This window comes from Natrinema salifodinae (assembly GCF_900110455.1).
Taxonomy (GTDB): domain Archaea; phylum Halobacteriota; class Halobacteria; order Halobacteriales; family Natrialbaceae; genus Natrinema; species Natrinema salifodinae.
In genome coordinates this window covers 1-107,617 of the sequence record NZ_FOIS01000003.1, presented here as the reverse complement: position 1 = coordinate 107,617, position 107,617 = coordinate 1, and the positions used below count along the sequence as shown (strand labels likewise).

General features: G+C 65.3%; 118 protein-coding genes, 2 tRNA genes and 1 pseudogene. 42 read left to right on the top strand and 79 right to left on the bottom strand.

Features of this window, described 5'->3' with window-relative positions; genetic code table 11:
* Positions 1–9: 9 nt before the first annotated feature.
* On the bottom strand, positions 10–477 hold the full coding sequence (locus BMY29_RS10590) for a DUF5799 family protein (protein WP_049989527.1): 468 nt from the start codon (positions 475–477) through the stop codon (positions 10–12).
* Between the two features lie 157 nt (positions 478–634).
* Here BMY29_RS10590 and BMY29_RS10585 point away from each other — a divergent pair, with 157 nt between their 5' ends.
* Positions 635–1,111 carry a universal stress protein gene (locus BMY29_RS10585; RefSeq protein ID WP_049989528.1) on the top strand — a complete coding sequence of 159 codons (477 nt, stop codon included), beginning with the start codon at positions 635–637 and terminating at the stop codon, positions 1,109–1,111.
* A 99-nt stretch (positions 1,112–1,210) separates the two neighbouring features.
* Here the strand turns inward: BMY29_RS10585 and BMY29_RS10580 are convergent, their stop codons facing one another.
* The gene (locus tag BMY29_RS10580) at positions 1,211–2,167 is read right to left on the bottom strand and encodes a biotin--[acetyl-CoA-carboxylase] ligase (protein ID WP_049989529.1); all 957 of its coding nucleotides are present in this window, start codon (positions 2,165–2,167) and stop codon (positions 1,211–1,213) included.
* Positions 2,168–2,321: 154 nt separating this feature from the next.
* Between BMY29_RS10580 and BMY29_RS21050 the strand changes: the two genes are divergently transcribed.
* Positions 2,322–2,492 (top strand): hypothetical protein, encoded by a 171-nt coding sequence (locus tag BMY29_RS21050; protein ID WP_173424885.1) that lies wholly within the window; start codon positions 2,322–2,324, stop codon positions 2,490–2,492.
* Positions 2,493–2,621: 129 nt separating this feature from the next.
* Here the strand turns inward: BMY29_RS21050 and BMY29_RS10575 are convergent, their stop codons facing one another.
* Together BMY29_RS10575 and BMY29_RS10570 are read right to left on the bottom strand one after the other, a co-directional pair.
* Complete coding sequence (locus BMY29_RS10575; RefSeq protein WP_049989530.1) at positions 2,622–3,602, bottom strand: tyrosine--tRNA ligase; 981 nt, start codon at positions 3,600–3,602, stop codon at positions 2,622–2,624.
* 67 nt (positions 3,603–3,669) lie between these two features.
* Entirely contained in the window at positions 3,670–3,867 is a 198-nt protein-coding gene (locus BMY29_RS10570) for a hypothetical protein (protein ID WP_049989531.1), read from the bottom strand.
* Between the two features lie 164 nt (positions 3,868–4,031).
* On the opposite strand from BMY29_RS10570, the gene BMY29_RS10565 reads away from it, so the two are divergent.
* Positions 4,032–4,703: a hypothetical protein gene (locus BMY29_RS10565; protein ID WP_049989532.1), complete on the top strand. Its 672-nt coding sequence runs from the start codon at positions 4,032–4,034 to the stop codon at positions 4,701–4,703.
* 33 nt (positions 4,704–4,736) lie between these two features.
* Here BMY29_RS10565 and BMY29_RS10560 read toward each other — a convergent pair whose 3' ends face one another.
* The gene (locus BMY29_RS10560; RefSeq protein WP_049989533.1) at positions 4,737–5,516 is read right to left on the bottom strand and encodes a 4-phosphopantoate--beta-alanine ligase; all 780 of its coding nucleotides are present in this window, start codon (positions 5,514–5,516) and stop codon (positions 4,737–4,739) included.
* 221 nt (positions 5,517–5,737) lie between these two features.
* On the opposite strand from BMY29_RS10560, the gene BMY29_RS10555 reads away from it, so the two are divergent.
* Entirely contained in the window at positions 5,738–6,430 is a 693-nt protein-coding gene (locus BMY29_RS10555) for a class I SAM-dependent methyltransferase (RefSeq protein ID WP_049989534.1), read from the top strand.
* 8 nt (positions 6,431–6,438) lie between these two features.
* On the opposite strand, the gene BMY29_RS10550 is transcribed toward BMY29_RS10555, so the two are convergent.
* The 3 genes from BMY29_RS10550 to BMY29_RS10540 form a co-directional block, all read right to left on the bottom strand.
* A complete protein-coding gene (locus BMY29_RS10550) occupies positions 6,439–7,086 on the bottom strand; it encodes a helix-turn-helix domain-containing protein (protein WP_049989535.1) in 648 nt (215 codons plus the stop codon).
* Positions 7,087–7,196: 110 nt separating this feature from the next.
* Positions 7,197–10,112: a DUF1508 domain-containing protein gene (locus BMY29_RS10545; RefSeq protein ID WP_049989536.1), complete on the bottom strand. Its 2,916-nt coding sequence runs from the start codon at positions 10,110–10,112 to the stop codon at positions 7,197–7,199.
* Positions 10,113–10,439: 327 nt separating this feature from the next.
* Positions 10,440–11,273 carry a pantoate kinase gene (locus BMY29_RS10540; RefSeq protein ID WP_049989537.1) on the bottom strand — a complete coding sequence of 278 codons (834 nt, stop codon included), beginning with the start codon at positions 11,271–11,273 and terminating at the stop codon, positions 10,440–10,442.
* Between the two features lie 217 nt (positions 11,274–11,490).
* On the opposite strand from BMY29_RS10540, the gene BMY29_RS10535 reads away from it, so the two are divergent.
* A complete protein-coding gene (locus tag BMY29_RS10535; RefSeq protein ID WP_049989538.1) occupies positions 11,491–12,372 on the top strand; it encodes an alpha/beta hydrolase family protein in 882 nt (293 codons plus the stop codon).
* 361 nt (positions 12,373–12,733) lie between these two features.
* Here BMY29_RS10535 and aspS read toward each other — a convergent pair whose 3' ends face one another.
* Positions 12,734–14,038 (bottom strand): aspartate--tRNA(Asn) ligase, encoded by a 1,305-nt coding sequence (gene aspS / locus BMY29_RS10530; protein ID WP_049989539.1) that lies wholly within the window; start codon positions 14,036–14,038, stop codon positions 12,734–12,736.
* Between the two features lie 80 nt (positions 14,039–14,118).
* A complete protein-coding gene (locus tag BMY29_RS10525; protein ID WP_049989540.1) occupies positions 14,119–15,465 on the bottom strand; it encodes a cytochrome P450 in 1,347 nt (448 codons plus the stop codon).
* 179 nt (positions 15,466–15,644) lie between these two features.
* On the opposite strand from BMY29_RS10525, the gene BMY29_RS10520 reads away from it, so the two are divergent.
* Complete coding sequence (locus tag BMY29_RS10520) at positions 15,645–16,313, top strand: helix-turn-helix domain-containing protein (protein WP_049989541.1); 669 nt, start codon at positions 15,645–15,647, stop codon at positions 16,311–16,313.
* 143 nt (positions 16,314–16,456) lie between these two features.
* Positions 16,457–17,302 carry an SIR2 family NAD-dependent protein deacylase gene (locus BMY29_RS10515; protein ID WP_049989542.1) on the top strand — a complete coding sequence of 282 codons (846 nt, stop codon included), beginning with the start codon at positions 16,457–16,459 and terminating at the stop codon, positions 17,300–17,302.
* A gap of 270 nt (positions 17,303–17,572) precedes the next feature.
* Here BMY29_RS10515 and BMY29_RS10510 read toward each other — a convergent pair whose 3' ends face one another.
* The 5 genes from BMY29_RS10510 to BMY29_RS10495 form a co-directional block, all read right to left on the bottom strand.
* Entirely contained in the window at positions 17,573–18,274 is a 702-nt protein-coding gene (locus tag BMY29_RS10510) for a phosphoglycerol geranylgeranyltransferase (RefSeq protein ID WP_049989543.1), read from the bottom strand.
* A 302-nt stretch (positions 18,275–18,576) separates the two neighbouring features.
* The gene (locus tag BMY29_RS21045) at positions 18,577–18,750 is read right to left on the bottom strand and encodes a hypothetical protein (protein ID WP_173424886.1); all 174 of its coding nucleotides are present in this window, start codon (positions 18,748–18,750) and stop codon (positions 18,577–18,579) included.
* A gap of 135 nt (positions 18,751–18,885) precedes the next feature.
* Positions 18,886–20,079 (bottom strand): threonine synthase, encoded by a 1,194-nt coding sequence (locus tag BMY29_RS10505; protein ID WP_049989544.1) that lies wholly within the window; start codon positions 20,077–20,079, stop codon positions 18,886–18,888.
* A gap of 215 nt (positions 20,080–20,294) precedes the next feature.
* Positions 20,295–20,471, bottom strand: a complete 177-nt coding sequence (locus tag BMY29_RS10500; RefSeq protein WP_074854703.1) for a 50S ribosomal protein L37e — start codon at positions 20,469–20,471, stop codon at positions 20,295–20,297.
* Entirely contained in the window at positions 20,468–20,692 is a 225-nt protein-coding gene (locus tag BMY29_RS10495; protein ID WP_049989545.1) for an LSM domain-containing protein, read from the bottom strand. The genes BMY29_RS10500 and BMY29_RS10495 overlap by 4 nt, the downstream gene beginning before the upstream one ends.
* A 238-nt stretch (positions 20,693–20,930) precedes the next feature.
* Here BMY29_RS10495 and BMY29_RS10490 point away from each other — a divergent pair, with 238 nt between their 5' ends.
* Positions 20,931–21,245, top strand: a complete 315-nt coding sequence (locus BMY29_RS10490) for a hypothetical protein (RefSeq protein ID WP_049989546.1) — start codon at positions 20,931–20,933, stop codon at positions 21,243–21,245.
* Between the two features lie 102 nt (positions 21,246–21,347).
* Positions 21,348–22,304, top strand: coding sequence for a zinc-dependent metalloprotease (locus BMY29_RS10485; RefSeq protein ID WP_049989547.1), 957 nt, complete (start codon positions 21,348–21,350; stop codon positions 22,302–22,304).
* Between the two features lie 28 nt (positions 22,305–22,332).
* Here BMY29_RS10485 and BMY29_RS10480 read toward each other — a convergent pair whose 3' ends face one another.
* The 3 genes from BMY29_RS10480 to BMY29_RS10470 all read right to left on the bottom strand — a co-directional run bounded on the left by BMY29_RS10480 (position 22,333) and on the right by BMY29_RS10470 (position 23,627).
* Positions 22,333–22,557, bottom strand: a complete 225-nt coding sequence (locus BMY29_RS10480) for a hypothetical protein (RefSeq protein ID WP_049989548.1) — start codon at positions 22,555–22,557, stop codon at positions 22,333–22,335.
* Positions 22,554–22,970 carry a nuclear transport factor 2 family protein gene (locus tag BMY29_RS10475; protein ID WP_049989549.1) on the bottom strand — a complete coding sequence of 139 codons (417 nt, stop codon included), beginning with the start codon at positions 22,968–22,970 and terminating at the stop codon, positions 22,554–22,556. Before BMY29_RS10475 ends, BMY29_RS10480 begins: the two co-directional genes overlap by 4 nt.
* Before the next feature lie 105 nt (positions 22,971–23,075).
* The gene (locus tag BMY29_RS10470) at positions 23,076–23,627 is read right to left on the bottom strand and encodes a hypothetical protein (protein WP_049989550.1); all 552 of its coding nucleotides are present in this window, start codon (positions 23,625–23,627) and stop codon (positions 23,076–23,078) included.
* Between the two features lie 146 nt (positions 23,628–23,773).
* Here BMY29_RS10470 and BMY29_RS10465 point away from each other — a divergent pair, with 146 nt between their 5' ends.
* Positions 23,774–24,025, top strand: coding sequence for a hypothetical protein (locus BMY29_RS10465; protein WP_049989551.1), 252 nt, complete (start codon positions 23,774–23,776; stop codon positions 24,023–24,025).
* 19 nt (positions 24,026–24,044) lie between these two features.
* Here the strand turns inward: BMY29_RS10465 and BMY29_RS10460 are convergent, their stop codons facing one another.
* A complete protein-coding gene (locus tag BMY29_RS10460) occupies positions 24,045–24,611 on the bottom strand; it encodes an SPW repeat domain-containing protein (RefSeq protein ID WP_049989552.1) in 567 nt (188 codons plus the stop codon).
* Positions 24,612–24,807: 196 nt separating this feature from the next.
* Here BMY29_RS10460 and BMY29_RS10455 point away from each other — a divergent pair, with 196 nt between their 5' ends.
* Positions 24,808–27,552, top strand: coding sequence for an AAA domain-containing protein (locus BMY29_RS10455; RefSeq protein ID WP_049989553.1), 2,745 nt, complete (start codon positions 24,808–24,810; stop codon positions 27,550–27,552).
* Between the two features lie 97 nt (positions 27,553–27,649).
* Here BMY29_RS10455 and BMY29_RS10450 read toward each other — a convergent pair whose 3' ends face one another.
* Together BMY29_RS10450 and BMY29_RS10445 are read right to left on the bottom strand one after the other, a co-directional pair.
* Entirely contained in the window at positions 27,650–27,940 is a 291-nt protein-coding gene (locus tag BMY29_RS10450; protein WP_049989554.1) for a HalOD1 output domain-containing protein, read from the bottom strand.
* Between the two features lie 98 nt (positions 27,941–28,038).
* A complete protein-coding gene (locus BMY29_RS10445) occupies positions 28,039–28,701 on the bottom strand; it encodes a helix-turn-helix domain-containing protein (RefSeq protein ID WP_049989555.1) in 663 nt (220 codons plus the stop codon).
* A 173-nt stretch (positions 28,702–28,874) separates the two neighbouring features.
* Here BMY29_RS10445 and BMY29_RS21735 point away from each other — a divergent pair.
* Positions 28,875–30,110: pseudogene (locus BMY29_RS21735) on the top strand (lactate racemase domain-containing protein).
* Position 30,111: 1 nt separating this feature from the next.
* On the opposite strand, the gene BMY29_RS10435 reads toward BMY29_RS21735, so the two are convergent.
* Complete coding sequence (locus BMY29_RS10435; RefSeq protein ID WP_049989556.1) at positions 30,112–32,106, bottom strand: ATP-binding protein; 1,995 nt, start codon at positions 32,104–32,106, stop codon at positions 30,112–30,114.
* A 134-nt stretch (positions 32,107–32,240) separates the two neighbouring features.
* Positions 32,241–32,438, bottom strand: coding sequence for a hypothetical protein (locus tag BMY29_RS10430; RefSeq protein WP_049989557.1), 198 nt, complete (start codon positions 32,436–32,438; stop codon positions 32,241–32,243).
* A gap of 134 nt (positions 32,439–32,572) precedes the next feature.
* Here BMY29_RS10430 and BMY29_RS10425 point away from each other — a divergent pair, with 134 nt between their 5' ends.
* On the top strand, positions 32,573–33,778 hold the full coding sequence (locus tag BMY29_RS10425) for an ion channel (protein ID WP_049989558.1): 1,206 nt from the start codon (positions 32,573–32,575) through the stop codon (positions 33,776–33,778).
* On the opposite strand, the gene BMY29_RS10420 is transcribed toward BMY29_RS10425, so the two are convergent.
* The 3 genes from BMY29_RS10420 to BMY29_RS10410 all read right to left on the bottom strand — a co-directional run bounded on the left by BMY29_RS10420 (position 33,742) and on the right by BMY29_RS10410 (position 36,721).
* Complete coding sequence (locus tag BMY29_RS10420) at positions 33,742–34,749, bottom strand: AIR synthase family protein (protein WP_049989559.1); 1,008 nt, start codon at positions 34,747–34,749, stop codon at positions 33,742–33,744. The two genes, BMY29_RS10425 and BMY29_RS10420, sit on opposite strands and share 37 nt — an antisense overlap.
* A gap of 90 nt (positions 34,750–34,839) precedes the next feature.
* Positions 34,840–35,841 (bottom strand): TIGR04024 family LLM class F420-dependent oxidoreductase, encoded by a 1,002-nt coding sequence (locus BMY29_RS10415; RefSeq protein ID WP_049989635.1) that lies wholly within the window; start codon positions 35,839–35,841, stop codon positions 34,840–34,842.
* A 103-nt stretch (positions 35,842–35,944) separates the two neighbouring features.
* The gene (locus BMY29_RS10410; RefSeq protein WP_049989560.1) at positions 35,945–36,721 is read right to left on the bottom strand and encodes an SDR family NAD(P)-dependent oxidoreductase; all 777 of its coding nucleotides are present in this window, start codon (positions 36,719–36,721) and stop codon (positions 35,945–35,947) included.
* Positions 36,722–36,902: 181 nt separating this feature from the next.
* On the opposite strand from BMY29_RS10410, the gene BMY29_RS10405 reads away from it, so the two are divergent.
* From BMY29_RS10405 to BMY29_RS10385, 5 genes are all read left to right on the top strand, one after another.
* Positions 36,903–38,108, top strand: a complete 1,206-nt coding sequence (locus tag BMY29_RS10405) for a lactate 2-monooxygenase (RefSeq protein WP_049989561.1) — start codon at positions 36,903–36,905, stop codon at positions 38,106–38,108.
* Positions 38,105–38,878, top strand: a complete 774-nt coding sequence (locus BMY29_RS10400; protein WP_049989562.1) for an HAD family hydrolase — start codon at positions 38,105–38,107, stop codon at positions 38,876–38,878. The genes BMY29_RS10405 and BMY29_RS10400 overlap by 4 nt, the downstream gene beginning before the upstream one ends.
* A 224-nt stretch (positions 38,879–39,102) precedes the next feature.
* Entirely contained in the window at positions 39,103–40,212 is a 1,110-nt protein-coding gene (locus BMY29_RS10395) for a phosphotransferase family protein (RefSeq protein ID WP_049989563.1), read from the top strand.
* A gap of 255 nt (positions 40,213–40,467) precedes the next feature.
* Complete coding sequence (locus tag BMY29_RS10390; RefSeq protein WP_049989564.1) at positions 40,468–42,423, top strand: 3-hydroxyacyl-CoA dehydrogenase/enoyl-CoA hydratase family protein; 1,956 nt, start codon at positions 40,468–40,470, stop codon at positions 42,421–42,423.
* A gap of 43 nt (positions 42,424–42,466) precedes the next feature.
* Positions 42,467–42,964: a PaaI family thioesterase gene (locus tag BMY29_RS10385; protein WP_049989636.1), complete on the top strand. Its 498-nt coding sequence runs from the start codon at positions 42,467–42,469 to the stop codon at positions 42,962–42,964.
* 66 nt (positions 42,965–43,030) lie between these two features.
* Here the strand turns inward: BMY29_RS10385 and BMY29_RS10380 are convergent, their stop codons facing one another.
* The 3 genes from BMY29_RS10380 to BMY29_RS10370 form a co-directional block, all read right to left on the bottom strand.
* Positions 43,031–43,555 carry an Lrp/AsnC family transcriptional regulator gene (locus BMY29_RS10380; RefSeq protein WP_049989637.1) on the bottom strand — a complete coding sequence of 175 codons (525 nt, stop codon included), beginning with the start codon at positions 43,553–43,555 and terminating at the stop codon, positions 43,031–43,033.
* Between the two features lie 34 nt (positions 43,556–43,589).
* The gene (locus BMY29_RS10375; protein WP_049989565.1) at positions 43,590–44,492 is read right to left on the bottom strand and encodes an alpha/beta fold hydrolase; all 903 of its coding nucleotides are present in this window, start codon (positions 44,490–44,492) and stop codon (positions 43,590–43,592) included.
* Between the two features lie 222 nt (positions 44,493–44,714).
* Positions 44,715–47,495 carry an ATP-dependent helicase gene (locus BMY29_RS10370; protein WP_049989566.1) on the bottom strand — a complete coding sequence of 927 codons (2,781 nt, stop codon included), beginning with the start codon at positions 47,493–47,495 and terminating at the stop codon, positions 44,715–44,717.
* Between the two features lie 186 nt (positions 47,496–47,681).
* On the opposite strand from BMY29_RS10370, the gene BMY29_RS10365 reads away from it, so the two are divergent.
* A complete protein-coding gene (locus tag BMY29_RS10365) occupies positions 47,682–48,968 on the top strand; it encodes a zinc metalloprotease (RefSeq protein WP_049989567.1) in 1,287 nt (428 codons plus the stop codon).
* A gap of 191 nt (positions 48,969–49,159) precedes the next feature.
* Here the strand turns inward: BMY29_RS10365 and BMY29_RS10360 are convergent.
* The 4 genes from BMY29_RS10360 to BMY29_RS10345 form a co-directional block, all read right to left on the bottom strand.
* Positions 49,160–49,230: transfer RNA gene (locus tag BMY29_RS10360), tRNA-Pro, on the bottom strand.
* 110 nt (positions 49,231–49,340) lie between these two features.
* Complete coding sequence (locus tag BMY29_RS10355; RefSeq protein ID WP_049989568.1) at positions 49,341–50,273, bottom strand: RNA-guided pseudouridylation complex pseudouridine synthase subunit Cbf5; 933 nt, start codon at positions 50,271–50,273, stop codon at positions 49,341–49,343.
* Complete coding sequence (cmk, locus tag BMY29_RS10350; RefSeq protein WP_049989569.1) at positions 50,273–50,848, bottom strand: (d)CMP kinase; 576 nt, start codon at positions 50,846–50,848, stop codon at positions 50,273–50,275. The genes BMY29_RS10355 and cmk overlap by 1 nt, the downstream gene beginning before the upstream one ends.
* A gap of 149 nt (positions 50,849–50,997) precedes the next feature.
* The gene (locus tag BMY29_RS10345; protein ID WP_049989570.1) at positions 50,998–51,951 is read right to left on the bottom strand and encodes a DUF106 domain-containing protein; all 954 of its coding nucleotides are present in this window, start codon (positions 51,949–51,951) and stop codon (positions 50,998–51,000) included.
* A gap of 260 nt (positions 51,952–52,211) precedes the next feature.
* Between BMY29_RS10345 and BMY29_RS10340 the strand changes: the two genes are divergently transcribed.
* A complete protein-coding gene (locus BMY29_RS10340; protein WP_049989571.1) occupies positions 52,212–53,744 on the top strand; it encodes a DUF7289 family protein in 1,533 nt (510 codons plus the stop codon).
* A 7-nt stretch (positions 53,745–53,751) separates the two neighbouring features.
* Here the strand turns inward: BMY29_RS10340 and BMY29_RS10335 are convergent, their stop codons facing one another.
* Entirely contained in the window at positions 53,752–54,387 is a 636-nt protein-coding gene (locus tag BMY29_RS10335) for an adenylate kinase (protein ID WP_049989572.1), read from the bottom strand.
* 59 nt (positions 54,388–54,446) lie between these two features.
* Between BMY29_RS10335 and BMY29_RS10330 the strand changes: the two genes are divergently transcribed.
* The 3 genes from BMY29_RS10330 (at position 54,447) to BMY29_RS10320 (ending at position 58,775) form a co-directional block, all read left to right on the top strand.
* Entirely contained in the window at positions 54,447–54,899 is a 453-nt protein-coding gene (locus BMY29_RS10330) for a DUF7975 family protein (RefSeq protein WP_049989573.1), read from the top strand.
* A 352-nt stretch (positions 54,900–55,251) separates the two neighbouring features.
* A complete protein-coding gene (coxB, locus tag BMY29_RS10325) occupies positions 55,252–56,289 on the top strand; it encodes a cytochrome c oxidase subunit II (RefSeq protein WP_049989574.1) in 1,038 nt (345 codons plus the stop codon).
* Positions 56,289–58,775, top strand: a complete 2,487-nt coding sequence (locus tag BMY29_RS10320) for a cbb3-type cytochrome c oxidase subunit I (protein WP_049989575.1) — start codon at positions 56,289–56,291, stop codon at positions 58,773–58,775. The genes coxB and BMY29_RS10320 overlap by 1 nt, the downstream gene beginning before the upstream one ends.
* 229 nt (positions 58,776–59,004) lie before the next feature.
* Here the strand turns inward: BMY29_RS10320 and BMY29_RS10315 are convergent, their stop codons facing one another.
* Together BMY29_RS10315 and BMY29_RS10310 are read right to left on the bottom strand one after the other, a co-directional pair.
* Positions 59,005–59,292 (bottom strand): DUF7410 domain-containing protein, encoded by a 288-nt coding sequence (locus BMY29_RS10315; RefSeq protein WP_049989576.1) that lies wholly within the window; start codon positions 59,290–59,292, stop codon positions 59,005–59,007.
* Positions 59,293–59,381: 89 nt separating this feature from the next.
* Positions 59,382–60,785, bottom strand: a complete 1,404-nt coding sequence (locus tag BMY29_RS10310) for a hypothetical protein (protein WP_049989577.1) — start codon at positions 60,783–60,785, stop codon at positions 59,382–59,384.
* Positions 60,786–60,921: 136 nt separating this feature from the next.
* Here BMY29_RS10310 and BMY29_RS10305 point away from each other — a divergent pair, with 136 nt between their 5' ends.
* A complete protein-coding gene (locus BMY29_RS10305; RefSeq protein ID WP_049989578.1) occupies positions 60,922–61,188 on the top strand; it encodes a cytochrome C oxidase subunit IV family protein in 267 nt (88 codons plus the stop codon).
* A gap of 194 nt (positions 61,189–61,382) precedes the next feature.
* Here the strand turns inward: BMY29_RS10305 and BMY29_RS10300 are convergent, their stop codons facing one another.
* Positions 61,383–62,192 carry a hypothetical protein gene (locus BMY29_RS10300; RefSeq protein WP_049989579.1) on the bottom strand — a complete coding sequence of 270 codons (810 nt, stop codon included), beginning with the start codon at positions 62,190–62,192 and terminating at the stop codon, positions 61,383–61,385.
* Positions 62,193–62,297: 105 nt separating this feature from the next.
* Positions 62,298–62,858, bottom strand: coding sequence for a uracil-DNA glycosylase (locus BMY29_RS10295; protein WP_049989580.1), 561 nt, complete (start codon positions 62,856–62,858; stop codon positions 62,298–62,300).
* 234 nt (positions 62,859–63,092) lie between these two features.
* On the opposite strand from BMY29_RS10295, the gene BMY29_RS21040 reads away from it, so the two are divergent.
* Complete coding sequence (locus BMY29_RS21040; protein ID WP_173424887.1) at positions 63,093–63,254, top strand: hypothetical protein; 162 nt, start codon at positions 63,093–63,095, stop codon at positions 63,252–63,254.
* A 117-nt stretch (positions 63,255–63,371) separates the two neighbouring features.
* Here BMY29_RS21040 and BMY29_RS10290 read toward each other — a convergent pair whose 3' ends face one another.
* Positions 63,372–64,115: a sugar phosphate isomerase/epimerase family protein gene (locus BMY29_RS10290; protein ID WP_049989581.1), complete on the bottom strand. Its 744-nt coding sequence runs from the start codon at positions 64,113–64,115 to the stop codon at positions 63,372–63,374.
* Between the two features lie 372 nt (positions 64,116–64,487).
* On the opposite strand from BMY29_RS10290, the gene BMY29_RS10285 reads away from it, so the two are divergent.
* The 3 genes from BMY29_RS10285 (at position 64,488) to BMY29_RS10275 (ending at position 67,998) form a co-directional block, all read left to right on the top strand.
* A complete protein-coding gene (locus tag BMY29_RS10285; RefSeq protein WP_049989582.1) occupies positions 64,488–65,780 on the top strand; it encodes a cation:proton antiporter domain-containing protein in 1,293 nt (430 codons plus the stop codon).
* A 527-nt stretch (positions 65,781–66,307) separates the two neighbouring features.
* Entirely contained in the window at positions 66,308–67,156 is an 849-nt protein-coding gene (locus BMY29_RS10280) for an ABC transporter substrate-binding protein (RefSeq protein ID WP_160290092.1), read from the top strand.
* Positions 67,153–67,998, top strand: coding sequence for an ABC transporter permease (locus BMY29_RS10275; RefSeq protein WP_049989584.1), 846 nt, complete (start codon positions 67,153–67,155; stop codon positions 67,996–67,998). Before BMY29_RS10280 ends, BMY29_RS10275 begins: the two co-directional genes overlap by 4 nt.
* A gap of 15 nt (positions 67,999–68,013) precedes the next feature.
* On the opposite strand, the gene BMY29_RS10270 is transcribed toward BMY29_RS10275, so the two are convergent.
* From BMY29_RS10270 to BMY29_RS10250, 5 genes are all read right to left on the bottom strand, one after another.
* Positions 68,014–68,772 (bottom strand): ABC transporter ATP-binding protein, encoded by a 759-nt coding sequence (locus tag BMY29_RS10270; protein ID WP_049989585.1) that lies wholly within the window; start codon positions 68,770–68,772, stop codon positions 68,014–68,016.
* Between the two features lie 55 nt (positions 68,773–68,827).
* Entirely contained in the window at positions 68,828–69,202 is a 375-nt protein-coding gene (locus BMY29_RS10265; RefSeq protein WP_081985434.1) for a winged helix-turn-helix transcriptional regulator, read from the bottom strand.
* A 62-nt stretch (positions 69,203–69,264) separates the two neighbouring features.
* Positions 69,265–69,498, bottom strand: coding sequence for a TrmO family methyltransferase domain-containing protein (locus BMY29_RS21730; RefSeq protein WP_206539050.1), 234 nt, complete (start codon positions 69,496–69,498; stop codon positions 69,265–69,267).
* A 180-nt stretch (positions 69,499–69,678) separates the two neighbouring features.
* Positions 69,679–70,191 carry a hypothetical protein gene (locus tag BMY29_RS10255; RefSeq protein WP_049989587.1) on the bottom strand — a complete coding sequence of 171 codons (513 nt, stop codon included), beginning with the start codon at positions 70,189–70,191 and terminating at the stop codon, positions 69,679–69,681.
* Between the two features lie 122 nt (positions 70,192–70,313).
* Complete coding sequence (locus BMY29_RS10250; protein ID WP_049989588.1) at positions 70,314–70,601, bottom strand: DUF8054 domain-containing protein; 288 nt, start codon at positions 70,599–70,601, stop codon at positions 70,314–70,316.
* Between the two features lie 126 nt (positions 70,602–70,727).
* On the opposite strand from BMY29_RS10250, the gene BMY29_RS10245 reads away from it, so the two are divergent.
* The gene (locus BMY29_RS10245; protein ID WP_049989589.1) at positions 70,728–71,198 is read left to right on the top strand and encodes a hypothetical protein; all 471 of its coding nucleotides are present in this window, start codon (positions 70,728–70,730) and stop codon (positions 71,196–71,198) included.
* A 113-nt stretch (positions 71,199–71,311) separates the two neighbouring features.
* Here the strand turns inward: BMY29_RS10245 and hypF are convergent, their stop codons facing one another.
* The 3 genes from hypF to BMY29_RS10230 all read right to left on the bottom strand — a co-directional run bounded on the left by hypF (position 71,312) and on the right by BMY29_RS10230 (position 75,316).
* Positions 71,312–73,753 carry a carbamoyltransferase HypF gene (gene hypF, locus BMY29_RS10240; protein WP_049989638.1) on the bottom strand — a complete coding sequence of 814 codons (2,442 nt, stop codon included), beginning with the start codon at positions 73,751–73,753 and terminating at the stop codon, positions 71,312–71,314.
* A gap of 126 nt (positions 73,754–73,879) precedes the next feature.
* On the bottom strand, positions 73,880–74,176 hold the full coding sequence (locus tag BMY29_RS10235) for a GYD domain-containing protein (protein WP_049989590.1): 297 nt from the start codon (positions 74,174–74,176) through the stop codon (positions 73,880–73,882).
* 219 nt (positions 74,177–74,395) lie between these two features.
* Entirely contained in the window at positions 74,396–75,316 is a 921-nt protein-coding gene (locus BMY29_RS10230) for a winged helix-turn-helix domain-containing protein (protein WP_160290093.1), read from the bottom strand.
* A gap of 233 nt (positions 75,317–75,549) precedes the next feature.
* On the opposite strand from BMY29_RS10230, the gene BMY29_RS10225 reads away from it, so the two are divergent.
* From BMY29_RS10225 to hypE, 3 genes are read left to right on the top strand one after another with little or no spacing between them, the layout of a single operon-like run.
* Entirely contained in the window at positions 75,550–75,954 is a 405-nt protein-coding gene (locus BMY29_RS10225) for a HypC/HybG/HupF family hydrogenase formation chaperone (protein WP_074854701.1), read from the top strand.
* Positions 75,947–77,107: a hydrogenase formation protein HypD gene (gene hypD, locus BMY29_RS10220; protein WP_049989592.1), complete on the top strand. Its 1,161-nt coding sequence runs from the start codon at positions 75,947–75,949 to the stop codon at positions 77,105–77,107. Before BMY29_RS10225 ends, hypD begins: the two co-directional genes overlap by 8 nt.
* A 19-nt stretch (positions 77,108–77,126) precedes the next feature.
* Positions 77,127–78,191 (top strand): hydrogenase expression/formation protein HypE, encoded by a 1,065-nt coding sequence (gene hypE / locus BMY29_RS10215; protein WP_049989593.1) that lies wholly within the window; start codon positions 77,127–77,129, stop codon positions 78,189–78,191.
* Positions 78,192–78,322: 131 nt separating this feature from the next.
* Here the strand turns inward: hypE and BMY29_RS10210 are convergent, their stop codons facing one another.
* The 3 genes from BMY29_RS10210 to BMY29_RS10200 all read right to left on the bottom strand — a co-directional run bounded on the left by BMY29_RS10210 (position 78,323) and on the right by BMY29_RS10200 (position 80,887).
* Positions 78,323–79,306 (bottom strand): S1C family serine protease, encoded by a 984-nt coding sequence (locus BMY29_RS10210; RefSeq protein WP_049989594.1) that lies wholly within the window; start codon positions 79,304–79,306, stop codon positions 78,323–78,325.
* A gap of 217 nt (positions 79,307–79,523) precedes the next feature.
* Positions 79,524–80,114: a hypothetical protein gene (locus BMY29_RS10205; RefSeq protein WP_049989595.1), complete on the bottom strand. Its 591-nt coding sequence runs from the start codon at positions 80,112–80,114 to the stop codon at positions 79,524–79,526.
* A 2-nt stretch (positions 80,115–80,116) separates the two neighbouring features.
* Positions 80,117–80,887: an ATP-binding protein gene (locus tag BMY29_RS10200; protein WP_074854775.1), complete on the bottom strand. Its 771-nt coding sequence runs from the start codon at positions 80,885–80,887 to the stop codon at positions 80,117–80,119.
* A gap of 289 nt (positions 80,888–81,176) precedes the next feature.
* On the opposite strand from BMY29_RS10200, the gene BMY29_RS10190 reads away from it, so the two are divergent.
* The gene (locus tag BMY29_RS10190; RefSeq protein ID WP_160290094.1) at positions 81,177–82,286 is read left to right on the top strand and encodes an ICP22 family protein; all 1,110 of its coding nucleotides are present in this window, start codon (positions 81,177–81,179) and stop codon (positions 82,284–82,286) included.
* A gap of 119 nt (positions 82,287–82,405) precedes the next feature.
* On the opposite strand, the gene BMY29_RS10185 is transcribed toward BMY29_RS10190, so the two are convergent.
* Together BMY29_RS10185 and BMY29_RS10180 are read right to left on the bottom strand one after the other, a co-directional pair.
* The gene (locus BMY29_RS10185; RefSeq protein ID WP_049989599.1) at positions 82,406–83,761 is read right to left on the bottom strand and encodes a metallophosphoesterase; all 1,356 of its coding nucleotides are present in this window, start codon (positions 83,759–83,761) and stop codon (positions 82,406–82,408) included.
* A 114-nt stretch (positions 83,762–83,875) separates the two neighbouring features.
* Entirely contained in the window at positions 83,876–84,370 is a 495-nt protein-coding gene (locus BMY29_RS10180) for a hypothetical protein (protein ID WP_049989600.1), read from the bottom strand.
* An 84-nt stretch (positions 84,371–84,454) separates the two neighbouring features.
* Between BMY29_RS10180 and BMY29_RS10175 the strand changes: the two genes are divergently transcribed.
* From BMY29_RS10175 to BMY29_RS10155, 5 genes are all read left to right on the top strand, one after another.
* Complete coding sequence (locus BMY29_RS10175) at positions 84,455–84,964, top strand: hydrogenase maturation protease (protein ID WP_074854773.1); 510 nt, start codon at positions 84,455–84,457, stop codon at positions 84,962–84,964.
* A 129-nt stretch (positions 84,965–85,093) separates the two neighbouring features.
* Positions 85,094–86,311, top strand: coding sequence for an NADH-quinone oxidoreductase subunit B family protein (locus tag BMY29_RS10170; protein WP_074854699.1), 1,218 nt, complete (start codon positions 85,094–85,096; stop codon positions 86,309–86,311).
* A 2-nt stretch (positions 86,312–86,313) separates the two neighbouring features.
* Positions 86,314–86,604, top strand: coding sequence for a hypothetical protein (locus BMY29_RS10165; RefSeq protein WP_049989602.1), 291 nt, complete (start codon positions 86,314–86,316; stop codon positions 86,602–86,604).
* Between the two features lie 6 nt (positions 86,605–86,610).
* The gene (locus BMY29_RS10160; RefSeq protein WP_081985438.1) at positions 86,611–88,584 is read left to right on the top strand and encodes a nickel-dependent hydrogenase large subunit; all 1,974 of its coding nucleotides are present in this window, start codon (positions 86,611–86,613) and stop codon (positions 88,582–88,584) included.
* 50 nt (positions 88,585–88,634) lie between these two features.
* Positions 88,635–89,321, top strand: a complete 687-nt coding sequence (locus tag BMY29_RS10155; protein ID WP_049989603.1) for a hypothetical protein — start codon at positions 88,635–88,637, stop codon at positions 89,319–89,321.
* A 6-nt stretch (positions 89,322–89,327) separates the two neighbouring features.
* Here BMY29_RS10155 and BMY29_RS21035 read toward each other — a convergent pair whose 3' ends face one another.
* Positions 89,328–89,705, bottom strand: a complete 378-nt coding sequence (locus BMY29_RS21035; protein ID WP_049989604.1) for a DUF7124 domain-containing protein — start codon at positions 89,703–89,705, stop codon at positions 89,328–89,330.
* A 103-nt stretch (positions 89,706–89,808) separates the two neighbouring features.
* Between BMY29_RS21035 and BMY29_RS21030 the strand changes: the two genes are divergently transcribed.
* Positions 89,809–90,225, top strand: coding sequence for a DUF4383 domain-containing protein (locus BMY29_RS21030; RefSeq protein WP_049989605.1), 417 nt, complete (start codon positions 89,809–89,811; stop codon positions 90,223–90,225).
* Positions 90,226–90,231: 6 nt separating this feature from the next.
* Here BMY29_RS21030 and BMY29_RS10140 read toward each other — a convergent pair whose 3' ends face one another.
* Positions 90,232–91,242: a DUF302 domain-containing protein gene (locus BMY29_RS10140; protein ID WP_049989606.1), complete on the bottom strand. Its 1,011-nt coding sequence runs from the start codon at positions 91,240–91,242 to the stop codon at positions 90,232–90,234.
* Positions 91,243–91,787: 545 nt separating this feature from the next.
* Between BMY29_RS10140 and BMY29_RS10130 the strand changes: the two genes are divergently transcribed.
* Positions 91,788–91,979, top strand: a complete 192-nt coding sequence (locus BMY29_RS10130) for a hypothetical protein (RefSeq protein ID WP_049989607.1) — start codon at positions 91,788–91,790, stop codon at positions 91,977–91,979.
* 197 nt (positions 91,980–92,176) lie between these two features.
* Positions 92,177–92,548 carry a hypothetical protein gene (locus BMY29_RS10125; protein WP_049989608.1) on the top strand — a complete coding sequence of 124 codons (372 nt, stop codon included), beginning with the start codon at positions 92,177–92,179 and terminating at the stop codon, positions 92,546–92,548.
* Between the two features lie 122 nt (positions 92,549–92,670).
* Here BMY29_RS10125 and secY read toward each other — a convergent pair whose 3' ends face one another.
* The 25 genes from secY to BMY29_RS10000 are packed head-to-tail and all read right to left on the bottom strand — an operon-like array spanning position 92,671 to position 107,218.
* Complete coding sequence (secY, locus tag BMY29_RS10120) at positions 92,671–94,134, bottom strand: preprotein translocase subunit SecY (RefSeq protein WP_049989609.1); 1,464 nt, start codon at positions 94,132–94,134, stop codon at positions 92,671–92,673.
* A gap of 3 nt (positions 94,135–94,137) precedes the next feature.
* Positions 94,138–94,632 (bottom strand): uL15m family ribosomal protein, encoded by a 495-nt coding sequence (locus tag BMY29_RS10115; RefSeq protein WP_049989610.1) that lies wholly within the window; start codon positions 94,630–94,632, stop codon positions 94,138–94,140.
* A 2-nt stretch (positions 94,633–94,634) separates the two neighbouring features.
* Entirely contained in the window at positions 94,635–95,102 is a 468-nt protein-coding gene (locus tag BMY29_RS10110; protein ID WP_049989611.1) for a 50S ribosomal protein L30, read from the bottom strand.
* Positions 95,099–95,755: a 30S ribosomal protein S5 gene (locus BMY29_RS10105; protein WP_049989612.1), complete on the bottom strand. Its 657-nt coding sequence runs from the start codon at positions 95,753–95,755 to the stop codon at positions 95,099–95,101. Before BMY29_RS10105 ends, BMY29_RS10110 begins: the two co-directional genes overlap by 4 nt.
* Positions 95,752–96,300 carry a 50S ribosomal protein L18 gene (locus tag BMY29_RS10100; RefSeq protein WP_049989613.1) on the bottom strand — a complete coding sequence of 183 codons (549 nt, stop codon included), beginning with the start codon at positions 96,298–96,300 and terminating at the stop codon, positions 95,752–95,754. Before BMY29_RS10100 ends, BMY29_RS10105 begins: the two co-directional genes overlap by 4 nt.
* Positions 96,300–96,749, bottom strand: coding sequence for a 50S ribosomal protein L19e (locus tag BMY29_RS10095; protein ID WP_049989614.1), 450 nt, complete (start codon positions 96,747–96,749; stop codon positions 96,300–96,302). The genes BMY29_RS10100 and BMY29_RS10095 overlap by 1 nt, the downstream gene beginning before the upstream one ends.
* The gene (locus BMY29_RS10090; RefSeq protein WP_049989615.1) at positions 96,742–97,461 is read right to left on the bottom strand and encodes a 50S ribosomal protein L32e; all 720 of its coding nucleotides are present in this window, start codon (positions 97,459–97,461) and stop codon (positions 96,742–96,744) included. The genes BMY29_RS10095 and BMY29_RS10090 overlap by 8 nt, the downstream gene beginning before the upstream one ends.
* A gap of 3 nt (positions 97,462–97,464) precedes the next feature.
* On the bottom strand, positions 97,465–97,998 hold the full coding sequence (locus BMY29_RS10085; protein WP_049989616.1) for a 50S ribosomal protein L6: 534 nt from the start codon (positions 97,996–97,998) through the stop codon (positions 97,465–97,467).
* A gap of 2 nt (positions 97,999–98,000) precedes the next feature.
* Positions 98,001–98,393 carry a 30S ribosomal protein S8 gene (locus tag BMY29_RS10080; protein ID WP_049989617.1) on the bottom strand — a complete coding sequence of 131 codons (393 nt, stop codon included), beginning with the start codon at positions 98,391–98,393 and terminating at the stop codon, positions 98,001–98,003.
* A gap of 1 nt (position 98,394) precedes the next feature.
* Entirely contained in the window at positions 98,395–98,595 is a 201-nt protein-coding gene (locus tag BMY29_RS10075) for a 30S ribosomal protein S14 (protein ID WP_049989618.1), read from the bottom strand.
* Positions 98,588–99,127 (bottom strand): 50S ribosomal protein L5, encoded by a 540-nt coding sequence (locus tag BMY29_RS10070; protein ID WP_049989619.1) that lies wholly within the window; start codon positions 99,125–99,127, stop codon positions 98,588–98,590. The genes BMY29_RS10075 and BMY29_RS10070 overlap by 8 nt, the downstream gene beginning before the upstream one ends.
* Entirely contained in the window at positions 99,124–99,825 is a 702-nt protein-coding gene (locus BMY29_RS10065; RefSeq protein ID WP_049989620.1) for a 30S ribosomal protein S4e, read from the bottom strand. Before BMY29_RS10065 ends, BMY29_RS10070 begins: the two co-directional genes overlap by 4 nt.
* Positions 99,822–100,178 (bottom strand): 50S ribosomal protein L24, encoded by a 357-nt coding sequence (gene rplX / locus BMY29_RS10060; protein WP_049989621.1) that lies wholly within the window; start codon positions 100,176–100,178, stop codon positions 99,822–99,824. Before rplX ends, BMY29_RS10065 begins: the two co-directional genes overlap by 4 nt.
* Before the next feature lie 2 nt (positions 100,179–100,180).
* Positions 100,181–100,579, bottom strand: coding sequence for a 50S ribosomal protein L14 (locus BMY29_RS10055; RefSeq protein WP_049989622.1), 399 nt, complete (start codon positions 100,577–100,579; stop codon positions 100,181–100,183).
* Entirely contained in the window at positions 100,579–101,022 is a 444-nt protein-coding gene (locus BMY29_RS10050) for a 30S ribosomal protein S17 (protein ID WP_049989623.1), read from the bottom strand. Before BMY29_RS10050 ends, BMY29_RS10055 begins: the two co-directional genes overlap by 1 nt.
* Positions 101,013–101,477 (bottom strand): ribonuclease P protein component 1, encoded by a 465-nt coding sequence (locus BMY29_RS10045; protein ID WP_049989624.1) that lies wholly within the window; start codon positions 101,475–101,477, stop codon positions 101,013–101,015. Before BMY29_RS10045 ends, BMY29_RS10050 begins: the two co-directional genes overlap by 10 nt.
* Positions 101,478–101,499: 22 nt before the next feature.
* A complete protein-coding gene (rpmC, locus tag BMY29_RS10040; protein ID WP_049989625.1) occupies positions 101,500–101,721 on the bottom strand; it encodes a 50S ribosomal protein L29 in 222 nt (73 codons plus the stop codon).
* Positions 101,721–102,674, bottom strand: a complete 954-nt coding sequence (locus BMY29_RS10035; protein ID WP_049989626.1) for a 30S ribosomal protein S3 — start codon at positions 102,672–102,674, stop codon at positions 101,721–101,723. Before BMY29_RS10035 ends, rpmC begins: the two co-directional genes overlap by 1 nt.
* Positions 102,674–103,156 (bottom strand): 50S ribosomal protein L22, encoded by a 483-nt coding sequence (locus BMY29_RS10030; protein WP_049989627.1) that lies wholly within the window; start codon positions 103,154–103,156, stop codon positions 102,674–102,676. Before BMY29_RS10030 ends, BMY29_RS10035 begins: the two co-directional genes overlap by 1 nt.
* A gap of 7 nt (positions 103,157–103,163) precedes the next feature.
* Complete coding sequence (locus tag BMY29_RS10025; protein WP_049989628.1) at positions 103,164–103,586, bottom strand: 30S ribosomal protein S19; 423 nt, start codon at positions 103,584–103,586, stop codon at positions 103,164–103,166.
* Positions 103,583–104,305: a 50S ribosomal protein L2 gene (locus tag BMY29_RS10020; RefSeq protein ID WP_049989629.1), complete on the bottom strand. Its 723-nt coding sequence runs from the start codon at positions 104,303–104,305 to the stop codon at positions 103,583–103,585. The genes BMY29_RS10025 and BMY29_RS10020 overlap by 4 nt, the downstream gene beginning before the upstream one ends.
* Positions 104,306–104,308: 3 nt before the next feature.
* The gene (locus BMY29_RS10015; protein WP_049989630.1) at positions 104,309–104,560 is read right to left on the bottom strand and encodes a 50S ribosomal protein L23; all 252 of its coding nucleotides are present in this window, start codon (positions 104,558–104,560) and stop codon (positions 104,309–104,311) included.
* On the bottom strand, positions 104,557–105,309 hold the full coding sequence (rpl4p, locus tag BMY29_RS10010) for a 50S ribosomal protein L4 (protein ID WP_049989631.1): 753 nt from the start codon (positions 105,307–105,309) through the stop codon (positions 104,557–104,559). The genes BMY29_RS10015 and rpl4p overlap by 4 nt, the downstream gene beginning before the upstream one ends.
* Before the next feature lie 3 nt (positions 105,310–105,312).
* Positions 105,313–106,335: a 50S ribosomal protein L3 gene (locus BMY29_RS10005; RefSeq protein ID WP_049989632.1), complete on the bottom strand. Its 1,023-nt coding sequence runs from the start codon at positions 106,333–106,335 to the stop codon at positions 105,313–105,315.
* A gap of 4 nt (positions 106,336–106,339) precedes the next feature.
* Positions 106,340–107,218: a putative RNA uridine N3 methyltransferase gene (locus tag BMY29_RS10000; RefSeq protein ID WP_049989633.1), complete on the bottom strand. Its 879-nt coding sequence runs from the start codon at positions 107,216–107,218 to the stop codon at positions 106,340–106,342.
* Positions 107,219–107,522: 304 nt separating this feature from the next.
* On the opposite strand from BMY29_RS10000, the gene BMY29_RS09995 reads away from it, so the two are divergent.
* A tRNA-Gly gene (locus BMY29_RS09995) sits at positions 107,523–107,593 on the top strand.
* Positions 107,594–107,617 lie beyond the last annotated feature (24 nt).

The window sequence follows — 107,617 nt, the reverse complement described above, 5'->3', positions numbered from 1 at the left end:
CGCGCCGTCTCAGTCGCCGCCGGCGGCGCGCCGAACCGATTCCCACCGGCCCTTCGACTCGAGGTGTGACTGCAACTCGTCGGCGTACTCCTGAGTGAGCCGTTCGGCGGCCTCGCGTTGCTCCTTCTCGGACGAACCGCCGTTGCCGCCGCCGATCCCGAGCGCCCCCATGATGGAATCGACGAGTCCGCCGGACGATCCCGACCCCGATCCAGTGTCGGCCGCCTGGCCAGCCATCGCGCCCATTCCGGCCTGGACGTTCTCGAGTTCGGGGATGATCCCGTCGAGCTTCTCCGTGTTGGCGACGATCCGCGCCCGGTCGGGATCGTCGGGGTGTTCGATCTCGAACTCCGTGGCAGTCATGATCAGACTCCACTGCTGACTGGAGAACTGCGACTCCTCGATCCGCGCGGCAAACTCCTGATCGACGGTCATCCGCTCACCGACGATCCGATCCGTCCACGCCTGGTCGCTCATGGCACCCGATTCGCACGGCGGCTGTATCAGCGTTTCCCTCGGTGACCGGAGACGACGGCGCGAGCGGCTGCGCTCGCGGCAGCCGTCAGTTCGATTGACGGTCGTCCGCGTCATGATAACGTTCATGTAGTTGCCAGTTGTGTGTTACCATATACCAATGTACGACTGCATTCTCACGCCCACCGATGGCTCTCGGGAGGTCGAACGTGCGCTCGAGTACGCCTTCCAACTGGCGCGACAACACGACGCGACGATCCGCGCGCTCTACGTCGTCAACGCGGCCGGCTACGGCGGGCTGCCCATGGAAACCGCCCTCGACGGGATCAGCGACGCGCTACACGGCGAAGGCCAGAAGGCCGTCGCCCGAGTCGCGGAACTCGCGCCGGCGGACGTCACCGTCGAGACCGAGATCCGCGAGGGGTCGCCGAGCCAGGCCATTGTCGAGGAGGCCGATCCGGCGGAGTGCGATCTGGTGGTGATGGGGACCCACGGCCGGGGCGGGATTGATCGGTTGCTGCTCGGCAGCGTGACGGAACGGGTCGTCCGGCGAGCGTCGGTCCCCGTACTGACGGTTCAGGTCGATCCGGAACGGGTCGAAGACCAGTCCGAACGGTCGCCCGTCGCCATCGAGTGACCGACTCGCTTCCGTCGGGGGCCGTCGAACCACGATGCAGTCGTCACCGCTCCGCACGCTTCTTTTCCTTCCACGTCCGGTATCGACAGCCCGGCCCGATCAGACCGGCCGCAGGTGCTCGCAGTCGCCCGCGGAGACCGTGACTGTCTCGTTCTCGTCGCCGTCGTCGGACTCGACCTCGACCACGAGCGCGCCCGACGCCGCGACGTCGACCGCCTCGCCGACGACCTCGCCCGCGGGCCGGTCGACCCGCACGCGCTGGCCGAGCGTCAGCGCCAGGTCTCGCCAGGCGGGAACGACCGCTTCGAGGTCCCCGCGGTAGCGGTCGAACTCCTCTAAGAGCCGCTGGACGAACCGCCGACGGTCGACGTCGCCGGCTTCCTCGCGGACGGATGTCGCGCCCTCGGGGAGCCGGTCGGCGTCGATGTTCGCGTTGACGCCGATGCCGACGACGAGCCACTCGACGCGGTCCGTCTCGCCCTCCATCTCCGTGAGGATGCCCGCGAGTTTCCGGTAGTCGCCGTCGTCGCCGACCGGGACGACGACGTCGTTCGGCCACTTGATCCGGGCGTCGATGCCGGCCTCCCGCGCCGCCGTCGCCGTGGCGATCGACGCCGCCAGCGTGTACAGCGGCGCCTGCGCGGGCGCGATGGCGGGTCGCGTGACGACGCTCAGCCAGACCCCGCCTGCGGGCGCGGCCCACTCGCGTTCGAGGCGTCCGCGGCCGCCGGTCTGTTCGTCCGCGAGGACGGCGATATCCGCCGCGCCCTCGGTGGCCAGTTCGCGTGCCCGATCGTTGGTGCTCCCCACCGAAGCGCGGTACTCGATCGAGAACGGCGCGTCGAGTTCGAACTCGACGGCCGGCGCGTTGTACGCGTCGACGCCGGTCAGTTCGTAGCCGGTCGGCCCGCTCTCGATCTCGAAGTCGGCCTCGCGCAGTCCGTCGATGTGCTTCCAGACGGCCGCCCGCGAGATATCGAGGCGTTCGGCCAGGTCCGGCCCCGACACCGGCCCGTCGGCGATCGCCTCGAGGATCGCACGTCGCGTCTCGTTCATAGCCGCGAGAGGGGGCCGCGCGCACTTCAATCGGCGGGATCGGTGGTCGCGACCGTCGTCCGTCACTCTGACGTATCGGTCCGCTTGCCGATCCCTAGGCTTTTCTCGACCGTTACTGGACGTCTACGTAGCGTGCGGAGCGCTACCAAAAGCCGTGAAAATCGGCGACCGCTGTACGGTCTGCGGCGCGCGCATCGGGGACCGGCAGGTGAACTACTGCGAGACGTGCGGTCGGGGAGTGCACGAACGCTGCGAGGAGTACGAGACGACGTTCGAGTGTCGACACTGCGGGGACGAGACGTGGATCGGCGCGGTCGAGTTCTGACGGCCGGTCGATTCTTTTCGTGTGGACGCTGCCCGCTCGGTCCGTACGGAGTGGCGGTCCGTCGAACGGAGAACCGACGGTTCCGAACCGGAACTGGAATTGAAACCGAAACCGGAAGAACTGCCGAGTTTAGGATCGCAGTTCGCGGAGCTTCTCGCGACCCGGTGCGATCAGGTCGTCGAGGTAGGTCGCGAGCGTGCTCTTGGCGTCTGCGGGGTGAAGCTCGCCGGACTCGAGATCAGCGGCGAGGGCATCGTACTCCTCGTAGGTGAGGTCGCCGCCGTACTTCTCGGGCCGCTCGACGACGATCTCGTCGAACCGCGGGAAGACGTGGTACTCGAACAGTTCGAGGACGGGATTCTCGAGGTCGTCCTCGGGGTTCCGAGTCGGCGGACAGAACGCCGAGTTGACCTTCTCTTCGAGGTCCTCCGTCGAGTCTTCCATCGAGATGGTGACGCCCTCGCTCGAGGACATCTTCCCCTCGCCGCTGGTCAGGTCAGCGACGATGGGCGTATGGAGCGCGGGTCGGACCTCGTAGTCGACTTCGGGCAGCTTCTCGCGGGCGAGCATGTGGACCTTCCGCTGGTCTAACCCGCCGACCGCCAGGTCGAGGTCGAGGTACTCGATGTCTAAGGTCTGCATCAGCGGGTAGACCAGGTGGCTCACCTTGGCCGTCTGGTCGCCCTGCAGTTCGGCCATCGCGCGCTGGGCGCGGTTCATCGTCGTCTCGAGCTCCAGGTGGTGGAGGTCGAGCATATAGTCCTCGTCGAGCTGGAACTCCGAGCCGTAGACGAACTCGGCGTTGTCCTCGTCGAGGCCGTAGGCGAGGAACTGGGCCTTCATCTGCTCGGCGGTCTCGCGGATCTCCTCGAAGGTCCCCTTCCCGTTGAGGTAGGCGTGGACGTCTGCCAGCAGGACGACGACCTCCATGCCCGCCTCCTGGAGGTCAATGAGTTTGTTCGCCGTCAGCAGGTGCCCGAGATGGAGCACGCCGGAGGGCTCGTAGCCAACGTAGGCGCGCTTGCCGTCGGGAGCGGCGGCGAGGTCGCGCACCTCCTCGTCGGTCACGACCTCCTCGGCGTTCCGGGTGATCAGGTCGTAGGTGTCCATTGCTGTCTGATTCGAATCAGCGGACGGATTTATGCTTTCTTGAACGACGGTAGTATACCGGACGGTCTCACAGCGGCTTCAGGACGGTCTCGACTCGATCGCGGGCCGTGCCGGCCAGGTACCCCGTCGCCGCGCCGACGCCGGCCCCGACGGCACCGCCGGCCGGTCCGGCGACGCCGCCGACCCGACCGCCGAGTTTCGCGCCCGTCGCCGCGCCGCGGGCCGCCTGGTCCGATCGCAGACAGGGAGGTTCGAGCGATGGCATCGGTCGACGGTTCGACCCGCTGGCGATTAACGGTTGGGATCCGAACAGTTCCCGGAGCGAGGAACACGCGGTGGCCGGCTGCGAGTAGCGACGCCGGCGACCGGCAGCCGCTGACGAATGCCTGCCGAAGGCTCATTCCGCATGTCGTCCTATCCCCGCCGATCATGGGGTACGGAGCGGATTTCATCAACGCGCTGCGGCGGAGCCTCCTCCCGCAGTTGCACTTCCTCCTGCGGGGGACCTTCGGCGGCTACGCGGTCAGCCACACGACCGCCGACGAGTACGTGCTCACGGCCCGCTGCTCGGAGGCGACGATCGAGGCCGTTCTGGCGGCACTCGGCTTCTCGCGCAACCCGATTGCCGCGCTCAAAGTGCGGATGGACGGCAACACGTCCGAGGGGTCGTGGGTGTGGCGGCCGTCGCTCCTCGCCGACGAACAGTTGCACATCGTGGTCCACGACCTCCGGAACGAGACGGGCGTCGACGTCTACGCTCACTGGGAGTACTCGTGGATCCGCCACCCCTACAAACACTACGTCGCCCGCGGCTACGACGCCGAGAGAGGGGTCGCGCTGGCCCGCCGATGGCTGGTCGACGGCGACGGAGACGGATCGGAACTCGCCGCCGGTCCGGGCATCGAGTACGAGATCGATCACTCGCTCGCCCGCCGCGCGAGCGAACACCTCTGGCTGTCGTACTACCGCGTCGAGGAGCATGTCGCGGCGATTCGATCGAAACTCCCGTTCGTAGACGGCGACGGCGTCAGCAAACCGAAAATCATCGAGCGCGAGGACGGGCGCGATTCCGTCTCGCCGACGATCACGGGGAAGCTCTGAGAAGCGGCCGGATCGAACTGGTGACGAAGTGGATTACAGGTCGCCCGATCGAATCCGTTCCTCGGCCTCCTCGAGGGCCGCCTGGCGATCGAAGTCCGCGACGATCTCGCGGAGTGTGTCCTCGTCGGCGTCCGCCAGATCCCGCGCGTGGGCGGTGATGTTCGGCACTGCACGGATGATGTTGTCGACGATCGGGACGTCGGCGACCTGGGGCGAGCGCGACAGCGGGTTGAGGTCGATCACGATCTCGGTTTTGCCCATCTCGTCTAGGGCCTCGGCGCGGTCGCCGTCCTCGAGGGGGACGAGCACGACGTCGGCGTCGTAGATCCCGTCGGCGTCGACCTTCGCGCGCTGGTGGTCCAGATTCGGTATGCGGGCGTCGGCCTCGAGTCCTTTGACATCCGTGGCGTCGTGCTCGCGGAGGTGGTCGGCGATGGCCTCGATGCGCTCGGGCGTCCGATTGAAGAGGTTGACTTCGAGGTCGGCACCCGTGACGTCGGCGAGGGCGGCCATCTCGCCGGGGACCAGGGCCGCGACGTTGCCGTTGATCGAGAGCACGGGGTGGTCGGCGAGCAGGAGGTGGGCCGCGGCGGCCCGCTCGGCAGCGTCGGCGCTCGGGATGGTCTCCTCGCCCAGCAGGTAGTCGAACGCGCTGCCCCGCCCCTCGGCGTGCATCCCCTGCAGGTGCGTGATCCCCTTCTCGACGCCCTCCTCGATCCGGTGGCGAGTGAGCAGATCCTGATAGCGGGGGTGATCCTCCGGGATCTCCTCCTCGCTCTCGACGTCGGCGGAGACGGTGTCGTAGTCGGTCACGATCGATCACTGGACTGGATCGCTAAAAAACGGCCCGATAGCTCGTCGTACGGGACCGTCGGTCGACGGCGAGCGACCTGACGCGCGTCGACCGAAATCGGTTCCGTCTCGCGTCCTCGTCGGTCCGATCGATCCGGTCTCACGGGACGCGACGCGGGAGCACGTAAACGCCCGATAGGTTTCGCGGAAACGTACACGCTCGCGCCGCGCCAAGTGGGAGTATGGAGACGGGTCGAAATCCGGACCGCCCCGACGGGAGCCGCGACTCGGACGACCGCTACCGGGCGCACCTCGAGCGGAGCCGCGCGGTCTGGGACCGATGGAGCGACTACTACGGGCTCAGCGAGCGAGACTTCGAACCCGCGCGCGAAGCGGCGATCGACCACCTGCGCCTCGAGCCAGGCGATCGCGTGCTCGAGATCGGCCCCGGTCCCGGAGTCAACTTCGAGCGGGTTCGCAACGAGATCGGCGCGGGTGGGGAACTCGTCGCCGTCGACTACAGCCCGGGAATGGTCGCGAACGCGCGGGACCGGATCGAACCCCGCGGCTGGGAGAACATCGAGGTGCGCCTGGCCGACGCGACGACGGCCGATTTCGACGAGCCGTTCGACGCGGCGCTCGCGACGCTCTCGCTCTCGTGCATGCCCGACATTCGCCGGGCGACCGAGACCGTCTACCGATCGCTCGCACCGGGGGGTCGGTTCGTCGTCCTCGCCCTCCGGACGATTCCGAGCGGCCCCGCTCGAATTCTGAACCCCCTCCTGTGGCGGTTCTTCCGCTGGTACGCGAACTGGAACCCCGACGGCGACGTCGCGGGGTCGCTCGCCGCCGTCTTCGACGAGTGCGAGATCGTCGACACCTATCTCGCCGGGTCCGCGTACACGGCGGTCTGTACGAAACGGGACGCGGCTTGATCGGCTGCCTACGGGCCGTCCTCGAGGGTCCGTCGGACCGCGTTCGCCTCGCCGCGACGGACGAGTTCCGACGCCGTCGAGACGGCACACCCGAGTTCGTCGGCGACCGCCTCGATCCCGGCCTCGCGCGGGATTTCGTAGAATCCGACGTCCCGCGCGGCCCGGAGGGCCGCTCTCTGGCGATCGGAGAGCGGTGACTCCGAGACCGTCACGTCCTGACTAACCCACTGCACGTCGAGTCGAATGCCGTCGGGCACCTCGTCCATCACGTCGGTGAGGGCGGACGGGTGCCCGACGACGGTCAGTCGAATCGTTCGATCGGACCGGACCTCGATCGGCGGCACGACCACGACCGTCTCCCGTGCGAGCGCGTCCAGCAGCGACGCGCCCTCTGAACCGAGGTCGCGCCGGAGGTACAGGAAGAATCCGTCGTCGGCCGGCGTGATGTCGTACTCGCGGACGGTCTCCAGTCCTGCCAGCAGCGATTCGTAGGCCGCCGGCTCGCCGTCGACGAACGACGTGATCGTCTCCACGCCGTCGACCGCCTGGCCGCCGACGATAACCTCGCGGTCGATGTCGGGCGAGTTGCAGATCCCCTCGTGGAGCGGCGGAATCGCTCCCGGCGCGTATTCCAGTCGGACGCCCATCGATTTCATACGTCGAACGTGTCCCTCGCGGGTCAAAAAGATCGAACACGGCCGGGTCAGTCGGGCGAAATCGATGAAAACGAACGGCGGTCAGCGAGCGGGTCGCGGCGTCGGTGCGGTCACTCCGTGAAGGTGATCCAGCCGTCGGGCGCGTGGGCCTTCACGTCGTTCATCGCCTCGCGGGCGGCGGTCCGGGTCTCGTAGGTCTGGGTGCTCTCGGCCATCGTCGCGCCGTACTCGTCGATCAGCTGCCAGACCCAGCCTTCCTCGGCGGTGTGGAGTTCGAACGAGACGCTGTCGATCTCGAGGATGCTCGCCGACTCGATCAGTTCGCGGACGTCCTCGAGGGCCGCACGCGCGTCGTCGGCCGTCTCGTGGGTCTCGGAACCGGTCGCGACGGTCCGACCGTCCTCGTCGATGAGCCGCCACTGCCAGCGGTCGTCCTCGTCGGCGACCAGTTCGAAGGAGGCGACGTCGAAGTCGACCCGGCCGGCCATCGGCGCAAGCTGACGGACCTGCTCGATCTCGTCGAACAGTCCGGCCTTGGTCCCGGTGGCATCGACGCCGGCCGCGAACACCTCGCGCTCGTGGTCGACGAGGTCCCACGACCAGTCGTCCTCATCGGTACTGTGCAGGCGGATCGCGGCGTCCTCGATCGCGAAGATCGGCGCGTCGGTCGCGTAGGCCTGCAGCTCGTCGACCGCGGCCATCACCGCCTCGCGGCGGTCGTAGGTGCGGTTCGAATCGGCGATCTCCTCGCGGTCGCGGTCGAGCAACCGGAACCGCCACTCGTCGGTTCCGTACAGCTGCACGGAGACGTCCCCGATCGCGTAACGTTGCGCCGCCGCGGCGACATCGCGCACGTCGTCGAGACCGTCGACCAGTTCGTCGCGAGTCGGGGACGCCTGGCCGTCGACGGCCACGGTCTCGCCCGACGGCATGACGAACCGCCAGTGCCAGTCCTCGGTCGCGTACGTCTGGAAGATCGCCTGGTCCATCGTCCGCACGTCCGAATCGAGGTGCTCGAGCAGGCGGTTCATCGCCTGGCGAGCGGCCCCGCGGGTCGGGTGGGTCGCGGGGTCTTCGGCGACGAGCTGGCCGGCTTCGTCGATGAGCCGCCAGCCCCACTCGTCGTCCTCGTTGACGAAGAGTTCGAACGCCGCGGTCTCGATCTCGAGCAGTTCGGCGTCGGGAGCCTGCTCTTTCAGCGTCATCATCGCCTCGGCGGCCTCGTTCCGGGAGGTGTGTTCCTCGCCGGAGTCGGCCAAGACGTTGCCGTCCTCGTCGATGAGCCGCCAGCGCCACTCGCCGGAGTCGGCCTCGTAGACCTGGAACGCCGCGTTCTCGAACTCGATGAGATCGGCCTCGCTGGCCTGTTGGCGGACGCGCTCGATCGCGGCCGTGGCTGACTCGGCGTCGGCGTGGGGTTCCGTGCTCGCGGCGACGACCTCGCGGTCGTCGGTGACCAGGCGCCAGTGCCACGGGCTCTGCTCCTCGTCGCCGGCCGAGTCGACGGCCGTCCCGCCGTCAGCCGCCGGTTCGGGCGCATCGATCGTCGCAGGGAGGTCGCGGTCGTCGTCCGGCGTGGACGCGGAACTGCCCGCGCTCGCGCTCTCGGCCGGATAGACCTCGTATTCGGCGTCTTCGATCTCGACGACGTCGGCCTCGACGGCGTTCTCGCCGAACTGCTCGGTCCACCGCTCCGAACGCTCGCGGTCGTCGGTCCCTTCGGGCCCGCGCGCGACGACGTGTTCGGCCTCGTCGACGAGCCGGTAGCGCCACTCCTCGCCGGACTCGTAGAGTTCGTACGTGGGTTCGCCGGCCACGGTGACCGACGCCGACTCCAGTGCCGGCAGCAACGCTTCGGCGGCCGCTTCGGCGTCGCGCCGCGCGTCGAAGGTGTCGGTACTGGTCGAGATGACCCGGTCGTCGGCGTCGACGAATCGCCAGGTCCAGCCGTCGGCCCGCTCGCACAGTTCCATGCCGATGTGCTCGATGTCGAGCACCCGCGCCTGGTCGAACCGCTCGGCGAAGGTTCGGGCCGCTTCTTCGGCGCGTTCCTGAGTCGAGTGTCCTTGCTCGCTCGACGCCAACGGCATGCGGTCGTCGTCGACTAGCTGCCAGTACCACTGATCGCGCCGTTCTTCGTAGGTGAACGCCGCACCTTCGATCTCGATCACGTCGGCGTCCGGGCCCCGGTCCTTCAGGAAGCTCACGGACTCCTCGGCGCCGTCGCGCTCTTCGAACTCGCCGGCGCAAGCGCCGACGATGCTGCCGTCGTCGCGGGCCAGCGTCCACTGCCACGTGCCGTCGCGGTCCTCGTAGAGTCGGAACGCCGAGGTCGTCAACTCCATCAGGCCCGCGGAGCTGATTTGGGACTTGACGCGCTCGATACCCTCCGTCGCATCCGGTCGGGTGACGGCGCTCTCGTTGCTCTGTGCCAGTGCTTCGAGGTGGAGGACGTGCCACTTCCAGTCGCCGTTCTCGTCGCGGAAGACGGCGAACTGTGCGCTCTCCATTGCGTCGCCCGTGAGAATCGCCGGATCTTCTGACGTCCCTTCCTCCTCGACGAACATCCCCTTTCGACCGGTGAGGATCGGGACGAGCGCCGTCACGCCCGCGATGATTCCGATTCCGAACGTGTAGACCGAGATAACCTCGACGCTGTAGTCAACGCCGAGTTCGCGCCAGTTGTACGGATACGCCCACCCGAAGAAGCCGACGCCCCCCAGCGAGATTAGCAAGCCGACGAAACTGGCCTGAATCCCCCGTTTTCGGACCGGCAACATCAAGACGATGCCGAACAGACAGAGCGCGAGCCCCGTCGCCGCCGTAATTCCCGAGATCCGGATCAGGGCGTAGGAGTTGCCCTCGCCCGCATATCCGACGACGAAGGTCGCCACGCCCGCCGCGCCGATGATGTAGCCGACGATAAACAGCCAGTAACCGTAGACGTCTTTGCTCGAGTCGGGTTCCCCGACGTAGTGTTCGTACAACTGAAACAGATTTCGGTGAATGTCAGTCAGTGAAGCCATTGCCAAACCTGACCGGATAACTTGAACGCATCATAATAAAGTTCTGGCTACCAGTATAGGATTTGTTATATAGGGATTCTATGGTTTCGCGTCGGTGTTGGCCGGTCGAGACCGGCAACTCACCGGGAATAACCCCGGTTCCCTATCGACGGAAATACTCTCATAGAGCCTCTTAGACGGCCCATTCACTTTCGAACGATAAACGGCGATTTCCGTCGCTCGGGATTGGATCCGGGGGACCGGCCCCGAGTATAACCCGATCCGGTGCCAGTCGGCGCTTCGCGGCCGTGATTCCTCTTGGGGCTGATAGAAGAACGGGGTACTTAATCACTTGAGGACGGCGCCCGCCGGATGCGTCGCACAGACCGACGGCTCGTAACCCGCGTCGGACAGCCCCGTCCCGAGCGCGAAGACGGTCTCGCCGAGCATCGCCATCGACGCCTGGCCGTCGGCCGCGGAGACGTCGGCAATCGTTTCGGTGACCCGGTCGGTCAACAGGCCGGCGTCGCGCGCGAACAGCCGCGAGGCGTACATGAAAGAGAGCAGCGTCGGCTCTTCGACGACCCGCGAGAGCGCCTCTCGGCCGGCGGCGGTCAACTGGTCGGTGTCGCCCGAGAGCACGTCGGCCGTCGAGAGTTCGCCGAAAGAGACGTACTCGACGCGCGCCCGCGACGGGATCGCGTCGAGTTCGTTTTCCTGCGGGCTCCCCGGCTCGAGGCGGATCGGGACGCCGCCGTGAGCTTGCGCGACCACGTCGCCGAGTCCCGTTCCGGCTTGCACTTCCGCGCCGTGGGCGATCGTCACGAGTTCGTTCACCGAGAGTTTGCACTCGAACACGCGGTTCGCCGCGAGCGCGGTGCCGAGCGCCAGCGCGCCCGAGACGCCGAAGCCGGCCCCCAGGGGGAGATCGGAGTCGGCCTCGACGCGGGCGGTCGCGTCGAGCGTCTCGAGGACGGTCGTCACCGGATCGACGTCGATCTCCGTCCCGTCGAGCGCGACGGTCGAATCCTCGCCGTCGGCCGGTTCGACCGTTACCTCGACCCCGTCGGTGAGCGTCAGCCCCGCCCCGCGGGAGCCGGCTTTCGTCGGATCGTCGGCTGGATGTGCGCTGAAAAAGCCCGTGATGTGTCCGGGTACGAACGCCGTCGCCTCCTCACGCATTACGGCCCCGCTTTCGGCTGGACGGATATAACGTTGAAGATTCCGTGTGCCACCGTGTCGAGGTGATCGGCAGTACTGCCCACCGCCGCAGCTCCCGTTCGTATCGGTTCGTGTGAACGTGTTCTAGATTAATTCCGTTTTGAAGGTCGGTACTTGAATAAGCTCGATATAGAGAAAGAAAGTCCAATGCGTGATCTATCCAATCGCAGCACGGGTCATGACAGGAACCGACACGCCCCACGACGAACCGCGTTCGAACGAGTCGACGACCGACCGCCGTACCCTCTTGACGGCCGCCGGCACGACGCTCGCGGCCGGGACCGGCCTGGCCGCTACGGCCGGCTCGGCGTCCGCACAGCTGCTCGGCCCCGAGGTCATCGAGATCGATGAGGGAGTGTTCGGCTGGAGCGCCGACGGGAGCCTGCCGGTGACGGACGAACTGCTCGTGTTCATTCACGGCTGGTTCGGCGACTCGTCCGTCTCGAGTCAGGCCTCAGACGTCGAGAGTTCCCTCGAGTCCGGCGGCTACTCCCCGGACGAGACCGTCGCGCTCGAGTGGCCCGCAACGAACTTCAATTACCTCGACGCGGAGTCGGACACCGAGGACGTCGGCGAAGTCGCCGCCGGCCTCGTCGAGGACTTCTACGACGACGGCGGCGGAAACGTTCGCCTGGTCGGTCACTCCCTGGGCGGGCGGTGCGTCCTGTGGACCGCGACGAAACTGAGTTCGGGCTATCAGATCGAGACCGTCGCGCCGTTGGGCGCGGCTGCCGACGGGTCGGCGGTCTGTGGCGATCCGTGGAATCCGGGGCTCGACAACGCCTGCGAGGTCCGCAACTATCACTCGGAGAACGACTCGACGGTCGGGTCCGCCTACGGCAGCTTGGGCGACACTGCGCTCGGCAACGAGGGCGCGGGCTGTGATCCGGCCGCGAATTACACGGACGTCGACGTGACGGACAGCGTCTCCAGTCACCTGGACTTCCTGGGTGACGCCGCCGTTGGCAGCGACCTCGCCGACGCCATCAACGACGGATCCTGCGACGGAGACGGCGGCGACGACGGCGACGACGATGACGGCGGCTGGTGGAACTGGTAGCGGCGACCGAGAGCGACGGGTCGGCCGCAGGTCACAGATCTAGCAGCAGGTGCCGATACTCGTTGCCGTGAACGGCGAGAAGAATTCGCGAGCGAGGCCGCGTCGCTCCGCTCGCGGCCGCCAGGCGCCGACGGCGACAACCGCTGACGATCACGCGGAAACACACTTCGCCCACGCTCGCAGTTTCCGCTTGTTCTCACCGTCTTCGCCTATGGGCTCAGACGTTGACGATCCCGTAAGACTCCTTTCGGTCGTCTTACTGGCTCCCAGGTTTGTCGCCTACGGCGACAAACGCTGGCGATCTCGCAAGACGTTGCTCGCTAGCGCTCGCAACGACTTGCTAGCTCTCAGAGACTTCGCCCTATGGGCTCAGTCTCTGACGATCTCGCGGGAAGAGAACTGCCTCGCGGATGTTCTCGAGTCCCAGGATGGTCATGATCAGGCGCTCGCCGCCGAGACCGAAGCCGGCGTGGGGCGGCATGCCGTACTTGAACATCTTCGTGTAGTACTCGAACTGGTCGGGATCGAGGCCCTGCTGTTCGAAGCCCTCGATGAGCTTCTCGTGGCGGTGTTCGCGCTGGCCGCCCGAGACCAATTCCATGCGCGGGTGCATCAGGTCGAAGCCGGTCGACAGTTCGGGGTCGTCGTCGTGGTCCTTGATGTAGAACGGCTTGATCTCGCTGGGCCAGTCGGTGATGAAGTAGTGGCCGCCGACGTCCTGACCGAGGGCTTCCTCGGCCGGCGTCGAGAGGTCGTCGCCCCAGACGAGTTGCTCGTCGAGTTCGCCCGTGGCGTTGATGCGCTCGATGGCCTCCTCGTAGCTGATGCGGGGGAAGTCGCCCTCGGGAACCTCGAACTCCTCGGCGAGGTCGAGTGCCTCGAGTTCGTCGCCGAAGTTCTCCTGGACCGCTTCGTAGCTGGCCTTGACGATGCCCTCGGCGACGTCCATGGCGTCCTGGTGGTCGCAGAACGCGCCCTCGAAGTCGATCGAGGTCGCCTCGTTGAGGTGGCGGGGCGTGTTGTGCTCCTCGGCGCGGAAGATCGGGCCGATCTCGAAGACGCGCTCGACGTTCGAGCCGGCGATCAGCTGCTTGAACAGCTGGGGCGACTGGTTCATGAAGGCCTCCTCGCCGAAGTAGGTGATCGGGAAGAGTTCGGTGCCGCCCTCGGTCCCGGTGGCGACGATCTTCGGCGTGTTGATCTCGGTACAGTCGAACTCGCGGAACCGGTCGCGGACCGCGCGCAGGATCTCGGATCGGATCTCGAAGACCGTCTGGACGTCCTCCTTCCGGAGGTCGAGGGTGCGGTTATCCAGACGCGTCGAGAGGTCGGCGTCGACCTTCCCCGAGGGGTCCAGCGGCAGTTCGGGGTCGGCGGGCGCGACGACCTCCACGGACTCGGGCGTGACCTCGACGCCCGTCGGCGCGCGCGGCTCCTCCTCGACTGCGCCGGAGACTTTGACGACGCTCTCGCGGGAGACGTCGAGTCCGGTCTCGACTAAGTCGTCGTCCATCTCGTCTTTCTCGAACTTGATCTGGATCTTCCCGGCGGTGTCTCGGAGAATCAGGAAGGCGATCCCGCCGAGGTCGCGGATCTCGTGGACCCATCCGGCGACGGTCACGTCGTCGCCAGGCTCGGCGTCGGCAGTGTAGGTTCTGTCCTGCATACCCCTCGATTCACGTAGGCGCAACTTAAGCGCAATCGTTCGCGCCCGCGTCGACGCGACCGGAATCGCATCGGTCCGCGTTACCGCTCGCGGACGGTCATCGGAATCTCGTGTTTCGGACGGGCCGTGATCGTCGCCATCAGATCGAGGTCCGTCCCGGGGACGAGTTCGAGGTGGTACTCCTGATAGATCGTCGCGAGGATGAGCCTGGCCTCGAGCATCGCGAACCGGTCGCCGATACAGCGCCGCGGCCCCGCGGCGAACGGGAAGTACGCCAGTTTCGGGAGCTCCGACTCCAGCTCGTCGGTCCACCGGTCCGGCCGGAACGCGAGCGGGTCGTCGTACCATCGGGGGTCCCGGTGGACGACCCACTGGTGCATCCGGACCGTCGAGCCGGGTTCGATCTCGTGGCCGTCGATGACGTCTGGCTTGACGGGCTCGCGGACGATGCCCGGGACCGGCGGGTACAGCCGCATCGACTCCTTGACGACCTGCTCGGTGTAGGTGAGTTCCGAGAGGTCGTCCATCGTCGGCGTCCGCCCGTCGAGAACGTCGTCGAGTTCCGCGACGAGTTGCCGTTCGACCTGCGGGTTCTTCGCGAGGAGATATGCAGTGAGCGTCAGCGACAGGGCCGTCGTCTCGTGCCCGGCGAGCAACAGCGTCACGACCTCGTCCCGGATCTGCTCCGTCGACATCGCGTTGCCGTCCTCGTCGGTCACCTCGAGCAGTTTGGAGATGACGTCGTGGTCCGTGGGCTCGGCCCGGCGTTCCTCGATGAGTCGGTAGACGACCTCGTCTAGGTCCTCGCGAGCGCGCCGGATCCGACGCCTGGCGGGCGTCGGCACGTTCGGGGGTAAGACGTAGTGCGTCAAGCTCTCCGACGCCTCCATGAACCGCTCGAGGGCCGAGCCGACGGTATCGACCTCGTCGTCGACGTCGGCGCCGAACAGCGCCCGGGCGACGATCTTCAGCGTCACTTCCATCATGTCCTCGTGGACGAGCCGCGTCTGCCCGTCGTCCCACGACTGGAGGGCGTCCTCGGTGAACTCGGTCATCATCGTCGCGTACTCACGGATCCGATCGGGGTGGAACGCGGGTTGGATCAGGTGTCGGTTGCGCCGCCAGACCGCGCCCTCGCTGTTCAGGATGCCGTTGCCCGTAATCGGACCGAGGACGTTCTGGAACCGATCGCCCTTGACGTAGTTCTCGTTGTTCTGGACGAGCACGTGCTCGATGTACTCGGGGTGATTGAGCTGATAGACCCGGCCGCCGGGGTCCTTCCAGGAGGCGATGTCGCCGTACTCGCGGGCCGTACGGGTCATGAAGCCGTACGGATCGCGCAGGAAGGCGACCTGATTGCCCAGCAACGGCAGTCCGTCCGGACCTGGCGGATAGGTGTCGGTGATCGAAGGCGTGTCGCTGCTCATTTGTACTCGACTGAACGTCCTCCAGCCGCCTCCGTGTATAGCCGATCATCCTAGGCGTATTTAAGTATCCGGCCGATAGCGGCCGGTATGCATCCGGCCGATCGCTCGAACGAAGGGGTTCCGTACCGCGAGCACCAGGCGGCCGATTTCGAACGCAACCGCGTTGCGGGTGGCCGGCCGTGAGATACGCGACGATCGTCCTGTCGTGGTCCGACGGCCGCATCAACAGCCTCGACGAGCGCTTCGCCCGCAGCGACGCGGTCTCGATCGCGTCGATCCGATACCTGAATCCGATCCGCGAGGACCGGTACGTCGAGCTGGTCGAACTCCGCGGCGACCTCGACCGCGCCCGCGAACTGCTCGCCGACTGCGTCGAGGCGATCGAGTACGACGTCGCCGGCGAGGACGGGCACGGCGTTGCCTACGTGCAGTGTCGAATCGTTGATCCCATCGACGACCTGCTGTCGATCCTCCGCGAGCACGAGATCGTCCTCGATTGGCCGATGACCTACGTCGACACCGAGCAGGCCCGCGGGCTCGAGATGACCGCGTTCGGAACCAGCCGCTCGATCCAGCGCGCGGCCGCGGCGCTTCCCGACGGGATCGACCTCGAGCTTCGACAGCTGGGCGAGTACGAACCCGGCGCGGAACAGTTCTCGCCTGGCCTGACCGATCGCCAGCGGGACCTGTTCGAGTTCGCGCTCAGCGAGGGGTACTACGAGGTGCCCCGCGAGACGACCCACCGGGAACTCGCCGCGCGCCTGGACCTGGCGACGGCAACCGTGAGCGAGCACCTCCAGCGGATCGAATCGAAACTGGCCGCCGCCTACGCGTCCGCGACGCGATAGCGGCATGCAGGCGTCAGCGGCGACGACTGCCCGCGTCGCCCTCGATGCCTCCCGGCGATCGAATCGGTCGTGGCCGCGCCATCCCCGTCCGACCGCCGGTTCCCATCCGTCCCGCTTTTACCGCTCGTCCGCGAGGTCCCGATATGGACGACCTCGAGCGACTCGCCGACGAGGTGCGGACCGCAGAGACGGTCGTCGCGTTCACCGGGGCGGGCATCTCGGCACCCTCCGGCGTGCCGACCTTCCGCGACGACGACGGCGTCTGGGAGAAATTCGACGAAGGGCAGTTTACCTACGGCCGGTTCCGCAGCGATCCCGAGGGCTTCTGGGACGACCGCGTCGACCTCCAGCGGGAGATGTTCGGCGACGATTACGAGCCCAACGCGGCCCACCGCGCCCTCGCGGAGATGGGACTGGACGGCGATCTCGAGGCGATTCTCACGCAGAATACGGACGGCTTGCACGGCCGAGCGGCCGAAGCGGTTCGCGACGAGTCGAGGCGCACCGAAGAGGTCCACGACGGTGCCGAATCCGCCGTCGAGGACGGTGACGGGGACGGAAGAACGAACGGGACCGACACCGCTCTCCTCGAACTCCACGGCAACGCCCAGCGGGTCCGGTGTACCGACTGCGGGAAGCGCCGGACCGCCGATCCGATCTTCGAGCGCGCGGCCGACGGCGCGCTCCCGCCGACCTGCGAGTGCGGCGGCGTCTTCAAGCCCGACGTCGTCCTTTTCGGCGAGCAGCTGCCTCGGGCCGTCCTCCAGCGCGCCCGCTCGCTCGCCCGCGAGAGCGACGCGTTCCTCGCGATCGGCTCCTCGCTGGTCGTCGAACCCGCCGCCTCGCTCCCGCGGGTCGCCGCGTCGACGGACGCGACCGTGGGGATCATCAACCTCGAGGAAACGCCGTGCGACGACGTCGCCGACATCGTCTACCGCGAGGACGTAACCGAGGCGCTCCCGCGGTTGCAGGACCTCGTCGCCGAGTAGACCCCTCCTCGACTCCGAGACGGGGCCGGCTCCGCATCGACGATCGGGCTTCGATCAACCGCGCCTGGCCGCGCCGCACCTCGAGCGCGATGCCCTCGGCTGCGCGGAACTCGTGATACCGGCAGAAGGCGTCGGATTCGGAAATCGAAGTTTGATCACCAGTTACAGCGGCAGTCAGCGGTTCCGATCGGAACGGCACCGGCCGTCGGCCGCCAGTCGTCGGCCGGACTGCCGTGGCGAGGGTACGGTACTGCGGCGTGCGGGTTCGGATTACGCGTCGTTTGCCGCGTCGACGGTCTCGCGGACCGCTTCGATGCCTTCGTCGTGGGCGAGGTCGCCGACGACGATGACGTCGGCGTACTGGGCCATCGAATACGCGGAATCGTAGTCGTGGATCCCGCCACCGTAGAACAGCGTCGACTCGTCCGTGGCGTCGGCCGCGGCTTCGACGACGTCCTCGTCGCCGAGCGTGCCGGAGTACTCGACGTAGATGATCTCCTGGCCGAACATGTGCTCGGCGACGGTCGCGTAGGCGCCGACGTCGTCGGCGTCGAGGTCGCAGTTGGCCTCGGTCAGTTCCGCCACGTCGGCCTCCGGATTCATGACGATGTAGGCCTCGGTCGTCGTCCGGTCCCAGTCGAGTTCGCCCTCGATCCGGACCCACTCCTTGTGAGCCTCGGTGATCCAGAACGGCGAGCCGGCGTTGAACACCGTCGGGATGAGGTAGCCGTCGAGCGCGTCGTCCTCGAGAACGACCTCGGGGTTCGAGGGTTCCTGATAGAGGGGGACGTCGTGTTCGGCGCAGGCCTGAATGACGGCGCTCATGTTCTCCTCGGTGATACCCATGGTACCGCCGATTTCGATTGCGTCGGTGCCGGTCGCACAGAGATCGCCGTAGGTCACGCCCTCCGGTAAGTCCTTGTCCGGATCGATCTTCAGAATATGATTCCAGTCGTCCCAAGGGGTAGTCATACCGCGTCGTTTCCCGACAACCAGCAAAAACGCTACGGAACGGCCCCGTCTCCGTCTCGGGAGCGGCCGTCGATCCCGGCGCTCCGATCCGCGAGGGCTCGCGGACGCTGAGACCGGAAGCGCCGGATCGCACGGCCGGGGTCGGTCTCGGTCCCGTCTCGCCCCCTCACCCCCGAACGGGGAACGCGGCCAGGCGCGGCCGAGTCGACCCAAGGTCGGGTCGGCGTCGCGCCGCCGACGGATGCGCGACTTGCCGCCCGCAGCGGCGCGGGTCGGCGACGCCGGCGCGCCCGCAGGGGAGCTCAGAGCTGTTCGGCGCTCACGGCTCGCATCGAGCTATCGTCCTCGAGCTCCCAGATCCGCAGGACGAGGTGGGCCTTGCAGTAGTACTCGGCGGTCTCGAGCCCGGTCTGACCGTTCTCGAGGACGAGCTGGCACGTGGCCCCGTTCGAACACTCTGGTGAATGTTCACACATTGGTACTCGTTCGTTCTACTCGTCTCGCAGTCAAGACCTTGTCGGTGAAACGGTTCAGCCGTCACGAGCACCCACCCCGCCCGCTAGCGTTTTAGGCCGGCTATATCCGGCGGTATTACCCGGTACTGTCGGCGATTAGATGCCTTGGCCCATCAGGTGGCTGCGCACCACGTCCGCTTCCTTGTTCCCCGATCCCGTGTTGAGAACGACGATCGTCTCGTCGCCGTCGAACTCGCCGCGCTCGGCGAGCGCCCACGCACCGCTGGCCGCCGCGGCCGCGCTCGGGACCATCTCGAGGCCCTCGTGCTGGGCGACCTGCACCGCCGCGTCGAGAATGTCCGGGTCGTCGGTCGCGACCGCGCCGCCGTCGGTCTCGCGGATCGCGTCGAGGATCCACGGGCTCGCGCCGGGGTCGGGGATCTCGAGCCCGCCGCAGATTGTGTCGGGGTGTTCGACGGGCTCGTGTTCGTCTCGACCCTCCTCGTAGGCCTCGACGATGGGGGCACAGCCCGACGCCTGGGCCGCATACAGCCCGGGTAGCTCGTCGGTCAGCCCGAGGTCGCGGAACTCGGTCGCGGCCTTGTACAGTCCGACGAGACCGACCCCGCCGCCGGTGGGATAACAGATCGCGTCGGGGACCTCCCAGTCGAGCTGCTCGACGATCTCGTAGAACATCGTCTTCTTGCCCTCGTGGCGGTAGGGCGTGACGAACGTCTGGACGGGGTACCAGTCGTCGTGCTCCTCGATGCCCTCCTCGTAGGCCGCGCCGGCGTCGTCGATGCGGCCGCCGACGACGTTCATGTCCCCGCCGTGGACGTTGACCATCGCCTTGTTCGTGAAGCCGGACCGCGAGGGCAAGTAGACGTGCGAGTCCAGCCCCGCCCGGCCCGCGTACGCAGCGGCCGCCTGGCCGGCGTTGCCCGCGGAGGCGAGCGCGATATCGTCCGCGCCGTGCTGAGTCGCGGCCGTCACGGCGACCGCCTGGCCGCGGTCCTTGAACGTCCCCGTCGGGTTCCGCCCTTCGTCTTTGATCAGGACGCGCTCGACGCCGAGTTCGTCGGCCAGGTTCGGGCAGTCGACCAGCGGCGTCGCGCCCTCGGCCATCGTCACGGCCGACTCGCGGGCGAACGGCAGCAGTTCCTCGTAGCGCCACATCGAGTCGAACGGCCGCGACTCGAGCATCCCGCGGTCGAGGTCGATCGCGTCGTAGTCGTAGCTCGGATCGAGGATCCCGCCGCAGTCCGGACACCGGTGGGTCTCCGCGGCGGCGTCGAACTCGGCCCCGCAGTCGACACACTCGAGGCCGACGAAGGCGTCTGTCGTCTCCATACGCGAGTGTTCGCGGCCCGGAACTAAGGGCTATCCATCACGGGACAATCGCACACGACGGTGGGACGCGATCGCGAGCACGGCGTCTCGAAGCCATCACGAACGGCGGACAGCGAGACGGCGCTCGCACGACGGCGCCACTGCTCCGCGGTCCGAACCGGGCGAGAGAACGGTGAAACGGCAGAACCGAGAGAACAGCGATCGGCTGTCAGGAATCAGTTGTCGCCGGTCTTCGACTGCCACTCGTAATCGCGCCGCTTGGCGGACTTGCCGAAGCCACACGACGAGCACTCCTTCTTGTTCACGTGGTAGGATTTCTCACCGCAGCGACGACACTTGACGTGCGTCGTCTTGTTCTTCTTTCCTTGGCTTGGGGTTCCTGCGCCAGTCATGGAGTGATCGAAACGACGTTGTCGCCGCGTATAATGGTTGTGTCTTCGGCCGGCGCCTCTTCGTCGACTCCTCCGTCCGGAATCGTCACGTCCTCGAGCACCAGGTTCATGTGCTGATCGTAGCCGGCGAGATCGCCGACGTACTCGTCGCCACTCTTGAGTCGTACCGTGACGCGTTCGCCGAGCGACGCCTCGAGGACGTCCAGCGGTCGTCCACTCATACGCAACACCGCAGGTGATGGACACTTAATCGTACCGGTCCGGAGTCCGGAGTAGCCGATTCCTTCGTCCGTAGCGTCGGTATACGTAGTACGAACACCTTGGCGGAACGAGATATCCAGGGGCATCCGACTGTTAGCCCCGGTCGATTACCCCAGCACGCGGTTCTCAGTCCGCGCGGAAGCGGCTGCAACGAGTGCTAACCAAACGGCTAAGTGTACACTCGTTGACCGCCCGCTCATGGGCGACAAGAAATTCACCCTCGTAGAGTTGCACATCGACGGCGAGCCGCAGTTCGGCCTCGGCTCGATCGGAAAGGCGCTGCCGATCGGCAGCACCGAAGCGACAGCCGAGACGGAAACCGAATCGGAGACCGATCAAGACGAGGGCGCGGCCGCGGACGACGAGTCCGGCGGCAAGGGGAAAAGCGCCGTCGGCGCGCTGGTCGCGCTCGTCGTCCTCGTCGGCATCGCCGCGGCCGCCAAGAAGTTCCGCGGCGGCGAGGACGAAGGGGAGTTCGAGGCCGAGGAAGAGCCCGACGTCATCGTCAACTGATCCGCGACTGAGCGCCGATCGCCGGCGGTCGGTCGGACGATCGGTCTCGGGCTGGGCGAACCGAGCCGAACGCTTTTGCGCTTCCTTACCGTACGGACAGTCGTGAATCTCTATCGCAGCGCCCGGGCCGTTGCCGGGGCGTCCGGTGACGATGCGATCGACTGGCGATCGGCCGCCGACGCCGCCAAGGCGGCGACCGATCCCGGCTCGCTCGCGCTCGAGCCAGGCGAACGCGAGGCCTACGCCCGCGACGTCCGGGAGGCGCGGGCGGCGGTGCGGACCGTCTCCGGGGCCGACTTCGACGTCCCCGAGACCGTCGAGATCCAGAACCGCCACCACTGGATCGACGCCAACGTCGAGACCTTCGAGCGCGTGATGCGCTCGCTCGAGACCCACACCGGCGCCTTCCCCGGCGTCGCCCGGACGATCAACACGGGGACGATGACCGTCCTGCTCTCGTTCCTCGGGCGGAACGTCCTCGGACAGTACGACCCGCTCCTGCTAGCCGACGCGCCCGCGGACGACCACGCGCTGTACTTCGTCCGGCCGAACATCCTCAACGCCGCCGCGAAGCTCGACGTCGACGCCAACCGGTTCCGCCGCTGGATCGCCTTCCACGAGGTGACCCACGCCGCCGAGTTCGGCGCCGCCCCGTGGCTCTCCGACCACCTCGAGACCCGGATGGAAGAAGGGATCGCGGCGCTCTCGGAGGGCTCGTTCGACCGCGAGGCGTTTCGCGACCTCGACGCCGCGATGACCGTCGTCGAGGGCTACGCCGAACTCCTGATGGACCACGCCTTCGACGACGAGTACGAGGACCTCCGGCGCAAGCTCGACGAGCGCCGCCAGGGGCGGGGACCGCTCCAGCGACTGTTCCGTCGCCTGCTCGGCCTCGGCCTCAAGGAGCGTCAGTACGAGCGCGGCAAGAACTTCTTCGAGCACGTCGTCGCCGTCCGCGACCTCGAGACGGCGAGTCTCGTCTGGGAGGAGCCGAAGAACCTCCCCACCCACGACGAACTCGACGCGCCCGGCGCCTGGCTGCGCCGCGTCGATCGCTGACCGGTTCGTTCGGCGCAGCTAGCTCCCGTCAGTCCGTCGTCATTCGGATCAGGTACCACAGCAACGCGCCGCCGGCGATGATGCCCCCGAGGATCGCGCCGCCGATCACCGCCGGCGAAGCGTCGCTCTGAAGCGCGATCGAGCCGCCCGAGAGACCGACGAGCAGGACGAAGACGATCTTGAGCTGATCGGCCGCGTCCGTCACCTCGCTCGGTCGCGAGGGGCCGCGGCTCGGACCGCGACCGCGGCTCATAGCTCGCGGGACGCGCTGACGTGCATCGACGCGAACCGCCAGGCGGGGCCGTCGTCGGTCGTCGTTGCCGTCGACCGCGCGACCAGCGTGCCGCTCCAGCGACTGTCGAACCGGTGTCTGTCGCCGCTCTCCACGTCCGTCCAGGCCATCGTGACTTCGTCGGCGAACGTCGCGAATCCGTTCTCCGCCCGTTCGTCGACGACGAGTTGCTGGCTCTCGACGGTCCAGTCGGCGGTCGTCTCGGTCTGTTCCTCGAGGGCTGCGGTCACCTTATTTCCCCCGAACAGGGAGTCGCTGATGCCGAACTTGACGGTCGACTCGTTGTCGAGGAAGTACGGTGGAAGGGGATCGCCGTCGCGGAGCGCGTCGTAGTAGTCGCGGACGACGGCCTCTGCGCTCGCGCTCGTGGACATGGCTCTACTGGTCCCTCGAAGCGCGTTCTCAAAGAATCTCCGGCCGCAAGCGCAGGGGGACGAAAGGGCCGCGAGCCGTAGCCCCGGCCCCGGTCCCGCTCCCGTTCACATGAACCCGCGGTCGACCTCGTCGGTCTCGATCAGGTCGTCGAGTTCGGCGCTGAGCAGTTCGTCGGCCTCCTCGAACCGGTCCGAGAGGTCCTCGAGTTCGTCGGGCCGGTCGTACTGATCGTACGCCATCGGACCGAACGCGGGGCTCTCCAGGGCACCCATCACGTCGTCGAAGAGGTCCTGGGGCCTGGTCGGCGCGTCCGCATGCGTCTCGAGGACAGTCTCGAGGCGCTTCGAGACCGTCTCGGCGTGGTCCTCGTCCTCCGGCGGGGACTGGACCGCGAAGCGGCCGCCCGCGTCCTCCTCGGGGAGGAACGAACCGATCTCGTCGTCGAGGTTCCGGGCGACCCGCGTGCCGACGCCGCGGACCTCGAAGGGGTTCTTCGCGTACGTCTTGAGGAAGAAGACGCCGGCCCGGGGATGCGCGAGGTACATGTCTTCGCCGACGCCGCCGGCGCGGTCGCCGGCGACTGCGCGCCAGTCTTCCGGATCGACGTCCCGCTCCGTGACGTCCTCCAAGATGTCCTGCCACTCGCGTATCCGCATGTGCGGTCGTTGGGTCCCCGGGAGAATGAACGTATCGATTGCACCGAAAGACACCGCAAACCGACCGTTACGCGGTCCAACGCTCGATTCGAACCAAAAGGAATACGACGGGCGCCACGACAGAGAACGTAACCGACGCTTTCCCAATGTCCGTACGCCGACCACTCCCGCTCGTCGAACTGTTTCGCGCCACCCCGGCGAAGAGTTCGCTGCTGACGCTGGCACCGCTCGCGCTGGCGTTCGGGCAGCTCTGTAACAGCTACGTCAACGGCGTCTCTCCCGCCGTTTCGATCGGCTTCGCCGTCGTCATGGTCGGCTTTGCCGTCGTCGCGATGGGCCATCACGCCGCAGAGTACCGAATCCGCCGGCTCGAGGCCGAACACGGGCTCGACGTCTGATCGGAGCGCTACCGTTTTTCTATACCCGCGCGTCCGGCTCGGTCGTGACCGACCGCGCCTCGCGAGCTTCGTAGGCGTTGTACCCCGCCAGGCCGGCGACTAACAGTCCGGTAGCGAGCGTGCTCCAGAACAGGCCGCCCGTCATCTCGAGTAACGCGGCCGAGACGATCAGCCAAATGCCGAGGATGGCGACCAGCGAGGCGATTCCGGTGCTGAGCGGGACGTCGTTGGTCAGCCGATAGTAGTTGTAACCGGCGGCGGCGAGGACGACCAGGCCGACCAAGACGTTGTTCCACAGCGGTGCCGCCGCGGTGTCGAAGACGAGCACCGAGGCGGCGACCCAGCCGCCGAGGACAGCGACGAGCAGGCTGATGACCGACGTCTTGCGTCGCCGCTCCTCGTTGGCGACCTGCGTCGACTCGTCGCGCGGATCGCGGCCGGCGTCGGGACGATCTCCGACGCCAGTGCCGGAGTCGATGTCAGTGGACGCCTCTTCCGACCGGTTGGTCGGGCCGGTATCCGGTGCTGACCCGGCGTCGGGCTCGGACTTGCCGGCCCGCCGGTCGTCGCCGTTCGGGTCACTCATGGCAGCGAATCTTCGGCTCGTGATCCCAAAAGCGGCCCGTCCGTTCCGAGCCCGATACGGGCCGATTGAAACTGGGAACGGTGGTAAAGAATTATTACCGACGGAGCGAATTGGCCGTCGAATCGCGGCCCCAACGCGACCGGCCGAGATGCGGCGACCGATAGCGTTTTTGATCGCTCGGCCGTTGACGATAGCTGTGCACGTACGCGGAACCGTCGCGGGCGAGGTCGACGTGCGGTCGGTGTCGACGAGCTACGGCGAGAGCGACCTCGCCGAAGTGCCGCTCCGACTCGCGGAAGAAGGAGACGAGCCGACCGACGCCGGGGATCGACCGCCGACGCTCGGCGACGGCGGGACGGCGACCGTAGCGGACGGTCGCGAGACGACGACGGTGACGCTCTGGAACAAGTGGACCGAGTCGGCCGAGCTGCTCGAACCCGGGATGGAGCTGCTGGTGACGAACGCGAAAGAGGAGGAGTACCAGGGCGAGACCCAGTACGCGACGACGGGCGATTCCTACGTCGTCGTCGAACCCTCGTTTCTGGTCAGCGTAACCTCGATTCGGAACTGGGTCGAGTGTCCCCGGCTGTACTACCTGAACAAGCTCTCCGGGGTGCCGCTGAACTACCCCGTCGTGAAGGGGACGCTTGTCCACGAGGTCTTCGGCGACCTGCTCCGGGGACGCGACCTCGAAGAGTCCATCGAGGCCCGCGTAGAGGAACGGGGGCTCGAGTTGGGGCTGTTAGGTGAGACGCCCGAAGCCGTCGCCGACGACGTCCGGGAGAACGCGACGGCGATCGAGGGCTGGCTCGACCAGGGCCGCCTCACCGAGGCGGACAGCTGGCGCTCGGAGCAACTGCTCATCAGCGAGACCTTCGGCATTCGCGGACGGGCCGACGCCATCCGCCGCGGGGCGCCGGTCGAGCTCAAGACTGGGAAGAACCTCAAGAAGGAACCCCGATTCAAGGACAAGGTCCAGGCCGCCTGCTACGCCCTTCTGTTGGAGGAACACGGCGGCGACGTCGACACCGGAACGCTGCTCTACACGAAGAACTCGGTGCTCGACCGCAACGAGGAGACCGGCGACCTCACCCCAGCGAAGGACTTCACGATGGGTGACGGACTCCTGAAATTCGTCGTCCGCCTGCGCAACGAGCTCGCCGCGACGGAGGTCAAAGGCGACGTCCCGACGGGATACGAGGGGTCGGCGAAATGCGAGTACTGCTTCGAGCAGGACGCCTGCATGGTCGTCTCCGGCCGACTCGATCAGGAGTCGAAGGCCGGTCAGATCGGCCAGGCGCTGCCCGACGAGGAACTCGAGTACTTCGAGCGCTTCTACCGTGCCATCGAGGAGGAGCGCCGCGAGGTCCACCGCGAGTACGCCAAGCTCTGGGAGCAAAGCGCCGAGGAGCGGGCCGACGACGACCGCGCGCTGATCGACCTCGAGTTCGTCGAGAAACGGCCGCTCGACGAGGGCCGCTGGGAACTGCGGGCGCGCCGCACGGGGGGCGCGACCTCGAAGCTTCGCGAGGGCGACCTGGTACTGGCCAGCGACGGCCACCCGGTCCGCGGCGACGCGGAGTTGGCGCGGATCGAACGGCTCGACGACGAGGTCGTGCTCACGGCCGACGAGCCGGTCGAGGTGACCCGACTAGACGTCTACCCCTCGGAGTTGACCACCGACCGGCTGCTGGTCGCGCTCCACGACGCGCTCCTGAAGGGCGACGAACGGCGCAAAGACGTCCTGTTCGGCCGCGCGCCGCCCGAGTTCGAGGACGTCGACGAGACGTTCATCGACAACAACGACCGCCAGAACCAGGCCGTGACGAAAGCGGTCGGCGCGAACGACTGCGCGCTGATCCACGGGCCGCCTGGCACCGGGAAGACCTACACCATCGCCCGGGCCGTCCGCGCGATGGTCGAGCGCGGCGAGCGCGTCCTCCTCTCCGCGTTCACGAACCGCGCCGTGGACAACGCCCTGGAGGCCGTCCTCGAGCAGCTCGACGGCGCGATCGACGACGAGCGGGTCGTCCGCGTCGGCTCCGAGAGCGGCGTCCGCGCGGACATGCAGCCGTACCGGCTCGAGCGCGCGGGCGACCCCGACGAGCGCGTCGCCGAACTGCAGAACGCGCAGGTCGTGGCCGCGACCACCGCGACCTGCGGCTCGCGGGTGATGAAAGAGCAGGCCTTCGACGTCGCCCTGGTCGACGAGGCCGCCCAGCTGACCGAGCCCGGGACCCACGCGGCGATCAACCTGGCCGATCGGTTCGTTCTCGTCGGCGATCACGAGCAGCTCCCGCCGGTCGTGCGGGCGGAGAACGACCTCACCGAGTCGCTGTTCGAGCGGCTCGTCGAGCGCCACCCCGAGGCCGGCGTCATGCTGGACCGCCAGTACCGGATGAACCAGCGGATCCAGTTCTTCTCCTCGACCGAGTTCTACGACGGCCAACTGCGACCTGCGGCGCCCGAAGTCGCGGCCCGGACGCTCGACGACCTCGAGGGCGTCTCGCGGGATGCCTTGCCCGATTCCGTGCGAAATCCCGTCTCGTTCGTCGACGTCGAGGGCGACCGGAGCCGGTACACTGACAGCCGGGAGGCCGCCCGAATCACGGAGCTGGTCGAGGCCTACGAGGCTGCCGGCCTCGATCGCTCGGAGATCGGCGTCATCGCCCCCTTCCGGGCGCAGGTCTCCGAGATCTCGAAACACGTGCCCGACGACGTTGCCGTCGACACCGTCGACCGCTTCCAGGGCTCGAGCCAGGAGGTGATCATCGTCTCGTTCACCGCGACCGGCTCGCTCGAAGGGCCGATCTTCGAGGACTACCGCCGGATCAACGTGGCGCTGACCCGTCCGAAGCGCGCGTTGGTGCTGGTCGGCGACTCGCGGGCGCTGCGGACCGATCCCGTCTACGAGCGGATGCTCGAGTGGGCGCGACGTTGAACGAGGCCCGAGCGCAGTGACGAGCCGCCACCGTTCTCGCGTCCCGCTCTGTCTCGCTTTGTCCCGCCCGTCTCGGTCGCCGTCGGCGAACTCCCCGTCAGTCCGGTTCGAAAACCGTGATCGTGTCCGAATTGTCGACTCGCACGCGGTAACCGCACACCGAAAAGTCGACCCCGAGACGGCCGAGTCCGTCGTGAGCGGTCAGTCGATCGAGTGCTTCCGCTTCCACGTAGTCGTGTAACGTACACTCGAGGTCGATCGGATCGACGTCCTCGATCGCAGCGATCGCTCGGACGATGGCGATACTCGTCGGCGTCGACTCGTCCGGGGAATATTCGACCACGACCGTTCCGTCGCCGTTGAAGTGAGCCTGGTGATCCGTAGGCATCGTTCTCGAACGTGTGTTCGTGCGTCCCACATTTTACCCTGTCACGCGGACAGCCAGGGGTTTTAAGAGGCGAATCGCCGGAGGGGGCTGGCCGCTTATCAATCCCGATTTTCGAGACTGGACCGGCCGTCTTCGACGTTCAACTCCGTCGACAGAATCGTCCCGGACGCGCGGCGGAGACGCTCCGACACCGATTGATTCGAGATACCGAACTCGTCGGCCAGTTCCTGCGTCGAGACTTGGCGGGGAATTTCGAAGTAGCCGCGCTCGATCGCCGTAACGATCGTCTCGTACTGTTCGGACGTGAGGCCGTGTCGCTTCGAGTTCGCTTCCGGTCCCTTTTGGAGTCGTCTGACGTCGACGTCGATATCCCGATCGAGGAGCCGGCGATACGTTCGGGTGGCGTGCTCGTGATCCGGAAATCGCATTCGAACCGACCACGTTCCGCTGGCGGCTGACGCGGCGAGTATCGTCCCGTCTTCCGCGAAGAGGACGGCACCGATCTCGCAGACCTCGTCCGCGAACTCGATTCGGTACAACCGTTCGTCGGGAGCGGTATCGATCTGCGAGTACGCATCGACGGACGGATCGTCGTCGAGAGCTGCTTCGATCTCCGACCGATTGCCTCCGCCGAGCCACAGGCCGGGGCAGTCGCTCACGGCCGCCTGTTCCATTCGACAGTGAAACGACGGAACGCGGTCAAATACCCTCCTCAGCGCGGTGTCGGCCGCGGGCAGTTCCAGTTCGACGACCGTCGTCATTACTTTCCGATATAACCATTAAATTCGGGTAAAAGCGATGCTTGCAGTCATCTCCCGCTGGTAAGCACGGTCGACGGCCCAAAGCGCTCGCCACCATCGCTCGCACCCCGTTCCGGCAGCGCCTACCGAGCTAATCGGTGACATTTTTCACAGTCCGCGGTCGAATCGGTCGCATGGAACTCCCGTTGGGAACGGGTACCGTCGACGTGCGGCTCCCCGACTGCGACGTGACGGTCGCCGAGCCGCCAGGCGGCGAGCCCGTCGACGTCCGGTCGGCCGCCGAACGCGCACTTGCGGATCCGCTCGGACCGCCGGTCGCGGACCGCGTCGAGCCGGACGACGAGGTCGTGATCGTCGTCACGGATATCACGCGCAAAGCACCGGACGACGTGCTGCTGGATGTCCTGCTCGATCGACTCGCGGACTGCGGTGTCGACCGCGATCGGGTGACGGTCCTCATCGGTCTCGGCCTCCACCGGCCCATGACCGAGGCCGAGATCGAGTCGATGCTCGGTCCGCACGCCGGCCTGGCGGTCAACCACGATCCGGAGTCGGTCGTCGAGATCGGAACGGTGGAAGCGGACGACGTTCCCGTCGAGATTGGCGAGCCGATCGCGAGCGCCGACGTCGTTCTCTCGACGGGCGTGGTCGAACCCCACCAGTACGCGGGCTTCAGCGGCGGCGCGAAGACCGTCGTCATCGGCGCCGGCAGCGAATCGCTCATTCGATACACCCACGGCCCTGCGATGCTCGCCCGCGAGTGAGTCCGCTTAGGACGGCTCAAGGGCAACCCGTTCCGCGAGACGATCGACCAGGCGGGCGATCTCGCGGGGCTCGACTTCTCGCTCAACCTGACCCACGGTCCTGCGGGCGTGCTCGGCGTCCGAGCCGGCGACGGCCGCCGCGTCGTCCGCGAACTCGCGGAAATCGCCCGCGACGCGCTCTCGGTCCCGATCGACGGCGACTTCGACGCCGTCGTCTGCGGCGTCGGCGCGCCTAAAGACGCGAATCTGTACCAGGCGACCCGCGGGGCGACCTACGTCGCGCTCGGGGATCGGAACCCGCTGCGGGAGGGCGGTCGGCTCGTCGTGCCGGCCGAACTGCCGGAGGGGGCGGGCGAGGGCGCCGGCGAGCGGCGGTTCCATCGCCGCCTGCGCCAGGCGTCGGACGCCGACTCGCTGTACAAGTCGATGCGAAACGGGTACGAACCGGGTGCCCAGCGCGCGTTCGTCGTGACCCGCGTCCGCCGCGCGCACGAGATCTACGTGACGAACACCGAGGCACCCGGAGTCGTCGAAGAGTGTCTACTGGACGCCGAACCCGACGTTGTGGACGCGATCGAACCCGGCAGCGAGGTGCTCCTCGTCCCGGACGCGCTGAATACGCTCCTGGTCGACGGGCAGCGGTGAGTCACCGTTCGCGGCTCTTCGAGTCGTGGTTCCCGATCGCGGGTAGCGTGAACGAGAACGTCGATCCCTCGCCCGGTTCGGCGTCGACACGGATCTCGCCGCCGTGGCGCTCGACGATCCGCTGGCAGAGCGCGAGCCCGATGCCGGTCCCCGAACACTCCTCGCGGCCGTGGAGGCGCTGAAACACCTCGAACACGCGATCCTTGTCCTCGGGGTCGATCCCGATTCCCTCGTCGCGAACCGAAATCGTCCACTGCTCTCCGGCCGCGCCGCCCTCGCCGACCTCACTGCGCGCACTGCGGTCGCCGCGATCCGCGCCCCGTTGGGCCGTGATGTGAACGCGGGGCGGTTCGTCGCCGCTGTACGCGATCGCGTTCGAGAGGAGGTTCTGGAACACCTGGCGAAGCTGGCTGGGGTCGCCCTCGACCCGGGGGAGGTCGTCGACGGTGATTTCGGCGTCGCTTTCCTCGATCTGGAGTCGCAGATCCTCGAGCACGTCGTCGACGACCTCGTCGAGGTCGACCGGCTCGAAGGGGTCGCCTTGCGTTTCGACGCGGGAGTACGCGAGCAGCCCGTCGATCATGGCTTTCATCCGCTCGGCGCCGTCGACGGCGTACTCGATGAACTCCTTGCCGTCGTCGTCGAGCGCGTCGGCGTACCGGCTTTCGATCAGTTGCAGGTAACTCGAGACCATCCGCAGCGGTTCCTGCAGATCGTGAGAGGCCGCGTAGGCGAACTGTTCGAGCCGCTTGTTCGACTCTTCCAGTTGCCGTTCGCGCTCCTGGCGCTCGGTGATGTCGCGGGCGACCCCGATCATGTACGCGCGATCCAGTTCGACGTGGGCGATGTTGACTTCCGCCGGGTACGTAGTTCCGTCCTTTCGCTCGTGTTCGCCGATGACCGTCACCGCGTCCTCGGCTTTCACGTCTTCGACGTGGGACCGCCACTCCTCGATATCGTCGAACCGCCGTTCCATGTCGAGGACCGTTAGCTCGAGCAGTTCGTCCTGAGCGTAGCCGAGGCGACGGCAAGCCGTCTCGTTCGCGTCGAGGATCTGTCCCGTCTCCGGTTCGATGACTAACACGACGTCGTTGGAGTAATCGAGGAGGGTTCGGAACAGTTCGCGTTCCTGATCGCGCTCCTTGCGCTCGGTGACGTCCCGGAAGTACACCGACAGTCCCGTCTCCGAGGGATAGGCTCGGACGTCGAACCATCTGTCGAGGGGCTCGGGGTAGTACTCCTCGAACGAGACGGTCTCCTGTTCGTACATCGCGCGTTCGTACTTGGCTTTGAACTGCTTCCGGACCGCCGCGGGAAACTCGTTCCACACCGTCTTCCCGACGATGTCTTGCCCCTCGGGGTTGATCAACTCGTGTGCGCGGTCGTTGAGATAGGTGAACTGCCACTCCTCGTCGAGCGCGAAGAACGCGTCCGAGATACGACCGTAAATCTCCTCGAGTTCGCGCTGCGCCCGCTCGTTCTCGAGCGCCGTCGCGAGGATGTTTGCGACGCTCTGGACGAAGTTCACGTCGTGATCCGTGAACTCGCGTTCCTCCGTCGCGTACGTTCCCAGGACGCCCCACGGGTTCTCGACCGACCCGATAACGACGCTGATGCCGCTTTTGACGTCGTGGTCGGCGAGTAACGTCGGTTCGGAAAGCCGTTCCTCGTTCGGGAGATCATCGACGATGAGCGGCCGCTCGGTAAAGAGCGTGTATCCTGCCTGCGTGCCCTCGGTTGCGGGTATCGTCGCCGACCCGACCAGGCCGTCGCGCCAGCCGCGCCCCTCCCTGAGCAGGAGTTCCTCTCCGTCGGGAAGCAGTTCGAGTACCTCCGCGTACTCGTTGTCGAGCGTCTCCGTGACGGCGACCGAAGCCTCGTGCAGTAACCGATCGAGATCGTCGATTTCGAGCGCCTGCTGTCCGAGTTTAGCCACGACTTCCTGCTGACGAACGCGTCGGTGAAGCGCCGCGGTGGTCTCGGACGTCGAATCCATTCTACAACGTATTCCCGAAAGCGTCGGGGAAACCCTTCTATCTATTGGCTTAATTCTCACACTATTCCGCTCCCGTCGTGAGTCCGACACCGACGGCATCGTCGGCTCGTCTCGAGTCGGGGCCGACGCGGCTCCTATACCGACGAGTAGCTCACCTTCCCCTCGTCTTTGCTCATTCGGACCCAGTACACCCGGGTGTAGGGAAGGTGAATGTAACTCTCGTCCTCGAGCTTGATCCGGAGGCCCTGAACCTTACCCGAATCCGTGATATTGTCGGCGTCGACCGCTTCCTCGGCGACTCCGTCGGGCGCCTCGTACGCGATTTTCGCCATGTGTCCACGACGCATGCGGCGTCAATAAGCCCCGGGCAAGCGAATTCGCGCAGCCCCTCTGGGGTCCGTCTGCGGGAGCCGAGAGTTCCGGCGTGAGGGTGGGGATTTACCGACGACGGCGGTGAGGGGCCGGTATGCTCGACTCGCTTCACCCGCGTCGACCGGGCGGTCGGGTCGCGGTCTGGATCGTCGCCGCGATTGCGCTCGCGTCGATCGCAACCGGCGTCGGTGCCATCCTCACGCAGCCGGTCCTCGACCCCGGTGGCCTGCTCGGGGACCTCCAGGCGGCGGCGGAGTTCAGCGGGACGGTCGTCGGCTTCGCCCTGCTCGTCACCGCGTGGGGAATGCGCCGAGGCTACCGCCTGGCTTACGTCACCGCCGTGGGCCTGGTCACCCTCGCCGCGGCCCACGGCATCGTTCAGTTCCGGACGCTGTCGGTTCCGCTCGTCGTCCTCTCGCTCGGCGGCCTCCTCGTTCTCGTGGCCACGAGCGAGCGGTTCACTCGGTCGAGTTCTCTCGACGCGACCCAGATCGGCGCGCTCCTGGCTATCGTCGGCGTGTTCTGCTACGGGACGGCGGGGGCCTACGCGCTCAGGAGCGGCTTCGACGGCGTCGAGTCCGTCGTCGACGCGGTCTACTTCACCGTCGTGACCGCGAGCACGGTCGGCTACGGCGACGTCCACGCGACCACCGAGACGGCGCGACTGTTCGCCGTCTCGCTGGTCGTCCTCGGTCCGGCAACCATCGCCGCGACCCTCGGCAGCCTGGTCGGCCCCGCGCTCGAGACGCACCTCGAACGGACCGGGGAACGGACGACCGCGCATCTGGGACGCGACGCCGAGGCGGTCGAGTCGGAATTCGAACGCGGGATTCGGATCGTCGCGCTCGGTTTCGACGAGACGATTGCTCACGTCGTCGCGGCGCTCTCGAAGCGGGCGTCGGTCGTCGTCGTCGTGATGGGCGAGGACGATCCCGTGCGACTCCCCGACGGCGTCACCGCCGTCGTCGGCGAGCCCACCGCCGAACAAACCCTCGAGCGGGCCGGCATCGAGACCTGCGACGCGGTTCTCGTCGGAACCGAGGGATTCGACGCCGCCGCAGCGATCACCGCGGCGCGGTCGCTCACCGACGCCCGAATCGTCACCGTCGCGGGGAGCGACTCGACGGTCGCCGGCGGTGGGTCAGAGTCCGAATCCGACGAATCGCTCGAGCAAGAGGGGGCGGACGTCGTCGTCGTCGATCCGGAGGCCGTCTTGGTCGACGCGACGGTCGGCGCGCTGGTGGGTGACCGCGACCCCGCGAATCAGTCGTCCGCGTCGGCCGCTTCCCACAGCGGATAGAGGTCGTCCTCGATCGGTTCGGTGATCGACTCCCCGCCGAGGACGAGTTCGGGTTCGTCCCCGTCCCCGTCGAGGGACTGAACGGTGCCGATTTCGGCGGCCTCGATGTTCGCGTCCTCGAGCGCCGCGAGGCAGTCGTCCGCTGCGTCTTCAGGGACCGTCGCGAGCAGCCCACCCGAGCCGAAGATCCGGAGCGGATCGACGTCGGCCGCCTCGCACAGCGCCGCGGTTTCCTCGCGGATCGGCACGGCGTCGCGGCCGACCTCCACTCGGACGTCCGAGGCGCGGGCGATTTCGAGGAGTCCGGCCGCGACGCCGCCCTCCGTGGGATCGTGCATCGCGGTCGCGTACTCGCGGGCTGCGCGGGCGTCCGGCACCACGCTGATCTCGTCGAGAAATCCCTCGGCGCGCTCACGGATCTCGGCGTCGACGTCGAGGTCGTCGCCGAAGTCGGCCGCCAGGATGGCCGTCCCCTCGACGCCCGCGGCCTTGGTGAGCAGGACTCGGTCGCCTGGTTCCGCGCCGCCGGTCGGGACGAACCGCTCGGTCGCGCCCATCGCGGTCAGGGAGACCAGCGGCCGCTCGAGTTGGTCGACGTACTCCGAGTGGCCGCCGACGATCGACGCGTCGACCTCGCGGGCGGCCGCATCCAGATCCGTCGAGATCTGATCGAGGATCCCCTCGTCGCTCCCGCTCGGAAGCAAGACGACGGCCGTCAGCCAGCGCGGGTCGGCCCCGGAGACGGCGACGTCGTTGCAGGCGACGGCCACGCCGAGGGTCCCGACCCGCGAGGCGGCCAGCGAGATCGGATCGGAGCTGACGACGAGCGTCCCCTCGCCGTCGGGCCAGGCGATCGCGGCGGCGTCCTCGCCGTCCGCGGGTCCCTGGAGCACCGTCTCGTCGTTCGCGGCGGCCCCCGTCCGATCGAACACGTGCGCGAGCAGATCGTCCGGACTCACCTTGCCGGGCATACCCCGAACTGGGACGATGCGACGCTTGTAGCTATCGAAGGCCCGCGAACTCGGTTCGGAAACGGCCCCGATTTCCGGATCCGGTCGCGGTCAGGCGTCGGGCGCCACCGCGTCCATCGTCGCCCGGATCTCGTCCTCGTCGGCGCCCCGCGGGAAGCTCACCGCGACGGCGTCGATCCCGTCGACCGCCTCGTAGCGCTCGACGCGCTCGCGGGCGGTTTCGGGGTCGCCCGCAGCACAGAGGTCGTCGAGGATGTCGTCGTCCAGCAACTCGAGGGCGCGCTCGCGGTCGCCCGCTTGCCAGGCGTCGTGGATCTCGGCGGCCTCGTCGTAGCCCTGGCGGACCAAGGCGTCGCGGTAGAAGGTGCCCATCCCGCCGACGTAGAAGGCGACGTGCTGGCGGGCGAGTTCGCGGGCCCGCTCGCGGTCGTCCAAGGCACAGCAGGTGACGCCGGCGGTGACCTGCACATCGTCGGGGTCGCGGTCGCCCAACTCGGCGCCGCGTTCGATGTCTGCGATGCGGTCTTCCATCCCCTCGGGGGTGAGCATGATGCCGTGCCAGCCGTCGGCGAACCGGCCCGCGAGTTCGACCGCTTTGGGCCCCATGCCCGTGACCTCGATCGGCGGGGTCGACTCGGGCGGCTCGCAGCGCAGGCGAAAGCCCGAGAGATCGAAGTAGTCGCCGTCGTACTCGACGGGCTCACCCGCGAGCACCCGCCGGACGATCTCGACGGTCTCGCGGGTCCGCTTGAGCGGGTTGCCGTACTCCATCCCGTGCCAGTTCTCGATCACGACGGGACCGCTCGGGCCGAGTCCGAGCCGGAACCGGCCTTCGGAGACCTCCTGGAGCGTTGCCGCCGTCTGGCCCAGCAGCGCCGGCGACCGCGAGTAGGCGTTGAGGATGCTCGACCCGATATCGATCGAGTCGGTGCGCTCGGCCATCGCCGTCAGCACGGTGACGGCGTCCCGACCCCACGTCTCGGGGAGCCAGGCGCAGTCGTAGCCGCCGGCCTCCGCCCGCCGCGTGTAGTCGACGATCGAGTCGACGGTCGGCTGAGCGGCTACCGGGAGGTGGACATCTCTGTCAGTCATCATCACTCATAGTTGGCGGGCGTCCTTTTGGGTGTATGGGAACCGGCGGCGACGGACCAGGCGTTGTTTTCGACCGTCGTCGGCGTTCGCGACGGCCGACCGCTCACACGTCGCGCTCTTCGCTGATCTGCGGGACGCCCTGGACCGTGATCGTCTCGCCGACCACGTACGAGGAGGCGGGGCTGGCGAGGAACTGCGTCACGTCCGCGATTTCCTCGACGGTGCCGATCCGGCGGGCGACCTCCTCGCGGTCGATTGTGTCCGCGGAAACGCCCATCTGGCTCTCGACGCCTGGCGTCGCGACGAAGCCGGGGGCGATGCAGTTGACGCGGACGCCGTCGTCGGCCCACTCGTAGGAGAGCGTCGTCGTGAAGTTGATGACGGCGGCCTTGGCCGCGCCGTAGGGGCTCATCAGCGGCGAGCCGCGCTGGCCGGCGACGCTGGCCAGGTTGATCACCGCCCCCCCGCCGTCCTTCAAGTGCGCCGCGGCGGCGTGGGTGCAGTGGTAGGTGCCGTTGACGTTGATGTCCATGATCGTCGTCCAGCCGTTCGGCGAGACGTCGTCGAAGTCGGCCATGAAGGAGGCCCCGGCGTTGTTGACCAGCACGTCGATCCCGCCGAACTCCTCGACGGTGGCCTCGACGAGCGCCTCGACGGCGTCCCGGTCGGTGACGTCGCACTCGACCGCGAGCGCCCGACCGGGCCGCTCGCTCTCGTTGATACCCTCGGCGACCGGATCGACGTTCCCCTGCTCGCGCGAGCAAACGACGACGTCGACGCCGTCCGCGGCGAACCGCTCGGCGATCGATTTCCCGATCCCGCTCGACGAGCCCGTCACGATGGCGACGTCGCCGTCGACGCTGAACTGCTCGGTATTCACGCGCGATCACCCGTGACTGCGACTCCGATCCGGAGTTGTTTCATTACCATTGTTAGATCCATTCGGTCATTCGTAGCAATTGTTAATAAAGGTGGGCATAGATACCACACCGTTAAGTTAGTGGCAATTGGTAACACAGATATCACGCGATGGCGACAGCGCAGTCGCCGCAGGGATACCCATGACAGCAGACACGCCCGACTACGGACCGGATCGCCAGACCGAGGTCTATCTCAGCGGGATGCTCGAGGACGAACCCCCCGAGTTCCCGGTGTCCTACGAGGACCTCGAAGAACGCGGCCGCGAGGAGCTCAGCGAGGAGGCGTTCGCCTACGTCGCGGGCGGCGCGGGCGCGGAGACGACGGTCGACGCGAACGACCGCGCGTTCGAGACGTGGCAGATCATTCCGCGCATCATGCGGGACGTCTCGGAGCGCGATCTGTCGGTCGAACTCTTCGGCCGGGAATACCCGGCACCCGTCCTGCTCGCGCCCGTCGGCGTCCAGTCGATCCTCCACGAGGAGGCCGAACTGGCCGTCGCCCGCGCGGCCGGGGACCTCGGCGTGCCGATGATCTGTAGCTCCGTCTCCTCGTACACCCTCGAGGACGTCGCCGACGAACTCGGCGACCGTCCGGGCTGGTTCCAGCTCTACTGGAGTTCCGACCGCGACGTCGCGGCCAGCTTCCTCGAGCGCGCCGAAGCGGCGGGCTACGAGGCCGTCGTCGTCACGCTCGACACCCCCAAGATGGGGTGGCGCGAGCGCGACATCGAACTCGGCTACCTCCCCTTCCTCGAGGGCGACGGCCTGGCGAACTACTTCGAGGACCCGGCGTTTCGCGATCGGCTCGACGTCGACGACCCGCGGGACGATCCGGAGGCGGCGATCGCCTCCTGGCAGGCCTGCTTCGGCGACGCCTCGCTGACGTGGGACGACCTCGAGTGGCTCGAGGCCCAGACCGACCTGCCGATCGTCGTCAAGGGCGTGCTCCACCCCGACGACGCCCGCGAAGCGGTCGCCCGCGGCGTCGACGGCCTGGTCGTCTCGAACCACGGCGGCCGGCAGGTCGACGGCGCGATCCCGGCGCTGGACGCGCTACCGGACGTGGTCGACGCGGTCGCGGACACGACGGACGGCGATCGGGACGTGCCCGTCCTCTTCGACAGTGGGATTCGGCGCGGGAGCGACGTCGTCCGGGCGCTCGCGCTCGGCGCCGACGCGGTCCTGTTGGGTCGGCCGTACGCCTACGGGCTCGGCATCGGCGGCGAGGACGGCGTGCGGGCCGTCCTCGAGAACCTGCTGGCCGATCTGGATCTGACGGTCGGACTGTCGGGGTGTGCGAGCGTCGACGAGATCGACCGGTCGGCGGTTCGGAGGGCTGACCGGTGAACGGAGCGGGGACGGGAGACGGCGGCGGGACGGCGACCGACGACGCGGACGATCCCACCGCCCCCGAATGGAAGGCCGTCTTCTGGGACATCGGCGGCGTTATCCTCGCGCTCGACTCCGTGCAGGCTGCTCACGCGGAGTTCGTCGCGGGCCTGCTCGAGCGCCGCGGCGTCGAAACGGACCTCGAGGAGGGGATCGACACGTGGCGGACGACCGTCGGGGACTACTTCCGCGAGCGCGAGGACACCGAATTCCGGTCCGCGCGCGAGGGCTACCACCGCGGCGTCGCGGCAATCGTGGGCGAGGAAGTCCCGCGCGAGGAGTGGGAACCGCGGTTCGAGGCGATCGTCCGCGATTCGATCGAACCGGTGCCCGGCGCCGTCGAGACGATCGAGCGCCTGGCCGACCAGGACGTCCACGTCGGCGTCGTCAGCGACGTCGACGACGCGGAGGGAAAGCGGATGCTCGAGCGGTTCGGCGTCCGCGAGCGGTTCGATTCGATCACGACCTCCGAGGCGGTCGGCCGCACCAAGCCCGATCCGGCGATGTTCGAGACGGCCCTCGAGAAAGCCGGCGTCGCCCCCGAGCGGGCGCTGATGATCGGCGATCGGTACGACCACGACGTAAACGGCGCCGCCGAGGTCGGAATGCACGGCGTCGCGTTCGGAGCCGACGACGGCCCGGCCGTCTCCTATCGAATCGAGTCGCCCGAGGAGGTGCTCGATATCGTCGACGGAGCGCGCGGCGCTCCGAATCGGTCTCGCGGGTAACGCTCGACGATGCCGTCGATTCGTCCCGGCTGTGGCTCGGATCGCGATAGGGACGGTGCGATCTGCGCCAACACTCACAAACATTGTAAGATAAGAAAGACAGCGTAACTATTTTCGTTAGGCAGCATGGTTATGGTACCGTATACCATGTCGAGCGCGAACCACGATCCGACGGCGACGACCGCACTGCTCGTCCGAACGGACGATACCACGTCTCGCGTCCCATGAGCGAGGACTACTACGAGCGCCTCGTCGACGAGGACGCGCTGGCGGCGTACCTTGCAGACAATCTCGGCACGGTCGACGAGTACGAGATCGAGCGCCACCAGGCGGGCCACTCGAACGAGACCCTGTTCGTCACCTGGGGCGATCGGGAGCTGGTCGTCCGGCGGCCGCCGCCGGGCGAGACCGCCGACACGGCCCACGACGTCATCCGCGAGTACCGGGTGACGAACGCGGTGGCCGACACCGGCGTCCCCGTGCCGGAGCCGCTGCTCGCCTGCGAGGACCACGACGTCATCGGAAGCGACTTCTACGTGATGGAACGCCTCGCGGGCGACGTCCTGCGCGACGAGGAACCCGACCGGTTCGCCGAGCCCGAACACCGACGACGGATCGGCGAGGAACTCGTCGACACGCTCGCGAAGATCCACGATCTCGACTACGAGGCGATCGGACTCGGCGAGTTCGGCCGGCCCGACGGGTACACCCAGCGCCAGGTCGACCGCTGGGGGAAACAGCTCTCGTGGGCGTTCGAGGTCACCGAAGACGAACGCGCGGTGCCGGACCTTCACGCGGTCGGCGACTGGCTCCGGGACAACGTCCCCGAGGCGCACCCGCACACGCTCGTCCACGGCGACTACAAGCTCGATAACGTCATGTACGGGCCGGCAGGGGGACGCGACGCGTCTCCGGACAAGCAAGCGGGTGACGCCCGCGGGCAGCCGCCGGAGCTGGTCGGCGTCTTCGACTGGGAGATGTCCACGCTCGGCGATCCGCGCGCCGATCTGGGCTGGATGCTGTCGTACTGGCGCGATCCGAAAGATCCCGAGCCGTCGATTCCGGAACTGACGACCCGGTTCATGGAACGCGGGGGGTATCCCTCCCGGCGCGATCTGGTCGACCGCTGGGAGGAGCGAACCGGCTACGCGTTCGAGCACGAGCGGTTCTACCGGGCGCTGGCGGTCTACAAGCTGGCGGCCCTCGGCGAGATGTTCTTCCGGCGCTACCTCGAGGGCAACAGCGACGATCCGATGTACCCGAAGATGGAAGACCGCGTGCCGGCCCTGGCCGCGCGAGCGAAGCGGATCATCGAGGGCGACGAGCCCCTGTAACCCTGTAACTGCGCGCTCGAGGGCGGATCCGCTCTCGGCCTCGATCCCCAACCGAGTTCGAGTGCGGTCATCTCCGGTACCAGGTAGAGCGAGGCGTGACGGGCCGATACCGACCGGCTGGCAAACGGTCGGGACCATTACAGCAGTTCCGCAGAACGCCTTTCAGCGTACGGTTTGTCGGGTCGACGATCCAACCCTTAACAATGGTAAGCCGGTGTCGGTGGAATTAAGAGACTCCCGGTCGACGACATCACCATGTCACTCGAAAGCATTGACCGTGTCGCTGTTCTCGGTGCGGGGAACATGGGCCACGGGATCACCGAGGTCACCGCCATGGCCGGCTACGACGTCACGATGCGGGACATCAAAACGGAGTTCGTCGAGGACGGCTACGAGTCGATCGAGTGGAGCCTCGAGAAGCTCGAGGAGAAGGAGCTACTCGACGAGCCTGCCGACGAGATTCTTTCGCGGATCGAGACCACGACCGACCTCGAAGCGGCCGTCGCCGACGCCGACCTGGTGATCGAGGCCGCGCCCGAGGAGTTGGAGCTCAAACACGACATCTTCTCGGACCTCGAGGAGTACACGAGCGAGGACACGCTGCTGGCGACCAACACCTCGAGTCTGCCGATTACGGACATCGCGGAGGTCGTTGACACGCCCGAGCGCGTGCTCGGCCTGCACTTCTTCAACCCGCCGGTGAAGATGGACCTCGTCGAGGTCATCTACGGCGCGGAGACGGGCGACGAGGCCGCCGAGGCCGGCTACGAGTGGGTCGAGTCGATCGGCAAGACGCCGATCTACGTCCGCAAGGACGTCCGCGGCTTCGTCGTCAACACCATCGTCGGCCCGTTCATCGGCGAACCCGCCTGGATGATTTCCGAGGGCGAGGCGACGATCCGCCAGGCGGACGCGGCGATGGCCCACCAGCGGGGGTACCCGATGGGACCGTTCGAACTCGGCGATCTCACCGGGATCGACGTCGGCTATCACGTCCGTAAGGAGGCCGGCGACGAGATTCCGCCGATTATGGAAGAGAAGGTCGAGAACGAGGACCTCGGCCAGAAGACTGGGAAGGGATACTACGACTACGAAAACGGCGACGGCGCCGACTACGAGCCCGGCGACGGCGAAGGGTTCGACACGCTCCGCGTCGAGGCCCGGATGGTCAACCGCGCGGCGTACCTCGTCGGCGAGGACGTCGCCACCCCCGACGCGGTCGACACCGGCGTCCAGTTGGGCCTGGGCTTCCCCGAGGGCATCTGCCGTCGCGGCGACAAGATCGGTCTCGACACCGTCCTCGAGAAGCTCGAAGCCCTCTCCGAGGAGACCGGCGCCGACCGGTTCGAACCCCACCCGTACCTCGAAGAACTCGTCGCAGAGGGGAAGACCGGCGAGGACGCCGGCGAGGGCTTCTACGAGTACGACGGCGACGGCGGGCTAGGAACCTACCATAACATCAACGTCGAGCTCGAGGACGGCGTCCTGCAGGTCGAACTCGATCGCCCGTCCCGGATGAACGCCCTCTCGGAGGACCTGCTGGCCGAGATCGACGACCTGTTTTCGTCCGTCGATACCGACGAGGTCCGATGCGCGACCATCGAGGGAGCCGGCGACCGTGCGTTCAGCGCCGGCGCGGACATTTCCGGCTTCGGCGACACGGACCCGGCCGACATGATGGACGTCACCCCCGCCTTCGAGACGGTCAACGACTTCCCGCGGCCCGTCGTCGCCGAGATCGACGGCTACTGCCTCGGCGGCGGCCTCGAACTCGCCTTAGCCTGCGACCTGCGGATCGCAACCGAGCGCTCCTCCTTCGGCGCGCCCGAGATCGGCCTCGGCTTGATCCCCGGCGGCGGCGGCACCCAGCGGCTCATGCGCATCCTCGGCGAGACCCGCGCGAAGGAACTGGTCTTCCGGGGCAACCACATCGACGCCGAGCGCGCCGCAGACTGGGGGCTGATCAACCGCGCCGTCGACCGCGACGAGTTCGACGAGACCGTCGACGAGTTCGTCGACGACCTGCGCAACGGGCCGCCGATCGGCCTCGAGGTCGCCAAGAAGGTCATGAACGAGGGGCAAGACGCCAGCCTCGACGCCGCCCTCGCCATGGAGAGCCAGGGCTTTGGCCTCCTGATCAGCACCGACGACGTACTGGAGGGCACCGCTGCCTTCGCCGAGGATCGCGAGCCCGAGTTCGAGGGGAAGTGAGATGACCGGCGGACCGGACGACCCCGACCTGTCGGCCGCGAACATGAACGCGGACGCGAGCGCGAGCGCGGCCTCGGCCTCCGCCTGGCCCGAGTGGGAGTCGTTCGTCGAGCGCCACGGCTACCTCTCGTGGCTCGACCTCGAGGTCGAATTCCTCGGCGACGGTCGGGCGGTCCTCGCGATCGAGCGCGACGAGGCGTTCGAGAATCCGATCGGCAACGACGGGTATAATCCGGTCCACGGCGGCATCGTGGCGTCGCTGATCGATACCGCGAGCGCGTTCGCGCTCCGGACGACGTTCCAGAACCCCGGCCAGGCGTTCCTGACGACGACCGACCTCAACGTCTCGTACCTGCGGCCGGCGACGGGCGATCTGCGGGCCGAAGCGGAGGTCCTTCGGGCCGGCGGTTCGACCGGCGTCACCGACGTCACCGTCGAGGGCGCCGACGGCGAGGCCGCGGTCGGTCGGACAACGTATCGGCTGTTCCGAGACGGAACTGGAGACGAAAGCGAAACCGACGGCGGAGACGGGAAGTCGTAACCCGTCGCTCGTCGTACTCGTCGAATAGAACGGTAGCGCGCGGGCTCGCAGTGGCCGATCGGCGCGTTACCGATCGTTTCGTTCCGTCCCGAGGTCCTCGTAAATCCGCGGATCGGTCCGGAATTTGAGGACGTTGTGGACCGCCGAGTTGCGGATGTTCGCGATGACGTCGCCGTGTTCGGAGTAACAGTCGTGGATCCAGCGGGAGACCTCCTGCCGGTCGCGGAACATCATCACGGTCTTCCACTGGTACTCCCCGTCGGAGAGGAAGTAAAACAGGGTGTGCTTGTCGTCTCTGATGTACTCCATCGCGTCGCGCCAGTTATCGGCGAAGTGTTCGGGGTTGAACTTGAACTCGAACAGCGCGAAGATGTAGTACTCCTCGTTGGGGATGATCGCCTCGCGGAAGACCCCCTCGTCGCGCATCCGCCGGATCGACTCGCTGACGGTGACGTGGGAGACGTCGATCCCGTACTCCTCCGCTAACACCTGCGTCAGCTCTCGCGAGGACAGCTGCGGGTCGTTCGCGAGTTCGCTGAGGATGGCGATGTCGCGGTCCTTGAAGTCCCAGTTCGGTGGTTCGTCGTTCATATCGTCGTCGCTCATACCGTCGTCCCTCTAGCACTCATTGATTATCGTCTACGTCCGCCCCGGCTAAAAACTCGCGAAGCCGCTTCGCGTAGGCGTCCGACCGGTCCTCGGGCACCCAGTGGTAGGCGTCCGAAAGCGGCGCGAGTTCGGCCGCGGGGATATCGTCAGCCAGGCGTTCGGCGTACTCGTACGGCTGCATGACGTCGTCCGTCCCCCAGAGGAGCAGCGTTTCGGCGCTGATCGAGCCGTAGTCGATCTCGGTCGTGTGGTTCGTGTTCGTGGCGACGGCGTCACGGACCAGCGAGAGTTGTCCCTCGTCGCTCAGCCACGGGGCTTTCATCCCCGCGACGAACTCGGGGTCGGCCTCGCCGTAGGCCCCCTTGACGAACGCCGCTTCAAGTCGGTCTTCGAGGTCGTCGCGATCGAGGTCGGCGGTCGAGGGCAACCCCAGATCCGAGACGAACTCGACGGGCCAGGAGTCGTAACAGATCGCGTTCGACAGCACCAACTGGTCGACGACGTCGGGGTTGTGCGCCGCAAAGCGCAGGGCAACGCCGCCGCCGATGTCATGGGCGACGAGCGCGACCCGATCGATCCCGAGCTCGTCGAGTAGCTCCTCGAGCACGATCTCCTGGGCGCGGATCGACCGGTCGAAGCCGTCGCGCATCGCCGAGTTACCGTAGCCGACCAGGTCCGGTGCGATCGTCCGTCGATCCTCGGCGACTGTCGGGACGATGTCTCGCCAGAGGAACGACCAGGTCGGGATACCGTGGAGGAAGACGACCGGCGGGTCGTCCGACTCGTCGCCCCCATCGCTCTCGTCGACCCCGTCACGCTCGTCGGGACCGGCCTCGCGGTAGGCGACCGCGAGGTCGTGCCCGTCGACCGTGACCGTCGTCGTCGACTGCCGGTCGCTCCAGGTCTCGTGATCGACCATCTAGATCCCCTCCGCCGAAGTCGGAACCGCGCCGACGCCAGCCGGTCGCCGGCGCGCGGCTTCGCCTGGTCGGTCGTCGTACTCTTGCGAACTGAAGTAGCGCACTCGCATCGGTAACATACCGTCCGTTCAGTTTCCAACACAAAGTCAGTTTGGGAGAACGCTACCGATGTTAACCATCGGTTCCGACGGATCGGGAGAGATCGCGTCGGCGTCCGGTCGCTATTCGTCGTCTGACCCTGCTGCAAGGCCCGCCAACGACTCGTCGCCGATCTCTTCTAAAACGTGCTCGTGGAACGACTGGAGTGCAGCGCTCTCGTCTTCGGCCAACACCACGTCGCTGGCCGACAGGGTCGCCAGGCCGAACGCCCGCGGCGTCGGCGAATCGAGAAGCTGTCGGGAGACTTCCACGTCGCCCGATTCGATCGCGCCGACGACGTCCTCGATCTCGTCGACGTTCAGCTTGTCCTCTAAGATCTCGCGGTAGGTCTCCTCGATCACCGCGAACTCTTCTAGGTCCTCGGCGAAGCCGAGCAACATCTCGCTGGAGACCTGCTGCTCGCTGGCGGACTTCTCGTAGCCCTTGTAGCGCTTGAGGATCATCAGCGACCTGGTCGCGTTGATCCGGAAGTACCGCTGGAGCAGGTCGGTCCCCGAGAGGGCCGCCCGGAGGTCCGCGCGGACCTGGTCCGGCTCGAGGTCGTCGACGATCCCCTCGATGTCGACCTTCCGGTTCAGGGGCATCGAGAGGACGAAGCCGTTGTCAGCGACCGCGATCCGGACGTTCGCCGTTGCCGCTTGCGCGCAGCGATAGGCGAGCAGCCGGGAGAGCCCGTCGTTGAACTTCCGGCCGTAGTTCGAGTGAACGTAGTAGTGGCGCTCGTACTCCTCGCGGTCCCGGACGACCTCGATCGCCAGGCGATCGGGCGCGCTCACGCTCTCCGTCCCGGCGTAGCGACACTGGTGATCGAACAGCCGGGCGATGGCGCGGACGCTGTCGTCGTCCAGCGGGAACTGCCGCAGCCAGGCGCGGACCCGCGGCGGGCCGCCGTCCTCGTAGCGCTCGACGAGTTCGCCCTGAAAGTCGAGGATCTCCCGTCCCAGATCGTACGACAGCGGGAGCCGCTCGGAGTACCACGAGGGGACGGTCGGCCTGGCGCTCGTGCGGTCGACGTAGACCTTCGAGCCGCGCCGGTAGCGGTACTCGAAGCGGTCGCCGCCGAGGACGAAGACGTCACCCTTCTCTAAGGTATCGAGGTACGACTCGTCCAATTGGCCGACCCACTCGTCGCTCGCGCGCGTGGAAACGTCACAGGTGAACGAATCGGGGATCGTCCCGATGTTGGTCATGTAGATGACCCGCGCGAGCCGGCCGCGCTTGCCGACCAACGGCTTACCAACCGGATACTCCTCGTGGTGGTGCTGGCCGCTGGGCGGATCGTTCTCGTCGCACCAGACCTTCGCGTAGACGTTCTTATCCTCGAGGCCGGCGTACTCGGCGGTGAGATACCGCATGAGCGACTCGTACTCCGCTTCGGAGTAGTCGCGGTAGGGATAGGCCCGCCGGAGGATCGCTTTCACTTCGGACTCGGGTCTGATCTCGGCGATCGCCATCCCGTAGACGTGCTGGGCGGCGACGTCCTGGGCGTTCTCGGGGATCGACACCGAGTCGACGAACCCCTCCGCGGCGGTCTTGAGCATCACGGCGCACTCGATCAGTTCGTCGCGGTCGAGCGCGATCACTCGGCCCGTGACGGTCTGGCCGACGCGGTGGCCCGCCCGCCCGACCCGCTGGAGCAGGGCCGCGACGGACTTCGGCGAGCCGACCTGAACGACCAGGTCGACGTGGGGCATGTCGATCCCGAGTTCGAGGCTCGTCGAGGAGGTGACGACGTCGAGGTCGCCGTCCTTCAGTCGGCCCTCGATGTCCTGACGGACGTCCTTCGAGAGGCTCCCGTGATGACAGCCCGAGTTGGCCTCGTCGTAGGCGTCGAAGCGTTCCCGGAGGTTGTGGAGGACCCGCTCGGCGCCCGACCGCGTGTTGGTAAAGACCAGCGTGTTCGTGTGCTCCTGGATGTGCTCGTGAAGCATCCGGTAGAACCGGTCCTGAACGACGTCGCGGGACGTGTTGATCAGGTCGTCGGTGGGACATTCGAGTTCGAGATCGAACTCCCGGGCGAAGCGGGCATCGACGATCTCGTACTCTCGAGGCGAACCGCCAGGCACCTCGCACCCGACGAGAAACTCCGCGACGCGGGACAACGGATCGATCGTCGCCGAGCAGCCGATTCTCGTGAGTTCGCCGTCGGCCATCGCCTCGAGCCGCTCGAGGCTGACCGAGAGGTGGGTTCCGCGCTTGCCCGCCGCCAGCGAGTGAATCTCGTCGACGATGACGTACTCGACGGTCCGGAGCTTCTCGCGGAACTTCGGCGAATTCAACAGAATCGCGAGCGTCTCGGGGGTCGTATTGAGGATGTGAGGCGTCTCCTCGAGCATCGCCTGGCGCTCGCTGGAGGCGGTGTCGCCGTGGCGGATGGCGTGGCGGATCTCGCCCATCGTCTCGTCGCCGTCGCGCCGGCCGACGATCTCTTCGATGCCGTCGAGAGGAACCTCGAGGTTGCGGTGGATGTCGTTGGCGAGGGATTTGAGCGGCGAGACGTAGAGGCAGTAGACGGAGTTCTCGAGCCCGTCTTCGGACTCGCGGTCGCGCTTGTAGAGTTCGTCGATGATCGACGTGAAGCTCGCGAGCGTCTTTCCCGACCCCGTCGGGGCGCAGATCAGCGTGTTCGTCCCCTCGTGGATCTTCGGAATCGCGCCTCGTTGCGGCGGCGTAAAGAAGCCGCCGTTCTCGGGAACGAACTCGCCGAACTCCTCGAGCCACCACTCCTGAACCGCGGGCTCGAGGAGTTCGAACGCGTCGCCGTCCTCGATCGTCGCGGCGGTCGGATCGAACGGCAGGGACCCGTCCGCGATCGGCAACTCGAGGGACTCGTTCCCGTCCATTATCGTTGGCTGGGGGACCGGCGTGTAAGAGGGTTTGGACAGCGGGGTGAAAGTGAACGCCCCCCTCGAGCGGGCCGCGGCCTAACGGAGCGCGATTCGATACCCTCGCAGTACCGGAACTACCACATCGGGGAACAGTCACGAGAGCCACAACGTAGTTATCCCTGCGTTCGCGACGTTCGGGAAATGCGATCCATTTCCCTCGTCGCGATCGTGCTCGTCGTCGGCCTCCTCGCGGCGGGCATCGTCGGTGTGGAACCGATCGCCGATCCGGACGGCGACGGGGTGGCGACAGTGACCGAAGTGCGCGACGGAACTGCCGTTTTCGACGCCGACACCGACGGCGACGGGCTCGACGACGGCAACGAAGCTCGGTTCGGAACCGATCCGACCGCGGCCGACAGCGACGGCGACGGCCTGGCGGACGGCCGGGAAGTGCTCGATCTCGGGACGGACCCGCTCGACTCTGATACGGACGGGGACGGCGTAGCGGACGGGGTCGAGGTCGACGAGTACGGGACCGATCCGACCGACTCCGATACGGACGGCGATGGGCTCTCCGATCGCGCTGAAGTCCGCAGGCACGACACCGACCCGACCGCGGCCGATTCCGACCGCGACGGGCTCGCAGACGGCAACGAACTCGACGAGTACGGCACCGATCCCGCGATCGCGGATACCGACGAGGACGGGCTTGACGACGGGGTCGAACTCCGCGAGCACGAGACCGATCCGACCGACTCGGATACGGACGACGACGGCCTGGCGGACGGCGCGGAGGTCCACGAGCACGGCACCGATCCGGCGGTCGCGGACACCGACGGCGACGGCCTCTCGGACGGGACGGAGGTCCACCGACGAAACCTCTTTCCCGACGCCGATCCGCTCAGGACGAACATCTACGTCGAAGTCGACACCATGGAACGGACCGACTTCGACCGCGACGAGGTCGACGAAATCGTCTCGGCGTTCGCAGACGCGCCCCTCGAAAACCCGGACGGTTCGACCGGCGCGGCCCTTCACTTCGAATTCGATGAGTCGATTCCGTGGGACTCCTCGACCGACGCCGGCGAACTGGCCCGCTACCGATCGCAGTACTTCGATCGCGCCGGCCAAGGCTATCACTACCTGGTCATCGTCGAGGACGTCGCCGGCGACTCGGGGACGACGAACGTCATCGGTAAGGCCGGACTCGGGACGATGATGGTCGAGGATCAGGCCCGTCCCGACGCGACGGGGACAACCGTGATGCACGAACTGGGGCACTCGCTCGGCCTGTCGAATACCGATTTCGAGGGCGTCGACTCCCGCGAGTACCGCTTCTGGCAGTATCCGAGCGTCATGAACTACAACGCGCCGGCGGACTACTACGGGTACTCGTCAGGCACCCGCTCGGCGGACTTCGACGACTGGGCCTATCTCGACGAGCACCTGTTCACCCCGTCGACGTCGCAGGTCACCGTCGACGGGTGACCGGAAGCGTCTTTCTGCGGTTGTGCCTTAGGAAAGCGGAGAACGGTCGAGTATCGGTCTGAAGTAGGCGCGACGCCGTCTCTCCCACGGTAGCCGGTCGGCTATTCAGGTCGACCCAAACTCGAGAATCAGATCTACGGGTGTTTCAGATGGCTGAGCGGCTAAGAGTTGAATGCTTAGAGAATTTGGAGTGGGACCGCCGAGAATTGAACTCGGGTCCTACGGACCCCATCCGCAGAGGATACCACTACCCCACGGTCCCGTACGTTGATCAATGCCCGTCTTCCGTTTAAGGGTGTCGTTTCGATAGCGGTGTGGCATCAGGTTCCGAACCGCACTCGATCGTTCTCCATCCTTCGAACGCCTGATGGCTCAGACCAACACGCGCTCCAGATCGACCACGACGCCGCTGTCGGCGTCCGGCGATCCGACCACCTCGCCGAGGCAGATCGCTGCGCCGTTCGGCGTGTAGCAGGCCACCAGCGATCCCCGGTCGATTGCGTCGTCGACTTCGAGCACGCCTGGCGCGTAGACCGGCGCGCCTTCGGCCACCTGGCGGGCCGCGCTCTCGGCGATCACGACGCTCGGGATGCCCTCGAGAATCCGCTCGGCGGGATCGACGACGTCGTACAGCGGCTCAGGATCGTCGTCCTCGAGCCAGAATTCCAGGGCGTCGACAAACTCGTGGGCGCTGTGGAGCGTTCGGTCGTCGAAGGGATCCGTCGCCGTCCGGCGCAGGTGGCCCATATGGGCGCCGGTGCCAAGCGCCAGGCCCAGGTCGTGACAGAGCTTCCGGACGTAGGTGCCGCTCTCGCAGCGGATCCGCAGGAGGAGCCGTCGCTCCTCGGCTTCGAGCACTTCCAAATCGTAAATCTCGCGCACGCGCAGGCGACGGGACACCGCGCTCTTGCGCGGCGGCTTCTGGTAGATCGGCCCCTCGAACTCGGCGACGACCGACTCGGCGTCGGCGGGCACCGGCGCGTGACATTCGAGGACGGCGACGTACTCCTTCCCGCCCTCGAGGAAGACCTGCGCGAGCCTGGTCGCGTCGCCCAGCATGACCGGGAGACAGCCGGTCACCTTCGGGTCGAGCGTGCCCGCGTGGGCGGCGCGGTCGATCGTCGCGTCGGCGCCGGCGTCGGCCAGCGTCTCGGCGACGATGTCGCGCAGCCAGCCGCTGACCTGATGCGAGGAAGGGCCGGGCGGCTTGTCGAGGTTGACGACCCCGAAGGTGAGTAGTTCCGCGGGCGAGCGCTCCGCCGGTGGACCGCGCAGGGTCGGCGACGGGGACGGGGACCGGGACATTAGAACTCGTAGTCGGTGTTGACGAGGGCCTGCCCTTCGTCGCCGTCGGCCTCGTAGCGCTCGACGGCGGTGACGAGCATGTCGAGGACGGCGGCGGGCTCCCAGCGGGCCGTGTTCACCGACAGGTCGTAGATCGTCAGATCGCGAATATCGATCCCGTAGTACTCCTCGTAGCGCTGGGCTTCGCTGGCCTCGCGGGCTTTGGTCTCCTCGGTCGCCCGCTCGGGGTCCTTGTCCTCGCGCTCGGCGATCCGCTCGCCGCGGACCCGTGCCGGCGCGTCCAGCCAGAAGCGAAAGTCCGCCTGGTCGCCCGCGAGCCAGCCGGCGAGTCGCGATTCGAGGACCAAGTCGTCCTCCTCGACGGCGATTTCGCGAAGCCGCCGATCGAGATCGCGATCGATCTGGTCGTTTTCCTCGGCGAGCTTGTTGAACTCCAGCGGCGTGTAGCCGCGCTCGTCGGCTAGCTCGCGGAAGATGTCACCGCCGCTGACGTGGTCGAGATCGAAGGCGTCGGCGAGCAACTCCGCGGTCGTGCTCTTCCCGCTTCCCGGCGGGCCGGAGACGGTGAGTAACATACTCGCTCTGCGACCGGGCGGGTAAAATGGGTTTTGAATCCGTGAGCGCGGACGCTGACCGCGGCCGCGGCGACGAAGTCGACGTGAGCGAGGAAAGTCGGACGGCGATCGGCACGTCGCCGATCGGCGGGTCGATCCCAACTGCCTGATCAGGCGGTCGACGGCGACATGTCGATGTTCAGCGATTTACGCAGCAGCTGGGAGAAGCCCATCGAGCACAGGAAGTACCAAACGATCCACGCCTGCATCGGACCGAGCACCCCTTCCTGCCACTGGATCTCGCCGACGAGGGGCATCACGACGATCTGTTCGGCGCCGCCGATCCCGCCCGTCCGGATCTTCCAGTACATCCAGAGGAACAGCGGGATCGTCAGGAGCATGATCCAGACCATCGGACGGAACTGCTCTTTGAACATCCCGAGGTTGTCCGCCATGGCCTCCATCTGTTCCTCGCGGGCGCGTTCGAGTTCGTTCTCGATGCGCTCGATTTCGGCGTCGCTCGCGCCGCGCTCCTCGGCTTCCTTCTTTCGTTCGCGGATCTCCTGTTGCTCCTCCTGGACGGCCTTCATCCGCTCTTGGTACTTGGCCATCCGATCGGCGTCCATCAGATTCGCCTGGAGCAGCGACGAGTAGAGACCGGTGATCAGCGCGACCGAAAGGATCACGGCGTAGAACGGGAGCGCCGCGTCGAGCGGACCGAGGACGGTGTTGACCGTGCTGCCGACGACGTTCTGGACCGAGTCGAACCAGTAGCCGGGCATCAACAACAGCGCGGCGACGCCGGCGATCTTGTCCCACTGGGACCAACTCGATTCATCTTCGTCGATGTCGATGTCGGTGGCGGCACTCGTTCCGCTCCCGTCGCCGTCCAAGGCCTGGTCGTAGGCCTCGCGATCGGCGATCTCGAATCCCTCGTCGCCGTCGACTAACACACCCTTCTCGATCAGCCGCCCCCACTGTCCGCTGGTTAACTCGTCGCTGACGTCGGCCCACTGGACCTCACCGCCGTTCCTGTCGGCTTCCTCGCGGATGGACTCGAGCGCATCCGCCATCGAGGAATCCTCGCGGACCAGGGCGTCGATCTTCTCGGCTGTACGCGTCATCTGCTTGTGCTAGGCGGCGTCCGGTATACAAGTGTTTTCTTCGATGGAAACGAGCACGCGTCCGATCGAGCTAAGTCACGGTAGTAATAGGAATTGATAATTTATTGGTATTTCGACCGAGACTCTTTGCTGTTCTCTATTTCATCGAATATGATGTTGGTCCACTGTTTCAGCCCATCCTCTTGACCATTTGAAACGAACGATCTTGAAGTGTTGAATCAGCCGAACAATTTATAGGGAATTATTTCAATAGCGAGAACATGGGTTTTCGCCAGGATGACACATCATCTCTATTGTCGGCACGGGGCCAGTCGACGCTGATCGGCGTCGTGTTGTTAATTGGAATGGTTGCAACCATCAGCGTTGGCGTTCTTCTTTTCGCTGGGGACGCCATGTCTGCTGCAGAACAACAATCCGAACGAGAACAGGTTGAGCAATCGTTCGTCGAGTTGAGCCAGAAAATGTCGACAACCTCGACAAACGACGACGTTCCTCAGGCGATGGATCTCGCAGTCGGTCAAAACGGAGCAGTCGTGATGACCGATACAGGAAAGCTCCAGATTGAAGGCGGTAATGTAAGCGAAAACATATCTATTGGTGCGATCGAATACGAAGGAAACGACGGAAGCAGAATTGCTTATCAGGCGGGCGGTGTCTTCAGCGAAACGGGTGAAGAAACGCGAGTCGTCTCCGCACCGCCGATCACCTACAGCGCTGAGACGGAAACGCTAACGCTACCGGTAGTTAACATCGGTGACGAAGAGGATCTCCATTCCGGCGATGTCTATATCAATCACAATAAAACGGATCCGCTCCACGACGCTACGCTCGTCGAAAATGACTCGGTGACGATCACAGTTACGAGCCAATACTATCGGGGGTGGGAGGAATACTTCGAGCAACAGGGTGGTCCGACGGCGGTTCGAGACGTCAAAACGTACCCAAATAACGACACTGGTGTTGTAAGAGCCGAATTTGGATACCGAGATATTTCGGACGCATTTAGAACGGGTGCTATCTACGCTAACGATTTCAACGCGTCAAACGGTGTCGATATCGACGAGAACATGACCGAACAGGCGGCTTTCCCGCCACTATCTGAAGAGATAGATCGATTGATAAATGAAACGGCGCCGCCGGACGGCGAATTGGACGGGGAGAAGGTCACATATCTCGGTGAAGTAACTGAGCGAAACGATAGCGTCAGTGACGGGGTTTACTTTGCCGAAGAGATAAAGGAAAACGGCCATCTCGATTTCTCTCTTTCTGAGGGGAACGCGACGCTCGTTGTTAACGGAAGTATCTCCTCGGACGATAAGGAGAAAATGATAACCGTAAGTGATTACGAGGACGGGAACAGTTTACGGGTTTATGTGAAAGGCGATTACAATGCTCGGAACGGTGGGAAAACCTGTGTGACGGTAGAGGGATGTGAAGTGAACGAAGATGCAACCGTAATACAGATGACCGTCTCTTCAAATTCGGAAATCGACTTCGGATCCGGCGGAAAGGCGAGATTCGAAGGCGTGCTCTACGCAGGAGGAACCGACGAAAATTGGTCGAAACGTAGCAGCTGTAAGGACCAAGTGTGCTTCCATTCGAACCCCAGTTTCTACGGTTCGTTAGTCGCGTCTTCTGTGGACCTCCAGGGAGGCGGCGGCAGTATCGACTTCGAATACGATGAAGACCTTCAAGACGCCGACATAGATGTGTATCCCGACCCAAGCAGCCTCCCACCGCAGCTCACGTACCTCAATATCGCCGAACACAAAGTCGACGTCAAAAACAATTAACAGCAGATTACGCGGCGTCTTCGATCGTCGCCTTCACGTCCTCCCAGACCTCGTTGGGCGCCTGGTCGCCGTCGACTCGCTCGAGGTCGCCCTGGTCCTCGTAGTACTCGATGACCGGTTCGGTGTTCTCGCGGAAGACCGACAGGCGTTCTTTGACCGTCTCTTCGGTGTCGTCGTCGCGCTGGACGAGTCGTTCCTCGACCTCAGGGTCCTCCGGCGGATTGTACTCGACGTGGTAGATATCGCCCGTTTCGGGGTCGAGTCGGCGGCCCGTCAGTCGGTGGACGAGTTCCTCCTCGGTGACGTCGAGGTAGAGCACGATGTTGAGGTCGGTCATGTCCTCGAGCTCTTCGGCCTGGTCTAAGTTGCGCGGGTAGCCGTCGAGGACGAAGCCGTCGGCCTGGCTGAGCGCCTCGTCGACGATGGCGTTGACGACGTCGTCGGGGACGAGTTCGCCGCGGTCCATGTACTCGCCTGGCGTGTCGTACTCGGTGTCCATGTCGGAGATGTCCATCTCCTTGTTCGACCGCAAGGCGTCGCCGGTGGTGATGTGGTCGACGTCGAACTCCTCGATGATCTTTGCGCTCTGGGTCCCCTTTCCTGCGCCGGGCGCACCCAGGATCAGGATTCGTGGCTGTGCCATACGGAGGCGTTCATGGGCGGCACATAAAGGCTTAAAGAATCGGGCACATCCGTCCGAGTATGACTCGCTTCGACGCGGCCGACCCCGCCGAACGACGGAAACTGTACGTCGACGCTATCACCGCTCACCGAAAGCGCGGCAGCGGATTCCTGACGCTCGAGGTCGACGCCGATGTACTCGGCGACGGAGATGCGGACGACGAGGGCGCGACCCTCGAATCCGACGACGAATCGGATTCGGCAGCCGAGGTGGGAATCCCCTGGATCCAGTTCGCCGACGGAACGATCAACCTCGACTGTACGGACGACGAACTCGACGCGCTAAAGGACGCCTTAGGAGAGTTCCCCGCCTTCAAGATCGACGACCTGACTCGTCCCGAGGAGGCCGACGGAGTCAACGTCCGGATCAGCGCAAAAGCGGATCCGAACCGGATCGCCCAGTTCATCGACGCGGTCTTTCTCGACGTGTACGACCTTCCGTCGACGGTGCGCGTCTGGATCGTCGAACTCTAACACGTGCTGTGCGCGCGAGGTGTCGGGCGCCGATGGATCGTCCGAAACACCCGCCGCATCCGCGTGAAGTCCGCGCGCTTTCGGCCGCCATCCGACCGTCCAGACGAACACGTTCGCCGCAATATCGAGCGGATCGTCCGTCGAGGGGACCGGTTTGAGCGGCACAACGATAAAGAAAAGGTCGTCCACGCTAACGACACGGTGATGGAGTAGCATCGACGGAGACCGACGACGAGGGAGTCAGCGCGATTCGCGCCCTAGCAGACGACGTACGGCCTCGTCCGGGCGGTTTCCAAATAGATAAGTGCACCCAGCAACCATCGTCCGACATATAACCGGCCTTCAAAAAGAGATGAATACAATCTTCAGCGCACTCATCGCCCCGATGCAGCAGACCCGCGTCGACGTGTTCGAGGAGATCTTTCTGGTCTTCCTCGGACTCGGCACTCTCGTCGGCATCGTCGTGGTCTCGTATACCTTGTACAACGCGTACAAGTACCGAGACACCGGCGACGCCGGCGACGACGAGGATCTGCCATCCGTCGGGGAGCTACCGACAGGCGGAAAGGGCGGCAAGAAACTGTTCCTCTCGTTCGGCATCAGCGCCGTTATCGTCATCTCGCTGGTGATCTGGACGTACGGGATGCTCCTGTACGTCGAGGATCCCGGCGACGGCGACACCGCACAGGAGGAGGCGCTCGAAGTCGAAGTCACCGGCGACAGCTTCGCCTGGTTCTTCGAGTACGACAACGGGATCGAACCGAGTAACCTCCGGGTCCCCGCCGGCGAGCGGGTCTGGCTACAGGTGACTTCGGGCGACGTCTGGCACACGTTCGGTATACCCGATCAACGGGTGAAAGCCGACGCGATTCCGGGCGAGTACGACGAGACGTGGTTCGAGGCCGACGAACCTGGTCAGTACGACATCAAGTGTTACGAGCTCTGTGGCGAGTATCACACGCAGATGACCGGGACGGTCGAAGTCATGGAGCCCGAAGAGTTCGATCAGTGGATGGACGATCAGCTGACCATGACGTTCACGCTCGAAGACGAGAACGAAGAGCGGGTGACGGAGGGCTACGAAATGACCCTCGAACACCAGGAGACGGACTTCGAGCGGAGTTACACGGCAGACGACTTCGAGAACGGCTCGATCGAGATCAACGACATCGAACAGGGTGGTGAGTACAACGTGACGATCACGCCCACCAACGATCAGTTCGAACCGGTCGAAGAGGAGTTCGACATGACCGGTCCGGTCGACGAGACCTACACGATCGAGACGGGCGCAGCGGAAGACGAAGGTAACGAATCCGATGGATCTGATGGTAACGAAAGCGACAGTGAAACTGAAAGCGAAAGCGAATCCGGCGACGGAGGTGAGAATTGATGAGTGATCTGCCGCCGATGCGGTCGGTCAAGCGGTGGCTGGTCACGACCAATCACAAGGATGTCGGTATCCTCTATATCGCGACGTCGCTGTTCTTCCTGCTGTTCGGCGGCGTCCTGGCGCTGTTATTCCGCGCCCACCTGTGGGAAGCGGGTGGAATCGACCTGCTGACTAACGACCAGTACTACCAGTCGGTCACGGGCCACGGGCTCTTGATGGTCTTCTGGTTCCTGTCACCGATCGCGAGTGGATTCGCGAACTACTTCGTCCCGCTCCAGATCGGTGCGAAGGACCTCGCGTTCCCGCGGCTGAACGCGCTGAGTTACTGGTTCTACCTGTTCTCGGGTGTCCTCATGGGCATCTCGTTCTTCCAGGGCGGCTCGTTCTCCGGCGGCTGGACGATGTACGCGCCGCTGAACGTGCCCATGTATAACTCGGCGATGGAGGCGGCGGCTGGGGGCAACGCGACGGTGCTGGCGTTGACCCTCTTCGTCATCTCCATCACGATCGGGTCAGTGAACTTCCTCGTGACGCTCCACCGGTCCCGCGCCGAGGGCCTCGGCCTGTGGAACATGCCGATGTTCTCCTGGTCGTGGCTGCTGACGATCTGGATGATGCTGTTCGCGTTCGCGGCGCTGCTGGCCGTGCTGTTGCTGCTGTCCGTCGACCGGCTGTTCCTCACGCAGTACTTCGCGACCAACCAGGGGTCGAGCCTGCTGTGGGCCCACATGTTCTGGTTCTTCGGTCACCCAGAGGTGTACATCGTCTTCTTCCCCGCACTGGGGATCATGTTCGAGGTATTCCAGACGTTCACCGGACGACGTCTCGTCGGCCGGAAGTGGGTCATCATCGCGATGGTTCTGGTCGCGGTCCAGTCGTTCCTCGTCTGGATGCACCACATGTTCCTGTCGACGATCAACCTCCCGATCAAGACGCTGTTCATGGCGACGACGATCGGGATCTCGCTGCCCTTCGACCTGATGGTGTTCTCGCTGATCTACACGATGGTCAAGGGTCGGGTGCGCTTTACGACGCCATTCCTGTGGTGTCTCGGCGCACTCGTGCTGTTCATCCTCGGCGGCATCACCGGGGTCTTCCTCGGCGCCGTCGTGCTCGACTACGAGTTCCGGGGCACCTACTGGGTCGTCGCGCACTTCCACTACGTGATGGTCTCCGGCGTCACCGCGTTGGTCGGTGGCATCTACTACTGGTGGCCCAAGATCTCCGGGAAGATGTACTCTGAGCGCCTCGGCAAGCTCAACTTCGCCGTCTACTTCCTCGGGTTCAATCTGCTGTACTTCCCGATGTTCCTCGCCTGGGAGACGCCCCGGCGTGTCTTCCACTACGGCGAGAGCGCTCAGATCTACCACCAGCTGGCGACCGTCGGGGCGTTCATCCTCGGCGCGTCGTTCTTGATTATGTTCTACACGCTCGCGAAGAGCTGGGTTTCCGGCCCCGAGGCGCCCGACAACCCGTGGACGTACTCGCGGACCGCGGAGTGGGCGATCCCCTCGCCGCCGCCGCTTGAGAACTGGCCGGATCGGCCCAGCTACGCCAGCGGCTCGCTGGAGTTCGTCGACGACGCCGCGACCGCGACCGACGGCGGCGTCGCACAGGGAACGACCGGTGCGATGGCGACCGCAGCTCACGAGGAGGAACACGCCGACCACGCCAGCATCTGGCCGTTCGGCATCGGCGTTTCCACGTTCGTCTTCTTCCTCGGACTCAGCGGCATGACGGCGTACATCTACTCGTTCGTCGAGTCCAACATCCACAGCGAGGTCGGCGACTTCGTGAGCCTGGCCGGTGCGCCCGAGCAGAGCATCGTCTATCCGATCCTGACGGCTCTCGGGATCGCGATGCTCGGCGTCTCGCTGTTCCAGTTCGGCCGCGAACAGTTCACCGCGCCCGAAATGGCCGTCGCCGAGCGCTGGCCGTTCGAAGGCATCAACAACACGAAGATGGGTGTCTGGGTCTTCCTGGCCTCGGACGTCGTCGTCTTCGGCGCCGCGATCGGCGCGTACGTGTTCATGCGGATCCACATGGGCTGGGACGCCTGGCACCTCGACGCCATCACTGAGGCCGGCCTGGTCAACACCTACGTCCTGTTGACCTCCAGCTTCGCGGTCGTGCTCGCCCACGTGATGGCCGAGCGCGGGAACAAGAAGGGCCTGCTCGGCTCGCTCAGTGCCACGGTCCTGCTGGGCCTCGTGTTCATGAGCGTCAAGGCCTTCGAGTACAGCAGCAAGTTCGCTGACGGTCACTACTGGTTCAGCGAGCTCGAATATTCGCTGTACTTCGTGACGACCGGGTTGCACGCGCTGCACGTGTTCCTCGGCCTGCTCATCGCCGTGTTCATGCTCTACCGGATCGTGAGCGTCGACGCGTATCTGGAAGACCACCTGCCGGTCGAGTACTTCGGCCTCTACTGGCACTTCGTCGACATCGTCTGGGTCTTCCTCTTCCCGCTGTTCTACCTGATGTAGCGGACTCCGCTACACGGGTTTCACGCGGTTCGGTATCCGCTGTTTCGCGATTGCGAACGTTTTCGCTGCTATTCGATTGAACCCGCGCCAGAAATAGCTCCGTCTCTCACGGCCGATTTAGGGTCCGGACGCCACCGTCCGAACCGCGCGAATCGCACAGAGTGAGGTATCGGCGTTCAGCTACGATGGCACCGTTCTCCTCGCACGTGACGGTCTCCGGCCCACCTCGTTAACTGGACCAGACCAGCGCGTAGATGAACGTAAACAAAAAGTAGACCAGAAATACGGTGACGGCCGCCTTGAAGTGGAAGGTGAACAGCTCGTACTCCTCGTCGTCGCGTTCCTCGTCGAAGGCGTCCCGTTCGGCTTCGGAACACACCTCGGCGTGCTCGACGCCGACGTGGAACGTGGCGTATCGCTCCGAGCGAAACGGTCGACCGCAGTAGGGACAGGTCGCGGCCGGCGGTTCGTCGGCGGGCACCTCGTACTCTCGCTCGAGCGCGCGCTCGGTCGCCATTATCACCGGTTACGGCGGCGCGAGGAAGTGTTTGCCGGTTCGATGGCTTTCATCCGTCCGTTCGCTCGCGACCGAACCGCTACGATCCGTTAGCTCGGCACGTACGGCGGACTCATCGTTCCCTGGGAGACCAGATAGAGGCTCGCCATCGTGAAGAAGACCATCACGATGATGAGCGGATACTGACTCCTGATCGCCTGAAGCTTCCCGGGGAACAGCTCGAAGGAAACGGTGTGTGCGATCCACACCGCAAGGATGTGCCCGAGCAGGATGCCGGCGATCTCGACGTAGCCGAACCAGCCCGGCAGCGCGTACCTAGTCGGGTTCGTCGGCGGGTCCAGCGGCATCGCCAGCGCGTCGACCAGCGAGGGCCACAGCGAGAGCCCGAACCCGATGTAGTGGGCGAGGTGGTAGCCGGCCGCGATCGCCAGCAGCGGCGCCGCGAATCTGAGACCGAGGTAGCGACGCGAAAGGTACGTTTCGGCCCGCTCGCGGGTCCGGTCGATGGCGACCCAGTACACCTTCCAAAACAGGAGGAATCCGCCGACGAGCAACGCCAGGTAGACGAGCGCCGGCGGCAGGCCGAGGCCGACGAGGAACTCGATCGTCCGAACGCCGGCCGGCGTGACGATGAAGCCGCTGTAGGTCAGTTCCCAGACGAGCGCGAGCACGAAGGCCACGATCGAGGTGTCGGTGATGAGATCGGCGTCGCTCAGCCGCGAGCCGGGGTAGCGGAGTTCGAAGCCGTCGTCGGTCCGCTGGATCGGCGCGACGGCACCGTAGAGACGGAACCACAGCGAGAGGGGATCGCCGCGGCGGAACCACGTCTCCGTCGAGAAGACGACCGCGCTCGAGATCGTAAACAGCGAGTACATGACGAGCACGGCCAGCAGTGCGGTCGGCGACGCCGTCAGGGGGGCGATGACCTCGAGCCAGACGAACGTCAGCAGGGCCACGACGGCGGGCCAGGAGCCGAAGGCCGACGGGTAGGACTCGTCGCCGTTCGGCAGCGCCGTGGCGATCCGTCGCCAGGGGTTGAGCGCCGGCCACGGATTGCCGACGGTGTAGGTGACGATCGTCAACAGCGCGCGCCCGCCGACGAACGTCACCAGGACGGTCGCGCTGACCAGGCCGATGTTCGGACCAACGATCCCGACGACGACAATCAGCGCGAGTCCGAGGACACCGATCGCGCCGAACAGGAGCGAACCGGCCGACAGTAGCCGTTCGACGGACGCCTCGAGTGCGTGGTCGTGATAGGTGTCGATCACGTCGCGGTCGGTGACTAGCATCGTCAACAGGGCCGAAGCGCCGACGGCACCGCCGCCCGTCGCGAGATACAGCCACGTCGGGACGGAGACGTCGTCGCCGCCCCCCGAAAGGCCGGCGGCGACGTTGCTCGCGGCGACGACGCCGGCGCTCGTCGCGAGGACCGCGAACCCGAGCGCGAGAACGATACCGGTTCGGCGAACGACGGCCGAACGTCCACTCATTGCCGACCGTTAGGGCTGGCGATCCATCTACGTATCGCTTCGCTAGCGTCCCGACCGTTCGGCGGCAACGCCGGTATAAACGCCCGAACGATCGTATGAGGAAGGTATAAGTATCCGTCACCCGCATTCCACACCAATGGCGAGCCTTCGGACCTACGGCCTGATTTACGTGGCACTGCTCCTGTTGGCAACGGGGAAGTTCGTCTTCTTCCACTTCCCGGAGATTTTTACCTACCAGATGGCAGTCGGCGGCACGATGATCCTGGCGGTCATCAAGGTCTCGCTGATCGCCGGCTACTTCCAGCACCTCCGGGAGGAGCCCCGGTCGATCACCTACCTGATGCTCGTGGCGGTGTTCATGGTGTTCCTGCTCACCCTCGCCGCGGGCTACTCGATCCAGTAAGGTCCTGCGGACACGGATCGTCGGTTCCACGTTCGGCCGTTCGAACCGTCGATTCAACTCGACTCGATTCGGTTCCGGTTTCTCGCGCTTTTCGCACCTCCATCTCGATTCTGTACGCTGTCTTTCGCCCCTTCGATCTGAGACCGAGGAACGAGGGGTGACGACCAGGGACCGACGCGTCGTCGGTCTCGGTATCAGTCTTCCTCGCGATTCCGCTCGTCCGCGTCCGTGGTATCGGACTCTCCCTCCGTAGCGTCGGCCGGAGCGCTCGCCCCGGGAGCGTCCGTTCGTTGACCGACATCCTCGCCGGTTCGAATATCGGCCTCCGGATCGCCGTCGGTGACATCGGACGGATCGACGTCGACGTCGGAGTTCGCGTCCGCGTCAGCATCGGCGTCGGCATCGGTATCCGCCGTTTTCGTTCGCCGCGCTGTCCGTTCGGCGACGTCCGCCTCTTCGCCCGCGTTCGGACCAGTCGCTTCCTCGGGTTCGTACTCGTCCATCTCCGCCTCGGAATCGACTCGCGCTCCTCCCTCCCGAGTGTCGTAGTACTCATCGTCGGCGAGCGATTCCGACTCGTCGGGCCGTCCAGTGCCGAGTCCGCGGTCCGTCCCGTCGACGTCCGCCGCGGTCTCGGTTGTGTTCGACTCCACCGGCTCGCCTGGCGCCTGGCCGATGTCCTGCCGGTCGGCCTCGGTGGATTCGGTCCGGTCGCCGGCCTCGGCGCGGTCGGACTCGTCGCCCGTGGTCACGCTCTCGTCCGGAAACGCCGCGTCGAGCCGGATCACGTCCTCGGTGATTCGATCGACGGCGTCGTCGCCGAGCGGCACGGCGTCGTCGGCGCTGCCGTCCCACTCGAGTACGGCCCTGACGGAGTCCGCCAGGCCGGGTTCCGGATCAACGTACGCGGTCTCGGCGTCGACCGCGACGACGGCCCCGAGCGGCTCGCCGTCCGCGCTCTCGACGGTCTTGCCGATGTCGTCGTCGGTAAAGGTCGGACTCATCTCATCGGCGGTAGCGTCGTTGCCGGGAAGCCGTTCACGCCTGCACGGCCCGGCCGGTCCCGAGTCAGGGGCGGACTCGGCATCCGGCCGACGGTATCGGCTCGGTTACGCTAACTCGAGGGCCGCCCCCAGATCGGTCTCGATCGCCTCGACCTTGCTGCGGTCGTACAGCGCCGCGGCCGGGTGGAACGCCGGGATGACGGTCCGCCCGTCTCGCTCGAACTCCTGCCCGTGCAGGTCGGTGATCGTCTCGTCGGTGTCGAGGATCTCTGCCGCCGCGAAACTCCCCAGCGGAACGAGCACGGTCGGATCGATCCGTTCGATCTCGGCTTCCAGCACGGGCCACCACGCCTCGATCTCGTCGACGTACGGGTCGCGGTTCTCCGGTGGTCGCACCTTGACGAGGTTGGTGATGTAGCAGTCCCGCCGGTCGTAGCCGATCGACTCGAGCGCCCGGTCGAGTTGCTTGCCGGCCTGGCCGACGAACGGCTCGCCCTGATCGACTTCCTGCTTGCCGGGGGCTTCGCCGACGAGCATCACGTCGGCCGACAGCGGTCCGACGCCGGGGACGAACCGCTCGGGATCGAACTGGTCGTCGGGGACTGTCTCGAGTACGTCACCGAACTCCGACTCAAACTCCCAGTCGGTCGCGTGCTGGTCGGTCATCGAGGGGTGGTACGACCGTCTCGGGAAACACCCTTTCGCCGGCCAGCTCGCCGAACAGTCTCGTATTCCGACGGAACAACGGTATACCGGAGGAACGGCCGATGCGAGACGGCCCCTTCGACGGCGTACTCCGGCCGATCGACCGATGTGCGAGCCCAGATCGAACGGGACGGAAAACGCGGCGAGCATATGCATGCCGCATCGCTTTTACTCGAAAGGGCACACGGAGAAGAAATGACGTTCCAACCGCCCGTCGAGTGTCCGATCTGTCGGGAGACCCTGGCGCTTGATCGGACGCTCGAAGACCATCTCGTCGGAGCTCACACGCAGCGCGAGCTCGCCCGGTATCTCGCGGCCCTTAACGAGCGGATCGAGATCCGGCCGCTGTCGGACTGATCGATCGGCTGGCCTGCGGTGGGAAGACGGTGCGAGCGTAGTCGCTCGCGTCGGTAGCCCGGTCGCGACGGGAATCGAGTCCGGTCTCGAGCGAGCGCGTCCAACGGGGCGACCAACTCAGTCTCGGCGCTCCGCGAGCGTCGCTGCCCCGCGCTCGAGCGACGCCGCGGGATCGGTCGGTTCGTCGTGCTCGTAGAGCAGCCATTCGGCGCCGGCGTCGCGGGCGGCCGTCGCGCACGCGTCGAGCGCCACCTCGCCATCGCCGAGCTCGACCGGCCGGCCGTCGGCTACGTCTTTGACGTGGACGAGCGGCGCGCGTCCCTCGAGTCGCTCGAGCAACGCGACCGGATCGTCCCCCGCCGCGGCCGCCCAGCCGACGTCGAGTTCGATCAGCACAGAGTCGTCCGTCTCGTCGAGCAACAGGTCGAACGCGTTCCGCCCGTCGCCCTCGAGCGCGACGAACTCGTGGTCGTGGTTGTGATAGCTAAGCGCGAGGCCGCGCTCCGCCAGGCGATCGGCGAGCGCCGAGAGCCTGGTCGCCGTCTCGCGGACCGCCGCTGCGGTCTCGAAGTGCTCGACACCGAGATACGGAACGACGACGCGCTCGCAGTCGAGGGCGGTGCAGGTCTCGGAGACGGCGTCGAGATCGGAATCGGTCTCAAGCGACTCGATCCCGACGTGGACGCCGGCGACGTTCAGTTCGGTCTCGTCGAGGACGTCGGCGGCCGCTTCCGGCGTCGTCTCGTCGAACCCGGCGAACTCGACGCCGTCGAACTCGGTCTCGCCGACGCGACGGAGCAGCGTCGGCAGCGGTTCATCGAGGTCGCGCAGCGTGTACAGCTGGATTCCGGTTCGAACCATGCCGCCGGATATGACGGCTACGTAGAAAGTCTCTCCCCCGTCTCGAGCTCACACCTCGTCGACGAGTCGCTCAGGGATGTCGAACGATCGCGTCGTCCAGGGAGCGAACCGTCGCCCAGCAGCCGTGGCGATCCGTCGGCTCGTGGTCTCACCGATACCGCCACCCCTCGTGGGCCGCGTCGGTGTAGTCGCGCAGGTACCGCCTGCTCTCACCACCCGTTCGGACGCGACCATAGCGCGACCGCATGCGCGACGTCCGTACGGAGCACGCAGGCCGAACCCCTATTCTCCGGTCCGCGAAACGTCCGACACGGCTAGTCGTTCACCGAGCGCTCCCGGCGCGTTCGGTCCGAACCGACACGCTCGATACGAATGCAGGAGTTGAACATCGCGCTCGTTACGATCGGCGGGTTGACGCTGGTCTTGAGCCTGATCGCGGGGCTGCTTCGAAACAGGGTGTACGTCCTCTCGGAACCGATTCTGGCAGTCTTGCTCGGCGTCGTGATCGGGTCGCTCGGACTCGATCTCCTTCACTTGGCCGCGTGGGGTGACCCGTTTACGATCATGGAGCAGTTCGCCCGCCTCACGGTCGGCCTGGCCGTCATGGCCGCCGCGCTCCGGCTCCCCCAGCGGTACGTCCGCGAGCACGCCCGCGCGATGGCGGCCGTCCTCGTTCCGGGGATGATCGGGATGTGGCTCGTCAGCGGCGCGCTCGTGTACGTCCTGTTGGACGTCCCGCTCTGGGTCGGCCTGCTCATCGGAGCGATCGTCACGCCAACTGACCCGGTTCTCGCCGGGACCATCGTCACGGGAAGCGCGGCGGAACAGCACATCCCGATGCCGATCCGGAACCTCCTGTCGGGCGAGTCGGGCGCCAACGACGGCCTGGCGTACCCGCTGGTCTTCCTCCCGATTCTGATGCTTCAGCACCCGCCCGGGCGAGCGCTCACCGACTGGCTGCTCTCGACGCTCCTCTGGGAAGTCGGTGCGGCCGTCGTGATCGGCGCAACGATCGGTGCGGCCGCCGGCTGGGTCGAACGGGAGTCCAAAGAGCACCACTTCCTCGAGGAGACGTCGCTACTCAGCGTGACCGTCGCGTTCACCTTCGCCGTACTGGGCGGCGTCAAACTGCTCGGCAGCGACGGCATCCTCGCGGCCTTCGTCGCCGGTTTGCTGTTCAACCAGTTCGCCGACGCCACCGACGAGGCCGACGAACAGAAGATCCAGGAGACGGTGCTCCGGCTGTTTACCTTCCCGATCTTCGTCTGCTTCGGCCTGGCGCTGCCGGTCGCGGAATGGATCGCGCTGGGCTGGGCGGGGGTCGCCCTCGCTGCGAGCGTCCTGCTCTTGCGGCGCCTTCCGATGCTCGTCGTGTTCCGACGGTTCGTCGACCCGATCGATGGGGCGCGCGACGCCCTGTTCGCGGGGTGGTTCGGGCCGATCGGTATCGCGGCCATCTTCTACGCGACCGTCGCCCACCGGGTCCTCGGGCTCGAGCTCGTCTGGCCCGCGGCCAGCCTGGTCGTCGCGAGTTCGGTGCTGGTCCACGGCGTCACGGCGACGCCGTTCACGAAACTGTACGGGCGACGAAGCGGGCGCGCGCGAACGCAGCGACAGTCGCAGTCGACGGAGAGCGACGCGTCGTCATCGTTCTCCGATGGCTGAGTGCGACGAACGGGGATCGTGGCCGCGCACCGCTCAACAACGCCCGCGAGCGCAGCCGCTCACGGACGTGAGAACGGAAAGAGAAGACGGAGAGAACGGGAGACTGGCGAGCCGTCGGTTACTTGTTGCCGAACAGTTGACGCATCTTCGTCCAAAGCGGCCTACTACGCGTCTTCAAATCCATCGTTGTTTTGGCGAATTGATAGTGTATTTTACCACGGCGGATTACAATAAGCGGTAGATCTGCTTGAGGATCTCGTCGGATGAAGAGGATATTGGAGTGAGGTGTGTTACCACCCGAACCTCTAATAATATACGTTTCTTCTGTATCGAGAAGCGGCTTCGGAAATAGGAAGTTGCAAGAAGTTATGACTCGGACATTTAATGAAGAACAAACGCGGCGAAACGTCCTCCGAACGACGGCTGTGATCGGCGGCGTTACGCTGGTCGGTTGTCTCGGAGGAGGCAACGGCGAAGACGGAGCCGAGGAACACCAGATTCAGTTCGCTGGGCCGCAGGGAGCCGCGATGACGCTACCGACCCGGCTCATCCGCGACGAGGACTTCGCCGCTGATCGCGGACTCGATCTCGCCCTCGAGTTGATGCCGCCCCCAGCCATCCAGCAGGCGATCGCCGCCAAAGAGGTCGAATCCGGGACGTTTCCGGTTATCTCGGGAGTGCGGTTGGCGAATAAGGATCAAGATATTCGGCTACTTGGACCGGTCTGCCAGTCGTTCAACTCGATCATCGTTCACGAGGATGCCGGCGTCGACGACCTCGGGGATCTCCAAGACGTAACACTGGGGTCGATGCCACGCACCTCCGCACCGTGGACACACTTCGCCGTGCTGGCCAGTCTAGAGGGCTACGACCCCGACGACTTCGACACTCGATTCGGGCCGCCGGCGACGCTGTTCGGCGCGATCCAGCAAGGTGATCTCGATGCGATGATCGGCGTCGAACCCTTCTCTTCGCGGCTGCTCGCGACGGGCGACTTCGAGGAACCGTACGTGTTCACCGACCGCTGGGAGGAACAGACGGGCAATCGGATGCCGCTGGTCGAGGTCGCAACCTATCAGGAGACGATCGACGAGAAACCCGACGCAGTGCAGGGACTGATGGAAACCATGTTCGACGCCGGAGCGCACATCGGCGATAATCCGCGAGCGGTCATCGAGGAATACGACGACGAACTCGGCCTCGAGACGGACGAGGAGTTCGATCTGGTCGAGGAGCGAATCGGCCACATATATCCCGGCGAGTTCGACGAGGAACTCCGGGAGTCGGGTGCGGAAGTCGTCAATCGAGCGAGCGAGGAGGGACTCGTTGATGGCGATCCGTCCGACACGATGTTCCGCCGGCCCGACAAGCTATGAGTTCGGGAGTTTCCGATCGTTTCGTCGGCGAGTGGCTGTTCGAACGGGTCTCGTCGTTGCGACGGACGCATTTCGTCCGGGCGTGCTCCGTTGTCGCGTTTCTCGGGCTCTGGTGGGCTATCTCGCTGTTCTACGATCCGTTCTTCTTGCCCGGACCGCGGGAGGTAGTTACAGAGGTCGTGTACATCGTTCGGTACGACGCCTTCATCACGCATCTCGCACAAACGTTAACTCGAGTGGTGATCGCGTTCGGTATCGGGCTGATGCTGGCGGTCGCGATCGGTATCGTGATGGGGGTGAGTAAGACGGGCGAACAGTTCTTCGAGACGTTCGTCATTGTCGGGCTCACGATGCCAGCCGTCGCGGTCACCGTCATCATGCTCATGGTACTCGGGATGAACAACACCGCGGCGATTGCTACGATCGTCTTCGTTATCACGCCGCTGATGACCGAGAACATCTGGGAAGGGACGAAAAACATCGATCGCGACCTCGTCCAGATGGCGCAAGTATTCAACCCCTCGTGGCCAGCGGTGCTGCGGTCGGTCGTGTTGCCACAGCTCGTGCCGTACGTATTGGCGGCGAGTCGGTTCGGGCTCGGTGCCGCCTGGAAGATCGTGGTCATCGCGGAGTTCTTCGGACTCGGTGACGGTATCGGCTACAAGATCAACGAGTCGTTCGAATTGTTCTCGCTCTCGGGTGTTCTCGCGTGGACGCTGTCGTTCGTGATCCTCATGACGATCATCGAGTTCGGTATCATCAAGCAAGTCGAGAAACGGCTGACGCAGTGGCGCGGAGACGAGGGGAGCGAGCGGATCGGTGTCTCGCTGTTTCAGACGTGATCCGGGCAAGCGATCTCACCGACGGTCCTCTGGAGACGTTCTAGATGTCCCGTCCAGCAGCGAGAGAATTCGCTCGTAGTAGCGCCACGTCGCTTCGTCGTCGGGCTCGCGCGGCCGCGGCGTTTCGATCTCCACTGTCGCATCGATGGCCGCTGGCTTCGGCGACAGGACGGCGACGACGTCTGAGAGCGTGACTGCCTCCTGGATATCGTGGGTGACGAAAAGTACGGTCACCTCGTTCAACCGCCAGAGATCGAGCAGGTCGGCCCTGAGTTCGCGCGCAGTGATCTCGTCGACGCTGGCGAAGGGTTCGTCCATCAGCAACACGTCGGGTTCGATGCAGAACGCGCGGGCGATCGCGACCCGCTGTTGCATCCCCCGGGATAGCGATCGGGGGTACTCCGTTCGCACGTTCTGGAGGCCGACGCGTGTCAGCACGTCCTCGATACGCCGGTCGTACTCGCCGTTCGGAATGTCGGTCCCATCGAGCGCGAACGCGAGGTTCGCTTCGACGGTCTTCCACTCGAGCAGGCGCGGTTCCTGGAAGACGAAACCGAGACGGTCGTCGTCCGGAATCGCGACCGTCCCGCCGTCGGCGTCGGTCAGGCCGGCGACGACGTTCAGGAGTGTACTCTTGCCACAGCCGGACGGACCGAGCAGCGAGAAGAACGACCCGGTGGGGACCGAGAGCGATATCCCGTCGAGGACGCGAAGCACCTCGCCGTCCGCGGTCCGGTAGGCCTTCGAGAGGTCGGCTATCCGAATCGATTCCATAGTTGTCGTTTCGGTTGTGACCCTTGGCGATCGGTTCGAAGCGCGCTTTCGCGAGTCATTCTTCGTCGGCGGCCCACTCCAGCAACGGCTGGATTCGCATCTCGAGTTCCCGACCGCGGGGCGTCAGCGAGTACTCGACGCGGGGCGGTATCTCGTCGAAGCTCCGGCGTTCGATCAGCCCCTCCTCGGTCAATTCGTCCAACCGCGCCGATAAGAGCGACGAACTCGTCACCTCGAGTCGGTCCTCGAGGCCGCCGTAGCGCATCGGACCGTGGGCGCCCAGCAGGCTGATAATCTGGAGCGCATACTTTTTACTGATCGTCTCGATGACGCCGTTCACCGGGCAGTAACACACGGCCTCGTCGTCCGACGGCACCGCGGTCTCCGCAGCCGACGGCGAACAGCAGTCACAACTCCCCTGTTTTGCCATATCTTGCCGTACACGGTCAAACGGGATAATGACTCGGCTGCTCCGAACGGCGTTGATCCCGGTCATTGCTCCGCCTGCAGCGCTGGCTTGGGGTCCACGACCGGCGAGCCGTCGAGCGCGTCGAGTCCGCGGACACGGAGTTCCCAGTCCGTCCGATCCAGCAGTAGACGGGTACAGATATGAAGCGGATTCGGCCGGTGCGGCGTCCGCGTCGCGAACGCACCGATACCGTCCCGCCGACGAGCGCATCGCGGTCGGCGCGATCGGCCCAGTAGACGACGGTCGGTCGATGGCACTCCTCGATGCCGGCCAGCGCCGCCGCGTACGGTTCGAAGACCTCGTTCGTCGCCTCGGCGTCGTCGGCGAATCCCTGGTGCGGAGCGTCCTCGGACGACTCGTAGGGCGTGTGAGCGATTCCGATGGGGTCGATCGTGGCCGATTCGATGTCGGACGGCATCGAAAAAATCGATGCGTACTCAGGCGCACTCGACTACAGCGCACTGGACGCCGGCCGGGGTCGGCGAGTCGGTGATCGTCGAGAACTTCGCGGGCACGAGCGCCAGCGTGATCGCCGCCAGCGCCTGGAACCAGTGCTGGAAAACAACGTGCAGAAACACGCCGCCGAACGCCGGAATTACCCCTGAGGCCGCGAGCGGTTCGGCGAATAGCTTGTCGACCATCGGCGTGCCGACGAAGACATTGACCATCCACAGGCCCGCGACGAGCAAGAGCCCGCTCCTCGCGGCAATCCCTTTCGCATCGCTCTCCTGGAGGAAAGAGAGCCGCTCCGGCGCAACCGCGATACCAATAATGAAGATTGAGATGATCGGCGAGAGTACCCATACGATCGATCCCCAGGCCGGCTCGAGCCGGCCGAGCGGATCCCCAAACAGGAGGTAACTGAACAGCCACGAGATCGCGCTTATCAATGCCACGATCTGAAACAGGCGCCATCCGGGTCCGATGCGGTTCGCATCTACTCCTGACATGTGTTCCCTCCGGTCTTCCGAACCAGCTTCGGTTCGCCGAAGCCGGCTACGATATGCTAGCGGGGTAACGATTTAAAATAGGAGAGTCGTTTAACTCACAGTTCGTCGTTACCGGTATGATCTCAGGGTTCCTCTGCCGATTCCGAAGTTTCGGGTCCGATTCGGTCGTGCAGACCGGTCGCCTTCGCGACGGACTCCGAACCGGGCAGGTAACCGAGTGTTAGGAGTCGGTAGACGGTGTAACCGAACACCGCGACAGCCCAGACGACGGTCACGACGACGAGTACCGGTTCGCCGCTGAGAACCGCTGCCAGCAGCGGTACGCCAGTGATGATGGCCGCGGCGACCGCGTTAGCGAGAGTACAGGGCCAGCACCGTCGGTCGCCGACGAGCCGGTCCGACTCCGTCATTTCGTGGGTGTATCACCGCCCTCGCTCATAAATCACTCTCGGGAACGACCATCGTCACCGCCGTTCGGTGCGAAGAGATACCTGCCACCTCTTTCTGCTGGCCGGTGAAATGTACCCGAACGGCCGATGAACGACCCGCAGTCCGTTCGAACGCCGAATTGGTTGACGCTGGCACCGGCCGAGCGGATGCGGTTCCGGGCGGATCCGTCGTCGAACGTTCTGCTTGCCGGTATCGCCGCGGGGTTTGCGGTGCTCGTCGTCGGATCGAACGGTTTCGCCGCCGTCGGAGCCATCGACGTCGGGCGGCGCGTGATTCTTGCCATGCTGGCGAGTCTCGCACTCTTCATCGGAGGCAGTTTCCTCTCGGTTTGTCGCCGCGAGTACATACCGACGACCGAACGCGCTTGCGTCGCCGTCGGACTCCGGTCGAAGACCGTGACCGCAGTCGTCCTCGGGGACGTCGACACCGTCGTGGTCGTGCAAAGCGAGTGGTGCGGGTGGGTGAACGCGGGCGACCTCCGCTTCGTCGCGAACGGGAGGTGGTCCTCGCGTTCGGGAGCGTCGAAAATCCGCGCGCTGTCGGCGAATATACGCTGAATTTCGTGTGATCGAGTCGGACCACTCGCGGCACCGACCGACGGCTCCCCGTCGCGTTCGACGACTTCGCAGACCGGACCCGACGGAGAGGTGTGTCGGTCCGGCGACTGGCGTCACTCCTGAGATGCCCGGGCAGTGGCTACCGCGACCTGTCCGTAGGCGATCCCGCCGTCGCCTGGCGGGACGCGCTCGTTGCCGAGAAACGCGAGCCCCGCCTCGGTGACCCGCTCGCGGATCCGCGTCGCGATACGATCGTTGTACGCGACGCCCCCGGTCAGCGCGACCGCGTCCCGATTTCGATTGCTCGCCGCGTCGACGGCGAGGGTCGCCAGGCCCCGCGCCAGCGCGGCCTGGGCGGTGGCCGCGACGTCCGCTGGAGGTCGTCCCTCCTCGATCAGTTCGACGAGGTCGTCGAAGAGCACCGGCGTGTCCACCGCCGGTCGATCGTCGACCCGCGCGAACGGGACGTCGACGTCAATCGCCGTTCCGCCGGCCGCGACCGCCTCGAGTTCCATCGCCGGTTCGCCCTCGTAGCGCCGTTCGCTACAGACGCCGAGCAGGGCGCTAACGGCGTCGAGGAAGCGTCCGGCGCTGCTCGTCGCGGGGGTGTTGACGCCGGCTGCGAGCTGTTGGCACACGAGGTTACGTTCCTCGAAACCACCGGGAAACGGCACGTCGCGTCGAACGAGCGTCCGTTCGACGGCATCCGTATCCGTCCTGTTCGCGTACAGCAGCCCCGCGGTCAACCGACCGGGGTGGCGCGTCGCCCGATCGCCGCCCGGCATCGGCACCGGGGTCAACCCGGCGACTCGTTCGTAGTTCGCCACCGACGTGTCCAGCACCTCGCCGCCCCAGACGGTGCCGTCCGGGCCGTAGCCCGCGCCGTCGAGCGTCAGTGCGATCGCGCGCTCGCGACCGTGTTCGGCGAGCACGCTCGCGGCGTGAGCGTGGTGGTGCTGGACCGCGACACTGCGGTCGACGGTCCCGTCTGCGATCAACCGGCTCGCGTAGTCGGTGGTGTTGAACTCGGGGTGGGAGTCGTGGGCGATGATCGACGGACATTCCAACCCCGTGACGTCGAGCAGGTGATCGACTGCGTCCTCGAAATACGCGAAGGTGTCGAGATCGTCGACGTCTCCGATATACTGAGTGAGATAGCAGTCGCCCTCGTGGAGGACGCCAGCGGTCACGTCGAGTTCCGGCCCTGTTCCGAGGACGGAAGTCGATCCCGGCTCGACGCCCTCGAGGTCGAGGGGAACGGGTACCGGGGTAAACCCGCGTGACCGTCGAACGAGGCGTCGGTCGCCGTCGACGACGCGGGCGACGGTATCGTCACAGCGGGCGACGATGCGCCGATCGTGGAGGAGAGCGCCGTCGGCGACGTCGGCGAGGCCGTCGACCAGCGGTCCGTTGGCGGTCAGCATCGGCTTTCCCGGGTGGTTCGCGGAGGTCATCACCAGCGGCCCGTCGATCGCATCGAACAGGAGGTGGTGGACGCCCGAGTACGGAAGCATCACGCCGACGGTGTGGAGCCCGGGTGCAATGCCGGACGCGAGCCGGTCGTCATCGCCGTTCGAATCAGCCGGCGATCGAGATCGGTTCCGTTCGACCAGCAGGATCGGCCGGCGAGGTGATTCGAGCGCCGCCCGTTCGGTCTCCGAGAGGTCCACGAACGAGGCGGCCGCGCCGGCGTCCGGCGCCATGACGGCGAACGGTTTCGCGGGACGGCCGGTCCGCTTGCGGAGCCGTTCGACCGCGTCGGCGTCGGTCGCGTCGCAGGCGAGGTGCGCTCCGCCGATCCCCTTCAGCACGACCGTTTCCCCGCGACCGAGCGCCTCGGCGGCGCTCTCGATCGCCGCGCGGTCGTCGGTCGGCGCATCGAGTTCGTCGGGAAACGGATCGCGTCCCTCAGCCGGCGCGCTCGAGTCGGTCGACGAGACATCGACGGTGCCGGTATCGACGGGAAATCGGCCGTAGCGGAGCGTCGGACCGCAGTTCGGACACGCGATCGTCTGAGCGTGATATCGGCGGTCGGCCGGATCCTCGTACTCCTCGCGGCAGGCGTCGCACATCGGAAACGCCGCCATTGACGACGTCGGCCGGTCGAACGGCAACGACTCGACGACGGTGAACCGTGGCCCGCAGTCGACGCAGGAGGTCGCCCAGTAATCGTGATACCGCGAATCCGGATCGCGAATGTCGGCGAGGCACCGCTCGCAGGTGGCCGTGTCCGGCGGGATCGTACCACCACCGGCGGCGTCACTACCGCCGTCGGCGGAGTCGACGATCTCGAAGGTCCCGAACGCGGGATCGACAACCGACTCCCGATCGACGCGGACCGTTTCCACGCTCGCGAGCGGCGGCGAGCGCTCCCGTAGATCCGCGAGAAACGCGTCGACCCCCTCGACCGATCCTTCGAGTTCGATGCGAACGCCGGCATCACCGAGGTTGCGGACCGTTCCCCGCAGGTCGTGGTCGACCGCTCGTCGGTAGATGAACGGCCGAAACCCGACGCTCTGGACGACGCCGGTCACGCGGACGGTGGCGCGTTCCATACGGACGAGTTCGCCGTCCATCCTCATAATCATGGTACTATCTACCACGTTTTAGGGGTCGAATACGGACGAGAACCGGTTCGAACTAGGTGACTGGCCAATTCCAAAAAATCGAGTGAGGCCACTTCACGGCGTGGGGATTCCGTTGGTTAAATCCTCGAGTTCGGATTCGTGAAATGCCCGCTGGAACTCGGTCGTCACAGTTCCGGTACTGGTGACACCGAGCGCTAATTGTTTCGCAGTCCGTTCGTCGGGCGCATCAACGATGACTGCGGAGTCGTACTGGCCGTTGGTGAGGTAGTACTCGACGTCGCAGTCCATCGAGTGTGCGATTTCCGTGGCCTGCTCGAGTCGCTCAGGCAGCTGTTTGATCGTCTGCGAACCCTCCTTTCGGTGATTGTGAAGCGCGATATAGGTTGGCATTAGTACGTATCCCTCCACCGCCGCGTGACGGGTACTCGTCGTGACCCGACACCCCCGATCGTTTGCGACGGACGCAAGAGAGTTTGGCAGCCTCGACAATAATTGTTATCTATACGAAATTCTAGTAGACGATCCGGGAGAATCGCCGAGTTGCCGTCGGACGAGCACGGACGCTCGTCACGGCTGGGTTCGTGAACCAGGCGCGATAGATCTCGTCGACTAGTCTTCGACCGTTATCACGTTCATCGATTCGTCGATCAGTAGTCGTAGTTCGTCGCCCCTGTAGCGGACGGTGACGCGGACGCGTGGCGGTTCCGCGGAAACGACCTCTTGATCGTGATTCGACATCGCTTCCAGAACCTCGACGATCGTCTCGAAATCGGTCGCGTCGTATCCGATATCGAGTCCGCGGTCCGCATAGAACGCCACGACGCGCGGATGCAAAACCAGGTTTCCCCCCGGTGGACCGTGTCCGGAATTCTTGCAGACGGTACAGACCCAACGTGCTTGGACCTGGTCTCTTCGTCCGCAGTTCGAACAAATTCCGTTCGGTGAGTGTTCCTCACAGATGTTCATCGAACTATCGACCGGCCCAGAGCAGTCGGGGCACAGGCCGCCCATCTGCATGGTGAACTTCTGCATCGCGCGGAATACCGAGGCGGCGAAGATTTCCTCGGCGGTCGGACGTGCTAGGCCGGCCGGATCAAACGCGAACCCCATGACTGTCCCCGGAAGTTTCTCGCTGTCAGCGCCGAATTTCCCGCCGCACCCGCTACAGATTGTGTATAGGTGCTCGTCCTCGTACGCGATAGCGAGCGGTTCGCCGCATATCGTGCAGTCGGCGTCGATTTCGGTCGGTTCGAGTGTGGCGTCCGTGAGTCCCCTGCCAGCGATTACCGCACGGACGATCTTGTGGCCGGCCTGCTTCAACCGATACCCTTCGGGCGTCGACTCCACGAAGTGATCCTCCAACTTTTGGAGATGATAGCTGAAGTTCCCGGAGGTGTCGTAGTCCACTCGGTCGAGCAACTCCGAGAACGACAGCGCGTCGTCGCCGGCGAACGGCTCGTAGCCATCCCACAGCGCTAGCAAGATGGCCAGACGGGTCTCGTCGCTTAGTACTTTGAACGCGTCGATCACGTGAGGGCCAGCGGTGCCGGCGGCCGCCTCGAGCGGTGATTCGGTCGAATTCGCGTCCACCATGCTAGTCGGCATCACACGCCGGCTGAAAAACGAGGGGGAGAAGAATAGCGTATCACCTACAGACTACGTCCTACGGGCTGAATTTGATCGAAGTTTCTTGTTTCGGAGAGACGCGTCAACCCGCTCACGGCAAACTACTTTGTTCGCGTGGTACTAACTAACACAGGCCCATGTGTCTCGGAGTACCTGGCGAAGTGAAATCGGTCGATGGGTTGCGGGCGATCGTCGACTTCTGGGGGGTACAGAAGGAAGTGCGGCTCGACACGGTCGACGCGCCCGTCGAGCCGGGGGATCACATCCTGAACCACGTCGGGTTCGCTATCCGCCGGATCCCGGATGACGAGATCGACGAGACGATGGCGCTGTACGAGTCGTTCATGGATGGTGATCCCGACGATATGCTGCACGAGGATGTCGCCGACGAACTCGAAGCCGGCGGCACAGTGCCGCCGAACGCAGTCGACGGAACACTCGCCGCTGGCACGGCAGAGACCACCGGTACAGCGGACGACGCGGAACCGGCCGACGCGGACGACGCCGAAGACCTCCTCGAGGAGTTGGATATCGATGTCTGAGACGCCACCAGGAGGTCCGACGGGGGACGTTCCGACCGGCGACGGCGAGAACGAACTCGAGTTCCGCGACCCGGAGAAGGCACGAGCGATCGCCGACGCGCTCGAGGAACTGGGCGAGGGTCTCGAGGATCCGCCGGCGACCATCATGCACGTCTGTGGCAGCCACGAACAATCGATCGCCAAGTTCGGCATCCGCAGTATGCTACCGAACTCGGTCCGACTCATCATGGGACCGGGCTGTCCAGTCTGTATCACCGATATGCCGGAGGTCGACGAGGCGGTCGCGCTCGCCGAGTCCGGCGTCACGGTTGCGACGTACGGCGACATGCTGAAAGTGCCGGGGACGACGAAGTCGCTCGACGATGCGCGCGCCGAAGGGACCGACGTCCGAATCGTTTACAGCGCCGCCGACGTCGTCGATATCGCTGAAGAGGAAGACGGCGAGGTGGTCTTCTTCGCTACCGGGTTCGAGACGACGGCCGCCCCGACCGCGGCGGTCGTGCTCGACGATCCGCCGGCGAACCTGTCGATCCTCTCGGCGCACAAGTACGTCCCGCCGGCGATGGAAATCGTCGCGGAGATGCCCGACACCGACATTCAGGGCTACCTCGCCGCGGGCAACGCCGCGATCATCACCGGCTCTGGGATCTTCGAGGATTTGGTCGACCGCCACGAGCTGCCGGTCGTCGTCGGTGGATTCGAACCGCTCGATATTCTCGCCGGCATCGCCAAGTTGGTCGAGATGATCAGCGACGGCGAGGCGGCAGTCGAGAACGCCTATCCCCGGTGCGTGACGCGGGAGGGGAACCGGCCCGCTCAGGAACAGCTCTGGGAGGTGTTCGAAGCCGTCGGCGGCCAGTGGCGCGGCATCGCTGACATTCCGGGTGCCAACCTCGTCCTCCGCGACGAGTACGCCGAGTGTAACGCTCGCGAGCGGTTCGATATCGACACCGGCCACCTCGAAGACGATGATACATCGCGACTCGCTGACGATTGCATCTGCGGCGACATCATGTCCGGGACAGCCGAGCCGACCGACTGCGACATGTTCGGCGAGGAGTGTACCCCGGACGATCCCGTCGGAGCCTGTATGGTGAGCAGCGAGGGAACCTGCAAGATCTGGCACGAGTACGGGGGTCGACCGGATATATGATCGATACGAGGGCCGACAGATGAGCGATGTCACAGACCCGTCGACAGACGAGACCGAAGGCGAGGATGAGCGGCGAATCGAACTGAAACACGGGGCTGGCGGAACGGCGATGCGGGATCTAGTGAACGAGACGCTCGCAGCGAATTTTTCGGACCCCGCTGACGCGCTCGTCTGCCTCGCCGACATGGACGACGGCGCCGTCGTGCCAATCGGCGATGCGAACCTCGTAGTGACGACCGACACCCACGTGATCGATCCGCCGTTCTTCCCCGGCGGCGACATCGGTCGCCTCGCCGTCTCCGGTACCGTCAACGACCTCGCAGTGATGGGCGCGACGGACGTCCGGGGGCTAACGAGTGCGGTCGTTGTCGAGGCGAACTACCCGGTCGCGAATCTCGAGCGGATCGCCGACTCGATGGCGGCGACCTGCGCGGAGGCAGACGCGCCGGTCGTCACCGGCGACACCAAAGTGATGGGGAACGGGGAACTCGACGGTGTAATCGTCAATACGGCCGGCGTCGGCATCGCTGAACACGTCACACCCGACGCCGGCCTCTCCCCGAACGACGTCGTCATCGTCACCGATTCCGTCGGCGAACACGGTATCTCGCTGCTCGCCGAACGCGAGGGGATCGAGTTCGGAAGCGACCTCGAGTCGGACGTGAAACCGCTCAACGGACTGCTCGCCGCCGCCCTTGAGACGGCCGGAGAGGGCGTGACCGCGATGAAGGATCCGACCCGGATGGGACTGGCAGGGGCGCTCAACGAGCTGGCCAGGAAGAGCGGCGTCGGGATCGAGATCCGCGAGGAGCGCGTCCCGGTCACCAGCGACGTGAAGGGCACCGGCGAGATGCTCGGCCTCGATCCCTTCCAGATCGCCAACGAAGGCGTAGCCGTGCTCGGCGTCGCCCCGACGGCGGCCGAGGACGTCCTCACCGCACTACGTGACCACCCGAAGGGAACGAACGCAGCAGCGATCGGGAAGGCCATCGACGACCACCGCGGCAGAGTAGTTCTCGACACCGGAATCGGTAACCGCTACCTCCGCGAGCCCGCGAGCGAGCCCGCGCCGCGGATCTGCTAGCGACGGCGTCCAAAGGATAATCAGCGCAGCCCCGTTCCGGACTATTTCAGTATCCACACCTGCGTTCCCCATCTTCATGCCAACTCATCGATCACGCGATCACGACCGTATCGAACCGGAGGGGTCGCGACTCACTCGATCCGAACGCGGGTTTCGGCCGGGTCGGTAGTGCGGCTGGGACGTTCGGCGAGCGCGATCTCCTCGGTCGTTTCTCGTCCCTCTCGGAGCACCTCGATCTCGATCGTCTGCCCGGGACGCGTTTCGGTCAGCAGATAGCGTTGTAGTTCCTCGTGGGAGTCGATCTCGTGGCCGTCGATGCCCACGATTACGTCGCCGCCGACGGGGACTTCGCGGCCGCGAATCCGGCGGACTCCGCGACACTCTCGCAACGCGGCGCTCGCGGGGCCGAGCGGGGCGCCTACGACGAGCACGCCTCGGGGGTTCGCCAGGTCGTTGGCCTCGGCGACGGTGGGGGAGACGTCTACCGTCCGAATCCGCAGGTACGGATGCCTGAATCGACCGTGCGTGACGAGTTCCGGAACGACTCGGGCGACGACCGCGGCGGAAATAGCGAACCCGATATTCTCTCCGGCCTTCGCCCTGTTAACTCCGACCACCTCGCTGTCGAGCGTGACGAGCGGGCCGCCGCTATTGCCGGGATTGATCGGCGCATCGGTCTGGACGGTGTCCGGAATGGTGAATCCATTGTCCGTCGGTGACGACCGATTCACGCCGCTGACGATTCCCGTTGTGATCGTTCCGTCCAACCCCATCGGGTTTCCAAGCGCCGCGACTGGCTCGCCAGGCGTCGGGGTCCGGTCTGCGATCGACAACGGGTCTGCATCCGCCGGCAGGTCGTCGGTCCGAATTACCGCGAGGTCCGTGTGGGCGTCAGTGCCGATAACTCGATCCGAACCCCACGAATCGTCGTTAAACCGGAGATCGACCTCTCCGGCGCCGCCGACGACGTGCTGGTTCGTGATCACGTGTTCGGTATCGTAGACGAATCCAGATCCCGTTCCGCCCGGTCGGCGGTGATGCGAATCGACATATACCGACGCTATCGACGGGATCGTTTCGCGATACAGCTGTTTGAACGTGGTAGGAGCACTCATTCGATCTCGTTCGCAACGGCCACCTCGCTGTGCCGTCGCTTGGTTCACCTGGGGTTAAGATACGTGGTAGCATAAGGCGCTCGATGCCACGAGATCACCGTCCGTCGGTCAGCCGGACATTCACCGGTATCAATGGACTCTGCCGTTCGAACTATCTTCACGTTCCGCATTCACTTCATCCAGGCGCAGACCGAACTGAAGGTGACGGGAGGGCCGTTTACAGACCGACGTTGGCGTCTACCAGCCCGAGGTAGTCGGGCGGATCGTCGCCGATCAGTTCGGGTGGAAGCGCGTGTTCGTAGTCGGCTACGTCTCCCTCGGGAACGAGCGTCCGCCCGCTGGGACGGTAGATGAAGCAGGGGACATCGGCCTTGTGAGCGCGTTCCTCGAGTTCCTGCCACACGGCAACCGGTTGGAGATAGAGTCCGAAAGAGAATCGTCCCGCCCCGACGGCAGCCGACTTCTCGTCGAACCGGTCGGCCTCGTCGCTCTCGAACTCGGCGTCGGTCATCCAGGCCAGGTACGGCGCGTCATCCGGCGGCCGAACGAAGAAGACGTCCCACGACCGGTCGGCGTCGAACGTCGTCCACGCGCCCCGATCACCGACGCCGTCGACTACGAGTTTGAACGTGCCGCCCGCTTCGTGCCAGATAAACGTCGCGTTGTGGCCCGGAACCCGGACGCCACGGTGGTGGTAGAGCACACCGCTGACGTCCTCGCCCAGGTTCTCGCGGACGTCGTGGACGCCTCCTTCGCGAACCCGCGCGAGGAACTCGGGCAGGTGATACAACCGCTCTCGCTCGGCCATCGTCAGGTGTAAGTCTCGAGCAGGTCGTCGGCCAGCTCTCGGATGGCGCTGGCCCCCGGCGCGTCGGGATCCTGATCGATCGGCGCGGCCCCTTCCTGATCCGCGCGGCGGATGGCGTCGTCGTACGGGACGACGGTGGCGATCTCGAGGCCGTTCTCAGCGCAGAACTCCTCGATGGCCTCTCGATCGTGGTCGTCGCGCACCTTGTTCGCGACGACGCGAACGTCGGGAATGTCGAGTTCGTCGGCGAGGTCGCGGGTCCGCTGGCCCGTCTCGAGCGACTTGTAGTACGGTTCGACGACGACTAGCAGCGTATCCACGTCCTTTGCCGTACCCCGGCCCAGGTGCTCGACGCCGGCGACCATGTCCATCACGGTCACCTCGTCGCGGTCCTCGACGACCTCGGAGAGCACTTCGCGGGCGGTCGAGTGGGCGCGGCACATGCAACCGCTGCCCGCGTGCTCGACCTCACCCATCTTGAGCAACTGGATCCCGTCAGGTGCCTCGACGCCGTAGTCGTCGATGATCTCACCCGGCGTCTTCGCGAGTTCGAGTTCCGTCTCACCGTCCGGTGTCTGGACCCGCTCGAGCAGGTCGCCGGGGATCGGTGCGACCTCGCGTTCGCGCGGGATACCCAGCGTAAGCGCGAGGTTCGGGTTCTCATCGTCGTCGATCGCCAATACGTCGTATCCGTCCGCGGCGAATGCCCGTGCGAGCGTTCCCGAGACGGTAGTCTTTCCGGAACCGCCCTTACCCGAGACTGCGATCTTCATGCTCGAGTTGAGTTCGTCGCCGCGCACTATGATGGTTGGGGGCACACATCACATTAGTGGCGATGTCAGAGGGCGATGCGTTCAGGCTCGATACCGTGTAGCAGGCACAGCGTTATTCCTATCCTCCTACTGTGGTACAATATGACAAACGTGAAAAAGAGCCGAGACGAGCGGGCCCGCGACGCAGAGAACCGCCAGCGAGAGTCGGAACTCGACCGAACGCGTGACCGTGCCCACGAAGCCGAACCACCACCCGGCAGAGGGACTGAGACGGACGAGACCAAACGCGATGACGATCCGGACGCTCGCGAGTGTCATCGGCGCGGCTGCGACGAGCGGGCGGCGTTCGTCGTCCTTGAACGGTATCAGGAAGAAACCGGTAAGGGGGCCGTCGAGGCAGAGGCCCGCCTGTGTCGAAAGCACACCGCCGAAGAGAGCCCCGCAAATCTCGATGGGGTCTACGCGGACTACGTGTTTCGAGTCGAGCCGCTTCCGGGGACAGGTAGCAGCAATAACTGAATACGTACTATTTGGCATAGCTATCGACAGTATCGTGAGAAACAGCGCCGCTCTCGGTTTTATGCGTGTTCCCGTCGGATTATCGGTCATGTGTCTCTGGACGCGGCTGCAGCGGATCGCGGGCCGGTCGTGCGGAGGGAACACAGTCGCCGCCGAAGCGCAGTCGCACACCGACCGACTCCGAACCGACGGGGGCGAGCGGCGTGATCGTGACGAGAGCGCGGACGAAGAGGGGAAGGGGAAAAACGCGACCGAGACGGACGAAGACGCGGCGGACGTGAACGGAACGGCTGAAGCGGATACCGGCATAGAGACCGAAGTCGACGCGTCGAACGTCGACGTCGCGGAACCGGGCGAGGCAGAGCCTGCAGAGCCGAGATGGGAGCGAATCGATCCGGACGACATTCCCGAGTTCGAGATACACGCAGACCAGCCGGTGGGCGTCGACGGATCGACGGACGACGCGGACGGGAACGATCGGGACGCCACGACGACGAACGACCAGGCGACCGATCCGACGGCGGGCCGACCGAACACGGCGCGAAGTCCCGGTCAGTCCCGTATCAAACAGGGAGGTACCGAGGGCTATATCGTCGCGCTCGAGATCTGCGCGCGGCTCCCCGACGACGTTCGACTCCCCGATGAGGCGGCAGACCTCGTCCCGGTGGCCGTCGAGGCCGAACTCGAGGAGGACATTCGGGCCTTCGCCGCCGCCGAGTTCGAAACGGCGAGGCCTTCAGTCGAGACGCTGTCGTTCGACGAAGCCGACGACGAGATCTGGATGCGCCTCCGGCTCGGAATTTCGCCCGACGCGTTCGCCGACCTCGATCCGGACGAGATCCGCGAGCACGCGCTCCAGCGTCTCGAGGGGCTCTTCTAGGGGAGCCGCGGCGATATCGATATTGTCTCCCCCGCTAGCGGGGGCGTAACGGTGACGGAACGGTTCCCCGAAAATAGTCTGAGAAACAACCGTACGCTTCACGAGGTCGCTTCCCGTCATTACGAGACCGCATCGGACCGCTCACTCGAGCGCTCGAGGGCCGACTCATCCACCGCTTCCTCGACGACCGCTCGGTCGGGTAATTCAGGATCCGGCGCCCGACCCAGCGTGAGCAGCCGCTCCGTGAGCGTGAGTTCTGTCGCGGTCGGACTCGATTTCTCGATCTCCTCGAATTCGACCGCGACGCCCTCGGGGTTGGCTTCGATGCGGACGACACACAGCTGATACGACGGATAGAAGACCGGGGGGAGGTGCCCGGTGACGACGTCCCGGCGGTGGAGCCGCTTCAGCCAGGTCCCGGTGTTGACGACCAGCCTGTCCTCGACTTCCCGCATCGACGGTCGGTGGGTATGCCCGTAGCAGAAGACGGCCGTGTCCGGATGGTCGGCAAAGACCTCGCGGGCGGCTCGCTCGTACGGCGCTTCGGGATCGACCGTGAGGTCCGTCTCGGCGATTCCGAACCGGTCGACCGTCTCCCTGACATCCCGAAGCAGGAAATAGACGGGAATCCCGACGAGCAATAGCAATCCGACGATCACCGCGTTGATCGTGAGTAGCAGGTGAACGGCCGCGCCTGCCAGACCGAACCGATCGAGGAATGCGTCGGCCGTTTCGACCGGCATCGTCCAGACGCCGGCCAGATCGAGCCCCGCGAGCATCGCGAGGACGACGCTGGCGTTGAACAGCAACAGGAACGGGACCGCGGCGTACCGCAGGAAGGGGTTCATCTCGCGGTAGAAGTACTTCGAGACGAGCCAGCGCGGCATCCGCTCGGTCGGTGTGACCGCCTGCACGTCTTTCAACCAGTTGTACCGGCCCCGGTCGGACAGCTGGCCGGCCCGGCTCGTCACGTGCGTGTTGTAGAAGTATCCCATCGGCGTCGCGTGCGGATTGCCGAAGTCCTCAATTCGATTGTTGAGATCCCGCTGGTGGCCGTGTTCGAACCAGATCGTTCGGTCGCCGACTGACCGGGTAATCGACTCGGACCGGACGAGGTCGACGTTGTACTCGGCGAGGCGTTCGACGTACTCGTCGTAGGCGGCGAGTTCGTGGTCGTGGTTGCCCGGTTGCAGCGTGATCGGAATTGACTCGCCGGTCGCGTGGAACTGTTCGAACAGTGCCGGATACTTCTCGACCAGGACGTCGAACTTTTCCAGTCCCTCGATCTCAGTGAACTCCCAGAGGCCGAACGCGTCCCCGTTGATGATCAGTTCCGCGTCCTCGTCGGTCGTTTCCAACCGCTCGAGGAAGTCGAGCAATTCGTCGAGGAAATCGACCTGTCCGAGTTGCTCGTCGCCGCCGATGTGGAGGTCGCTGATCACGTAATAGACCCGGTCGCCGGCGTCGTCCGTCATCGGGTAAGCCATCGAGTCCAATGCACAAGGTATTGTCTCCAGCAGTCTCGACAAATCACGGCGATCCATCGACCTCGTTCGATCCGACCAGCAGCGGGTTGGGTGTCGCTCGAGTCAGTGGTGGGCGTGCCGGTGATCGTCCTCGGAGGGACACTCGTCCTCGGCGTGATCGGGGTCGTGACACCAGCAGTCCGGGCCGCAGTCGGTGTGCGAGGCGGTGAAACCCTGCACGTCGGCGAACTCGTCTGCGAACCGGCGTTTAGCCTCTCGCTCGCCGTGATCCGTGAACACGTACCCTCGAAACGTCTCGCGGACGTGATCGCGCGCCTCGAGGTCGGAGAACGTCCGCTCGACGACGTCGGCCGACGCGTCGAGGAAGCCGCGGAGATCCGACGGAGCGACGGCCTCTTCGATCCCCTCGCCGATCATCCAGTACATCGCCTCCAGCACCTCGTCGCGCCAGAACAGTTCGTCGTCGACGGCTTCTTCCCGCGGGCGTTGCCCGCTCAAATGGGCCGCGGAGCGAAGCTCCGCGCTATCGTCGTCTTCACGAGACTCCTTCGGCGTCTCGCCGTCTCCGTCGTCGGCCGTGGCGGAGTCGTGAGCCATTACGCGAATTACCTCGCCCGGACTGATAAACGTGTGTTCCTTGGTAGCGCAACTATTAACTCTCACGTTCGCGGAGTGGAACGCGTGACCGGACGGATCCTCGTCGCGTGTATGGGGAACCTGTTGCGTGGAGACGACGGCTTTGGCGTCGCGGTCGCGGACGCGCTCGAGGACCGAGACCTCCCCTCTGACGTCGAGGTCGTGGAGGTCGGCATCTCCGGCGTGAGCATGGCCCAGGAACTGCTCGACGAGTACGACGCGCTCGTTCTGGTCGACGCGATGGAACGCAACGAGGAACCCGGGACGCTCTACGTCGAACGCGCGGACGTGCCGGACCTTGATGGGTACTCGAAGCGCGAGATCGGCGGCTTCGCGGCCGACATGCACCAGACCGATCCGTCGAAGGTGCTCGTCCTCGGGGAGGCGCTCGACGTGCTGCCGGAACCGACGGTGCTGGTCGGCTGCGAACCGTACGAGACGGACGATCTCGAGGACCAATTGAGCGATCCCGTTTGCGCGGCGGTTCCACGGGCCGTCGAACATATCGAACTGGTCATCGACAAGCTCAGGTCGAACGGGTCGGTCGACGGATGACTCGAGGGAACGTGAAAGACCCTATCGCTCTGTTAAGTCGCTCTTACGCCCGCCGTGCCACTATTACTTCGGTTTCCCGAAGCGGATCTTTATCAACGTGGCAGCCGTCAGCCACACTAGTGTTTGGTAATGAGTGGCATTCCAGACGATCTGGCCCCGAAGTCCGACCCGTCGGGTGAAGGAGACGTCGATTCGGAGTCGGAAGCGGACGCTCTCTGGCCCGAGGAACCCGAGGAGGGAGCGGAGGGATTACGGGCCGGAGAAGGCGAGGCAGTGAAAGAGGAGGAGGACGTCCTGCACGCCTACTGGCTCGCGGGCGAGAGCTGCGACGGCTGTTCGGTTGCGGCGCTCTCGGCGACGGAACCGGGGCTCGAGCACCTGCTGCGGGGTGACATTCCGAACCTGCCCAGAATCGAACTCCACCACCCCGTCCTGTCCGTTGAGTGGGGCGATGAGTACGTCAAGGAGTTCGAGGCGGCCGTGAACGGCGAACGCGATCCGTACGTGGTGATCGTGGAGGGAAGCGTCCCGAACGAGCGGCTCATCGACGGCGACGGCTACTGGATCTCCCTCGGCGAGGAGGAGGGCGAGCCAATCAAGATGGTCGACTGGCTCGATCGGCTCGCACCGGGCGCGGCCGCGGTCATCGCGATCGGAACCTGTGCCACCTGGGGCGGCATCCCGGCGGCGAAGGGGAACGCCACCGACGCGATGGGAACGATGGACTACCTCGGACGGGACTATCGGAGCGTTCTCGGACTCCCCGTCGTCAACGTCCCCGGCTGTGCGCCGATCGGAGATAACTTCATCGAGACCGTGGCGCACCTCCTGTTCTACGTCGAGGATATTGGACCGTTGCCCGAACTCGACGAACTCGGACGGCCGAAGTGGCTGTTCGGCGAGACCGTCCACCGAAATTGCGAACGCGGATCCTACTACGAAGAGGGCGACTTCGCTGAGGAGTACGGCAGCGAAAAGTGTCTCGTCGAGGTACCCGGCTGCTGGGGGCCGGTTGTGAAGTGTAACATGCCGTCGCGGCGCAACAGCGGCGGGATCGGCGGCTGCATGAACATGGGCGGGAAGTGCATCGGCTGTACGATGCCCGGCTTCCCGGACAAGTTTACCCCGTACTTCAAGGCGCCACCGGGCTCGATGATCTCGTCGACCGGCTCGAAGATCCTCGGCGGCGTCATGCGTAGGCTCCGTCAGCGGACGATCAAGAAGACGGACCGCGAGGTCCGTTGGGACGAGTCGCCGGGCGTCGAAGAGCGCGTCTACCGGTGGTGGCACATGCGCGACTCGAACTACGCGGAGGAGGAGCAACCCGAACCGACGTGGGGTGGATGAAAATGTGTTTCAGCAACCTGCCGATCGAGTTTGACGACGACGGCAATCCGTACCTCGCGGATGAGGCCGACGACGTCGACCGGCCGTCGGATGCCGACGAAGACCACCCGTCAGCGTGCGGGTATGCGGACGTGACGGACGACGTGGCGCTGGACGAATCGGATCCCGAAGCGATCTACGAGGAGATTTTGGAGACGATGCCCAGCGATGTCCGCGAGCAACTTACCGATTCGGATGAACGACCCGGCCGAGTCGGCGAACGCGAACGACCGAAACCCGGACATACGAACTAAAATGGCATGACGTTCGACAACCTGCCGATCGAGTTCGACGACGACGGAAATCCGATCCGATCCGAAGAGCGGGGCTTCGACGTACCCGGTGAACACGACGGCGTGGCAGTGAACGGTCTCGGCAAACAGGAAACCAACGGCGGCGAACGGGTGGCCGAAGAGGAAGCGCAGCGTGGGAGGGAACCGAGCGAGGGCGTCAAGGATGTGAACATCGATCCGGTGACGCGTATCGCCGGCGCGCTGGCGTTCCACGCAAAGGCCGATCTCGAGAACGAGGAGGTACTCGAGGCACACTCCCAGGCGACACTGTTCCGTGGGTACGAGATCATCCTCGAAGGGCGCGATCCGCGAGACGCAATCGACCTCTCGAGTCGCGCCTGCGGCGTCTGCGGGGCCGTCCACTCGCTGTGTTCGTCGATGGCCCTCGAGATGGCATTCCCCGTCGAACCACCGCCGATGGGCGTCTGGGCGCGCAACATGGGCCAGGCGGCGGCGTTCCTCTACGACCACTCGCTGCACCTGTTCCTGCTCGCCGGCCCGGACTACTCGGAATCGCTGCTCTCACAGAGCAATCCCGACGTGGTCGAGCAGGCGATGGAGACGAGCGCGCCCCACGCCGACGTCCACGGCTACGAGACGATCGGCGAGATCATGACCGCGATGAACCCGCTGGAGGGAGAACTCTACCTCGAGGCGCTCGAGAACACCCGCGAAGCGCGGTCGGCGGCGTCGCTCATGCTGGGGAAGTATCCCCACCCCTCAACCATCGCGCCTGGCGGGCTGACGACGACGCTGACGCGGACGTCGTTCCAGCAATTCTACACGCGACTCAACCACTTCTTCGACTACGCGAAGAAGATCGCGTTCGTCTGGGATGACTTGCTGGACTTCCTGCTTGCGGAGCTGGAGGACTACGAACACGTCGGCGAGCGCCCCGTGAACCTCATCGGAACGGGCATCTGGGACGACCCCGACGCGTACAACGCCCGCTACGAGGACGCCGACGAGTGGGGGCTGGCCCGGTTGTCGACGCCTGGCGTCATCATCGACGGCGAACTCGTGACGACGAATTTGACAGAGATCGACATGGGCGTCGAGGAGTTCGTCGACCACTCCTTCTACGAAGACTGGACCGACGACGAGGGGCCACGCTTTTCGGAGACGCCGGCGGGCGGACCGATCAGCCCGTACCACCCCTGGAATAAGGAGACGCGTCCAAAGCCCGAGGGAACGTCCTGGCGTGAGAAGTACACGTGGGGGACCTCGCCCCGGTGGGACCGGCAGGTGATGGAGACCGGCCCCCACTCCCGCCACTGGATCACCGCGATGGCCAAGGAGGTCGATAACCCGTACATCGAGCCGACTGGCGACGGGCTGAACCTCCACCTGCCCGAGACCGAACTGCCCGAGATGACGCTGCGGTGGGACATCCCTGAGCGGCTGAACGCCGCCGAGCGGATGCGCGCGAAGGCCTACCACATCGCGTACTGCGCGCTCGTCTGCTACACCGGGTTCGTTGAGGCGCTCGACCGCCTGAAACAGGGAGCGTCTGACATCCACGCACCGTTCGACGTCCCCTCGTCGGGTACCCAACGCGGCGTCGGTTTCTGGGAGGCCGGTCGCGGCTACCTCACACACCACGTCGTCATCGAGGACGGCGTGATCGACACCTACCAGATCCTCACGCCGAGTACGTGGATGGCATCGCCGACTGATCCCTTCGGCAATCCCGGTCCCTACGAGGAGGCCGCGTTGAACACGCCGCTGCTCGAGGACTTCACCGACGAGGAGGATTTCTCCGGTATGGACATCCTCCGGTCGATCAGGAGCTTCGACCCCTGCATGCCGTGTACGGTCCATCTTCACACCGACCGCCAGCGCGACGTGATCACGGAGGACGTCACCTCCTGTGGCTGCTCGTTCACCGACGGCGATCAGCCCGCCGAGGAAGCCATTCGCGACATCATCTCCGGCGACTGACTCGGTGACGGTCGCGTTTCGAACGATGACAGCCACGATCTCTCCAAACGATGACGCCCGACCACGCTGACGAGAACGGAGACGAAACCGACCCGCTCTTCGACGGACGCGCCGCGGCGCTCCGAGACGCGGCCGAGTCGGGGCCGCTGTTCGACGACGCGTACCGGCCCGGCCAGGCGGGCGACGGAGCGGGCCTTGTCGCGGGGAGTCGCGACGATCCCGTGCTGGTCGCCGGCGTCGGCTATCCGCTGCTCGGCGACCTGGCGGTCGGAACCGTCGTCGCCTACCGCGTCTGTGAGTGGGATCCCCCCGGTGTCGCGGTCGCCGACTGCAGTCACACCCCTGTGGCGGCCTACCAGACGATCACGGCGGGCGAGTACGAGACCGTGTTCCTCGTCGGCGCCGAGAAACGGGGCGGCGAACTGAACGATGGGATTCCCTCCGAAAATCCCGGCGCCATCCACGAGTACGGTGCCAGTGAGTACGAGATACCCGAAGACGAACTCGTCGAACGCATCGGCGAGAGCGCGATGGGATCGAACACCGTCGAGAACGTCCTCGCGATCGCGGCGGCGTTCGGCGATCTCTCCGACGACACGCGGATCATCACCGTCGAACCCGGCTACGATTCTTGGGGGATGACCGTCGACGAGTTCACCGATCCCGTCGCGATCGCGCTCGAGGATGTCCTTGAGCGGGTTCTCAGCCACCTAGAGGCGGCGCTGGCCGAATCCTAAGATAGACTATTCACTCGACGTCTCGAGTTCCCACTCGGCCTTTGCAGCCGCCTCCTCGAGCGAGAGGTACTCCCAGCCGAGGGCCTGGGCGGTCGTTCGAACCGCGTCGTCCGTTCCGACGACGACGTACCGATCCGTCGGGAACCGTTGTCGGACGGCCGCGAGGCTACCCGTCACCCCTTTCTTCCCGGAAACGAAGTCGGGGTCGATGCCCGCCCGCTCGAGCGCGGTCGTTATCTCGTCGGGAGCGGCGTCGCCGACGACGCCGACCCGCGTACTCCACTGGCGAGCGTCGTCGACGACTGTCTCCGGATCCGAGACTCGCTCGAGCGCGGCAACCGTGATTACGAGCGTCATCTCGCCGCGCCCGCCCTCGCCGTCCATACCGGTATTCGGTTCGACGCACGCAAAACGTCACGGGTGGGTTCGCCTCGACACTCCGGCCGGCACAATCCTTTTCGAGATGTACGTTGGCCCATCACATGTCATGTCGACCGCGACGACGACGGGAACGGGGATGGCGAACGCGGGCGAGCCACGGGATCCCCAGAAGAAACTGGCGACCCTGTTCGGTACGATACTGGTGGCGTTGGGCGTCGTTGACGCCAGCGGCGTTCTGTCGAACGAAGATCGCCTCCTCGGCGTCTTCCGGATTCCGCCGTCCGTCAACGTCGTCCACGTCCTGACCGGGCTCCTCGGCCTGTTTCTGACCCGCTACGCGGGTGGCGCAACGCTGTTCAACAAGGTGGGGGGTGTCCTCTACCTAGTGGTATCCCTCGGCGGCACGATCGGCGTTCTGATCGGACGCGATAGCATTAACTGGGAAACTAACGCGTTTCACCTCCTGCTCGCCGCCGTCGTCGGATGGGTCGGCTTCGAAGGCGGGAAGCGACGGCCGACGTGACCCATGTCACTTGGATGGGCGGACCGACCCTAATTTTCCCGGAAGATTGGCCGCAGTAGTCCGCTGGCCACCACTCGGCGGGAGCGGGGGTTGTCTGCTGTGGACCGTTGCCTCCGGTACGCCGTCGACGAGTGCGTTCCAGAGCAGCAGCTCCATCTCCTGAAGGACGTCACGAAGGTTGGGATCATCGTAGAACGCCAGCAGCGTAGAGGGTCGCACGGTTCGGACGTGCGTCTCGCCATCCTCCTCGGTGATCGTCACTGAGAGAGGGATGAAGACGCCGATATCTGGTTCGATCGCAAGCGCCTTGTGCGCCTGGCCGGGGTTGCCGACCAGCAGCGTGTCACCGACCTCGCCGAGGACCTTCTGGCCGCGGCGATCGAGCGCGTTTCGTACGTCGGTCTCGATCTGCGCTCGCGGCAGTGGACTCGAGACGTGGATACTGTACTCGGCGTCAACCAGCGCGAGTACGAGGTTGAGTGCCATCTTGATCCGCGTCCGGGTACGTTCCTCGCCGGGCGCTAGCGCCGGCTCCTCGCTGAGGAGTTCGGCCTGCGGGACGCCCTCCGTGAGAGCCCGCCAGAGCGCTACCTCGGTCTCCTGAATGACTTGCTGGAGTTCGTCGTCGGTGAACAGCGCCAGCAGCGTGGTCGGACGAATTGCGCTCACCCGGGTCTCCCCGTCGAGATCATAGCAGATCACCGATAGGGGGACGAACGCACCTAGGCCGGGATCGATCTTCATTCCCGCCTCTGTCTCCGCTCGGTCGCCCACACAGAGGATCTTGAACTCGGGATATTCGAGGTTGTAGTGGTGGTGGATGGCCTGGACGTCTACGACCGCCACTACCTCGAGTTCCTCCTCGGCGAGTGCCTCGCGGAGGGCCGCTTCGGCGTCCGCAACCGAGACTGGCGTCGCAACGCGAATCGCCGTTTCGATCCCGAGACGCTCGATCACCGGATAGAGCCCCTTCTTGATCGTCTCACGGGTGAGTTGATAGATAGTCTTGTTAGTCATTACCACCCTCCCCCTAAGACCAGTCCGAACGATCCTATTAATGTTCCCGTTGTACACGGCGATAAAATCACATTTACTGCTTCCGTCTTTTTCTCTTCGCGATGCTACTAGTTATTACCCTTGTAGAACCTATTCTAGGGCTCTAAACAGGAGTTATCCCGAATGGAAGATCGGAATGAAATAATTCGATAGCGTTGCCACTAGGCAGAACCGTGCTACCGGAATTCGATCACTGTACTTGTGCATCAACGTACGGAACGCCGAGGTCCGTGTAGCCGTTTACATCTTTGACGGGCCCATCCATTTGCCATCGCCGTCAACGTCGATTTTCTCTCGGCGCTTCACGTCCGGCCAGCGAGACCGGAACGTGATCGTCTCACCCTTTACTCGCTGACTCTGATCGGCGCATTCACCGTCGTACGGCTCGTCTTCACTCACTTTTGCACGCAGACTGCTTCGGCACTGTTCACTACGCGGCATATACTAAACGCGAGTTTCGTAGCCCGCTCTGAATAAAGAAGTTGTAGTCCTTCACATGAACGACTATGAGCGACCAAATGACGATCCGTGTCAAAGATAAACAAGAAATCGAACGCGAACGGCGGCGTCTCGAGGTCAAATACGACCTCTTCCTCACCGCCCGCCCAAACAAAATATACACAGCAATCTTCCAACTTGCATACGACAACCCCACCCTGCTAGCCGCGAAACTTGAGGAAGTACAAGAAGGAGGATAGGAATGGGGGCCTGAATTGTGGTCAAGAGTGACAGAATTCACGTCTTCGTCCGCTGGATCAGGATCGGTCCTCATATAGCTCAACCTCGACCTCATCTTCATCCGCATCCTCGTCTTCGTCTGAATCGAAAATGCTTCCCAGCAAATACTGCCGAAGGATTTATCAATCCTACGACCACTAATCGACAGTGAACGCCCATGAAAGAGGTTCTCATGGCCGATTTGATCAAGGCCGGCACGAAAAACGGTCGCCTCCACATTCAGTTAGAAAGTTGGCTTTATGACACTGTCATGAGTTTCGCTAGTGTCATTGGCAATGTTCGCGACATCGTCAGGGTCTTCGGCGGATCTACCCCCGCAGTGTGGAACGAGGTCAAGGAGATCGCCCTCACGATTCAAGAACTGGGACTTACGTTCACGTTCTGCTTAGTCTCGCTCGCTATCCTCATCGCGCACAGACTGGTCTCCGTGGGTAGGAAGATGACCGTCAACGCTCCGACCGCATCGGTTGTGGCAACTCCTCTCCCTGCCTCCGTCGACTCCACCGTGACCACCCATCCGCCGGAGTAGATACGGCGACTGCGGACACGGTGTACGAGATTCGTTATCAGTAATCCGGAGTCGTCACTCTTTGTCCGATAAAATAAGAGAACCGTGAGATGCGGGTCTGCTAACTTGTGACCACAATGTGGTCACTCATTGCCGAACATCTGGCGCATCATCGGGTGCATCTCCATGAGCTGCTCCTCGGCGATCTCCTCGTACAGCTTGTACGTGATGGAGACGGCCAGCAGCAGCCCGGTTCCGGTGACGGACCCGATGGTGCCGAGCATGTTCGCCCAGACGGCCAGCAGTCCGACTAAGGCGCCGCCGATGACGGTCACCTGCGGGATGTACCGCTCCATGACCTTCTCGATGACGCCGACGTTCTGTCGGAACCCGGGGATCTGCATCCCCGAATTTTGGATCTGCTGGGCCGTCGCTTCGGGCCCCATGTCCGTGGTCTCGACCCAGAAGATGGCGAAGATCGCACCACCGACGACCATGAACGTGACGTCGATGCCGATCCGGATCATCACCTGCCACCACTCCTGGGCGACGTTCGCAGTCCACCACATCCAATCCTCCGGCGAATAGATCGGGGCCACGTAGTAGAAGAACCCACCGGTGGGCTGGCCCTGCGACGAGTAGGTGCCGAGCCAGGCGGGCATCCCGGCCCACTGGCCCTGCAGGATCTGGCCCATGAACTGGACGTTCGCCTGGACCGCGCGGACGAGGATCATCGGCAGGACGCTCGCGTAGATGAGCTTCACGGGGAAGCGACCGCGTGCGCCCTTGACCCGAGCGTGGCTCAGCGGGATCTCGACACGCACCGACTCGGCGTAGACGACGATCCCGAAGATCAGGACCGTCGTCAGCAGGGCGATGATGTGCCCCTCGTTGATCAGCAGCGTCTGCAGGCCGTCGGCGGACGCGAGCGAGCCCATCTCGACCTGACCGGTCAGGATCCGGTACCAGTCGTAGAAGAACCCGCCGGTCGCGGGCTGGACGAGCCCGGTGACCAGGCGCTGGCTCACGCCGGCGATGATGAACAGGCCGATCCCGCTGCCGACGCCCCACTTGCTGACGACCTCGTCCATATAGAGGATGAGGATCCCGCCAACGAAGATCTGGGCGAACATCAGGAGTTGGACCTGCGACTGATCGAGGGTCAGTCCCCCGAGTTGCAGCGATGGCTGGGCTGGGAGGAAGCCGCCGGCGAACACCATCGGGAGTCCGGTCAGCGTCACCATGATGACGACCAGCAGCTTCTGGAGGCCCTGGTAGAGGACCTGATCGCGCGGATCGTCCGTGTCGAGTCCGAGCAGGTTCGCACCGCCGAGCAACTGTAAGACGATGCTCGCGGTGACGATCGGTCCGATACCGACCTGCAGCACCGAGCCGTGCGACCCAGCGAGGATCGCACGGAACTCCCCGAAGAGGTCGTTCGCGCCGCCGGACTGCATCCCGAGCAGCGTGATGTTCGTCAGGAAGAAGTACAACATGAGGATGCCGGCCGTCCACATCAGCTTGCGCTTGAAGGGGACGTGCCCCTCCGGACGGCGCACTGCTGGCATCCGCGTCAGGACCGGTTCAGCGGCTTCCTTCCATCCCATATATTACTCCTCGTCCTGTTCTTCGGCGTCGGATTCAGCGTCGGCCGCTCGCTCCTGACCGCGCTCGGAGAGGATCGCCTCGCCGTCGGCGGTCTCGAGTTTCTCCTCGGCCGCGTCGGAGAAGGCGTCCGCCGTTACCTCAAGGGCGTTGCGAACCTGCCCCGAGCCGAGGACCTTGACGACGTCGACCTCGTGGCCGTCCTCGACGATGTCGCGTGCGTCGAGGCGGTAGCCGTCGTCGGTCTCCTCGGCCAGTCCTTCGGCGGCGTAGAGGATCGCGTCCTCGTCGAGCTTCTGGACGTCGATCTCGGCGACCTCCTCGCGGATGTCCTGCGGTCGCTTGAAGCCGTGTTTGCCCTTCGGTTCGTAGTTGTGGAACTCGTGTTTGCTTCGCCCGGCGCGGCCGCGACCACCGCGGTGACCGGCCCCGCGTCGATTCTTGTGGGAGCCGCCGCTGTGGGTCCGCGATCCGCGCTGGCGTCGTTTTTTGCTCGTCATGGTTATCGCATCGATTCTAAGAGGTCGTTGATTTCCCCTGTTGTATGCTTTCCGAGTTGACCGCCCTCGGCGGTCGGCTTCTTGATGCCCTCGTGGCCACCGCGTGGCGGGTGAAGCCGGAGCGTCGGCGACAGCCCCTCGTCGCGGAGCGTCGTCTCCTCGTCGAGCAGCGCCTCGGCGAGCTCGTCGAAGCCGCCGTACTCGCTGTTGTCGGCGAGCCACGCTTCGTCGACGTCGGACTGCTTGCCCTCAAGCGGCTCCGCACGGCGCTCGAGCAGCGTCGCGAGCACCTCGGCACTGGGTTCGCCGTGAGCGACGTAATCGTTGACCTTGTTGACCATCCCCGTGTAGGTGTCGGTCTCGGGGACGAGTGCGCAGTGGTTGACGTTGTGGATGTTCAGCATCTCCAGGGTATCCTGGACGTCCTCCTGGCGGTTTACCTCACCGCGGACCTGGACGACTGCCTTCATTGGTCAGCCACCTCGCGTTCGCTCTCTCGGTTCCGTCGCGGCTGGCGCGACTGCGAGGCGTTCTCGAGCGCGTTGAACGTCGCCTTTGCGAGGTTCACCGTGGTCCGGGTGTTGCCGTGGCTCTTGGTCCAGGCGTTTTCGATCCCGGCCAGTTCGAGGACGGCGCGGACCGTGTCGCTGGCGGCCAGGCCCAGCCCTTCGGGGGCGGGGATGACCTCGACCTCGACGGAGCCGGCTTTGCCGGTCGTCCGTCGGGTCAGCGAGTGGGGTCGGTCCGAGCGGTCCTCCCACGACCCGGAGCCGCGGGGCACCTTGATCATGTTCAGCTTCGCGATACCGATCGCCTTCTGGATGGCAGACCCGACCTGGTCGTCCCGGCCCTCGGCGTAGCCGATGAAGCCGTCACGGTCGCCGACGGCGACGACGCACCGGAACTTCACGCGTCGTCCGGAGTCGGTCATCCGCTGGACCATGTTGATGTCCAGAACCTCGTCTTCCAGCCCCGGCAGGAGCTGATCGACGAGTTCGGGCTCCTTCAGCGGGAGACCCGAGTTGAGGGCAGCGTCCATGGTGTCGATTTCGCCCTCCTGAACCATGCGGCCGAGACGGGTGACGGGCTGCCAACCGTCGTCGTTGTAGTCGTTTGCGCTCATTCTAGAATCGCCTCTCGTACCTCATCGAAGTGTTCGGGGAGGTCAGTTGCGTCGAAGTCGCCGCTGTACAACGGCTCGTCGAGCTGTTCGGCGTACTCGGCGATGTGCTCGCCGCGCGTACGCGACCAGTCCGCGAGCACGCTGTCGTTATGCGGGATCTCGAGGCCGGCGTCAATCGCGCCCTCCTGCACCGCGAACACCTTGTTGCCAGGCGTGGCCGTGTTGAGGCCGATGTCGAGGACGGCCTCTTCGAGGCCGGCGTCGACCGCCCGTTTGCCGGCCAGCAGGCCGGTCAGGTAAGCCGCGGAAATGTTACTCGTGGGGGCTTCCCAGCCGTACTCCTCGAGGTCGCTCGAGTGTGCGCTTGCGAGCGTCTCGTCTCCCTGAGGTCCGGGAGTGACCAGCTGCGCCGTAGTGTGCTTGTTGCTCTTGCGAGCGACGAGGCGGGGCTTGCCCGATTTCAGCAGGCGCAACCTCTGGTGGTAGTCCGTCCGGACCTCACGGCGACGCCGCATCGGCACTTTGTATCGTGGTCCTGTCGCCATTATTGGTCACCGTAGTTGTCGTCGATGTAGTTCAACAGGTACCGGACGCTACGGAACTCCCCGCCGCCAGCCTTCTTGTAGAGCTCGCGGTACTGCGTGGGCGTGATTTCGCCCTTGTCGCGGAGTTCGCGCAGCTTCCGGCGCTGTGCGCGAATCTTGTTCTGCCATTCGTCTTTCTCGTTCTGGCGGGCGCCCTTCTTGCCGCGGCGCTTACCCTGACCGTTCTGGTGGCCGTAGGCACGCTTTTCGTTGCGCTCTCGGGCGCGGCCGCGGGAGTTGCCCTTCGGGTCGGCGGCCTGGATACGGCCGTCGTCGACGAGTTCGCGGATCTCGTCGCGCGTGATCGCTTCGGCGATCTCACCCTGGGCGTCGGGGTCGAGCCAGACGCGATTCTTGCCGACGTCTAAGACGTCGGCCGCCAGTCGCTTCTGTGCGGAGAGATCAGTCATTGGCTTCCACCTCGACTTCTTCGTAGGTCGGGTTCAGGACGCGAATGTCCTGCTCCTCTGCCTGCTCCTCGATCCGTTCGCGCTTGCGCGCGCCGACTGAGGAGGCGATCCGGACCGCTTCGCGGTCGCCGTCGACGCCCTCGAGGTCGTCCGTGTTCTCGACGTAGACCTCCTCGAAGCCGCTGGGGTGTTTCCCCCGGACTTCGGTGGGCGTTCGGTAGCCGGCTCCCACTTTCGGGCCCTTGCCCTTGACGCTGCGGCGCTGTTTGGACAGCGTGCCGCGGGGACGACGCCACGATTCCGGCGTCCGCTTCTTCTTGTGGTAATCCTGCCGGTTGAACTGCGGCTTGCCCTCGCTCTTGCGTCGGGTGAGCAGCCGCTGTTCCTCGTCGGTCAGCTCGGGCGTCTTCTCGGTCAGCCCGCGCGGTCGAAGCTCCGTCTCGACGTCTTCGTCGGCTTCGGCTTCTTCCTCGACGCCTTCGTCTTCGATCTCGGCCTCGGTCTCCTCGGAGACCTCGAGGTCACCGACGTCGGCCTTGATACGGGCCGCGAGTGCGTTCCCGATACCGTCAGCATTGGCCAGGTCGTCCTGGTCGGCTTCCTTGACGTCCTGAATGGACTCGAAGCCGGCCTCGCGCAGCGCTTCGGCCTTGCTTTCGCCGACACCGCTGATATCCTCGAGTTCCTGGGGTTCGTCTTGCTCGTCTGCCATCTATCAGACACCTCCCTTGGCGGGTTTGTTGGTGATGTAGACCCCGTCCTGGAAGATACGGGTGTCCTTGCCGCTGACACGGGTCAGCTGCTCGATGTCGGCCGCCGTCTGTCCGACGTCCTCCTTGTCGGGGCCGGACAGGACGAGCTGCTCGTCGTCGACGGAGACCTCCGTCTCACCGTGGATAGTCGTTCGTCGCGCTGCCTTCTCGCCGAGGAAGTTCTCGATGACGACCTCGTCGCCTTCCGCGCGGACCTGCATCGGGAAGTGAGAGTAGAAGACTTCCATCTCGTACTCCCAGCCCTCGGTCACGCCGTGGAACGCGTTCTCGATGTGGCTCTCGAAGGTGCCGACGGTCGCGTTCGTCTTCGCGTCCTCGGTACCGCTCTCGATGACCACCTGGTCGTCGTCGGCCTCGACGGTCACGTCGGGGTACCAGAGGCGGCGCGTGACGCTGCCTTCCGGACCCTCGACGGTCACGTCGAATCGATCGACCTCGACGGATACGTTTTCGGGGATTTCCAGTTCAACTCGCATGGTTAGTAGACGTATGCGATCACCTGGCCCCCAATACCCTGTTCGCGCGCCTCGTAGTGGCTCATGATGCCACTGCTCGTCGTAACGACGAGAGCGCCGAAGTCTCGAGCGGGGAGATAGCGCTTCTCCCACTTCTCGAAGTCGTCGGCACCGGCGGCGTAGCGGGGCTTGATGGGGCCGCACTCGTTGATCGCTCCTTTCAGTTCGATCTCGAACCGACCGGCTTTGCCGTCATCGACGTACTCGAAGCCGTCGATGTACCCGCGGTCGTAGAAGACCTCGAGCACGCTGCCGATCTCGTTCGAGGCGGGCGTTACCTCGTGGCTCAGGTGTCCGACACTCTCGGCGTTGTCGAGACCCGAGAGCGCGTTGCTGAGTGGATCGTTCCCGGTCATGTTATCGGTACTTCTTGAATCCCATGTCGCGGGCGATCTCTCGGAAGCACTGTCGACAAAGGTTGATATCGTACTTGCCGACGAGCCCTTGCTCGCGGCCACAGCGCTGACAGGACTCGATCTGTCCCGTCCGCTTTGCCGCGTGCTCGCCCGTGCGGTCGGCGTTGGTTTCGGTTTCAGTTTCGGTTTCGCTTTCACTCATCGTCCGTGCCCTCCACGCTGACGTCGAAGTTCGCCTCGAGGAACTCGATGGCGTCCTCGGGGATCAGACGGTGCTTCGACGGGATCGAGCGGGTGGCCTTGTCGCGCTTGGAGACGCGGTAGCCCGGACGCACCAGGTTGACGGTGACGTCCAGCCCGTAGATCCCGACGTTCGGGTCGTACTCCTGGCTGGGGAAGTCGGTGTGTTCCTCGACACCGAAGCTGAAGTTCCCCGTGTTGTCGAACTGCGACGCCGAGACGTCGGCGAGCGGCAGCGCCGTCTCGAGGAAATCGTAGGCGTCGTTGCCGCGGAGAGTCACCTTCGCACCGATCGGGTCACCCTGACGGATGCCGAAGTCGGGCTCGGTCCGCTTTGCCTGCGTACGGACGCTTTCCTGGCCCGTGACCTCCTCGATGATGTCCTCGGCGCGGCCGAGTTCACGACCGCCCTGACCGACGCCCATGTGGACGACGACCTTCTCGACGCGCGGTTCGCGCATCTCGTGGAAGTCGGCGGAGTCGGCTTCGCTCATTCGTCGTCACCTCCGACGAAGTTCTCGTCGATCACGACGACGTACTCCTCGACCGTCTCGAAGCCGCCGTCGTCCGTGGAGACGCCGACGGTGTTCGAGCCGCTGCCTGGCGTGACGTCGATCGCGTTGATCTCGCCGACCTTGCCGCCGTGGTTGCCGCGGACGGCGGTGACGAGCGCGCCCTCTTCGTAGGGGAAGTGGGCGACGACCGACTTGTCCTCGTTATCGACGACGATCGAGTCGTTGGTGCTGTACTCGTCGTCCTCGACGAGGACGTTCGTCCCGTCGTGCAGCGTCAGCTGCGTCTGGCCGCCGGGCACCTGCTGCTTGCTCTCGATCTTGCCGAGGCGGCTCTGGGCCGCGTCCTCGTTGATCCCGGTCAGCGCGAGCTGACCGCCCTCGTCGGGGAAGACGCGGTAGTACTCCTCGCGCCCGGGGAAGGCAACGATGTCGAACATGCCGATCGGGCGCTGTTCGTCGTTGATCGCGTCCCCGTTGATGAGGATCGCATCCTCGGAGAGGGCGTACCGGGCTTCCTTGCGCGAGTCCACGTAGCCGAGCACGTCCCGCAGGAGGACGACGAGCGGGACGCCCTCCTTACCGTGCGGGCCGGCACCGGCCTTCACCGTGAAGGTCTCGGTCTTCCGCTCGACCGGCCAGGACTTCGGGACCGACAGTCGTTTCTGGTGTTTCGTCATTCGTTATCACCTTCGAGGCGTGCCTCGCGACGCTCGTCCTCGAGGTCGAGCTCCGTGATCCGGACGTTCGACGGGTCGAGCGGCCGCGGCACTTCTTCGCCGTCGGCCGTCTCGACGGTCACGTCCTCGACGTGGATCGTCCCGTCTTCGAGAATCGCGCGCATGACCTCGCCTTGCTCGCCGGCGTGGTCGCCGCGCATGATCTCGACCGTGTCGCCCGCGTTGACGCGGGTGCGACGGGTGTCGTACTCCTCGCGGAGCTCGTCGGACAGCGTCGCGTGGAGCTGCTTCTGCCGCTTGTGCAGCGGCGCACGCTCCGTCTGCGTTCGCTGTTTGTGTGGTTGCTTGCTCATATCTATACGATCATCGTCGCGGTAGAGGCGATTGCACCGAAGCGCTCTGCGACTTCGCGAGCGATCGGCCCCTTGATCTCCGTGCCGCGGGGCTCTTCGTTCTCGTCGATGATGACCGCCGCGTTGTCCTCGAACTTCAGCCGCGTGCCGTCCGGTCGGCGGATCGACTTCCGCTGGCGGACGATGACGGCTTCGAGGACCTGGCGGCGCATCTCGGGGGTACCCTTCGTGACCGAGACGGTCACCTTGTCACCGATCCCCGCCTTCGGCTGGCGGTTCTTGGTGCCGTGGTAGCCCGAGACACTGATGACCTTCAACTCACGCGCGCCGGTGTTGTCGGCGCACGTGACCAGCGAGCCTTTCTTGAGGCCCTGCGTGACGTCGGCTTTCATCGCCTCCATCACTGATCACCTTCGTCTTCGTCTGCAGCCGCGGCGAGGTCCTCGTCGGAGAGCTCCGGCTCAGGCTCGGCCTGGCCCGTGAGCTCGGCGACGTCCGCCGCGGTTGCTTCTTCGGTTACTTCGACGACCACGTGCGATTTGGTCTTCGACAGTGGTCGGGTCTCTGCGATCTTGACCGTGTCACCGACCGAGAGCGGCTCGAGCACGCCCGGCACGTGAGCCGGGACGCGCGAGCGTCGCTTCATGTGGCGGTCGTATTTCGGAACCGCCACGTCGTACTCTCGCTCGACGACCACGGTCTTGTCCATGTCCGTCGAGACGACGGTCCCCTCGAGGACTTGGCCTCGAACGGAGAGCTCGCCGTAGAACGGACACTTCTCGTAGTCGTATTCCTCCGGGTTTTCTGGTTCCGGAGGGGTTTCAACGTCTAGTCCTATTGCCATGGTGAGTCACCACTCGTTTCCGTGCGTCGGGCGGGTCGTGAGAGCAAGCGCGATCCATCGACCGTAACGTAGGCCACGTCCTCGCCAGCAGCGTGGCGGTGGTCCCGCGAGGGACCATCGCCACGACAGCCGGCGGCGTCGCCGCCGGCTCGGTCCGACTCGTCCGATGACTCGGCGGAGTCGGGTTCAGTGTCGGCCAGTTTGGACGCGGTCCCCGACCTCTTTGCGAGGTCGGCGGCGTCATCTGTGATCGCGAACTCGAACGTCGAGCCCGATTTCGGCACCATGACGACCCGAGACTCGCCGTTATCGCGAATCTCGATCGAGAGGGTCTTCGTCGTCTCGATGACGACGCGACCCGCCAGGCCCTCCCGCGAGGCGTCGTCGCTCTCGACGACCCGCACGGGGAGGCCGTTGAGTTCGTGTCGCGGCAGGGTCTCGGGTGTCAGTGCCATGGTGTTGGTGTGTAGGGTGTGGTTATTCGTCCGCTTCGTCCTCGAGGTCGCCTTCCTCGCGCTGGACCGTCTTGATCCGCGCGATGGTGCGACGCAGCTCACCGATGCGGCCCGGGTTCTCCGGGGCCCCGCCGGCGGCCAGGACGGACTTCGCGTTCAGCAGCTCGGTCTCGAGCTCCTCGAGTTCCTCCTGCCGTTCGGCAGGGGTCATGTCGCGGATCTCTTCGACGTGCAGGATCGCCATCAGGCGTCACCTCCCTCGTCTTCGTCCGCATCCTCGGCTTCCATCTCCTCGACGAGCTCTTCGGCTTCCGCCTCGACGTCCTCCTCGAGTTCGTCGAGTTCTTCTTCGACGTCCTCGTCGCCTTCGGGGACGTCGACTTCCTCGAACTCTTCGTCGGCGTCAGCCTCGACTTCCTCTTCGATGACCTCCTCGACGTCTTCCTCGTCGAGTTCGGGTTCGGTCTCGACGGCCTCGTCGGCCGCAGCCTCGGCGCCGGCGTCGGCGGCCTCGGCCTCCTCGGGTTCGCCCTCGAGGAGTTCCTCGACGCCCTCGGCCTCGTTGGCCTCGACGGCATCGGGGACGACCTCTTCTGGATCCATGTCCTCGTTGATCTGGAAGTCGTCGGGCAACTCGGCGCCTGGCGGGATGATCTTGACGTCGACACCGATGGTGCCGAGCTTCATCACCGCGACGCCCTGGCCGTGGTCGACGACCTCTTCGGCGGGCTCGCCGTTGTGCTTGATGTAGCCGCGGTTGAACTTCTCAACGCGCGATCGAGCGCCCGTGACCTTCCCCGAAAGGACGATCTCGGCGCCGAGCGCGCCGGCTTCCATAATCCGGTCGATCGTCGTGTGACCGGCCTTGCGGAAGTACCAGCCGCGTTCGAGCGCGTTGGCCAGGCGGTCGGCCACGATCCGCGCGTTGAGGTCGGGTTCTTCGACCTCCTGCACGTCGATCTGGGGGTCCTCGAGGTCGAACTTCTCCTCGAGAGCCGTCGTGACCTTCCGGATGTTCTCGCCGCCCTTGCCGATGACCATCCCCGGCTTCTCGGCCTTGAGGACGATCTGGGTACCCATCGGCGTCTTGGCGACGTCCATACCACCGTAGCCTGCACGACCGAGTTCTTCCTGGAAGAACTCGTCGATCTGCGACCGCTGCAGGCCGTTTTCGATGAACTGTTGTTCGTCAGCCATTAGGTATCACCCTCGTCTATCTCGTCCTCTGGTTCCTCGACGACGATCTCGACGTCGACCTGCGGCGTGTTCCACGACGACGCCCGCCCCATCGCGCGGGGCTTGCGGCCGACGGACTCGCCGACCTTGTGGGCGGCGACGTGGACGATCTCCATCGACTCGCCGTCGAAGCCCTGGTGGTCGGCATTGCCCTCGACGTTCTCGAGCAGGTCGAGGAACGCCTCGGAGACCTTCTCCGGGTACTTGCCGGCGTCCCAGCCCTCGACGTCGGAGCGGTGGCCCGCCCCGGCGTTGTGCGACTTGAAGGGCACCGACTGCACTTCGTCGATCACGTCCTGAAGGTACGCCTGGGCGTCCCCGATGGTTCGGCCCTTGATCTCGCGGGCGACCTCCTTGCTGTGCTTGTGGCTCATATGACGCTCCCGGAGCATCGCTTTCGCGGTGGCGTCCGGATCCGCGTCGACTGAGTAGTTGATTCCCATGCGTTGATCACTTCAGTGGGACGAACTTCGAGGAACGAGTTGCGCCGATCCCCGCCTGGCCGTGTTCGACGGACGTGCGGGTCAGCTGGAACTCGCCGAGATAGTGTCCGATCATCTCAGGTTCGACGCGTACGCGCTCGAACGCCTGGCCGTTGTAGACCTCGAAGGTCAGGCCGACGAACTCCGGCAGGATCGGCATGTCCCGGAGGTGCGTTCGGATCGGCGCGTTCGCCGTCTCTTCCTCGCCCTTCTCGCGGGCCTCTTCGAGAAGCTTCTGCTTCTCGACGGCGAGGCCGCGTTCGATACTTCGCCGCTGGCGCGCGGGTAGCAGTTCCGCAACCTCGTCGAGCTCCAGATCCTGCAGCTCCTCGAGCGTGTAGCCGCGGTAGGTGAACTCACCTTCGCGGCCGGTTCGGTACTCCTGACTCATTTGTTTCCACCTCGACCGGTGCGTCGGGAGGAGATGTCACCGACCTTCCGTCCCGGCGGGGCGTCCCGCGAGACGGACTTCGGTTTGCCGGGGTGCTGGCGGCCGCCGCCACCGAACGGGTGGTCGACGGCGTTCATTGCAACACCGCGGACGCGGGGCCACTTCGTGCCCCGGGCTTTCATCTTGTGGTACTTGTTGCCGGCCTTGACCATCGGCTTCTCCGTGCGACCGCCACCGGCGACGACGCCGATGGTGGCGCGACACTGCGGATCGAGGCGCTTGACCTCGCCGCTGGGAAGCTGGATGACCGCAGCGTTGCGGTCGTGGGTGATCAGGTCGGCGTTGGTCCCCGAGGCGCGGGCGAACTTGCCGCCGTCGCCGGGGTTTGCTTCGACGTTACAGACCGGCACACCTTCGGGGATCTCCGCGAGCGGGAGCGTGTTGCCGGGCTTGATCTCCGCGCTGACACCGACCTGCAGCTCTTCGCCGACGGTGATGCCTTCGGGCGCGAGGACGAGTCGCTGGTCATCGTCCTCGAACTCGACGGCGGCGACCGGTGCCGACCGCGCGGGGTCGTGTTCGATATCCACGACAGTCCCGCGGACGATGTCGTCGTCCTCTTCTTTCTTGTGGTCGAGCTTCGCCTTGTAGCGGTGCGACGGGGCACGGAACGTGGAGGTCCCGCGGCCGCGTCGTTGACCGAGAATGCGTCGTCCCATGGATTAGAACACCCCGATTCGCGAAGCAACTTCCTGCGCGTCGTCCTCCTCGGAGAGGCGGACGACGGCCTTCTTCTTGCCGTTCATCGTAACCTGCGTGTTGATGTTCTGAACCGAGATCTCGAAACGCTCCTCGACTTCGTCGCGGATCTCCGGCTTGGCGGCGTCCGGAGTGACGACGAACTGGAGCTTGTTCTCGAAGTCCATGTCGTTCATGGCCTTCTCGGTGACCAGCGGGTGTTCGATGACGCTCATCGGTCGGCCACCTCTTCGAGTGCGCTCTCGGTCCAGATGGTCAGCCGTCCGGGCTGTGCGCCGGGTGCGAGCTCCTCCGCGTCGACCTCGGCGGCCGTTGCGACGTCCGCGCCGGCGAGGTTCCGGGCCGCACGGGACGGGCCGGTCTCGCTCGAGGTGACGAAGAGGATCGACTTGGGCTGTTTGTACTTGCGACCGCGGGTCTTCCCGCGACCCGAGCGGACGCTGCGGCCCTCGTCTGCGCGCTCGACGTCGTCCGCGAGGCCGGCGGCCTCGAGGAACTCGACGACCTCCTTGGTCTTCTGGAGGTCCTCGAACTCGTCGGAGACGACAACGGGCAGTTCGGTATCGCCGTCGAACTCGTGGCCGCGATCGGCGACGAGTTCGGCGTCGGTCGTCGCAGCGATGGCGCTGCGGACGGCCAGTTTTTTCTCTTTCGTGTTGATTGATTCAGTCCAGTCCTTCTCGGCTTTTGGCGGGTGGGCCTTGCGTCCCTTGACCGTCTGGGGAACGCGGCGACCGCGTCCCTCCTGTCGTGGGACGTGGGCCATCCCGCGGCCGCTACCGAACGATTCGGCCGGCGTTCGGAGGCCGGCGAATTCGTCGGAGCCGTAGTCCTGTTTCCGGTTTGCCTGGGCGGCGCGAACGGCGCGGGCGATCAGATCCGGGCGGTACTGGGTCTCGAAGACCGCCGGGAGCTCGACCGAGCCCGCGTCCGAGCCGTCCAGGTCGCGTACTGTTGCGTCCATGTGTTATCCCTGGTTGGATGCGGTGGAGACGTAGCGCACCTCGGGATCGAGGCGCGGCTGGTCTCCGGGTCGGATCGCCGGGCGGAAGCGCACGAGGCGCTGTTCCGGCCCGGGGAGCGAGCCCTTGATCAGCGCGTGCGGTCCGTCGACTTCGCCGTAGTTGACGAAGCCGCCGTCGACCGTCGCGTCTGCGCCGTCGCCGATGTCGACGAGGCGCTTGTTCAGTTCCGTCCGCTGGTGGTAGCCGGTCTGCCCCTGCTGGGGGACCGTCGACCGAACGCGGGACGGGTTCCACGGACCGAGGTTCCCGATGCGGCGGCGCCAGCCCTGCCGGGCGTGCTTGCCCTTGCGTTTCTGGACGCCCCACCGCTTGACGGGGCCCTGAGTCCCTTTCCCTTTCGTGACACCGCTGGCGTCGACGTACTCGCCGGCGCGGAACACGTCGTTCATGACGTGCTCGCCGCCGTCCTCGAGCAGTTCGAGGGCGAAGTCGACGCGATCCTCGACGGAGTTGCCGCCGCCGACGCGCGTCTCCATCACGTCCGGTTTCTTCTTCGGGACCGAGGGAACCTCGGCCGGAACCGTGTGCGTGATGACTCGCACGTCGTCGACGCGACCCTCTTCGAGGAGGCCACGGAGCTCGTCCGTGGCGGCGTCGGTGTCGTAGTCGTCACCGGGGAGGTCGAGGACACGATCGAGTTCAGGAACGAACTCGTCGGTCCAGACCTCGGTGACCGGCTTCTTCCCGTATGGGGTATCTTCGTACGCTCGCAGCGCGACTGCGCGCATCGGCGGCGTCTCCACGATCGTCACGGGGACGGTCTGTTCCATCCCCTCGGTCGGCGAGTTCGCTTGGTCGTCGACCATGACGACGTGGGTCATGCCGGCCTTGTAGCCCGCGAAGCCCTGGAGCGTCGGCTGTCCGTCGTCGTCCGGCCACGAGTTGAAGCGCGGCACCTCCGAGGAGGCGCGCTTCCGTGGGCCGAACCCGAGTGAGCCTTTGCGTGGTGCGTTTGACTGTGGCATTCTATCACTCTCTCAGTGAGAGGGGAGCGAGGGTGGCGAACAGAGCCTCCTCCGTTCGCACGACCTCGCTTCCCTGGTTCGGAACCGTGTTTAGCCAGAGGTCGAACCCCGGATCGGCTGTGGGTTCGACTCCGTCATCGTCCACCCCGTCGTCGGAGTCGTCCGACGCGGTGACGGCCGATGCCTCGATTCCGAGGATGTCCGGCAGCCCTCTCTCGGGCGCCCCGAACGCGACGGTCATACCGTCACGCTCGACGCGCCCGGCCAGCGTCTCGAGCCGCCCCACGGTGAGTTCTTCACCGTAACGGGAGGCGGCGATACGGACGCCGGCGTCCTCACGGCCGAGTGCTGCCGAAAGGTCCGTCTGCTCAATCGATAGCCCCGGAAGGGGCCGATCGACGAGCTTCGCCCGGACCGGTCGTCGCGAAGAGATCCTGACGGTCACGCGCTCCCCCTCGTCGACCTCCATTTTCGGAGGGACATTGAGGGAGATCGGGTGTTGCAGTCCGCAATTGACCCGGACGCGCCCTTCAGGTCCGACCTCGGTCACGATCCCTTGTCTTGACGACCCCGAACCGGTAGATTCGGAGCCGGTCTGTGACATGGCGCGGAGCGGCGGCAAGACGCCCGCGTACTCCAGTTCGTCCCGCATCCCCCATACCTCGTTTCGGAGGTACGGAGGGGTTGCGGCATACCGCAAGACGGTACTTACGAACCCGCCGTCGAATCGCCCGGTTTCGCCGTCCCGATCTGGGTAGACGACCAGGCGATCGGCCCGGAAGATCGTCGCCGCGCGGGCGACGTATCCGAGTTTGCGAGTGGCCTCGCGTTTGTCCTCGGCTTCCCGGGTGAGCGACGACGGCACGAGTACGCTGACGGTCATGCCGAGACGCTTCGGCGCCGCGTCACTAGACTGTAGCGATGTATTGCGGATAGGGTCTTAAAAGAATAGCGGATTCGATTCCGGCTGTGAACCCCTCACACCCGAGAATTCGTGCCGAACGGAGACACATTCGTGGGCGGCAACGAGTCAGCAAGCGATCACCCGAAATCCGGTTAATAATGCCTGTTGTCGCCGGCGCATTGCCGTGTCGATCACGCCGCGAGCGATATGGTGTCCCGTATCGATACCGGGTTAATTCGCAACGCTTATACATCCTTCCGGCAGTAGGTATGAGTGCAGCAGGGCGCTGGTAGTGTAGTGGTATCACGTGACCTTGCCATGGTCACAACCTGGGTTCAAATCCCAGCCAGCGCATTTTTCGATACCTACCGACGACGA

What these genes read in the sequence shown, in the direction of transcription:
- BMY29_RS10190 (WP_160290094.1), top strand. Translation starts at nt 81,177, where the DNA reads ATGACGATCCGGACGCTCGCGAGTGTCATCGGCGCGGCTGCGACGAGC.
- BMY29_RS10210 (WP_049989594.1), bottom strand. Translation starts at nt 79,306, where the DNA reads ATGAGTGCTCCTACCACGTTCAAACAGCTGTATCGCGAAACGATCCCG.
- BMY29_RS10290 (WP_049989581.1), bottom strand. Translation starts at nt 64,115, where the DNA reads ATGGTTCGAACCGGAATCCAGCTGTACACGCTGCGCGACCTCGATGAA.
- BMY29_RS10020 (WP_049989629.1), bottom strand. Translation starts at nt 104,305, where the DNA reads ATGGGACGACGCATTCTCGGTCAACGACGCGGCCGCGGGACCTCCACG.
- BMY29_RS10165 (WP_049989602.1), top strand. Translation starts at nt 86,314, where the DNA reads ATGTGTTTCAGCAACCTGCCGATCGAGTTTGACGACGACGGCAATCCG.
- BMY29_RS10140 (WP_049989606.1), bottom strand. Translation starts at nt 91,242, where the DNA reads ATGACTAACAAGACTATCTATCAACTCACCCGTGAGACGATCAAGAAG.
- BMY29_RS10015 (WP_049989630.1), bottom strand. Translation starts at nt 104,560, where the DNA reads ATGAGCGTCATCGAACACCCGCTGGTCACCGAGAAGGCCATGAACGAC.
- BMY29_RS10235 (WP_049989590.1), bottom strand. Translation starts at nt 74,176, where the DNA reads ATGCCAACCTATATCGCGCTTCACAATCACCGAAAGGAGGGTTCGCAG.
- BMY29_RS10535 (WP_049989538.1), top strand. Translation starts at nt 11,491, where the DNA reads ATGACAGGAACCGACACGCCCCACGACGAACCGCGTTCGAACGAGTCG.
- BMY29_RS10310 (WP_049989577.1), bottom strand. Translation starts at nt 60,785, where the DNA reads ATGAGTGGACGTTCGGCCGTCGTTCGCCGAACCGGTATCGTTCTCGCG.
- hypF (WP_049989638.1), bottom strand. Translation starts at nt 73,753, where the DNA reads ATGGAACGCGCCACCGTCCGCGTGACCGGCGTCGTCCAGAGCGTCGGG.
- BMY29_RS10300 (WP_049989579.1), bottom strand. Translation starts at nt 62,192, where the DNA reads ATGAGTCCGACCTTTACCGACGACGACATCGGCAAGACCGTCGAGAGC.
- BMY29_RS10205 (WP_049989595.1), bottom strand. Translation starts at nt 80,114, where the DNA reads ATGGCCGAGCGAGAGCGGTTGTATCACCTGCCCGAGTTCCTCGCGCGG.
- BMY29_RS10390 (WP_049989564.1), top strand. Translation starts at nt 40,468, where the DNA reads ATGTCACTCGAAAGCATTGACCGTGTCGCTGTTCTCGGTGCGGGGAAC.
- BMY29_RS10160 (WP_081985438.1), top strand. Translation starts at nt 86,611, where the DNA reads ATGACGTTCGACAACCTGCCGATCGAGTTCGACGACGACGGAAATCCG.
- BMY29_RS10270 (WP_049989585.1), bottom strand. Translation starts at nt 68,772, where the DNA reads ATGGAATCGATTCGGATAGCCGACCTCTCGAAGGCCTACCGGACCGCG.
- BMY29_RS10475 (WP_049989549.1), bottom strand. Translation starts at nt 22,970, where the DNA reads ATGTCCACGAGCGCGAGCGCAGAGGCCGTCGTCCGCGACTACTACGAC.
- hypD (WP_049989592.1), top strand. Translation starts at nt 75,947, where the DNA reads ATGTCTGAGACGCCACCAGGAGGTCCGACGGGGGACGTTCCGACCGGC.
- BMY29_RS10105 (WP_049989612.1), bottom strand. Translation starts at nt 95,755, where the DNA reads ATGAGCGCAAACGACTACAACGACGACGGTTGGCAGCCCGTCACCCGT.
- BMY29_RS10395 (WP_049989563.1), top strand. Translation starts at nt 39,103, where the DNA reads ATGAGCGAGGACTACTACGAGCGCCTCGTCGACGAGGACGCGCTGGCG.
- BMY29_RS10510 (WP_049989543.1), bottom strand. Translation starts at nt 18,274, where the DNA reads ATGACTACCCCTTGGGACGACTGGAATCATATTCTGAAGATCGATCCG.
- BMY29_RS10305 (WP_049989578.1), top strand. Translation starts at nt 60,922, where the DNA reads ATGGCGAGCCTTCGGACCTACGGCCTGATTTACGTGGCACTGCTCCTG.
- BMY29_RS10170 (WP_074854699.1), top strand. Translation starts at nt 85,094, where the DNA reads ATGAGTGGCATTCCAGACGATCTGGCCCCGAAGTCCGACCCGTCGGGT.
- BMY29_RS10245 (WP_049989589.1), top strand. Translation starts at nt 70,728, where the DNA reads ATGAACGACCCGCAGTCCGTTCGAACGCCGAATTGGTTGACGCTGGCA.
- BMY29_RS21035 (WP_049989604.1), bottom strand. Translation starts at nt 89,705, where the DNA reads ATGGACGGCGAGGGCGGGCGCGGCGAGATGACGCTCGTAATCACGGTT.
- BMY29_RS10255 (WP_049989587.1), bottom strand. Translation starts at nt 70,191, where the DNA reads ATGTCAGGAGTAGATGCGAACCGCATCGGACCCGGATGGCGCCTGTTT.
- BMY29_RS10480 (WP_049989548.1), bottom strand. Translation starts at nt 22,557, where the DNA reads ATGAGCCGCGGTCGCGGTCCGAGCCGCGGCCCCTCGCGACCGAGCGAG.
- BMY29_RS10065 (WP_049989620.1), bottom strand. Translation starts at nt 99,825, where the DNA reads ATGACGAAACACCAGAAACGACTGTCGGTCCCGAAGTCCTGGCCGGTC.
- BMY29_RS10095 (WP_049989614.1), bottom strand. Translation starts at nt 96,749, where the DNA reads ATGACTGATCTCTCCGCACAGAAGCGACTGGCGGCCGACGTCTTAGAC.
- BMY29_RS10555 (WP_049989534.1), top strand. Translation starts at nt 5,738, where the DNA reads ATGGAGACGGGTCGAAATCCGGACCGCCCCGACGGGAGCCGCGACTCG.
- BMY29_RS10370 (WP_049989566.1), bottom strand. Translation starts at nt 47,495, where the DNA reads ATGGACGGGAACGAGTCCCTCGAGTTGCCGATCGCGGACGGGTCCCTG.
- BMY29_RS21040 (WP_173424887.1), top strand. Translation starts at nt 63,093, where the DNA reads ATGACGTTCCAACCGCCCGTCGAGTGTCCGATCTGTCGGGAGACCCTG.
- BMY29_RS10115 (WP_049989610.1), bottom strand. Translation starts at nt 94,632, where the DNA reads ATGACGAGCAAAAAACGACGCCAGCGCGGATCGCGGACCCACAGCGGC.
- BMY29_RS10185 (WP_049989599.1), bottom strand. Translation starts at nt 83,761, where the DNA reads ATGACGGACGACGCCGGCGACCGGGTCTATTACGTGATCAGCGACCTC.
- BMY29_RS10380 (WP_049989637.1), bottom strand. Translation starts at nt 43,555, where the DNA reads ATGAACGACGAACCACCGAACTGGGACTTCAAGGACCGCGACATCGCC.
- BMY29_RS10545 (WP_049989536.1), bottom strand. Translation starts at nt 10,112, where the DNA reads ATGGCTTCACTGACTGACATTCACCGAAATCTGTTTCAGTTGTACGAA.
- cmk (WP_049989569.1), bottom strand. Translation starts at nt 50,848, where the DNA reads ATGTTACTCACCGTCTCCGGCCCGCCGGGAAGCGGGAAGAGCACGACC.
- secY (WP_049989609.1), bottom strand. Translation starts at nt 94,134, where the DNA reads ATGGGATGGAAGGAAGCCGCTGAACCGGTCCTGACGCGGATGCCAGCA.
- BMY29_RS10540 (WP_049989537.1), bottom strand. Translation starts at nt 11,273, where the DNA reads ATGCGTGAGGAGGCGACGGCGTTCGTACCCGGACACATCACGGGCTTT.
- BMY29_RS10365 (WP_049989567.1), top strand. Translation starts at nt 47,682, where the DNA reads ATGCGATCCATTTCCCTCGTCGCGATCGTGCTCGTCGTCGGCCTCCTC.
- BMY29_RS10335 (WP_049989572.1), bottom strand. Translation starts at nt 54,387, where the DNA reads ATGGCACAGCCACGAATCCTGATCCTGGGTGCGCCCGGCGCAGGAAAG.
- BMY29_RS10320 (WP_049989575.1), top strand. Translation starts at nt 56,289, where the DNA reads ATGAGTGATCTGCCGCCGATGCGGTCGGTCAAGCGGTGGCTGGTCACG.
- BMY29_RS10515 (WP_049989542.1), top strand. Translation starts at nt 16,457, where the DNA reads ATGGACGACCTCGAGCGACTCGCCGACGAGGTGCGGACCGCAGAGACG.
- BMY29_RS10435 (WP_049989556.1), bottom strand. Translation starts at nt 32,106, where the DNA reads ATGGATTCGACGTCCGAGACCACCGCGGCGCTTCACCGACGCGTTCGT.
- BMY29_RS10035 (WP_049989626.1), bottom strand. Translation starts at nt 102,674, where the DNA reads ATGGCTGACGAACAACAGTTCATCGAAAACGGCCTGCAGCGGTCGCAG.
- rpl4p (WP_049989631.1), bottom strand. Translation starts at nt 105,309, where the DNA reads ATGGACGCAACAGTACGCGACCTGGACGGCTCGGACGCGGGCTCGGTC.
- BMY29_RS10550 (WP_049989535.1), bottom strand. Translation starts at nt 7,086, where the DNA reads ATGAAATCGATGGGCGTCCGACTGGAATACGCGCCGGGAGCGATTCCG.
- BMY29_RS10200 (WP_074854775.1), bottom strand. Translation starts at nt 80,887, where the DNA reads ATGAAGATCGCAGTCTCGGGTAAGGGCGGTTCCGGAAAGACTACCGTC.
- BMY29_RS10155 (WP_049989603.1), top strand. Translation starts at nt 88,635, where the DNA reads ATGACGCCCGACCACGCTGACGAGAACGGAGACGAAACCGACCCGCTC.
- BMY29_RS10575 (WP_049989530.1), bottom strand. Translation starts at nt 3,602, where the DNA reads ATGGACACCTACGACCTGATCACCCGGAACGCCGAGGAGGTCGTGACC.
- BMY29_RS10505 (WP_049989544.1), bottom strand. Translation starts at nt 20,079, where the DNA reads ATGGAGACGACAGACGCCTTCGTCGGCCTCGAGTGTGTCGACTGCGGG.
- BMY29_RS10265 (WP_081985434.1), bottom strand. Translation starts at nt 69,202, where the DNA reads ATGGCAAAACAGGGGAGTTGTGACTGCTGTTCGCCGTCGGCTGCGGAG.
- BMY29_RS10110 (WP_049989611.1), bottom strand. Translation starts at nt 95,102, where the DNA reads ATGAAGGCAGTCGTCCAGGTCCGCGGTGAGGTAAACCGCCAGGAGGAC.
- BMY29_RS10090 (WP_049989615.1), bottom strand. Translation starts at nt 97,461, where the DNA reads ATGGCAGACGAGCAAGACGAACCCCAGGAACTCGAGGATATCAGCGGT.
- BMY29_RS10525 (WP_049989540.1), bottom strand. Translation starts at nt 15,465, where the DNA reads ATGAGCAGCGACACGCCTTCGATCACCGACACCTATCCGCCAGGTCCG.
- BMY29_RS10465 (WP_049989551.1), top strand. Translation starts at nt 23,774, where the DNA reads ATGTCCGTACGCCGACCACTCCCGCTCGTCGAACTGTTTCGCGCCACC.
- BMY29_RS10340 (WP_049989571.1), top strand. Translation starts at nt 52,212, where the DNA reads ATGGGTTTTCGCCAGGATGACACATCATCTCTATTGTCGGCACGGGGC.
- BMY29_RS10580 (WP_049989529.1), bottom strand. Translation starts at nt 2,167, where the DNA reads ATGAACGAGACGCGACGTGCGATCCTCGAGGCGATCGCCGACGGGCCG.
- BMY29_RS10385 (WP_049989636.1), top strand. Translation starts at nt 42,467, where the DNA reads ATGAACGCGGACGCGAGCGCGAGCGCGGCCTCGGCCTCCGCCTGGCCC.
- BMY29_RS10495 (WP_049989545.1), bottom strand. Translation starts at nt 20,692, where the DNA reads ATGAGTGGACGACCGCTGGACGTCCTCGAGGCGTCGCTCGGCGAACGC.
- BMY29_RS21030 (WP_049989605.1), top strand. Translation starts at nt 89,809, where the DNA reads ATGTCGACCGCGACGACGACGGGAACGGGGATGGCGAACGCGGGCGAG.
- BMY29_RS10100 (WP_049989613.1), bottom strand. Translation starts at nt 96,300, where the DNA reads ATGGCGACAGGACCACGATACAAAGTGCCGATGCGGCGTCGCCGTGAG.
- BMY29_RS10490 (WP_049989546.1), top strand. Translation starts at nt 20,931, where the DNA reads ATGGGCGACAAGAAATTCACCCTCGTAGAGTTGCACATCGACGGCGAG.
- BMY29_RS10590 (WP_049989527.1), bottom strand. Translation starts at nt 477, where the DNA reads ATGAGCGACCAGGCGTGGACGGATCGGATCGTCGGTGAGCGGATGACC.
- BMY29_RS10570 (WP_049989531.1), bottom strand. Translation starts at nt 3,867, where the DNA reads ATGCCATCGCTCGAACCTCCCTGTCTGCGATCGGACCAGGCGGCCCGC.
- BMY29_RS10280 (WP_160290092.1), top strand. Translation starts at nt 66,308, where the DNA reads ATGACGCTACCGACCCGGCTCATCCGCGACGAGGACTTCGCCGCTGAT.
- BMY29_RS10315 (WP_049989576.1), bottom strand. Translation starts at nt 59,292, where the DNA reads ATGGCGACCGAGCGCGCGCTCGAGCGAGAGTACGAGGTGCCCGCCGAC.
- BMY29_RS10030 (WP_049989627.1), bottom strand. Translation starts at nt 103,156, where the DNA reads ATGGGAATCAACTACTCAGTCGACGCGGATCCGGACGCCACCGCGAAA.
- BMY29_RS10000 (WP_049989633.1), bottom strand. Translation starts at nt 107,218, where the DNA reads ATGACCGTCAGCGTACTCGTGCCGTCGTCGCTCACCCGGGAAGCCGAG.
- BMY29_RS10125 (WP_049989608.1), top strand. Translation starts at nt 92,177, where the DNA reads ATGAAAGAGGTTCTCATGGCCGATTTGATCAAGGCCGGCACGAAAAAC.
- BMY29_RS21045 (WP_173424886.1), bottom strand. Translation starts at nt 18,750, where the DNA reads ATGTGTGAACATTCACCAGAGTGTTCGAACGGGGCCACGTGCCAGCTC.
- BMY29_RS10405 (WP_049989561.1), top strand. Translation starts at nt 36,903, where the DNA reads ATGACAGCAGACACGCCCGACTACGGACCGGATCGCCAGACCGAGGTC.
- BMY29_RS10275 (WP_049989584.1), top strand. Translation starts at nt 67,153, where the DNA reads ATGAGTTCGGGAGTTTCCGATCGTTTCGTCGGCGAGTGGCTGTTCGAA.
- rplX (WP_049989621.1), bottom strand. Translation starts at nt 100,178, where the DNA reads ATGAGCAAGCAACCACACAAACAGCGAACGCAGACGGAGCGTGCGCCG.
- BMY29_RS10425 (WP_049989558.1), top strand. Translation starts at nt 32,573, where the DNA reads ATGCTCGACTCGCTTCACCCGCGTCGACCGGGCGGTCGGGTCGCGGTC.
- BMY29_RS10050 (WP_049989623.1), bottom strand. Translation starts at nt 101,022, where the DNA reads ATGGCAATAGGACTAGACGTTGAAACCCCTCCGGAACCAGAAAACCCG.
- BMY29_RS10470 (WP_049989550.1), bottom strand. Translation starts at nt 23,627, where the DNA reads ATGCGGATACGCGAGTGGCAGGACATCTTGGAGGACGTCACGGAGCGG.
- BMY29_RS10180 (WP_049989600.1), bottom strand. Translation starts at nt 84,370, where the DNA reads ATGGCTCACGACTCCGCCACGGCCGACGACGGAGACGGCGAGACGCCG.
- BMY29_RS10355 (WP_049989568.1), bottom strand. Translation starts at nt 50,273, where the DNA reads ATGTCCCGGTCCCCGTCCCCGTCGCCGACCCTGCGCGGTCCACCGGCG.
- BMY29_RS10075 (WP_049989618.1), bottom strand. Translation starts at nt 98,595, where the DNA reads ATGAGTGAAAGCGAAACCGAAACTGAAACCGAAACCAACGCCGACCGC.
- BMY29_RS10225 (WP_074854701.1), top strand. Translation starts at nt 75,550, where the DNA reads ATGTGTCTCGGAGTACCTGGCGAAGTGAAATCGGTCGATGGGTTGCGG.
- BMY29_RS10070 (WP_049989619.1), bottom strand. Translation starts at nt 99,127, where the DNA reads ATGAGCGAAGCCGACTCCGCCGACTTCCACGAGATGCGCGAACCGCGC.
- aspS (WP_049989539.1), bottom strand. Translation starts at nt 14,038, where the DNA reads ATGCAGGACAGAACCTACACTGCCGACGCCGAGCCTGGCGACGACGTG.
- BMY29_RS10450 (WP_049989554.1), bottom strand. Translation starts at nt 27,940, where the DNA reads ATGCCTACGGATCACCAGGCTCACTTCAACGGCGACGGAACGGTCGTG.
- BMY29_RS10445 (WP_049989555.1), bottom strand. Translation starts at nt 28,701, where the DNA reads ATGACGACGGTCGTCGAACTGGAACTGCCCGCGGCCGACACCGCGCTG.
- BMY29_RS10295 (WP_049989580.1), bottom strand. Translation starts at nt 62,858, where the DNA reads ATGACCGACCAGCACGCGACCGACTGGGAGTTTGAGTCGGAGTTCGGT.
- BMY29_RS10345 (WP_049989570.1), bottom strand. Translation starts at nt 51,951, where the DNA reads ATGACGCGTACAGCCGAGAAGATCGACGCCCTGGTCCGCGAGGATTCC.
- BMY29_RS10430 (WP_049989557.1), bottom strand. Translation starts at nt 32,438, where the DNA reads ATGGCGAAAATCGCGTACGAGGCGCCCGACGGAGTCGCCGAGGAAGCG.
- BMY29_RS10330 (WP_049989573.1), top strand. Translation starts at nt 54,447, where the DNA reads ATGACTCGCTTCGACGCGGCCGACCCCGCCGAACGACGGAAACTGTAC.
- coxB (WP_049989574.1), top strand. Translation starts at nt 55,252, where the DNA reads ATGAATACAATCTTCAGCGCACTCATCGCCCCGATGCAGCAGACCCGC.
- BMY29_RS10565 (WP_049989532.1), top strand. Translation starts at nt 4,032, where the DNA reads ATGGGGTACGGAGCGGATTTCATCAACGCGCTGCGGCGGAGCCTCCTC.
- BMY29_RS10375 (WP_049989565.1), bottom strand. Translation starts at nt 44,492, where the DNA reads ATGGTCGATCACGAGACCTGGAGCGACCGGCAGTCGACGACGACGGTC.
- BMY29_RS10420 (WP_049989559.1), bottom strand. Translation starts at nt 34,749, where the DNA reads ATGCCCGGCAAGGTGAGTCCGGACGATCTGCTCGCGCACGTGTTCGAT.
- BMY29_RS10585 (WP_049989528.1), top strand. Translation starts at nt 635, where the DNA reads ATGTACGACTGCATTCTCACGCCCACCGATGGCTCTCGGGAGGTCGAA.
- BMY29_RS10025 (WP_049989628.1), bottom strand. Translation starts at nt 103,586, where the DNA reads ATGAGTCAGGAGTACCGAACCGGCCGCGAAGGTGAGTTCACCTACCGC.
- hypE (WP_049989593.1), top strand. Translation starts at nt 77,127, where the DNA reads ATGAGCGATGTCACAGACCCGTCGACAGACGAGACCGAAGGCGAGGAT.
- BMY29_RS10085 (WP_049989616.1), bottom strand. Translation starts at nt 97,998, where the DNA reads ATGCGAGTTGAACTGGAAATCCCCGAAAACGTATCCGTCGAGGTCGAT.
- BMY29_RS10005 (WP_049989632.1), bottom strand. Translation starts at nt 106,335, where the DNA reads ATGCCACAGTCAAACGCACCACGCAAAGGCTCACTCGGGTTCGGCCCA.
- BMY29_RS10045 (WP_049989624.1), bottom strand. Translation starts at nt 101,477, where the DNA reads ATGGCACTGACACCCGAGACCCTGCCGCGACACGAACTCAACGGCCTC.
- BMY29_RS10080 (WP_049989617.1), bottom strand. Translation starts at nt 98,393, where the DNA reads ATGACCGGGAACGATCCACTCAGCAACGCGCTCTCGGGTCTCGACAAC.
- rpmC (WP_049989625.1), bottom strand. Translation starts at nt 101,721, where the DNA reads ATGGCGATCCTGCACGTCGAAGAGATCCGCGACATGACCCCTGCCGAA.
- BMY29_RS10285 (WP_049989582.1), top strand. Translation starts at nt 64,488, where the DNA reads ATGCAGGAGTTGAACATCGCGCTCGTTACGATCGGCGGGTTGACGCTG.
- BMY29_RS10415 (WP_049989635.1), bottom strand. Translation starts at nt 35,841, where the DNA reads ATGACTGACAGAGATGTCCACCTCCCGGTAGCCGCTCAGCCGACCGTC.
- BMY29_RS10460 (WP_049989552.1), bottom strand. Translation starts at nt 24,611, where the DNA reads ATGAGTGACCCGAACGGCGACGACCGGCGGGCCGGCAAGTCCGAGCCC.
- BMY29_RS10250 (WP_049989588.1), bottom strand. Translation starts at nt 70,601, where the DNA reads ATGACGGAGTCGGACCGGCTCGTCGGCGACCGACGGTGCTGGCCCTGT.
- BMY29_RS10500 (WP_074854703.1), bottom strand. Translation starts at nt 20,471, where the DNA reads ATGACTGGCGCAGGAACCCCAAGCCAAGGAAAGAAGAACAAGACGACG.
- BMY29_RS10130 (WP_049989607.1), top strand. Translation starts at nt 91,788, where the DNA reads ATGAGCGACCAAATGACGATCCGTGTCAAAGATAAACAAGAAATCGAA.
- BMY29_RS10055 (WP_049989622.1), bottom strand. Translation starts at nt 100,579, where the DNA reads ATGGAGGCGATGAAAGCCGACGTCACGCAGGGCCTCAAGAAAGGCTCG.